This window comes from Klebsiella sp. CN_Kp091, assembly GCF_040065095.1.
Taxonomy (GTDB): domain Bacteria; phylum Pseudomonadota; class Gammaproteobacteria; order Enterobacterales; family Enterobacteriaceae; genus Klebsiella; species Klebsiella aerogenes.
This window is the reverse complement of the sequence record NZ_JBEAIO010000011.1, coordinates 1-112,255: the sequence shown is the minus strand read 5'-3', so window position 1 is coordinate 112,255 and position 112,255 is coordinate 1. Positions and strand designations below refer to the sequence as shown.

The window sequence follows — 112,255 nt, the reverse complement described above, 5'->3', positions numbered from 1 at the left end:
GCGGTATTCAAACCATGCAGCACGCGATGGGCGATCTCATTGGTAGCTGGGGGCCGGGTCTGGTCGCCACGGTGCTGCTGCTTTTCGCTTTCAGTTCGATTGTCGCCAATTATATTTATGCCGAAAATAATCTGATCTTCCTGCGGCTCAATAAGCCGCTGCATATCTGGACGCTCCGGGTTATCACCGTATTAATGGTGATGGCAGGCACCCTGGTGAGTTTGCCGGTGGTCTGGCAGCTGGCGGATATTATTATGGCGTTAATGGCCATCACTAACTTAACGGCGATTTTGCTGCTTTCGCCAACGGTACGCATCCTCGCCAGCGATTATCTGCGCCAGCGTAAACTCGGCGTGCAGCCGGTCTTCGACCCCGCTCGCTATCCGGAAATTCAGCAACATCTGGCGCCCGGCGCCTGGGATGAGATACCGCGCGAATAGCGCGGTAATCGCAGCAATCGATCCCACCATGCGCTTTTTTTGTTAAAATTCGTCGAAATTCCCTGCAAGGACTGGATATGCTGATACTGATTTCACCTGCAAAAACGCTCGATTATCAAAGCCCGCTGGCAACGACTCGCTATACCCAGCCCGAACTCCTGGAGTATTCTCAACAGCTTATCGGTATCGCCCGTCAGCTGACGGCGCCGCAAATTGGTAAGCTGATGAGCATCAGCGATAAGCTGGCCGACCTCAATGCCACCCGTTTTCACGACTGGCATCCGGACTTTACCCCGCAGAATGCCCGTCAGGCGATACTGGCGTTCAAAGGCGACGTTTATACCGGCCTGCAGGCCGAAACCTTTAGCGAAGCGGATTTCGATTTCGCCCAGCAGCATCTGCGTATGCTTTCCGGACTTTACGGCGTATTGCGCCCGCTGGATCTGATGCAGCCCTACCGTCTGGAGATGGGCATTAAGCTGGAAAATTCGCAGGGCAAGGATTTGTATCATTTCTGGGGCGATGTCATTACCGATAAGATCAATCAGGCGCTGCAGGCGCAGGGCGACGATATCGTTATCAATCTGGCATCCGATGAGTATTTTAAATCGGTAAAACCGAAGAAATTGCAGGGACAGTTGATTAAGCCGGTATTCCTCGATGAGAAAAACGGCAAATTCAAGGTGATCAGCTTCTATGCCAAAAAAGCGCGCGGCCTGATGAGCCGCTACATCATAGAAAATCGTTTAACCCGTCCGGAACAGCTGCAGAAGTTTGATAGCGAAGGCTATTTCTTTGATGCGCAGGCATCGGAGAAAGGTGAACTGGTGTTTAAACGCCACGAGCAGTAAGCCTGAATGCCCCCAGCCTGGCGCCGGGGGCAAGAACGATCAGTCGTCGTGGTGATGCCGCTCGTGGCCATGACCATGATGGCCTTGATCGTCATCGTCATCACGATCGTGGCGGCGATAATCATCATGCGGGCGCCAGCGATCGTCGCGCCAGTCATAATGGCTCGCCCACCAGCCATGATCGCGCCAGCGATCGCCGTCCCAGTAGCGGCCATAATCATCCCGGTCGCCGATTTGCAGCTTCACCGCCGGGATCAGGGTAATTTCATCTGCATGAACCAACGCAGGAGCGACCAGCAGCAGAGAAAGCGCCAGCAAAACAGGTTTCAGCATCGTCATAAGTAACCTCTTCTATTCGCCCCCATTATGGGTCGATAACGAAATATTAACCCCGCAAAACTATCCTGTTAATTCTCCGCAATCCGAATTTATTCCCTTCCGCATTTATTGGTCGGTTATACACAATTTCTCCATTTTCGGGCGTAAAAAAACCGGGCGCGGAGCCCGGTTCAACGAACGGTAGAATAGCAATACTAGCCCATCATCAGCTTACGCAGCGCGGCGAAATCGGCCGGTAGATTATGCGACAGCAGCGGCAGGTCGGCGCGGTCGGCCAGTTCTTTCGGCAACGGCAGCGTCTCCTGCAGAATCTCTTCTACGCTCTCTTTGAATTTAGCCGGATGCGCGGTACCAAGGAACAACCCGTACTCGCCCGGCTGCAGCTGGTCGCGCAGCGCGCGATAAGCAATTGCCGCATGCGGTTCAGAGGTGTAGCCGATGGACTTCAGTTCACGCATGGTTGCTTTGGTGGTTTCATCATCAACCGCGGCGTATCCCAGCTCATTAAGACGCCAGATTTTGCGGCGGAACAGCTCTTCCACGCGCGGCCAGTTGTTCGGTTGGCTGACGTCCATCGCGTTAGACAGGGTCGCCTGCGTCGCCTTCGGCGCCCAGTTGCCATCCTGCAGGAAGCGCGGCACGGTGTCATTGGCGTTGGTAGCGGCAATAAAACGCTTAATCGGCAGCCCCAGCGATTTCGCCAGCAGGCCGGCGGTAAGATCGCCGAAGTTGCCGCTTGGCACCGACACCACCAGCTGATTACGGGCTTCCTGCGGCAGCTGCGCGACCGCCTCGAAGTAGTAGCAGATCTGCGCCAACAAGCGGCTGATGTTAATAGAGTTGGCGGAGTTGAGACCGAGCGCGACCTTCAGCTCTTCATCATCAAACGCCTGCTTAACCAGCGCCTGACAGGCGTCGAAATCGCCGTCAATCGCCACGGTTTCGATGTTGCCGCCCAGGGTACAGAACAGCTTCTCCTGCAGCGGGCTGATCTTACCGCGCGGGTAGAGAATCACCACTTTGACGTTTGGCAGACCGTAGAAGGCGTGCGCCACGGCAGCGCCGGTGTCGCCGGAGGTAGCGGTCAGAATCGTCACCGGCTTATCGCCCGCAATATGCGTCAGCATCTGAGCCATAAAACGGCCGCCAAAGTCTTTAAACGCCAGCGTAGGGCCATGGAACAGCTCCAGACAGCCGATATCATCCTGTACTTGAGTGACCGGCGCCGGGAAGGCGAACGCCGCGGCAACGCGGGATTGCAGTTCATTCTGCGGGATCTCGTCACCAATAAAGGCCGACAGGATTTTCGCGCTGCGGGTTACGAAATCTTGATGCAGCATTTCGTCGATTTCGGTCAGGTTGAATTCCGGCAGATCGTGCGGAAAGAACAGCCCCTGTTGTTTGCCAAGCCCTTGCGTCACGGCCTGCGCAAAGCTGACCTGTTCGTTATGATCTTTTAAGTTATACAGTTTCATCACTTATCCCACTACTCGAGCGCCCGCCGTGTCCAGCCGGCAAATATGAACGAAGCCTTCCTGATTTTGCAGATAATGCGCGGCCAGCCAGTCGGCGACGCGCTGCGCGGTGTCCGGTTTATCGCACAACGCGAACAGCGTCGGGCCGGAGCCGGAAATACCGCAAGCCTGCGCGCCGATTTCCATCGCCGCCTGACGCGCTTCGCTGAAGCCCGGCAGCAGTTTGGTACGGTACGGTTCAGCAATAACATCTTTCATTAACTTTGCCGCCAGCTGCGGCTGACGGCTATAGCAGGCGTGAATAAACCCTGCCAGATGGCGACCGTGGGCGATGCAATCCTGACGGCGATACTGCGCCGGAAGAATCGCGCGCGCTTCGGCGGTAGAGACCTTAATGCCCGGATAGGCCAGCACCCACAACCATTCATCAAAGCCCGGGATCTGCTGGCTGATGATGCCTTGCTCTTCAATCATCAGTTGCATACCGCCAAGATAGCATGGCGCCACGTTATCATAGTGAACGCTGCCGGAAATGCGCCCTTCCATCTCGCCCATCAGCGCCAGCATCCGATTTTCATTCAGCGGCTTACCGCAGTGTTCGTTCATCGCCACCAGCGCGGCGACCACCGAACAGGCGCTGGAGCCAAGACCCGAGCCAATCGGCATATTTTTTTCCAGGGTCATCGCCACCGGAACCGTTTTACCGATCTCGCGGCAAAAGGTTTCCCAGCATTGATAAACGATATTTTCCTGCGGCGCCGAGGGTAATTTGCCGGCGAAGCGGCCTACGTTACGCAGGCTGAACTCTGCCGCCGCCTCTACCGAGACGTTATCCCCCAGCAACGTGCCGTCGACCGGCGTCACCGCGGCTCCCAGCACATCAAACCCGACGCTCATATTGGCACTGGAAGCCGGGGCGTATACTTTGACCATCTTAAACTCCTAACTTCCATGACAGGGTACGCAACAGGTCGGCGAACACGCCAGCCGCGGTGACGTCGTTACCCGCGCCATAGCCGCGCAGCACCAGCGGCAGCGGCTGATAATAGTGGCTGTAAAACGCCAGCGCGTTCTCGCCGTTTTTCACCTTATACAGCGGATCGTTACCGTCCACTTCAGCGATTTTCACCCGGCAGACGCCATCTTCTTCAATATTGCCGACGTAACGTAAGACTTTACCCTCGTCGCGCGCTTTAGCAACCCGCGAGGCGAATTGATCGTCAAGCGTCGGCAGGCGCGCCATAAAGCTTTCGACATCGCCGCTGGCGTCGAAGTCGGCAGGCAGCGCAGGCTCAACGATAATATCCGAGAGCTCCAGCTCGCGCCCGGTTTCGCGGGCAAGGATCAGCAGCTTGCGCGCCACATCCACGCCGGAAAGATCGTCGCGCGGATCCGGTTCGGTATAGCCCATCTCGCGCGCCAGTTTAGTGGCTTCGGAGAGGCTCATACCCTCATCCAGCTTACCAAAAATGAATGAAAGCGAACCAGACAGGATACCGGAGAAGTGCAGCAGTTCATCTCCGGCATTCAGCAGGTTCTGCAGGTTTTCAATGACCGGCAGACCCGCGCCAACGTTGGTGTCATAGAGAAACTTACGTCGTGAGCTGCTGGCGGCGTGGCGTAACTGGTGGTAGTAATCCAGCGAAGAGGTATTGGCCTTTTTATTCGGCGTCACCACATGGAAACCTTCACGCAGGAAGTCAGCGTACTGATCGGCCACCGCCTGGCTGGAGGTACAATCGACGATAACCGGGTTCAGCAGGTGATACTCTTTCACCAGGCGGATTAAACGGCCCAGATTAAAGGGCTCTTTCGCTTCCGCGAGTTCGCTACGCCAGTTTTCCAGATTCAAGCCATGGACGTTGGTCAGCAGCGCCTGCGAATTGGCGACGCCGCATACGCGCAAATCGATATGCTTGCCCTTTAACCAGCTCTGCTGGCGTTTAATCTGCTCGATTAACGCGCCGCCCACGCCGCCGACGCCGATCACGAAGACTTCAATGACCTGGTCGGTGTTAAACAGCATTTGATGCGTGACGCGCACGCCAGTGGTCGCGTCATCATTGCTGACGACCACCGAGATTGAACGCTCGGAAGACCCCTGGGCAATCGCCACGATATTAATATTGGCGCGCGCCAGCGCGGCGAAAAATTTCGCCGAGATGCCGCGCAGCGTGCGCATCCCATCTCCCACGACGGAAATGATTGCCAGGCGCTCCATGATTGACAGCGGCTCCAGCAGTCCTTCTTTCAATTCGAGATAGAATTCTTCTTCCATCACCCGCTTCGCCCGCGCGCAATCACTTTGCGGCACGCAGAAGCTGATGCTGTATTCCGATGAAGATTGGGTAATCAACACCACAGAGATACCGGCGCGAGACATGGTGGCGAAAACGCGCGCAGCCATGCCGACCATGCCTTTCATTCCCGGACCGGAAACGTTGAACATAGCCATATTGTTGAGGTTCGAGATCCCTTTTACCGGCAGGCCGTCTTCATCAAGGCTGGCGCCGATGAGCGTCCCCGGCGCCTGTGGATTACCGGTATTTTTAATCAGGCATGGGATCTGGAACTGGGCGATAGGGGCGATAGTGCGCGGATGCAGCACCTTAGCGCCGAAATAGGAGAGTTCCATCGCTTCCTGATACGACATGGATTTCAGCAGCCGCGCATCCGGTACCTGACGCGGGTCGCAGGTATAGACGCCATCGACGTCGGTCCAGATTTCGCAGCAGTCGGCGCGCATACAGGCGGCCAGCACGGCAGCGGAGTAATCAGAGCCATTACGCCCCAGCACCACCAGTTCACCCTTTTCGTTGCCGGCGGTAAAGCCGGCCATCAGCACCATGTGGTCTGCCGGGATTTGGCTGGCGGCGATACGGCGAGTGGATTCAGCAATATCGACAGTGGATTCAAGGTAGTGGCCGACGGCCAGCAGTTTTTCGACCGGATTAATCACGCTGACCTTGTGACCGCGCGCTTCCAGCAGCGCCGCCATGATAGCGATAGAGAGCTTTTCACCGCGGCAGATCAGCGAGGCGTTAACGCCGTCCGGGCACTGGCCCAACAGACTGATACCGTGCAGCACGTGTTTAATCTGCGCGAATTCCTGGTCTACGAAAGTTTTCAGTTGTGCGAGCGGAAAGCCAGGCTGAATGTCGGCCAGCCCCTGCAGCAGGTCGGCAAAGATACGTTCGGCGTCGGCGATATTGGTCAGAGCGTCCTGACCGCTGATGGTTTTTTCAATCATCGCGACCAGATGGTTGGTGATTTTCGCCGGGGCAGACAGCACGGTCGCAACCTGCCCCTGCCTGGCATTGCTCTCCAGGATATCGGCAACCCGCAGAAAACGTTCTGCATTTGCCACTGATGTACCGCCGAACTTCAACACTCGCATGGTTCTTACCCCTTGATCTCTTGTCAAAAAAAAAGCCCGCACTGTTCAGGTGCGGGCTTTTTTCTGTTGTTTCCTGTACGCGTCAGCCCGCACCGTTACCTGTGGTAATGGTGGTGGTGATAATGGTGGTAATCATGCCGATGCGATTCATGGATGTTGTGTACTCTGTATTTTTATCTGTCTTGTGTCCTGTCTATATTGGTTAAAGTATCTGCCTGCTTAAGTCAACGAATTTCTAAAATGGCGACTTTTTAGCCAACACCGTCATTACGCCACAACGCCCCGATAATTCCGCCGCATTGCCGGACGGTTGCCGTTGAAATTAGTATATTCAACTATAAAAAAAACTTATCGCAGGATTTTATTCAGGTAGATTTTTTTCAATATCATGCAGCAATCGATGCAACATGGCGGTGTCGCGCTGCTGTAAGAGGCCAATACGCTGCTGTAGCCAGTCGGCCAGTTTGATGTCGTCCTCCACCCCCAACCGTCCAAGTAGCGAAAGCGTCCGCTGGCGTAGCGCCTGCAATTGTTTTTCGTCGGTTTCAGGCGCCTGAACAGCACTCTGCTGCTGTAGTGAGCTCAGTTGATAGCAATACACCATCACCGATTGCCCAAGATTCAGGGAGGGATAATCGGCAACCATCGGCACGCCGGTAAGCACATCGGCCAGCGCCAGTTCATCGTTAGTTAATCCGGAATCCTCACGGCCAAAGACCAGCGCCGTATGCTTCATCCATTGTGCTTTTTCTTCCAGCAGCGGCAGTAACTCCTGCGGCGTGGCGTAGTAGTGAAAACGCGCGCGGTTACGGGCGGTGGTAGCGATGGTAAAGTCGACATCGTGCAAAGCCTGCTCAAGCGTCGGGTAGGTTTTTATATTATCTAAAATATCTCCCGAACCATGCGCCACCCAGCGCGCGGCGGGCTGCAGATGCGCCTCGCTATCGACAATCCGCAATTCGCTGAATCCCATGGTTTTCATCGCCCGCGCCGCCGCGCCGACGTTTTCCGCCCTCGCGGGGGCCACCAAAATAATCGATAAACGCATTGTGCTTCTCTTATCCTCTTACGCGGCGCTAATCTGCGGTCGCCCTCATTTTACGCGGCGAAAATTTACAAATTTGCAACAAAAATCACTAAAAATGGGCTTTATTACTCTTAAAAAAAACTAAACTGTTCACATTGGACACCAATACGGAGTATGTTAACAGAACGCATTTATCCATATGTTTGGCAATGATATTTCAGTTTTCATTCGTCCACAGACTTTGGATTCATTGCATTTATTAATTCATAGCTGCAACTAATTGAGCTGTGTAAGAAATGTGACGATAATTCGCAAATCGATGCAATGATTTCACAAGACTGTTAACGTGCTACAATTGAACTTGATATATGTCAACGAAGCGTAGTTTTATTGGGTGTTCGGCCTCTCTTAGCCTGTTATGTTGCTGTTAAAATGGTTAGGATGACAGCCGTTTTTGACACCGTCGGGTCCAGAGGGAAAGTACCCACGACCAAGCTAATGATGTTGTTGACGTTGATGGAAAGTGCATCAAGAACGCAATTACGTACTTTAGTCATGTTACGCCGGACATGTTAATTTGTGGCATGTACCAGGCAGGTCAGGGACTTTGGTACTTCCTGTTTCGATTTAGTTGGCAATTTAGGTAGCAAACATGCAGACCCCGCACATTCTTATCGTTGAAGACGAGTTGGTAACACGCAACACGTTAAAAAGTATTTTCGAAGCAGAAGGTTATGATGTATTCGAAGCGACCGATGGCGCGGAAATGCATCAGATCCTGTCTGAAAATGATATCAACCTGGTGATCATGGATATCAACCTGCCAGGTAAAAATGGTCTTCTGCTCGCGCGTGAACTGCGTGAACAGGCTGACGTCGCGCTGATGTTCCTTACCGGCCGCGACAACGAAGTTGATAAAATTCTTGGCCTCGAAATCGGCGCCGATGACTATATCACTAAACCGTTTAACCCGCGTGAACTGACTATCCGCGCGCGCAACCTGCTCTCCCGTACCATGAACCTCGGTACCGTGAGCGAAGAGCGTCGCAGCGTTGAGAGCTACAAGTTCAACGGTTGGGAACTGGATATCAACAGCCGTTCGCTGGTGAGCCCAAACGGCGAGCAGTACAAGCTGCCGCGCAGTGAATTCCGCGCGATGCTGCACTTCTGCGAAAACCCGGGCAAAATCCAGTCACGCGCAGAGCTGCTGAAGAAAATGACCGGTCGCGAGCTGAAGCCGCATGACCGTACCGTGGACGTGACCATTCGTCGCATTCGTAAGCATTTCGAATCCACGCCGGATACCCCGGAAATCATCGCTACAATTCACGGTGAAGGTTACCGTTTCTGTGGCGATCTGCAGGAATAATTTCGCTTTTCCTGCTGTCATAATGCAAAACGGCGCCTTCTGGCGCCGTTTTTTTATAGCTATTTTACTTCCAGATACGAAACGTGTCGTCATCCTTGCTTTGCGGCTTTTCCGGCTTGCTCTGCGGTAGTGATAAGGCGTACCAGTCCACGCGGCGAGTCAGGAACATTAGCGCGCACAACGCCAGCAGTAACACCCCGGAGCCAAGCAGCAGCGCGCTATCTTCTGAGCGCAGTAACAGCCACATCACGCCATCCAGCAGCAGTAACGCCATTACGAACAGCAGGCTATTACGCCACCCTTTCAATACCGCCTGTAAATAAACACCGTTAATCACCGCGCCAATCAAGCTGGCAACTGTCCAGGCTTGGGTAAAGCCAATATGCTCAGAAAGCGCCAGCAACACGAGGTAGAACATCACCAGCGATAACCCTATCAGCAGATACTGCATCGGATGCAGACGACGATGCGTCAGGCTTTCGAAGACGAAAAAGGCCATAAAAGTCAATGCGATTAGCAGGATGGCATATTTGGTCGCCCGGTCAGTCAGCTGATATTGATCGGCCTGCGACATCACCTCCACGCTAAAGGCGGGTAAACGCGACCACTCAATATCGGTGTCATCGGTGAAATAGTTGCCCATATTGTTGGCAAACCAACTGCTTTGCCAGTGGGCGATATAACCCGAAGCGCTCACTTCGCGTTTCGTAGGCAGGAAGTTGCCAAGGAAGCCAGGATGCGGCCAGTTACTGGTTAACTGCAGCTCGCTGTTACGTCCCAGCGGTACAACGGAGAAGTCGCCGGTACCGTTAAGGCCGAGGGAAAATGCAATATTCAGCGGTTTATTGTCTGCGGTTAACGCGGGCATCGGCATATGAATGCCCATACCGCCGCCGTTCAACCCCACCCCTGGTTCAACGGTCAGTGTCGTACCAGCAATTACCGGCGCGTTGATGACGCCTATGCCGCGGGCATCGCTCACGCTAAGCACTAAAAAAGGTTTCCCTAAAGCGGTATTCACCTTTTTCAGTTCCTTAAGCCGCGCGGGATCGAACTGCGCCTGAATTTGCAGAGCGTTATGCCAGACCTGCCCACTGTATATGCCGACTTTTCTCGACTCCACATTTTGCACGCCGTTGACCGCCAGCGATTCCGGTAGCCAGTAGTAGATCCAACTACGCTGATATTCGACCTCTTTTTGATTCTCCATGCGGGTCAGCGTCTCGGTCACCGGGATGGCAACCAGCGGCCCGGTCAGCTTTTGTGAACCGCTGGTACTGCGCTCTATCGCATCCACTACATCGCTGCGATAGTCCGCGCGCTCGGCGATAAGCACTCTGACCATCATCAGCGGTACGGACAACAGCAAAATACAGCCCAACAGCGTACTAATTTTCCAGAATAACGGTGATTTCATCATAGCCTTCTTCTCCCAATGGTGATGGGTTCACTGTAGGGTGGCTATGTGCAGTGTATTTGAAGCTATGTGAAGGGACGGTGAAGTTGTAGCGTCGCGACAACGCCGCCTTCAGGGCGATTACGCAGGCTGATATCGCCCTGATGCAGGCGCGCCACCTCACGAACAAACGCCAGTCCCAGACCGCTGCTCTTATGGCCGTCTTCCCGCGGCAGCGAGTAAAAGCGTTCAAAGACGCGCGTCAGCGCAAAGTCAGGAATACCGCGACCGTTGTCCGTCACGCTTAGCAGCGCTTCTTCGTGGCACATCTCCACCGCCAGAGCGATTTCACCGCCATGAGGGGTAAAGTCAATCGCATTGTCGATAAGATTGCCCAGCGCCTGCGCCAGTAGTTCGCCATCGCCATTCACCGTTACTCCGCTCTTCTGCCAGCGCAAGGTGATGGCTTTCGCCGCCAGCGCAATGTCCCGGTCTTCCGCCAGACGTTGGAAAAGCGCATCAACCGAAACCAACTGCGGCGTTATCTCCAGCCGATTCTCCAGCCGCGCCTGCAGCAGCAACTTTTCCACCAACAGCTGCATGCGCGTATTCTGCGCAAGAATATTTGCGGTGAAACGCGCAGCGATCTCAGGCGGCGGCCCCTCGCGCAGGATCTCCGCCGCGCCGCGAATTGCCGCCAGCGGGCTTTTGAGTTCATGGGTGAGATCGTAGACATAGTTTTCGATCGCGTTTTTACCTTCTAGCTTCACGCGCATGCTCTCCAGTGCCTGCGCCAGCTTGCTTAACTCGCTACTGCCGACGTTCGGCAGAGGTAGCGGACGATCGGCAGTCACCGAATCGGCGTAACGTACCAGTTTGCCAATGGAGAAGTTAATCCACCAGACAATCCCGCCGCCAATCAGTAAAGCAATCCCCAGCAGCGCGCCACCGGCCCACAGGATCCGCCGTTCGCTGCGTTTAATCACCGGCGTCATCGCCAGATTAGGTTTACCGACGCTCACCACGCCGATGATACGGCCGTTATCCATCACCGGCGCGGCAATGTACATGACTGAGCTATTATCATCCTCGGGGTCGCTGCGCGAGCTACGGGCGCCGTACTGGCCTCGCAGGGTTAGCCAGACGTCATTCCAGCGTGAATAATCCTGGCCCACCGCCTGCCCGCTGGAATCGAACACCACTTTCCCCTGCGCATCCGTCAGATAGACGCGATACTCATTGCGCATTTTCCTGATGCCGCTGATGTTGGCGTTGATGGGCTGCTGATTAAGCGACTGAAAGGCCTGCGCCAGTCTCCCCTGCTGTGGATTTACCGAAAGCAGATCCTCACGGGCCAGAGCCGCCAGTAGCGTTGCGGTATCGTTAAGCGTGCCTTCCGTTGCCCGACGTACGCCCGGTTTGACTTCCTGTACGAAGATAGAGAGCACAAACCACGCGGCAATGGCGACAATCAAGAAATACCCCAGCAGCAGGCGCATCCCGATACGCATCAACAGCCTCCCAGGCTATAGCCCAGACCGCGATGCGTATTAATCGGGTTAATATCGGGGTTCACCGCCCGTAGCTTGGCGCGCAGGGTCTTGATATGAGTATCGACGGTGCGATCGATACTCTCGTAAGCATCGCTCCACACTCGCTCCATCAACTGCTGGCGGGAGAACACGCGGCCGGGGGCGTTGATTAGGGTTTTCAACAGCAGGAATTCGTAACGCGTCAGGTTCAGCGGTTGGCCACACCAGCTAATTGCCATCGCCAGCTCATCCAACACAAACTCGCCAACGCGCACCACCGGTGAAGGAGTAGAAAATTTCTGCAGCCGACGCAGCACGGTTCGCACCCGCGCGCAGACTTCGCGCGGCGAAAACGGTTTGGCGATGTAGTCGTCAGCGCCAATTTCCAGACCCAGCAGCTTATCAACCTCTTCGCTGCGTGCGGTCAGAAACAGTAACGGCAATGCCGGATGGCGCGCCAGCAGTCGTCGGCATAGTTCAAAGCCGCTAATATCCGGCAAGCCGACGTCGAGGATCGCTAAATCCGGGCTCTGATGCAGCGCCGCATCAAGCGCGGGCAACCCGCGCTCGAAGACGGTCACGTCAAATCCTTCCTGTTGCAGCATGTAAACAAGGGTATCGGCGATACTCCGTTCATCCTCAACTAACCAAATCCGTGGCTGTTGCATTGTGACTCCCGTTTATTTACTCCACGGCATGATCGGCACGGCGCTGATGGCATTCTTCGGCGAGCCGTCGACCACTTTATCCGAATAGGTCAGATACACCAGCGCATTGCGTTTAGCGTCGTAAAAGCGAACGACCTGCAGTTTTTTGAACACCAGCGAGGTACGTTTCTGGAACACGACATCGCCCTGGCTTTTGCCGTTTTTGATTTTGTCCGTCAGCTCAATCGGCCCGACCTGCTGACAGGAGATGGCGGCGTCAGAGGTATCTTCCGCCAGCCCTAACCCGCCTTTAATGCCGCCGGTTTTTGCCCGGCTGATATAGCAGGTGACGTTTTGTACATCGGGGTCGTCGAAGGCTTCGACCACGATTTTATGATCCGGTCCCAGCCATTTAAATACCGTATCGACGGAACCAATTTGCTCGGCGTGCGCCAGTTGGCCTGCGGCCAGTAAGAACAAACCTGCCACTAACTTCTTGTATTTCATATTGTTACCATTTCTTAAAATTCCGCTGCGTGATAATCACAAACGCTATGGAAAAGGTTTAAAGATCACAGCTTTACAAAATTACCAACGATATCCACCAGATAATCGCATTTAAAAGCAAAAAAAACACTGAATGCTAAAACATCAAAAAATGCTATTATCCGCTACCTTAATATAGGTACCTGAGTTTAAAGGATGGGGACATTTTATGGATCAAGCTGGGATTATTCGCGATCTCCTGAGCTGGCTGGAAGGTCACCTGGATCAGCCCCTCTCGTTGGATAATGTGGCGGCGAAGGCAGGTTATTCCAAGTGGCATTTGCAACGTATGTTTAAAGACGTCACGGGTCAAGCTATCGGTGCCTATATTCGCGCACGCCGTCTTTCCAAATCCGCTGTTGCGCTACGGCTGACCGCACGCCCGATCCTCGACATCGCGCTGCAGTATCGCTTCGATTCCCAACAGACGTTCACCCGCGCCTTTAAAAAACAGTTTAATTTGACCCCAGCGCTCTATCGCCGTTCTCCGGACTGGAGCTCGTTTGGTATGCGTCCGCCGCTGCGCCTCGGTGAGTTTACGATGCCGAAGCATGAGTTTGTCACCCTGAGCACCACGCAACTGGTCGGCGTGACTCAAAGCTATACCTGTAAGCTGGAAGAGATTTCTGAATTCCGTAACCAGATGCGCGTTCAGTTCTGGCGTGAATTCCTCGGCAACGCGCCCAGCATTCCGCCGACGCTGTACGGCCTGCATGAACCGCGTCCAAGTCTGGAAAAAGATGACGAACAGGAGGTGTTCTACACCACCGCGCTGACGCCGGAGATGGCGAACGGGCACCTGCATAACTCTCATCCGGTGATTCTGGAAGGCGGCGAGTATGTGATGTTCACTTACGAAGGATTAGGCACCGGGCTACAGGAGTTTATCCTGACGGTGTACGGCACCTGTATGCCGATGCTGAACCTCACCCGCCGCAAAGGGCTCGATATCGAGCGCTTCTATCCGGAAGATGAAAGCCGGAACCAGGCTACGCCAATTCAGCTGCGCTGCGAGTACCTGATTCCGATTCGTCGTTAACGCTGCAGTTCATCCATCGCGGGGGCATCGAGATGCGAAACGTCCCCCGCGGTCTCCACGACCCACCCTGACGCCAGCCACGGGCTCTGCTGGTAATCAACGCGTGAAATCGAACAGTTGCGCAGGCGCAGACGGCGCTCGGCATAGGCAGGCAGCCCGAGGATCGTGCTCACCAGACAGCCCAGCGCCATCCCATGACTCACCAGCAACGGTCGGCTTCCTGGCGGTAATTCCAGGCAGGATGATAGCGCCGCGCGCATACGCTCGCTCAGCTCCTGCATGGATTCGCCCTGCGGAATGCGGCCATCCGGCGTACCGTTGACCAGCTGGCGACGCCAGCCCTCTTCTTCTTCGCTAAGCGAGTCGATATGGCGCTTTTCAAGCACCCCCATATCCAGCTCGCGCAGGCGCGGATCGGTAACGACGCCGCAGCCGCAGGCTTCAGCGATAATTTCTGCGGTGCGGCGGGTACGGCCGAGGTCGCTGGCGATAATATGGGTAATCCCCAGCGTTCTGGCGCGCTCACCCACCTGCCATGCCTGGCGCTCGCCGTGAGCGGTCAGCGGACTATCGGACTGGCCTTGAATACGTCGCTCGGCGTTCCACTGCGTTTCACCGTGGCGAACAAGGTATACCTGTAACATGCTTATTTTCCGTTCTGAACCCTTCATCATTCGACGAGCTGCGCGATCGGCTGCCGCCAGAGTGATTTAGAGTATACTGCGATGACGTTAATTAATTCTGAGTTGTTTTGATTATGCACCATGTTGTCTCAGCTACCACTAATCCCGCCAAAATTCAGGCAATTCTGCAGGCTTTTAACGAGATCTTCGGCGAAGGATCCTGCCATATTGAGTCCGTCGCCGTCGAGAGCGGCGTGCCGGAACAACCCTTCGGCAGCGAGGAAACGCGGGCTGGCGCACGAAATCGCGTCGCTAATGCCAGGCTCGCGCAGCCGGAGGCTGATTTTTGGGTGGCGATAGAAGCCGGGATCGATGAAGGCAGCACCTTCAGTTGGGTAGTGATTGAGAGCCGCCAGCAGCGCGGCGAAGCCCGCTCGGCAACCCTGCCGCTGCCGGAGGCGATCCTTGCGCAGGTTCGCGCCGGGGAAGCGCTGGGGCCGGTCATGTCGCAGCATACCGGGATCGACCAGATCGGCCGCAAAGAGGGCGCTATCGGCGTCTTTACCGGCGGTAAACTAACGCGCAGCAGCGTTTACCATCAGGCGGTAGTGCTGGCGCTAAGCCCATTCCATAACGCTATTTATCGTTAAGCAGCGTCTGTTCCAGCCACTGGCGTAGCTCTACCGGCGCCGATTTCAGGCTATTTGAGCCGCGAGTAATCGTAGCGATACCGGCGCCGAGTTCGTTTTTCAGTTCGCGCTGGCTCATCTCGCCGCGCAGCAGCTCTTCAATAATGCGCACCCGGGTACCCAGCGCTTCGCGCTCGTCGGGCGTCAGCATCAGCTGCAGTAACGGCAGGTGAAGATCCTCGGCGTAGGCCTGCTGCAACAACGCCACGAAACGCAGCCACTCCTGATGACGTTGTTCGGCCACGGCCGCTGAATAGGGAGATTGTTGGGTCATGTTACGTCGCCATGTTGAGACGGGCAGCTAGGCTGCCCGTCGAATGTACTCTTCAACGAGTACAAAGAATAACATACTTCCGGACGATCAGTAACGCTGTTGCCATTCGGCGTCGCTCAGCAAGTTATCCTGCTTGCCCATAAAGTAGCGGTAATAGGCATCGTAAGAGAGGACGTTTTTTACGTACCCGCGGGTTTCCGAGAACGGAATACTCTCGATAAATGCCACCGCATCGATGCGCCCGGCGCTATTGCCCTGCCAGGTGCGTACGCGTCCTGGCCCGGCGTTATAGGCGGCGGAAGCGTAAATACGGTTATTACCAAACTGCTGGTAGACGTACTGCAGGTAGCTGGTGCCGATGTTGATATTGGTTTCCGGATCCAGCAGTTGCGATGGGCTGCTATAACCAGGAATGCTGAACATGCTAACGGTATGCGTCGCGGTGCCTGGCATAATCTGCATCAAGCCGCTGGCGCCGACCGGCGAACGCACTTTCGGGTTCCAGGCGCTCTCCTGACGCGCAATCGCCATCGCGTAGCTCTGCGGAATATCTTTGCCGCTAATGTAACGCGCGAATAGATCGTTGTACGCCAGCGGGAAGCGCTCTTCCAGCTGATCCCACAATTTACCGGCGATCGTCGCCTGTACGCTGAGATCCCACCAGTGTTGATCAAAAGCGTAACGCGCCAGCTGCGCCTGCTGCGATTTGGTCCGGCTGCTTACCAGATTCGCCCATTCGCTGCGCGCGGTGTTGTCCATGTTCCAGTACATCAGCTCGCGAACGCGCGCCATCTCAGGGCCGGAGGCCAGAGCCGGGTCGATAGTGCCGGAGGCTTTATCAATGCGGAAGGTGTACTCTTCGCCCAGACGTTGAGCGGCAACCATCGGATAGAAGCCGCGTTGCTGCATCAGCGAATGCAGGATGGCTTTCGCTTCGTCATCGCGCCCGCGCTCCAGCAGCAGATCCGCCTGCCAGTAGCGCCACTCGTCTTTTTCTTTCGCCTCCATCGGCAGACGCGCCAGCCAGGTGTTCAGCCCATGACGATCGCCGTTGCCGAGCGCCATACGTACCCGGCGTTCCACAAGCGAGGTTGATTGCGAACGCATGATGGCGTCATCGCGCCACTCCGCCTGCGCTTCGGTCACATCGGTGCCCATCAGGCGCCAGGCGACAATATCGCGCAGCTCCTGGGTTTGATCCTCATTCAACTGCTGCGCCTGCACCAGCGACGGGATCATCAGACGGGCATTTTCCACATCCTGACGCGCGACGCTGGCAAAAGCGACCGCCGCCATCTGGCGGGTAAAGTCAGTGGCCCCGGTGGTACGGGCAAAGGTCATCACGCTATTGGGATCGTTGGCTAACGCCACCACCGCCGAAGCGATGCTCTGATAGTTTGAGGGCATCTGTTGAGCAAGCACGCGGACCAGGCTGGTATTACCGGCCTTCATCGCCAGGCGGATTCGTTCGAGATAGGCCAGCGGATCCTGCTGCCCGGAATCGCGCCACGCGCTGAACAGCGGATCGCAGGCATTTGGCTGGCTCTTGCCGGTCAGCCACAGCTCTTTCGCCCCGCTCCAGGCTTCCTGCGATTGGCCGACGCTGAGTTTGGCGTAGTAGTAGTTACACTGCGCTTCGGTTGTCGTCGGTTTATCCGGGCTGAACGCCAGCAAGCCGCGCCAGTCGGTGCGCCGCGCCAGCTCATTAACAAAGCGAGATTTCAACGAACGCGCCGCCGGTAGCGTCGGATTCGCCGCAATGAAATTAGTGACCACCAGCGGCGGCTGGTTCATCAGGTCATCGGTGATTTGTCGATATTGCAGGTAGGGATACAGCGGATAGCTGCTGAGCGTAGGCATCAACTGGTTGACGACATCCATCTGGCGGTTGTCCCACGCTTGTTTAATTTGAGCATAGCGGCTGCGCTGTTCATCCAGTGAATCCGCATGTGCCAGCTGGCTTAGCGTCAGCAGACTCACGCCGGCAGCCAGAAGACGCCATGCCGTAGTTTTGGCTTTTTCCACAAGCTCTTCCTCTAGTTTGGTGCATCACCGCGGCATCGTGCCGCTTCAAAAAATTCAGGTATTGCTTAGTTATGCTAATCAGACAACTGAAAACATGCCATGTCCTGAACATTTTTTTACGCTTCTGTGAATCCTGTCGCCTCGCTGGGATTACCGCGCGAAAAAGGCTACACTTCGCCTTTGAACTATCTATCAGAATAGAAAGAGGCGAAGTCCAACGTGGCTCAATTCGTTTATACCATGCATCGTGTCGGCAAAGTGGTTCCGCCGAAACGTCATATTTTGAAAAATATCTCCCTCAGTTTCTTCCCTGGCGCGAAAATCGGTGTTCTCGGTCTGAACGGCGCCGGCAAATCTACCCTGCTGCGCATCATGGCCGGTATCGACACCGAGATCGAAGGTGAAGCGCGCCCGCAGCCCGGTATCAAAATTGGCTACCTGCCGCAGGAGCCGCAGCTGAATCCGGAGCACACCGTGCGCGAATCCGTTGAAGAAGCGGTCGCCGAAGTGGTTAACGCGCTGAAAGGCCTGGACGAAGTTTATGCCAAATACGCCGAGCCGGATGCCGACTTCGATAAGCTTGCCGCGCAACAGGGCAAGTTCGAAGAGATCATCCAGGCGCACGACGGCCATAACCTGAACGTACAGCTGGAGCGTGCGGCCGATGCCCTGCGCCTGCCGGACTGGGATGCGAAAATCGCCACTCTTTCCGGTGGTGAACGCCGCCGCGTCGCGCTATGCCGCCTGCTGCTGGAAAAACCAGACATGCTGCTGCTCGACGAACCGACTAACCACCTCGACGCCGAATCCGTCGCCTGGCTGGAACGCTTCCTGCACGATTTCGAAGGCACCGTGGTGGCGATTACCCACGACCGTTACTTCCTCGATAACGTCGCTGGTTGGATCCTCGAACTTGACCGCGGTGAAGGTATTCCGTGGGAAGGCAACTACTCCTCCTGGCTGGAGCAAAAAGATCAGCGTCTGGCGCAGGAAGCTTCTCAGGAAGCAGCACGCCGCAAATCTATCGAGAAAGAACTCGAGTGGGTTCGTCAGGGCGCGAAAGGCCGTCAGTCTAAAGGCAAAGCCCGTCTGGCGCGCTTTGAAGAGCTTAACAACGTCGAATACCAGAAACGTAACGAGACCAACGAACTGTTCATTCCGCCAGGAGCGCGTCTGGGCGATAAAGTTCTGGAAGTCAGCAATCTGCGCAAATCTTACGGCGACCGCGTACTGATTGACGATCTGAGCTTCTCCGTACCGAAAGGCGCTATCGTTGGTATCATCGGTCCGAACGGCGCGGGTAAATCCACCCTGTTCCGCATGATGTCAGGCCAGGAACAGCCTGATTCCGGCACCATCACGCTGGGTGAAACCGTTAAACTGGCTTCCGTCGATCAGTTCCGCGACGCGATGGACAACAGCAAGACCGTTTGGGAAGAAGTGTCCGGCGGCCTGGATATCATGAAGATCGGCAACACCGAGATGCCGAGCCGCGCCTACGTTGGCCGCTTTAACTTCAAAGGCGTCGACCAGGGCAAACGCGTTGGCGAGCTGTCCGGCGGTGAGCGTGGGCGTCTGCACCTGGCGAAGCTGCTGCAGGTCGGCGGTAACGTACTGCTGCTCGATGAACCAACCAACGACCTGGATATCGAAACCCTGCGCGCGCTGGAAAACGCCCTGCTGGAGTTCCCGGGCTGCGCCATGGTTATCTCGCACGACCGTTGGTTCCTTGACCGTATCGCGACCCACATTCTGGATTACCAGGATGAAGGTAAGGTTGAGTTCTTCGAAGGTAACTTTACCGAGTACGAAGAGTACAAGAAACGCACCCTCGGCGCCGATGCGCTGGAACCGAAGCGTATCAAGTACAAACGCATTGCCAAGTAATCTGTAAGTGCCGGATGGCGCTACGCTTATCCGGCCTACCAGGCGTGTAGCACTTGTAGGCCGGATAAGGCGTTTACGCCGCCATCCGGCAAAAAGCCTACCCCTGCTCGCCCATCAGCTGCTTCACCAGCTCAACGCAGCGCAGGAACCGGGCGTCGTAGTCCGACTCTTCCACGTGCACGAACTCAATGTCGTTTTCTTTCAACAGCGATACCAGCAGCGTCTGAAACTCTTTGCGATCTACCGAACTACCGAGGCTACGCAGCCCATCGGCCACCCACGGCGTGTTGTTCTCCAGCAGGATCACCAGATCAAAGCGGTATTCATCGATTAACGCCTGCACGAACGGATGTTCGCGGCCTTCGTACTTCAGGCAGAAGGCCTGAGTGCTGACGAAGTCAGTATCGATAAACGCCACTTTATTGGCGTATTTCACCGCGAAATCAATGTACTGTGCGTGCCCCAGCGCGATTTTATCGTAATCGGAATACTGCAATGCCATTTCATCGCCGCCGAGGTGTGAAAAGACGTAATCGCGGCCATATTCCCAGGCGCTGGTGGTATTGAAGATATTGGCGAGCTTATTCACCAGCGTCGATTTACCGCTCGACTCGCCGCCGAGGATCGCCACCGTACGCACAAAGAACGGTTTGACCTCAGTCGGAATATATTCCCAATAGCGGAACGGGTTTTCGCGGATCTGGCCGCCGCTGATACTCATGAAGGTTCGCTTCGGATCGATAAGCACGGTTTCGATCCCCAGATGTTCCAGATACTGCGGCGCATCGGCCTCTTCTGAGGTATAAATCCAGTTTGGCTCGATTCCCTTTTCACTCATGAAGGCGCGGATCCCGCGGCTCCAGACGTCCCAACCGTGCGGGTACGGCTCCATCCCTTCTTCGTTGAAGGCGTGGATGCGAATGTTTTTTTGATATTTAAAGGTTTGCAGCAGCCAGCGCAGACGATCGGGAACCGTCGGCTGTTGCGACATGGCGCTCTCTTCGAACAGCTCGCGGTCGCGAGTGTCGTCATAGCCCATGATGATATGAAGCTCATCGACCTGGCTACAGGCGCGCTGAATCAGGTAAATATGCCCGGTATGCAGCGGATAAAATTTACCAAAAACCACCCCGACGCTTTTCTGTTTGCGCGGGAATTCAAGGCCGAGGAAGCGGTGTAACGCTTCAAGCTTCTGGGCGCTCGGGCTTTTGATTTTCGCGTTTAATAGCTGACTGAGATAACCTTTGGTCATCCCGCTGGCTTCCGCCACCTGCTGCAGCGTACAACCCTTTTGCTTAATGGCGTTTTTCAGATAGTCGAATGACGACATAGTTTATGCGTGCCTCCTGCAAACTCGGGTTTGATACCCGTCATACCCTGAAGTATGACGGGTATCATTATAAGTCGTCAAAAACGCTCAGCGCATCGGCCAGTTTTTTCACGCCAAAGATTTGCATCCCTTCCGGCGCTTTTTTGGGCACATTGGCCGCCGGGACGATGGCGCGACGGAACCCGTGCTTCGCCGCCTCGGAAATACGTTCCTGGCCGCTTGGCACCGGGCGAATTTCACCGGCTAATCCGACTTCGCCAAAGACCACCAGATCCTGCGGCAACGGGCGATCGCGCAGGCTCGAAACCATCGCCAGCAGCAGCGCCAGATCGGCGCTGGTTTCAGTGACCTTAACCCCGCCAACCACGTTAACGAAGACGTCCTGATCGGCCATCTGCAGGCCGCCATGGCGGTGCAGCACCGCCAGCAGGATCGCCAGACGGTTCTGTTCCAGGCCTACCGCTACGCGACGCGGATTAGACATCATCGAGTGATCGACCAATGCCTGGATCTCAACCAGCAGCGGGCGAGTACCTTCCCATACCACCATGACCGAGCTGCCGGAGGTGACTTCATCGCCGCGGCTGAGGAAGATGGCGGAGGGGTTGCTGACTTCGCGCAGACCTTGCTCGGTCATCGCGAAGACGCCGAGTTCGTTGACCGCGCCAAAGCGGTTTTTATGGCTGCGCAACGTGCGGAAACGGGAATCGGCATCACCGTCCAGCAGCACCGAGCAGTCAATACAGTGTTCCAGTACTTTCGGCCCGGCCAGCGAGCCATCTTTGGTGACGTGGCCGACCATCACGATCGCCACGCCGCGAGTTTTGGCAAAGCGCGTCAGATAAGCCGCGGTTTCACGTACCTGGGCCACGCTCCCCGGCGACGACTGGACATCAGCCATATGCATCACCTGGATGGAGTCGATGACCATCAGCTGCGGCTTTTCTTCATCGGCGATCTGGCAGATTTGCTCGATGCTGGTCTCCGAGAGCATATTCAGGTTCGCCGTCGGCAGCCCGAGACGATGCGCACGCATCGCTACCTGCTGCAGGGATTCTTCCCCGGTGACGTACAGCGTTTTCATCCCTTCGGCCAGCTTGCAGAGGGTTTGCAGCAGCAGCGTCGATTTCCCGGCGCCGGGGTTGCCGCCGATTAGAATCGCGCTACCCGGAACCACGCCGCCGCCGAGCACGCGGTCGAACTCTTTAAATCCGGTGGAGAAACGCGGCAGCGCCTCCAGGCTTATCTCCGACAGCTTCTGTACCTTCGACACGCCGGCATTACCAGCGTAACCTGACAGACGCTCGTTTCTCGCCACCTGCGGCGAGGCGGCGATGCGCATCTCGGTGATGGTGTTCCAGGCATGACAGGCGCTGCACTGCCCCTGCCAGCGCGGATAATCCGCACCACATTCATTACAGACAAATGCGCGTTTTGGAGCTTTCGCCACGTTAACCTCTTACTTTTGATTCATGCTGCCAGAGAGAATACAGAATACCCCCATCAGGTCAGCGTGGCGGATGGTGACTTCCGCCTGTTCATTGACTTTTGGTTTCGCATGATAGGCAATGCCGAGACCTGCCGCCTTGATCATCGGCAGATCGTTGGCGCCATCGCCAATCGCCACGGTTTGCGCCGACGGAATTTCATATTTTTCCGCCAGTTTACGTAGAGTGTTGGCTTTATATTTGGCATCGACAATGTCGCCGATAACGTTGCCGGTGAGCTTCCCGTCCATAATTTCCAGCTCGTTGGCGAATACCGCGTCGAGATGCAGCTTATCGCGCAGGTATTCGGCAAAGAAGGTAAAGCCGCCGGAGGCGATGGCCACCTTCCAGCCCAGCGTTTCCAGCTTCAGCACCAGTTGGGTCAGCCCCGGCATCAGCGGCAGCGCTTCCCGCACCTGCAGCAGGATGTTCGCGTCGGCGTCTTTCAGAGTGGCGACGCGCTGGCGCAGGCTGGCGGTGAAGTCGAGCTCGCCGCGCATCGCGCGTTCGGTCACTTCCGAAACCAGCTCGCCGGTGCCGGCAAGCTTAGCGATTTCATCGATACATTCGATCTGAATCGCCGTGGAGTCCATATCCATCACCAACAGGCCCGGCGTGCGTAGATGCGGGATTTTTCCCAGCGGCGCGACGTCCAGCCCGGCCTCGTGGGCCAGGCGCGTGGCGCGCTGCGTCAGCGAACCCGCCAGGCGAATCACCTGATAATCCTCCACGACCCAGGAAGAGACGATGACCAGCGCCGCGCCGAGCTCGCGCTGCCATGCCGTCAGCCGACGTTTATCGAGACCGCGACCATACAGCAGCCAGCCGCTGCGCCCGGCGTGATAATCCAGCGGCATGACCTCGTCGCCGCTCAGGGAAAGCGGCAACCCAGGCCACAAGGAAACATCTTCGGGCAGGTCGCACCAGGTCAAACTGTTAGGCATTACGGCTCCACATCTCTTCATTCAGGCGAGGAAAATAACGCATGAGGCTACCTTGTAACCAGCGCTTCTGGCAACATTAAGCTGCAAATTTTCAAAGGTGGAATATGGTACGAGCAAAACTGAAATTCCGACTGCATCGCGCCGTCATTGTTCTGATCTGTCTCGCGCTTCTCGTCGCGCTGATGCAAGGCGCCTCATGGTTCAGTCAGAATAGCCAAAAGCAGCGTAATCCGCAGCTGGAAGAGCTGGCGCGAACGCTGGCGCAGCAGGTTACGCTGAACCTGGCGCCGCTGATGCGTAGCGAAACGCCCGACGAAAAGCGCATTACCCGCCTGCTGGAACAGCTGACGGATAAAAGCCGGGTGCTCGATGCCGGGGTATATGATGAACAGGGCGATCTGGTGGCTCGCTCCGGCGAAAGCGTCGACGTGCGCGACCGCCTGGCGTTGGATGGCAAAAAAGCCGGCGGCTACTTTAACCAGCAAATCGTCGAGCCGATCCTCGGCAAAAACGGCCCGGTCGGCTATCTGCGCCTGACGCTGGATACCCACACGTTGGCCACTGAGGCGAAACAGGTGGATAATACCACCAATATCTTACGCCTGATGCTGCTGTTGTCGCTGGCAATCGGCGTGGTGCTGACCCGCACATTGCTGCAGGGTAAACGTACCCGCTGGCAGCAATCGCCCTTCCTGCTCACCGCCAATAAGCCCGTCCAGGACGAAGATAAAGATTAACCAGACAAGGATATCCTATGCCGACGCTCCGCCTGTTGCTCTCCGACTCCTACGACCCCTGGTTTAACCTGGCGGTAGAAGAGTGTATTTTCCGCCAGATGCCGGCCACCCAACGGGTGCTGTTTCTGTGGCGTAACGCCGACACCGTGGTTATTGGCCGCGCGCAGAACCCGTGGAAGGAGTGTAATACCCGGCGCATGGAAGAGGATCACGTGCGGCTGGCCCGTCGCAGCAGCGGCGGCGGCGCGGTATTCCACGACCTCGGCAATACCTGTTTTACCTTTATGGCGGGCAAACCGGAATACGACAAAACCGTTTCTACCGCTATCGTGCTGGCGGCGTTGAATTCGCTTGGCGTGACCGCGGAGGCCTCCGGGCGCAACGATCTGGTGGTCAAAACCGACAACGGCGATCGCAAGGTTTCTGGCTCCGCCTATCGCGAAACGATGGACCGCGGTTTTCATCACGGCACCCTGCTGCTAAACGCCGATTTAAGCCGTCTCGCCAACTATCTTAATCCGGACAAGAAAAAGCTACAGGCCAAAGGCATTACCTCGGTACGCGGGCGCGTGGCGAACCTGGTTGAACTCCTACCGGGCATTACCCACCAGCAGATTTGCGAAGCCATTCAGGAGGCATTCTTCAACCATTACGGCGAACGGGTAGCGGCGGAAGTCATTTCGCCGGACAACACGCCGGATCTGCCGAATTTTGCCGAGACCTTCGCCCGCCAGAGCAGTTGGGAGTGGAACTTCGGTCAGGCGCCCGCTTTCTCTCACCTGCTGGATGAGCGCTTTCGCTGGGGCGGCGTCGAGCTGCATTTTGACGTCGAGAAGGGCCATATCACCCGCGCGCAGGCTTTTACCGATAGCCTGAACCCGGCGCCGCTCGAGGCGCTGGCGGCACGATTAGTCGGTTGTCAGTATCGGGCGGAAATATTACAGCAGCAGTGTGAGGCGCTGCTCGCCGATTTCCCGGAGCAGGAAGCGGAACTAAAAGAACTGTCGGCGTGGATGGCCGGCGCGGTGCGCTGATAAAAAAGCCCGCTGCGCTTAGCGGGCCTGGGAAACCGTAGGCCGGGTCAGGCGAAGCCGCCACCCGGCACAACAGGTCTTACTCTTTATCGCCCAGTAGTACGGATTCCAGCGCGATTTTGATCATATCGTTGAAGGTCGTCTGACGCTCAGCGGCAGTGGTCTGCTCGTGGGTACGGATATGATCGGAAACGGTGCAGATGGTCAGCGCTTTCGCGCCGAACTCCGCCGCGACGCCATAAATGCCGGCCGCTTCCATTTCCACGCCCAGAATGCCGTATTTTTCCATCACGTCGAACATAGACGGGTCCGGCGTATAGAACAGGTCAGCGGAGAAGATGTTGCCGACGCGCGCGTCAACGCCCAGCGCTTTGGCTGCGTCTACCGCGTTACGTACCATGCCGAAATCGGCAATCGCCGCGAAGTCATGGTCTTTGAAGCGCAGACGGTTGACTTTAGAGTCGGTGCACGCGCCCATGCCGATAACCACATCACGCAGTTTGACATCTTCACGTACCGCGCCGCAGGAGCCGACACGGATGATTTTTTTCACGCCGAAATCGGTGATCAGCTCTTTGGTGTAGATAGAGCAGGATGGGATACCCATACCGTGGCCCATCACGGAGATTTTGCGGCCTTTGTAGGTACCGGTGAAGCCCAGCATGCCGCGCACGTTGTTTACTTCACGCACGTCTTCGAGGAAGGTTTCTGCAATGTGCTTCGCGCGCAGCGGGTCGCCCGGCATCAAAACTACGTCAGCGAAATCGCCCATTTCTGCGTTAATGTGTGGGGTAGCCATCGTTTTATCCTTATATAAATTGTTCGAGCCTGATGGCGGCTACGCCTTGTCAGGCCTACAAAACGTATTCAAATACCCTAAGGATTTCGCGTTGTAGGAAGGCGACCAATTCGTGAATCCCCGGGAGCATAGATTAACTATGTGACCGGGGTGAGCGAATGAAGTCAACGCATCTACAGCGCGAAAGACAACGGGTATTACAGCATGTTTTTACCGTACGCCATCGGCGACGTACCAAAGTATGTCGCCAGCGTCTGGCCGATATCCGCGAAAGTTTCGCGGTGGCCTAACGAACCCGGCTTCACTTTCGGACCGTACACCAGCACCGGAATGTGCTCGCGGGTGTGGTCGGTACCGGTCCAGGTCGGGTCGCAGCCGTGGTCGGCGGTGAGGATCAGAATGTCGTCTTCCCCAACCAGCTCCATCAGCTCCGGCAGACGGCGGTCAAACAGTTCCAGACCCGCTGCGTAGCCAGCGACGTCACGACGGTGACCCCAGGAGGAGTCAAAGTCGACGAAGTTAGTGAAGACGATAGTCTCGTCGCCCGCTTCCTTCATCTCTTTGATGGTCGCGTCGAACAGCGCGTCCAGCCCGGTGGCTTTCACCTTCTTAGTGATGCCGCAGTTGGCGTAGATGTCGGCGATTTTACCCACGGAAACCACGTGACCGTTTTTCTCGTCGACCAGCTTTTGCAGCACGGTCGGCGCCGGCGGTTCGACCGCCAGGTCGTGACGGTTACCGGTACGCTGGAAGTTACCGGCTTTGTCGCCCACGAACGGACGCGCAATCACGCGGCCAATGTTATAGCCGCCTTCGGTCAGTTCTTCACGGGCGATTTCGCACAGCTCATACAGCTTGTCGAGACCGAAAGTCTCTTCGTGACAGGCTATCTGGAACACCGAGTCAGCAGAGGTATAGAAAATCGGTTTCCCGGTTTTCATATGCTCTTCACCCAGTTGATCCAGAATCACGGTACCGGATGAGTGGCAGTTGCCGAGGTAGCCCGGCAGGTTCGCGCGCTTAACCAGTTTATCCAGCAGTTCCTGCGGGAAGCTGTTTTCATGATCGCTGAAGTAGCCCCAATCAAACAGCACCGGCACGCCGGCGATTTCCCAGTGGCCAGACGGCGTATCTTTACCGGAAGAGAGTTCATGCGCCCAGGCGTAGGCGCCAACGACTTCGGCATTACCGTCCATACCGGCGGCAATTTTACCGGTAGAACCTTCATGCGCTTTCACCAGGCCCAGACGGGTCAGGTTAGGTAAATTCAGCGGGCCTTTACGACCATTGTCAGCTTCACCTTTGGCGCAGGCTTCCGCAATGTGGCCCATGGTATCGGCGCCCACATCGCCAAAGCGGTCAGCATCTTCCGTTGCGCCAATCCCAAAGGAGTCCAGCACCATAATAAATGCACGTTTCATCTTGTTCTCCATACATCATGCGCTGCAAAAAAGCGATCAGATCAGTATATCGCTACTTGGTGATTCGGCGATAGACCGTCGGTGTAATTTCTGGGGCTTGAGCGTCCAGTTTAATTGCCGCTTTCACGGCTTTGGCCGCTTCCTGCCAGCTGGATTCATCTTTCGCATGAATCACCGCCAGCGGACGTTCGCCATCGACTTTATCGCCAAGGCGCGCCATATCGGTAAAGCCAACGCTGTAGTCAATAGTATCGGAAGCCTGACGACGACCGCCGCCCATCGACACCACCGCCATCCCCAGCGCGCGGGTATCCATTTCAGAGACAAATCCGGCGCCTTCAGCATAGACGGCTTTGCTCAGCATTGCCGTCGGCAGGTATTTCGCATAGTTTTCGACAAAGTCGTTCGGCCCCTTCTGCGCCGCCACCATACGGCCAAAGACTTCGGCAGCTTTACCGTTATCCAGCACCGCCTGCAATTTCGCGCGCGCCTCGGCGTCATCCGCCGCCAGCTTGCCGGAAATCAGCATTTCCACACACAGCGCCATGGTGACGTCGTACAGGCGTGGGTTACGATATTCACCGGTCAGGAACTGCACCGCTTCGCGAACTTCAACGGCGTTACCCGCACTGGAGGCCAGCACCTGGTTCATATCAGTTAACAGCGCGGTCGTGCGCACGCCGGCGCCGTTGGAGACGCCAACGATCGCTTCGGCAAGCGCTTCAGAAAGCTCATACGTCGGCATAAAGGCGCCGCTGCCGACTTTGACGTCCATCACCAGCGCATCCAGACCTTCCGCCAGTTTCTTGGCCAGAATAGACGCGGTAATCAGCGGGATGGAATCCACCGTCGCGGTAATATCGCGGGTGGCATAGAAACGTTTGTCAGCCGGGGCGAGCGAGCTGGTCTGCCCGATGATCGCCACGCCGACATCTTTAATAATTTCGCGGAAACGCGCGTCGTCCGGGAAGATATCGAAGCCCGGGATCGCTTCCAGTTTATCAAGCGTACCGCCGGTATGGCCGAGACCGCGCCCGGAGATCATCGGTACGTAACCGCCGCAGGCGGCAACCATTGGCCCCAGCATCAGCGAGGTGACGTCACCCACGCCGCCGGTCGAGTGTTTATCGACGATCGGGCCGTTGAGGTTAAGGCTTTTCCAGTCGAGAACGGTTCCTGAATCCCGCATCGCCATGGTCAGCGAAACACGTTCCGGCATAGACATATCATGGAAGAAGATGGTCATCGCCAGCGCGGCGATCTGTCCTTCAGAGATAGTATTATCGCGGATGCCGTTGATGAAAAAGCGAATCTCCTCATCGCTTAATGCATGACCATCACGTTTTTTACGAATAATTTCTTGTGCGAGAAACACGGTAACCTCCCAAATGGTATAAATCGCCGGATGGCGGCGCAAGCGCCTTATCCGGCCTACAGGCATCAATTCGTAGGCCGGATAAGCGAAGCACCATCCGGCATATCAAGGGATTAGTAGCTGCTGGCGCTCTTACCGTCGCCGTGCCCCAGGGCTTTCAGCAGGCTAGACAACAGGCTTGATGCGCCGAAACGGTAGTGACGGGAATCAGCCCAATCGGCGCCGAACAGTTCATCGGCAATCGCCAGGAACTGCTGCGCGTCTTCCGCACTGCGCACGCCGCCGGCAGGTTTGAAGCCAACGGTTTTCTCAACGCCCATATCGCGGATGACTTCCATCATGATGCGCGCGCTTTCCGGCGTCGCATTTACCGGCACTTTACCGGTCGAAGTTTTGATGAAATCCGCGCCCGCTTTAATAGAGATTTCAGACGCTTTACGAATCAACGCTTCTTCTTTCAGTTCGCCGGTTTCGATGATCACTTTCAGCAGCACATTCGCCGCCGCACAGGCTTCTTTACAGGCTTTCACCAGATCAAAACCAACCTGCTCGTTACCAGCGATCAGCGCGCGGTACGGGAAAACCACATCCACTTCATCCGCGCCATAGGCGATTGCCGCGCGGGTTTCCGCCAGCGCGATATCAATATCGTCATTACCATGCGGGAAGTTAGTCACCGTCGCGATACGGATGTCCGGCGTTCCTTGTTCGTTCAGCGTCTTACGGGCAATCGGGATAAAACGCGGGTAGATACAGACAGCGGCGGTATTACCCACCGGGGTTTTCGCCTGATGACACAGCGCGATCACCTTCTCATTGGTGTCGTCATCATTCAGGGTGGTCAGATCCATCAGTTTCAACGCGCGCAGGCTGCTTGCTTTCAAATCAGTCATTTCATACTCCGACGGCGTATTGCCGGTTCAATAGTTTGTTCACCTTGCGAGCCTGTTACTATTGTAACAACCGCTCGCCATTACACTTCGACATTCATCACAGTTAATGAAAACTAATTACTAATTTGCATTACTGTAACGTGACATAACTCACAATTAACCATCGATTACCGCCAATCTACCGGTCATGTCCTGTTTAAGCATAATCGGCAAACCTAAGTTCTTATCGATGTTATTATTCTAACATATCAAAACGAATTATCTCGACGTTATGGCGCACAAATTGTGCAACCACTGGCCATAAATATACTTTCTAATTGAAATGTAATAGATTTTAGATTTACAAAAAATGATGGGATTATCACACCCTGCCAGAGCCGGGGACGACTTTGCCCAGAAGGTGGGCCGTTAGAGAGTGAGCGCGGTAAAGAGGCTTTTGGTATTCGCCAGTAGTGCCGCTTCAATTTCCTGCGCCGGTTCCGCGCGCAGTTCACATAACGCGTCAAAGACGCGGGCCGCCTGTTCCGGACGGTTTGGCTGCCCCTGAAAACCATTCAGCGGCATATCCGGAGCATCGGTTTCCAGCAGCAGTGAAGAAAGCGGCAGGCGCGCCATGACATCGCGAGTTTTGCTGGCGCGGGGATAAGTAATGGTGCCGCCAACGCCAATCTTATAGCCCAGTTGTACAAAACGCTCCGCCTGCTGCAGACTGCCGGAAAAACCATGCACCACCCCGGCACGCGGCAGGTTATGTTTTTTTAGCATCATCGCCAGTTTATCGTGCGTGCGCCGCGAATGCAGGATCACCGGTAAATCGTAACGCTTCGCCAGCCGCAACTGCGCTTCCAGCAGCGCCTGCTGGCGGTCGAATTGTGGATCGTCGCGGTAGAGATCGAGGCCAATCTCTCCGATGGCCACGAGTTTTGGATGACGCTGTGCAAGATAACTTTCCAGTTGCGCTAACCCGCGGTCATCATGCTGTTCGATAACAATAGGATGCATCCCTAGCGCGGCATACAGCGGCTCGTGTTGCTCCGCCAGCGCCAGCACGCGAGCAAAGCGCCCGGCGGATATCGACGGCACGATAATACGCCCAACGCCCAGCTGCGCCGCCCTCGCGATACTCGCGGGTTCATCATCTTCAAACGGGGGAAAATCGAAGTGACAGTGGGTATCAATAAAGCGTAACGTCACGCCAGATCCTCGTTATTAAAGCTGGGGTCATTGGCCTGCGGCGCGGTGATAATCGCCTGTTGCGGCGTTTCATTCGCCACCGGCAGCGGCGGCACCACCACCGGGGTCGGCCTTGCCACACGCGGCGCATGGCGTAACAGCGGCGGTTGTTCGGTCAGCAGCTTCCCTACCGTGGCGAGGAAGTAGCGGCCGCACTGGCGCCCGGTTTTATAATCTTCCAGCAGCGCCGGCAGACGGCTGCCAAGCGCCATACTGCGCAGCGGCCGTTGCGGATAGATTTCGAATATCCGCAGTTTACCCGGCGGTTTTTCAATAAACTGCTGCGTCGCGCGATAGGTGGTTTCGTGGTGTTGCACCAGGTTCACAAAAGGCTGCAGACTGCTCTCCCCAAGCCAACGTTCCATTCGTTTAAACCACTGCGGAGTGTAGAACATCTGCGAAGGGACGGTACGGATCACCACGATAGTCTGCGCGCCGCGCCGCGCCGCTTCCTGCACCGGGATCGCATCGCTGACGCCGCCATCGAGGTAGTTCACGCCATCCAGCAGGACACCGCTACGGTAAAAACCGGGAATGGCGCTGGAGGCGCGGATCAGATCAAGCCAGGTCTGACGGGTGGGGGAAAAATAGTTTGCCGTGTAATCGTCACCGCGGCAGGCGCACATCCACAGCTCTTTACCCAGCGCGAACTGCTCCTCGGCATAGTTCATCGCCAGCGGCATTTGTTGTGCAGTGGAATCGACCAGCCAATCGAGATCGATAAGATTGCCGCCGCGTACGAAGCGCATCGGGTCGAAAAACTGCCGCGAGGTGGTATAACGCGTAATGACTTTACGGGCGTAGCCCTGCTGATTACAGATATAAGCGGAGATGTTTTGCGCGCCAGCGGAAGTACCAAGCATCAGGTCGAAAGGGTTAAATCCGGCGCGCATGAATTCGTCCAGAACCCCGGCTGTGAAAATACCTCGCTGACCACCGCCTTCGCACACCAGAGCAAGTTTGCCCGGACGGAAGGGTTTTACCGCTAACGGGGCGATATTGCCCAGCGTCACGGGAATGCGCTGCCCCACCCTGCTTTCCTGTTTGTCTATTTTGTATCATTAAAGTAACGCAAATTGTCGTCCCCTGAAACCGCAAAAGCCAGTCACATTGACTGGCTTTATGTAAGACGTTATGTCATCACTGCGCGGTTATTGATTCACGCCTTTCGGCACATGGCCTCTAGGGTCGTTTTCGCCCGGTAAACAGGCTGACCAGGAAAATGATAATACCGACAACAAAGACGATTTTAGCCGCCCACGCCGCGGTACCCGCCAGACCACCAAAACCCAATGCGGCGGCAATCAACGCGATGATCAGAAAAATAATGCCCCATCTAAACATACTGTTCTCCTTACCATATGATTAACGGTCGCTTTTCTGCGCGCTCAGGCCGCGCATACATCAACCCTGCGTACAACTCGCTCAGCGGTATCGCCGCTGGCGAATATCTTTTAATGAATACCCTTACTGCACTTTAAGATCGTTCTTCACGCTCTTAACACCGGTTACCGCTTTGGCAATGTCTGCCGCACGATCGACCTGTTTGCTCGAATCCAGGGTTCCGGAGAGGTGTACCACCCCGTTGCTGGTTTCCACCGTCACCTTCCGCGACGGAACGATATCGTCCGCGAGCAGTTTGGCTTTGACTTCGCTGGTGATAGCGGTGTCGCCTGCATAGCCCTTCAGGCTTGCCGATTTTTCACCTGCCACGGTCAGCTTGTCGCTTACCGAACTCACCCCTTCGACGCCTTTCGCCGCGCTAACGGCCTGTGATTTTTGCTCAGCGCTCTCAACAGTCCCGCTTAAGGTCACCACTTTGTTTTCCGTTTTCACCGAGATATCGGTGCTACGGATACTTTTGTCATCGATCAGCGCCGCTTTGACACGGGCGGTGATCGTGCTGTCATCCATAAAATCGCCAACCTTGTTGATCGATTTATCGACGCTTTCTCCCGCGCTGGTCGCGGCGGCCTTCGCGCTATCGGTTGCGGTGGTTTCCGCATAGGTCGAGGCGCTTATCAACGCTGAGCCTAAGAAGAGAGGCAGCAATAGCCTGGCGCTCTTTAGTCTGGTCATTGGTATGCCCTCACGATGTCTGCTTTGGTAAAACAAATGGCTATTTATTCAGCCAGGTTTCTGAAAAGTGCTTAATAAATATAGTAGATGAGCGGAGATGCGGCGGAGGGTTTGAATAAAAAAGCTACGATTTGCGCAGATTTAAGAACTTTCTATGGTAAGGAGGAAGACGAGCAAAACAGGCTGGAGCGCAGCATCGCCGCGCTCCAGAGAGGTATTAGTGTTCGCGCGTTTTGCGGAACACCACATCAGGATAACGCTCTTGCGTCAGGTTCAGGTTCACCATCGTCGGGGCGATATAGGTCAGATTATCGCCGCCATCCAGCGCCAGTTGAACTTCGTTCTTACGCTTGAACTCTTCGAATTTCTTCACATCTGTTGATTCAACCCAACGCGCGGTAGCCACGTTGACAGATTCGTAAATCGCTTCAACGTTGTATTCGCTTTTCAGACGCGCTACTACCACGTCAAACTGCAGCACGCCGACGGCGCCAACGATCAGATCGTTATTAGCGATAGGGCGGAAGACCTGTACCGCGCCCTCTTCAGAGAGCTGTACCAGCCCTTTCAGCAGCTGTTTCTGCTTCAGCGGATCCTTGAGGCGAATACGACGGAACAGTTCCGGCGCGAAGTTCGGAATACCGGTGAACTTCATCATTTCGCCCTGGGTAAAGGTGTCGCCAATCTGAATGGTGCCGTGGTTATGCAGACCAATGATATCGCCCGGGTAGGCTTCTTCAACGTGCGAACGGTCGCCCGCCATAAAGGTCAGCGCGTCGGAAATCACCACGTCCTTGCCGATACGCACCTGACGCAGCTTCATGCCTTTCTCGTATTTGCCGGATACCACGCGCATAAAGGCCACGCGGTCGCGGTGTTTCGGGTCCATGTTGGCCTGAATCTTAAACACGAAGCCGGTGAATTTCTCTTCTGCGGCCGTCACTTCACGGGTATCAGTGTTACGCGGCATCGGCGCTGGCGCCCATTCCACCAGGCCATCCAGCATATGATCCACGCCGAAGTTGCCTAATGCGGTGCCGAAGAACACCGGAGTAATTTCGCCCGCCAGGAACAGATCTTTATCGAACTCGTTCGAAGCGCCCTGTACCAGTTCCAGTTCATCGCGCAGCTGCTGCGCCAGATCGTCGCCCACCGCGGCATCCAGCTCAGGGTTATTCAGCCCCTTAACCACGCGCACTTCCTGAATGGTGTGCCCTTTACCGGTCTGATAGAGGTAAGTTTCATCTTTATAAAGATGATAAACCCCTTTAAACAGCTTGCCGCAGCCGATAGGCCAGGTAATCGGCGCACAGCCGATTTTCAGCTCATTTTCGACTTCATCCAGCAATTCCATCGGATCGCGGATATCACGGTCGAGTTTGTTCATAAAGGTGAGGATCGGCGTATCGCGCAGACGGGTAACTTCCATCAGCTTGCGGGTACGATCTTCGACGCCTTTCGCCGCATCGATAACCATCAGACAGCAGTCAACCGCCGTCAGGGTACGGTAGGTATCTTCGGAGAAGTCTTCGTGCCCCGGGGTATCCAGCAGGTTAACCAGGCAATCATGGTACGGGAACTGCATCACCGAGGTGGTAATCGAGATCCCACGCTGCTTTTCCATCTCCATCCAGTCGGATTTAGCATGCTGGCTGGAGCCGCGGCCCTTCACGGTGCCGGCGGTCTGAATCGCCTGTCCGAACAGCAGCACTTTTTCAGTGATGGTGGTCTTACCGGCATCCGGGTGAGAAATAATGGCAAAAGTGCGGCGTTTGGCCACCTCTTGCAGATAAGGAGACAACGTCATAATTCAATCTTCTAAGTAAACGCGGCAACGGGCCGCGCATGTGGAATACGAAAAATTGCGGCTATTTTACCCATCAATGGGGGGGAGGCAATTAGTGTTTACACAGGAGTTGCTCCAGTTCGCTTAAAGAGGTCACCGTCCAGTCGGGCTGCAGGTCTGCCGGCAGCGTTTGCTGGTGCGCATTCAGCCAACAGGTGGCAAGCCCGGCATTGACGCCGCCGCGGATATCCGACTCGGCGGTATCGCCGACCATCAATACCCTGTCGCGCGACGGATTACCCGCCTGCGCCAGCGCATAGTCGAAGATACGCGCATCCGGCTTCGCGACGCCGACTTCCTCAGAAATAATCAGCAAATCAAAATGATCGCGCAGGCCGGTACGCTCCAGACGAGTCTGCTGCAACGAGGTAAAACCGTTGGTGATGATGCCCATTTTTACCTTGCCCTGCAGCGCATCCAGCAACGATACGGCGCCCGGCAGCGGCGCGCAGATTTCTGCCATCGCATTCATGAAAGCGTCGTTCAGTTCGCCCGGGGGGACGTTCAACCGTTCCGCCCAGCTATCAAAACGCTGATGCTGTAATTGTAGCGAGGTGATGGCGCCGTTTTGATAATCCACCCACAGCGGCTTATTAACGGCCTGATAGTCCTGAAAATCTTCGGCGGTAAATGTCACGCTATAGTCGAGAAACATCCGCTGTAAGCCGCTGAAAGAATCAAACGTAAACAACGTTTCATCGGCATCAAAGAAAATCCAGTCCCATTTCATCGTTTCACCTTGTCTTACATACTGATTGGCAGAGCCATGATAATTGCGTCTTCACGCCCGTCGGCCGTAGGGTAGTAATTGCGGCGGATAGTCGCCTCGTTAAAGCCTAAGCTTTCGTAGAGCGCGATGGCGGCGACATTCGATGCCCGCACCTCCAGCCACAGCGTGGCGACGCCGAGTTTTTCAACTTCATCAATAACATGTTCCAGCAGTTCCCGTCCCAGGCCGCGGCGCTGGTATGCGGGGTCGACGGCGATGTTAAAAAGCGTCGCTTCATCAAGGACAATCTGAGTAATGGCAAATGCCGCCATTTCTCCATCCACTGCCAGTTGGTAATTCAGATAACGTTCACCCTGATTGCTGGCAAAGGTTTGTTCGCTCCACGGAAAAGCGTGGGCGCGTTTTTCGATTTGCCAGGCTTTGGATAAATCAGCCGTGCTGAGGGTAGAAATCGTGTTCATGTGCGCAGATTTGTTGCCAGAGCGCGATGCGAGCCGGCGCGCTGCTCTGAAGTTCATCAAAAACGGGCGTCGAGACCTGGGAGCCCGCCAACGACAGCGGCGTCTCGCAGCCCAGTCGCCAGCTGTTGCAGCGGCTATTTTGCGGCAGCATCGCTACCCGGTCCGGCGTAAGCTGCAGTACCTGATCGGCGCGAATCGAGAGCGCGCGCAGAATATCGCTAATGAGCGGTTCAGTCAGCGACGGCGGGGTTTCCGCCACCATCACCAGACGAATATGTTCAGGAAGCGAGATAGCGATTTCGCCCTGCAACGCCCCCGGGCGACGCAGCGACCACTGGGTAATTCCCAGTTGCTGTAATTGCCAGTCTCGTCGGGAAGTCATAGCGAAACACTCCTGTTAAACAAGCGCGCAATATAGCAAATCCGTCGTATCTGCGCCAACAAACTACTATAATCGGCGCCAGTCTTATTGAAGGAGTGTTTCATGTCAGCTTTTACCCCGGCAAGTGAAGTCTTGCTGCGCCACAGTGATGATTTCGAGTCCGCCCGCGTTCTGTTTGCCGGTGACCTGCAGGATGATCTGCCTGCACGTCTGGATACCGCGGCCAGCCGCGCTCACACCCAACAATTCCACCACTGGCAGGTCCTGAATCGCCAGATGGGCGACAACGTTCGCTTTAGCTTAGTGGCCGAGGCCGCCGACGTCGCCGATTGCGACACCCTGATCTACTACTGGCCGAAGAACAAGCCGGAAGCGCAGTTCCAACTGATGAACCTGCTCTCTTTGCTGCCGGTGGGGATCGATATTTTCGTGATCGGCGAAAACCGCAGCGGCGTACGTAGCGCCGAGCAAATGCTCGCCGAATACGCGCCGCTGAATAAAGTGGATAGCGCCCGCCGCTGCGGTCTCTACCACGGCCGTCTGGAAAAACAGCCCTCCTTCAACGCCGAACAGTACTGGAACGAGTACGCGCTTGATAACCTGACCATTAAAACGCTGCCGGGCGTGTTCAGCCGCGACGGCCTTGATGTTGGCAGCCAACTGCTGCTGTCAACCCTGCAACCGCATACCAAAGGTAAAGTGCTTGATGTCGGCTGCGGCGCTGGGGTGCTGGCCGCGGTACTGGCCAGCCATTCGCCGAAGGTACGCCTGACGCTATGCGACGTCAGCGCTCCGGCGGTTGAAGCCAGCCGCGCGACGCTTGCCGCGAATGGTTTTGAAGGCGAGGTCTTTGCCAGCAACGTCTTCTCTGAGGTCAGCGGCCGTTTTGACATGATCATCTCAAATCCGCCATTCCACGACGGCCTGCAAACCAGCCTGGAAGCGGCGCAGGCGCTGATCCGCGGCGCGGTCCGCCATCTGAACAGCGGCGGCGAGCTGCGTATCGTCGCCAACGCCTTCCTGCCGTATCCGCAGGTCCTGGATGAGACGTTTGGCTTCCACGAAGTGATCGCCCAAACCGGCCGTTTCAAAGTTTACCGCACGGTGATGACTCGCCAGGCGAAGAAATAATCATTGTTCCTTGCCGGCGGCGCTCCCAATGCGCCGCCGGTACTTCCCTCCGCTCTGAATAGCCGATTTTTGCAGCAATCGATAAAACCTGCATAATTAACTATTGACGTGTCGCCGAAAACCACTAGAATGCGCCTCCGTGGTAACGATACTTTTTATAGTGTCGATGGTATGCGAAGGTGGCGGAATTGGTAGACGCGCTAGCTTCAGGTGTTAGTGTCCTTACGGACGTGGGGGTTCAAGTCCCCCCCCTCGCACCATAATCCACGTTGATATCGCTCGCACTGTGCGAAGGTGGCGGAATTGGTAGACGCGCTAGCTTCAGGTGTTAGTGTTCTTACGGACGTGGGGGTTCAAGTCCCCCCCCTCGCACCAACGAGGCGATATCAGATTAAGAATACTGTGCGAAGGTGGCGGAATTGGTAGACGCGCTAGCTTCAGGTGTTAGTGTCCTTACGGACGTGGGGGTTCAAGTCCCCCCCCTCGCACCAATATTCTTACCCTTCTCTGTTTTATCCCATCAGCTTCAAATTCAACATTATCAGCATTATTCCACTAACCAACGCTACGCTTGACGGCAACAGTACGAAATGACGCAACTGACGGTGCCAGATCATAGCCGCCGATAGTAATAACCCCAAAGCAATCATCACGCGCCAGGCTTCCACCGGCAGACCAATCATGCCTAACACCATCACCAGAACGCCCGGCAGCAGAATTCCCCAACCACTCCCTAAAGCTCGCTGCAACATGGTTTTGCCTCTTACAACGATAATGATAACCAATATCATATGATAATTTTTATCATTTGTCATCTCAGGGCGTTCAACTTTTATTACTCTTGCACTCAGGGGTAATGACATACATTCATTGGGATGATAAATTAAGCAAATTAAATCTATATATTAAATTGTCTGATCATTTGCGCAGATATCCTTATATTATGCATTGTTTTATATTTTCCCCCTTTGGCAGCCATCATCTTGAAACTTAACTACTAATAATGATAGTACCTATATGACTGCACAAACCTGGCGGGCTCATTATGAGCAAAAATATCAGTATTCCTTACGACTTTTTTTATTACTTAATTGTGTTTCTGCTGCTCTGGCGCTGTTCAGCCCGCTGTTTACCATTGTCACCGTCACATTGCCGAGTGCGCTGATCTGTGCGGCCAGCCTGGGCTTATTGTTATGGAATTGGAAATTCCCAAAACAGAAAATAAATATTCCTGTTATTTCTCTGTTATTTGGCGTGCTATGGGCCTGGCACATCGTAATAAAATCCTCATTGTTACCCCCTCCGCATTTTAACTTTCTGGTTATTGCCTTATTAAGCATCCTGTTTATTGGAACTATCGCTTTTTCTAACAATATCATCGCCTTTACTCTACATTCTCTACCGACTTTTATGGTGTGTCTGGCGCTGGCTGGCGGTGAACAATGGCTGCGGATGTTTTACTGCTTTGTCCTGCCTGTTGCCGGGATTACGTTGCAAAACATTATGCAAAAGCGCAGCGATAATTTTACCCAAGGGCTAATGGATAAATTGCTGCAAGAGCGTAACACCCTGAACGATCTCAGTATGCTTGATCCTTTGACCGGTCTTTATAACCGTCGCGGCTTGCAAAACCGGATGGATAACATCCTGGCAGTGGATTCGCGTGAACATTTCATCCTGCTGTTGGATATTGACCATTTCAAAGCCTACAACGATAACTATGGCCATATGATGGGCGACCAGGCGTTAATCCAGGTATCGGCGGCGATTCGTAATTCCGTGCGCTCACGCGATATCGTCGCTCGCTTTGGCGGTGAAGAGTTCATGGTCGTGCTAACCAGTAGCACGGCGGAAACCGCCTTCCAGACGGCAGAACGCATTCGCCAGCGGGTTTACGATTTAAAAATCGCGCATCGTTTTAACGAGAGCGTCGCTACCAATGTCACCATCAGTATAGGTATGACCCCACTGGTGGATGGCGATATCGACAGTGCGATAAAACGCGCCGATAGCGCGCTATATGAAGCCAAAAATCAGGGGCGTAATATCATTCTCGTCAACTAACGCTTCCAGCCCGCCGCAAGGGATACGCGGCGCTGACAAATCGCTTGCGCTCCCTGCGGTGAACAACTAGTATCAGCAATCATTATCATTTAGATTTGTATCTGGAAATCTGATGGCTTACCGTACCTTCTCCTTCAGCGATGATATTATTTGGCGTGCGCCGCTTGCGCCCGTCGAGCACGCTTTGGCGAATGCGATACGGGAAAAGATCGCGGCGGTACGCCCGCATCTGCTGGATTTCCTGCGTCTGGATGAAGAAGCGCCGCCGCGTGCCCTAACCCTCGCGGAATGGTCGCAACCCACCACCCTCATTTCGTTGTTGGCCACCTATTCCGATCATATTTATCGCCATCAGCCCGGCCAGCCGCGTGAACAAAAACCCCTGCTGTCACTCTGGGCGCAGTGGTATATCGGCCTGCTGGTACCGCCGCTGATGCTGGCGTTACTAACAGAAGAACAAGCTATTAGCCTTGAACCGGAGCATTTTCGCGTTGAGTTCCATGAAAGCGGGCGCGCGGCTTGCTTCTGGATTGACGTGCATGCCGACCATGATGCGCTAATGCTTTCCGCGCAAGCGCGTATGGATATGTTGGTCAATAAAGCCCTGAAGCCGGTGGTGGAAGCGCTGGAAGCTACCGGCGACATTAACGGTAAGCTTATCTGGAGCAATACCGGCTATTTGATTAACTGGTATCTCGGTGAAATGAAAAATCTGCTTGGCGACGAGCAGGTTAACGCGCTACGTCAACACTGTTTTTTTGCAAAACAGCAGGCCAGTGGCGAGGATAATCCGCTGTGGCGGACGGTAGTCGTTCGCGAAGGGCTACTGGTACGACGAACTTGCTGTCAACGTTATCGCCTGCCGGACGTTCAGCAATGCGGCGACTGCACGTTAAAGTAATCATCTGACGGGCGGCAATATGCCGCCCGTTGTTATTTTATGCGGTCTGCTCGTTCTCCTGCTCGGCGCGCTGCGCCTCTTCAGCTTCCTGCGCCAGCAGTTGCTTTTCGTACACCTTAAAGAACGGGAAGTAGATGATTGCCGATACGCAGGCAAGAATAACGACCAGGATCGCCGCGCGGAAATCCCATCCCAGAGCCCATGCGCCGCCAATCGGCGCCGGCGCCGTCCACGGTACGACCGAGATAACTCGGCCTATCAGATCCAATTTCATGGCCGCCCAGGCAATCACCGCGTTAACCATCGGCGCCAGCAGGAACGGAATAAAGAATACCGGGTTCATGACGATAGGCGTACCAAAGATAACCGGCTCGTTAATGTTAAACAGGCTTGGCACCACGCTTAAACGGCCGATAGAGCGCAAATGCGCAGAACGACTGCGTAGATAACAGAACACCAAGCCCATCGTGGCGCCAGAACCGCCTACGACAATAAAGAACGTCCAGAACGCTTCCATGAAAATATGCGGCAGCGGCGCGCCCTGCGCCAGAGCCTGCTGGTTCATCCCCAGATTAGTGAGCCAGAACATCTGCAGCATACCGGAAACAATCGCCGCCCCGTGAATCCCTGCGAACCACAGCAGGTGGCCAATCAACACTGCCAGCAGAATAGCCGGTAATGAATCCGCGGCGGATACCAGCGGCTTAAAGATAGCCATAATGGCCTGCGGGATCAGCAGGTCGAAATGATGCTGGATAAACAAGCTCAGAGGATAGAGCGTCAGTACCACCACCAGAACCGGGATCAACAGATCGAAAGAGTTTTTGATCATCGGCGGCACTTGATCCGGTAGGCGGATCCCGATGTTGTGCGCCCTTAAGAAACGCATCATCTCAACACAGTAAATCGCCACCAGGATCGCGGTAAAGATCCCGGTACCTCCCAGGCTATCAACCGGCAGAGTGCCATTGGTTTTTGGCGCAGCGATCAGTAGAAAGGCCATGATCGACAGCATGGCGCACATGAAAGGATCGAGCTGGTACGCCTTTTCATAATGTTTGCCCAGGTTGTAGGAAATCGCCGCGCAGATATAAATAGACATGATGCCCATGGTCATATCAAAAGGCGTCAGAATGCGTCCTTCGAACTCTTTGGCCAAATCCAGCCATGCGCGGGCGAAGCCCCAGGTGGTATCCGGTGAAAACGGCGGATAGGCGAAGACCAAGAGAAAGGAGCCTACAATCATAAACGGCATGGCCGAGATAAATCCGTCACGAATAGCCATGACGTGGCGCTGCGATGAAATGCGCCCGGCAACGGGACTTATATAGTTCTCTACAAAGCGAAATATCAGATTAAACGCAGCATGGTTTGCAGACATAGCAGCCCTCCTGACAGGCTATCGAAACAGGACCAACAACGGTAATCTTGCCGCTATGCTGAAATTAACTGCAGACGGATTGTGGCTGACCGGGACTGACGGTTGCCATAATGCCAGCAGGAGGATCTCATGCGCGGCTGTTAGTTATCTTTGGTACAGGGAGTTACCATGTCAGTATTCATCGACGAGCGCGATCCTGCAACCGGTTACAGTAACCGGTTGCGGCGATTGTGAAGAAGATCCAGAAATCAGAATAATTCCTGATTATCCATCGACAATATTTACAGATTTCCGGCCTTGTGACAGATTTAAGCGGATAACTACCAGGAGAACCCCATGAGTCTGCAGTCCGTGAGGCAGTTTTTTGCTGAGCATGCCCCCGATATTGAAATCATCGAGTTGAATCAAAGTACGGCGACCGTTGCGCTTGCCGCCGCCGCGCATCGTGTCGAGCCGGGGCAAATCGCTAAGACTTTATCCTTAAAGGTAAAAGAACGGGTTATATTGATCGTCGCTAAAGGCGATGCTCGCCTTGATAATAAGAAGCTGAAAGACGCCTTCGGGGCAAAAGCGCGGATGCTCAGCAGTGATGAAGTCGTTACGCTAACCGGCCACCCCGTCGGCGGCGTCTGTCCGTTTGGCCTGGAAAACCCTCTGCCGGTCTATTGTGATGTTTCACTCAAGCAGTATGCCGAGGTTCTACCGGCAGCAGGTGCCATTCATAGCGCGGTACGAATTTCGCCTGAGCGCATGGCACAACTGACAGAAGCCGATTGGGTGGACGTCTGCCTGTAACTTGCCGGTTATTGCGCCAGGCACATTCCTGGCCCATCGTCGTTATTCGCCGGCAGACACAGCAGAATGTCCGCCGCACTAAGCAGGCCAATATCAGAGTTAACGCCCAGTTTGGTCATCGCGTTAAATTTATGTGCGCGAATGGTTTTGATATTTCTATCAAGCTGGGTGGCAATTTCGGGCAATGAATAGCCATAGGTCATATAACGCAGTATCGTATGCTCCGTCGGGCTAAGAATTTGCCCACAGGAGCTGTAGCTGCGCTCCAGAATGCTTTCTTTATCCAATGGCGCCTGCTCGATCAGCTGCAGTAAACGTTCCTGCAGACGAGTAAGGCAAGATGATTTATTCAGAATAGTTTGCGGGCTTGAAGGTGTCAGATGACTGATCAGACGCATTTCCGCCGTATTATCCGCCAGTACAATTCGCTGTATTTCGGGTCGCGTTTGCGCTATTTCATGTAAAAAAAGCAGGCTTTCCAGACGAATACGTCGGCTACCGGAAAGGGAAAAAATAACGGCGATAAAGTTTTTGGAAGCGAATTCACGCTTTAAGGCCTGAGTATCTTTATAAAAATGAATGCTATATTTTTTACCTGCTTCATTATCTAAAATATAACGAAGCGCCATCTCAGTCATTGCGCATTTTTCTACGATAGCGACACATCGTGTTGTGAGATTTTTTTCCATTCCGTGTTATCTCCATAGGCTGAATACAGATTCAGTTCCTTCATTCCTTGAGCGCTATTGATCCAGGCATACATTTCTGCATTACTGCGTAACGAAAGTCGGCGCATGGCGCTATTTTTCTGCGCGCTTATCGTTTTATTGCTTTTTTTCAACAAGGCAGCAATCTGGTTAATTCCCCACCCTTTTGCCAGTAGCCGCAACACTTTGCGTTCTGAAAAGGTTAAGATGACCGTATCGCTAGCATCATCACCTAAGTTGTCCATCTCGGGTGAAAAGAGTGTCTGGCTAATTCTTTCGGCAGAAGCTTTACCTGCTCGGATAACCTCAATGAAACGTTTGACCGGCTCGCTATCAGAAATCAGAGAACTTTCCGGCCGCATCAGAAACTCAACTGCCAGTGGGAAGCAGGAGTGACCAACCATAAAGATCCAGTGAATATCCCGGTATTGATTCATTAACGAATAATAATGCTCACAAATATCTCGCGGGCGTTCAATGTGACCGGAGAGGTCGACGAGAACCAGCACGGCGCGGCGAAGCTGAAGCAGCGTGAGTTCATCCTGTGAACCACAGAAACTCAGATCGTAATCAGGGAGATGCTCCCTTAAAATAGCCTTCAAACCCGATTGCATAACCGGTATTCTACTAATGATGACGCCAAATTTACCTTGTCCTGGCAACATAAAACCTCCACCTCCTGTCAAAGATTCACACCCGAAATAAATAACGGATGAATGGCTACTATAATATTATTTCGCCAATTGAATCTTTATCGTCCCTGGTGGGCATGACGTATGCCCTGAAGTTAATTCCATAACCGTGAGGGATATTTTTGTATTACTCTCACCAACGATTTACCCTAACACAAAATGATGCCATCAATAAATTAGAAAAAATTAAAAGCCTCATTAGAAAAATTACCTTAAGAATTAAATAAATAATTTATTTAATTTCTTTCCTAAATGCTTTCGGTGAGAGCCCACTATATCGTCGAAAGAATCTCGAAAAATAAGCAGCATCAGTAAACCCCAAATAATCAGAAAGTTGGGTGATAGTCATGCTGGTATATTGCAGGTTACGCCGCGCTTCCAACATTAAACGTTGATGTAATACGCCTAATGCGCTGCAGCCATGAAATTCACGACACAAATAATTTAAATGCGTTGCGGAAAGCCCCACTAGCTTTGCATATTCAGCCAGCGGCAGATGTTCCCGGTAGTGGCTTTCAATCAGACGGGAAAAATGGCGCATGACGCTGCGCTTACGTTCGGCTTTGTCTTCTGTCACGGGTGTCGGCCGGCACTGTCGATTTAACCATACTAATAGCGCTCCCAGCAGCGAATGGAGCATCATTTCGCGCGCATCATGCTCTTCGCAATATTCTTCACGTAAGGCGGTAAACAACGAACGAATATGGCCGCGGGAGCGTTTCACCGCCACGCACTGCGGCTGCGATAGCACATCAAGCGTGCGCCCAAACTGGCTTTCAAAGCGGCTCAGCAACGGCTGCGACAGCGACAGGACAAACCCTTGCGTGCCGGGCGAGAAACGAAAGCCATGGATGCATAATGCCGGTACGACCTGAATACAGGCTTCGGTCATCACCCTGGTGACGCCTTCGATTTCAATTTCAGCGCGCCCCTTATGCAGATATAAAAGCTGCACCATTTCGGCATGTTGATGTACGCGGATATGCCACTCATAAAGGCTGCTGCGCTGCAAAATGGATTCGCAATGCAGCAGATCCGGCGTCGGCCAACCGCGCTCTTCGCCATACAGGGTAAAAACGGGAATCGTGTTCGCGGTTAACATGGTCTCTCCAGTTTTCGTTTGTCGTTACGTGACGCGCTCCATCGGCAGCCCCACATAATTTTCGGCAATGGTGGTTAGCCCGGCTCGAGAACCCAGATAGTAGCAGCGGTCGGCGGCCTGCATTTTTTTATCGAATTCATTCTGTTCAGGAAAGTCGTGCAACAGGCGAGTCATAAACCAGCTGAATCTTTCTCCTTTCCACACGCGGTCGAGAGCAAAGCGCGAATAGCTGGCAATAAGATCCGCGCGGCCATGGTGATAATATTCGCGCAGGATCCGCCATAAATAATTGACATCCGACGCCGCCAGATTCAGCCCCTTTGCGCCGGTTGGCGGCACGATATGCGCGGCGTCGCCGACCAGAAACAGTCTGCCGTACTGCATCGGCTCAACGACATAACTGCGCAGCGGCGCAATGCTCTTCTCAAGTGAGTGACCAGTTACTAACTTATTTGCCAGATCCTCCGGCAGGCGGCGTTTTAGCTCATCCCAGAAGCGTTCATCAGACCACGCCGAGACGCTATCGCTTAGCGGCACCTGCAGGTAATAGCGGCTGCGGGTGAGTGAGCGCTGACTACACAATACAAATCCGCGTTCGTGATGAGCGTAAATCAGCTCCGGATTCACCGGCGGCGTATCCGCCAGCAAACCTAACCAACCAAACGGCCACACGCTTTCATACTCTTTGAGAATGTCACGTGGAATACTTTGCCGCGAAACGCCGTGGAAACCATCGCAACCGGCAATAAAGTCACACTCCAGTCGACACTTTTCGCCGCCGCTCACGTAGGAGACCACCGGCCGGTCGCTCTTAACATCCTCGATTGCCACCTCGCTAACGCCATAGATAATCGCCGCGCCGCTGTCGCGTCTTGCCGCCATCAGGTCACGGGTGACTTCAGTCTGACCGTAAACCATCACGCTTTTACCGCCGGTCAACTCGCTGAGCGGTACCGGTACCCGCTGGCCTTCAAATAAAAACTCCACGCCATGATGAACCAGCCCTTCCGCGTCCATGCGCTTCGCCACTCCCGCTTCACGCAGTAGTTCGACGGTACCGTTTTCAAGTATCCCCGCGCGGATGCGCCCCAGCACATATTCCGCACTCTGACGTTCAAGGATGACGGTATGAATACCAGCGTTATGCAGCAGTTGACCTAACAGCAGCCCCGAAGGGCCCGCGCCAATAATGGCAACCTGTGTTCTCATAGGGTACTCGCTCTCGAAAGTTAATTATTTGTTTGTTTTTTGTTTATCAAAAGTTCACAGATGCATTTTTGATAACTCAAACGGGAAAAAGAAGGGATGAACGGCGGTAAAAATTGCACTTTCCAACGAAGTGGTGAAAGTGTGGCGCGGTTCAAATTTCAGCCAACGCCATTGATGGAGCAATTTTTGCACATTGTTTGATCCGGCACGCCGCACAACGGGGTGGAGTTCAGGTACAAGTATTAATAGAGACGCGGACAGCAGGTACTTATGCAGGCAGATAAATCAGAGCAGCGCGCCGTCACTCGGTTGTGCATCCAGTGTGCCCTTTACTTACTCCAGCACGGTGCGGAAAGCGCGCTGGTTGAGGAGCTTTCTACCCGCCTCGGGCGAGCGTTAGGTATGGATAGCGTTGAGAGCGCCATCTCCTCTAACGCAATTGTGCTCACCACGATTAAAAATGGTGAATGCCTGACTTCCACCCGCAAAAACAGCGATCGCGGAATTAACATGCACGTGGTGACGGAGGTACAGCATATCGTGATCATGGCCGAACATAAGCTGTTGGATTACAAAGATGTCGAGAAGCGCTTTTCGCAGATCAAACCCTTGCGCTATCCGCGTTGGCTGCTAGTAATGATGGTTGGCCTCTCCTGCGCCTGCTTTTGTAAATTGAACAACGGCGGCTGGGATGGCGCGGTGGTTACCTTCTTTGCCAGCACCGTCGCCATGTATATTCGCCAGCTGCTGACCCACCGTTCCATGCATCCGCAGATTAATTTCTGCATTACCGCCTTCGTCGCTACCACGATTTCCGGGCTGATGCTGCGTCTGCCGGCCTTTAGCGACACGCCGACTATCGCCATGGCCGCCAGCGTGCTGTTGCTGGTTCCCGGCTTTCCGTTAATTAACGCCGTGGCCGATATGTTCAAGGGCCATATTAATACCGGGCTGGCCCGCTGGGCGATCGCCAGCCTGCTGACGCTGGCGACCTGTATTGGGGTGGTGATGGCAATGACAGTGTGGGGGCTACGCGGATGGGCATAATCTCTTATCTTTTCGACCTGGCGCAGGATATGGCGCTGGCGGCCATCCCTGCCGTCGGCTTTGCGATGGTCTTCAACGTTCCACAGCGCGCGCTGCGCTGGTGCGCATTACTGGGGGCTATCGGCCACGGCTCGCGGATGATAATGATGAGCGCAGGCTTCAATATAGAATGGGCCACCTTTCTCGCCGCGTTACTGGTTGGCAGTATCGGCATTCAATGGTCGCGCTGGTATCTGGCGCACCCGAAGATATTTACCGTCGCCGCAGTGATCCCGATGTTCCCTGGGATTTCGGCTTATACGGCGATGATCTCGGCCGTCAAAATCAGCCATTTTGGTTACTCCGAAGAGATGATGATTATGCTGTTGAGCAACTTTTTAAAAGCCTCCTCCATCGTCGGGGCGCTCTCTATCGGGCTATCTATTCCCGGTTTGTGGCTCTATCGCAAACGCCCGCGCGTATAACCGGCAGCGCTGCTTCCTGGCCTCGCACTATGCTACTATGTCAGCAATTCCCCCACTCTTTGCTGTTCAGAGTTGAGATAGCGTTATGTCTTCACGAATTTTAACCACCGACTTTTGCGGTCTTGACGATTTCGTCGAGAACCACGCGGCCAGGCTGCAAAAATCAGCCAGCGGCGCCGTCGCCGTGTTTGCCAATAACGCCCCGGCGTTTTACGCGCTGACGCCGGAGCGCCTGGCGCAGTTGCTGGAACTGGAAGCGAAACTGGCGCGCCCCACCAGCGATATCGCGCTGGATGCGCAGTTCTTTGACGAGCCGAGCGCCGCGCCCGTCGCCGTGCCGATGGGGAAATTCGCCATGTATGCCGGCTGGCAGCCGGATACCGATTTTCAGCGTCTGGCGGCGCTGTGGGGCATCGCCCTGACGCAGCCGGTCACCCCTGAAGAACTGGCTGCCTTTGTCGCCTACTGGCAGGCGGAAGGCAAAGTTTTCCACCACGTGCAGTGGCAGCAAAAGCTGGCGCGTAGCGTGCAAATCGGCCGCGCCAGCAACGGCGGGCAGCCGAAGCGCGATGTGAACACCATTAGCGAACCCGATAACCAGATCCCGCGAGGTTTCCGAGGATGAGCATGAAAAACGTTGGCGATCTCATGAAGCGCCTGCAAAAAATGATGCCAGCCCACGTGCAACCGGCGTTTAAAACCGGCGAAGAGCTGTTGGCCTGGCAAAAAGAGCAAGGTAAGCTGCGTTCAGAGGCGCTGGAGCGGGAAAATCGGGCGATGAAAATGCAGCGCACCTTTAATCGCTCCGGGATCCGTCCATTACATCAGAACTGTTCATTTGATAATTACCGGGTCGAAAACGACGGGCAGATGATAGCCCTATCCCGCGCCCGCCAGTACGTTGAAGAGTTTGACGGCAATATTGCGAGCTTTATCTTCTCCGGCAAGCCGGGCACCGGTAAAAATCATCTTGCCGCCGCTATCTGCAACGAGCTGCTGCTGCGCGGTAAATCGGTATTAATCATCACCGTCGCCGATATTATGTCGGCGATGAAAGATACCTTTGGTAATCGGGAAACCAGCGAAGAGCAATTGCTAAGCGATCTGAGCCGGGTCGATCTGCTGGTTATCGACGAAATCGGTATGCAAACCGAATCGCGCTACGAGAAAGTGATCATCAACCAGATTGTCGATCGTCGCTCCTCCTCGAAACGCCCGACCGGCATGCTGACCAACAGTACCATGGATGAAATGAACAAACTGCTCGGCGAACGCGTCATGGATCGCATGCGCCTTGGTAATAGCCTGTGGGTAAACTTCACCTGGGATAGCTACCGCGATCGCGTTACCGGTAAAGAGTATTGAGAGATTTCCGAGCTCAAGCGGCGTTATACTGAAGAGATTCTTAAGTAACGACGAAGAGTACGTTTATGAAATCTTTGCAGACAGCTTTTTGCGCCGCTATCGCAGCCGGCGCGTTGATGGCGGCCCCCACCTACGCCGCCTCCTGGCAGGACTCACTCAATAGCGCCGCCAGCCAGCTCAGCAGCAGTTCCCAGCAAAGCGGCGGCGGTATGTCGATGTCGTCCTTAACCAGCCTGCTCAACGGCGGCAACCAGGCGCTCACCTCCAGCAGCATGAACAATGCCGCCGGCGTTCTCTCTTATTGCGCGCAAAAAAAACTGACCTCGGTCACCAACGCCGACAACGTGAAAAACCAGGTACTGGATAAGCTTGGCCTGAGCACGCCGGAGAAACAGAAACAGGATACCGGTTATCTGGAAGGGCTACAGGGATTGCTGAGCAGTAATAACGGCCAGCAGTTGAATCTCAACACCCTGGGCAGCAGCCCGCTGGCTGAAAAAGTGAAGACCAAAGCCTGTGACCTGGTACTGAAACAGGGCGTTAACTTCCTGTCTTAAATTTCCCCGCCGATGCCGCGTTTGGCGCTTTAGCGTCGCCAGCGCGGCCGCAATCGCTATTTTTACTTTTCTGCTCCTGTTTTCCCCGTGACGACAGGATGAGACATCGTACAAAAAAGACGCTTTCTAAACCAATTCTGAATCACAGCACACTTTCATGACACTACAATTGCAGCAGAAAGACGCTGCCATTACAGTGTAGCGTGAAAATCGATCTATCCGGCCAGCCCGCCGCTGGCGCACATGAGGGTTAGCTGTGTCAGAGTTGTTATCCATCGCCTTGTTTCTCGCCTCGGTGGTGATCTATGCCTGGAAAGCCGGTCGCAATACCTGGTGGTTCTCTGCCACTCTTGCGGTGCTGGGGCTGTTTGTTGTGCTCAATATCACCCTCTACGCCAGCGACTACTTCACCGGCGACGGTATTAACGACGCGGTACTCTATACCCTGACCAACAGCCTGACCGGCGCGGGCGTCAGTAAATATATTCTGCCGGGTATCGGTCTGGTGCTGGCGCTGGTCGCCGTGTTTGGCGCCCTCGGTTGGATATTACGCCGTCGCCGCCACCATCCGCATCACTTTGGCTACAGCCTGATAGCGCTGGTACTGGCGCTGGCCTCCGTCGACGCCAGCCCGGCGTTCCGCCAAATCACCGAACTCGTGAAATCGCAGTCCCGCGACGGCGATCCGGACTTCACGGCTTACTACAAAGAGCCGTCGAAAAGCATCAACAATCCGCAGCTGAATCTGGTCTATATCTACGGCGAGAGCCTGGAGCGCACCTATTTCAATAACGAGGCTTTCCCGGAGCTCACGCCGGAACTGGGTAAAATCAAAAGCGAAGGACTGGATTTCAGCAATACCGCGCAGCTTCCCGGCACCGATTACACCATCGCCGGTATGGTCGCTTCCCAGTGTGGTATTCCGCTGTTCGCGCCGTTCGAAGGCAACGCTTCCGCGGCGGTATCCAGCTTCTTCCCGCAAAATATCTGTCTCGGCGATATCCTGAAAAATTCCGGTTACGAAAACTACTTTGTACAGGGCGCCAACCTGCGCTTCGCCGGTAAAGACGTTTTCCTCAAATCCCACGGTTTCGATCACCTGTACGGTGCGGAAGAGCTGAAAACGACGGTGGCCGACCCGTCCTACCGCAACGACTGGGGCTTCTACGACGACACCGTGCTCGACGAAACGTGGAAAAAGTTCGAAGAGCTCTCCCAATCCGGCAAACGCTTTTCGCTGTTCGCCCTCACCGTCGATACCCACCATCCTGACGGCTTTATTTCGCGCACCTGCGAGCGTAAACGCTATGACATGGATGGCAAAAAGAATCTCTCCTTCAGCGCCGTGGCCTGTAGCCAGGAGCACATCGCCGCGCTAATTGAAAAGATTAAGGCCTCGCCGTACTTCAAAAATACGGTCATCGTGGTCTCGTCCGATCATCTGGCGATGAAAAACAGCGCCTGGGATTATCTGAACAAACAGGATCGCAGTAATCTGTTCTTTATCCTGCGCGGCGACCAGCCTCAGCAGGATGTGCTGGCCGTGAAGCGTAATACCATGGATAACGGCGCGACGGTGCTGGATATTCTCGGCGGCGATAACTATATCGGCCTTGGCCGCAGCAGCCTTTCCGCAGAATCGCTCTCCACTATCTTCATGAACATGAAAGAGAAAGTGCTGGCATGGAAACCGGACGTCATTCGTCTGTGGAATTTCCCGAAGGAGATTAAGAGCTTCAGCATCGACTCGCAGAAGAACATGATCTCATTCTCCGGTAGCCATTTCCGTCTGCCGCTGCTGCTACGGGTCTCGGATCAGCGCGTCGAGCCGATTCCGGAAAGCGAGTATTCCGCGCCGCTGCGCTTCCAGTTGGCGGACTTCGCCCCACGCGACAATTTCGTATGGGTCGACCGCTGCTACAAGATGGGCCAACTGTGGCGGCCGGAACTGGCGCTGTCCACCGACTGGTGCGTCTCGCAAGGTCAGCTGGGCGGCGAACAGCAGGTACAGCACGTCGACAAGCCGCAATGGCAGGGCAAAACCGCCTTCAAAGATACCGTTATCGATATGGAGCGCTACAAAGGCAACGTCGATACGTTGAAAATTGTCGATAACGATATTCGCTATAAAGCCGATAGCTTTGTGTTTAATGTCGCCGGCGCGCCGGAGGAGGTCAAACAGTTCAGCGGCATCTCGCGGCCTGAGCTGTGGGGACGCTGGTCCAACGCCCAGCTCGGTGACGAAGTGAAGATTGAATATAAAGAACCGCTGCCGGAAAAATTCGATCTGGTGATCACCGCCAAGGCCTTCGGCCCGAACGCCAACCAGCCAATACCGGTGCGCGTCGGGAAAAGTGAGCAAGTACTTACTTTAGCCAATGAAGTGACTACGACGACGCTGCATTTCGACAATCCGGCGCGCAGCAACACCTTAACTATCACTCCGCCGGAGCCGCAGTCCACCAACGAAGGCAATATTGTCGGCCACGCGCCGCGCCAGTTGGGCATTGGCATGGTGGATATTAAAATCGTCGGTCGCGAAGGTTAACACCTACGGCCCGGCGTCTGCGCCGGGCTAGTTCAAGCGCAGGCACATCTCGTACTGCTGCAGCGCCAGCGGCGCATAACCCGCCGATTTAAACAGCGGCGTGAAGGTTTCCGGGATGGTCACCGAAGTGCTTAATCCCGGAAACTGTTGAGCCAGCGCGATCAGCATTTCCCGCCCCAGCCCGCGTCCGCGCGCCGCCGGCGTCAGCCATAAAAACTGCAGCTGCGGCTTGCTGGCAGTGGTTGCCAGCACGGCGAAGGCCTGCTGCTGCAGCGTCAACGCCCGACATGGCAAGGTAATAAAGGTCAGTGGATCCAGCAGCCACGGCAGTTGCCCTTCCTGCTCCAGGCTTGCATGACGCAGCAGACTCAGCAAATCGTAATCCTCCAGGGGAGACTCACGCGGCTCCGCTTGCGTCTCGCTGAGATAGCCGCACAGCCCGTGACGCACCGCAAAGCCCAATGACTGATACAGCGCCACCGCCCGGTGGTTATCGCGGATTACCTCCAGCCACATTCGCTGTACGCCCTGAACCCGTAAATCGGCGATAAGCGAGGTCATCAATTGTCGCCCTCGTCCTTTGCCGCGAAATCCGGGATGAATAGCAAAAGCCGCCAGTCGCGCATCGCGCCCGCGGCGGGCGATGAGCCCGATAGCCGCCGGTTCATCTCCTGCCAGCCACACCTTAGACTGCAACAGGTTTAACCCTTCGGCGCTAAAGCGCTGTACAAACAGATCTACCGACATCGATACCGGCACCAGATAATCGGCAAAGCAGTCATTCAAAATCGTAGTCAACTGCGCGCCGCTAAACTGGACGGCAGGTACGGCGGTGAACTCCATGCATTTCTCCCTGAGGCTGCTATGCTGAGGCGATGAAAACTAACACTATAAACCCCACTTTCACTTTTCGCCTGACCGAAGAAGGCGATCTGCCGCTGCTGCCCGCGCTGGAGCGTTCGGCGGCACAATCCTTTGCGCGCATTCCCGCTTTCGCCTGGCTGGCGGAAAGCCCGGTAATGAGCGTTGAACAGCACCGGCAATACCTGGAAACCGGCCATAGCCTGCTGGCGCTTGCTGACAACAGGCCCGTTGGTTTCCTGCTGAGCGAGCCGCTGGACGATGCCCTGTTTATTGTAGAAATCTCCGTCCACCAGCAGTGGCAGGGCCAGGGTATTGGCCGCGCCCTGCTTAGCCAAACTATCGACAACGCCCGCCGCGACGGCTTCCCGGCGGTGACGCTCACCACCTTTCGCGAGGTGCCGTGGAACGCGCCCTTTTATACCCGGCTGGGCTTCACCATCCTCAATGAACTGCGCCTACCCGAAGGGCTGGCGGCGAAACGCACGCTGGAAACGGAGCATGGCCTGACGGCGGAAACCCGCTGTGCGATGCGCCTTGATTTTTAACGCCGCGAGAGGCGCCGCGCTGATTTTGTCACCGGCATATGGTACAAAGTACCATTCCCAATACATAACCTGATACCCGGAATGGCCTACTCGATCGATATCATCTCCTGCATCACCGACCGCTTTATGGCGCTGACCGCGACCGAAAAGCGCATTGCGCAGTTTATTCTCGACGACGTCGCCGCCGCGGCGGAAATGCCGATTGCCGAACTGGCGCGCCTGACCGACACCAGCCAGGCATCGGTGACGCGCTTTGCGCGTGCGCTGGGCTGCAAAGACGTGCGCGAACTGAAAATGAAGCTCGCCCAGTCGCTGGCCATTGGTCAGCGCTTTATTCTCGACGTACCGGATCTGGAAGGCGTACAGGGAATTTATGAATCAATCATCAGCGTGCTGGAAACCAACCGCCGGGCGCTGGATCTTGCGGCGCTGAAACGCGCGGTGGAATGGATTAGCGACGCCCGTCAGGTGCTTGCGCTGGGTATGGGCGGCGGTTCGACCATCTGCGCGCAGGAGATCCAGTATCGCCTGTTCCGCCTCGGGTTGCCGGTAGTCAGCCAGAGCGACGGCCTTCTGGTACGCATGATGAGTTCGGCGGTGACGGCGAAAGATGTGGTGATTGTGCTGTCGCTCGGCGGCTATACCAAAGAGATGATTGAAAGCGCCGCCATCGCCCGGCAATATGGGGCGAAAATTGTCGCCATTACCCCGCCGGAAACGCCACTGGCGGCGCAGGCCGATATCGTGCTACCGCTGCTGGTGAGCGAAAACGACTATATTTTCAAGCCCAGCGCTTCACGCTATGCGATGTTGGCGATGGTAGATGTGCTGGCCACCGAACTGGCGATGGCCAATAAACCGCAGGCGAAAGACCGTCTGCGCCGCATTAAGCTGGCGCTCGACGACCACCGCGACGGCGTCGACCGACTGCCGCTCGGCGATTAATCGCCGCAGGCGGCGATAAAGCGTTGCGCCTGCTGGCGGGTACGCGCCAACGGCTGCCCGGCGCGGTAGAGATCGCTGCCTAACCCCGCCCCCGCGCAGCCCGCCTGACGCCAGCTGTGCAGGTTTTCCGGCGTCACGCCGCCGACCGCCAGCACCGGCACCTCCGGCGGCAACACCGCTTTCAGCGCGCGGATATAGTCCGGGCCGAATGCCGATGACGGAAAGATTTTCAGCCATTGCGCCCCGGCATCCAGCGCGCTAAACGCCTCGGAGGCCGTGGCACAGCCGGCGCACACCAGCATCCCCTTTTCTACCGCGCGGCGGATCACCGCCGGGGCCGTATTGGGCGTCACGATAAGCTTCGCCCCGGCTTCAGCCAGAAAATCAACCTGCTCAACCTTCAGCACCGTCCCCGCGCCAATCACCGACCGTTCGCCAAACTGGCGCACCATCGCCGGAATACTCTGTTGCCAGTCCGGCGAGTTAAGCGGAATTTCAATATAGCGAAAACCTGCATCGATAAGCGCGGCGATATGCTCCGCCGCTTCACCGGGCTGAATACCGCGTAAAATCGCCACCAGTTTAACCTTGTCCATCAATCATCCTCGCTATACCCGAAAGAAACGCCGCCTCGCCGGAGCAACAGGAAACGGTCAACCCTCGCGCCGCCATCGCTTGCTGATAACAGGCACTAAGCGAGTGCTCACCAACCAGCACCACGCGGCTGGAGCGATAGCGCTCGCTAAAGGTCGCCACCTCCGCGCCAATCAACAGCCCGGAGAGATAATCGCTCACCGAAGTCGCCGCCAGCGCCCCTAACACCCGCGCGGCGCGGGCGCTAAAAAGCCCGGACAATAACGCCGGCTGATTTAGCCCTTTTTCCATACCGAGAGCGAAAGCGGCGTCATCGGGTTGTTGTACAGGCAGTTGCTGGCCGAGCAGCGAATGATTAAGCAGCAGGTGATGCAGTTCGCCGGTCATCGCCGTGGCGAACTGGCGCACCACGCCGTTTTGCACCTGCACCCATTTGCAGTGGGTGCCGGGCATCACGTAACACTCCGCGGGCATCCGTTGCCAGGCGCCCAGCAGCTGCGTTTCTTCACCGCGCATCACGTCGTAATCTGCAGCCTGCGCCACTTTCAGCCCCGGCACGATCCACACGTTTTCCGCCACCTCATGTAACTGACCGTTGAGCGCCTCCAGCGCCAGCGGGCAGGCCAGATATGGCACCGGTTGCCAACCGGCATCGCTGCCGATCATCCCCGCCATCACCACCGGCAGCGCGGGGTCGCCGCGCCACGGCGCCAACTGCTGCTGAAATACCGCTTCGGGGCGCTGCCCGTTCAGGCGCGTGATGCCGCAGGGCAGCTTCAGCTTGTCGATGCATTCGCCATCACGCATCCGCCATGCCCGCAGCTGCGTAGAGCCCCAATCGACGGCAATATACTCGTTCATGATTACCCCTTACCCGCGTGAGGTATGACGTTTGCCAATCGGCAACGGCGGTGGCGTTGGGCGGCTTTCACGTTCGTGGGTAATCATCTCCAGCGCCTGCTCGCGGCTCATGCTGCTGGCCGGGGTCAGTAACGTCACCACAACCGAAGCCACCAGGCTCGTCAGTACCGCCGGAATACACGGGTTGCCCCAGAACGCCAGCCAGTCGCTATCCACCAGCACCGCAACCGATGCTCCGGCGCCGCCGGCGAGCGCGGCGACCGCGCCCTGCCAGTTAAAGCGTGTCCAGAAGCGGCCAAGCATGGTGCAGATAAACATGCCGGACATAATCATCGAGATCATTTTGGTGATATAGCTGATGATGTCATTGGAGGTCAGGGCAAACAGCAGCGCCAGCGCAATCACCAGAACCAGGAAGATCCGCGACAGGCGAATCGCTTTCTCCGGCGCGGGCATATGGCCGGTCACCAGGGTGTAGAGGTCGCGCAGCATGATGGACACCGCGGCGATGGCATCAGAGCTACCGGAAGACATATTGGCCGACATGCCGGCAATCAGGATCGCCATCGCCAGCACCGGCGGCAGCACCTGGGTGGCAAATAAGAAGGCGAAGCCGCTGTTTTCCAACTGCGGGTTCATGGTCCATACCGCCATACCGATGATCGCCGGCAGGAAGGAGAAGCCCAGATACAGCAGGCCGGTAATCGTGAAGGACTGACGTACCGAGGAGACGGTCTTCGCCGAGTAAATACGCTGGCGATAAGAAGGCGTCGCCAGCACGCCGACGCCGATCACCATCGCCAATGATAGCGCCGGCAACACGCCTAATTTATCGACCGCGAACAAGCTTTGCGCCGCCGGATCGACGGCCTGCTGAATATGGCTCCAGCCGCCAACGTGATGAACCGCCAGCACCGCCATTAAAATAAAGCCGACGAACAGTACAATCGATTGAATGGTATCGATCCACACCACCGCGGAATAGCCGCCAATACCGACATAAACCACAAAAGCCAGCGCAATAATAATTTTTGCGACATTAATATCAATGCCGCTGGCCCACGCCAGATATAATCCGCCACCTAATATATGCGCCCCCAGCCAGCCGATAGAAGCAATAAAAATAAGTATCGCGACGAGGTTTTTAATTATTTTACTGCCGCCGGTGTAATACGACATTTCTTCACTCATGGTCATGAAGCGAAGTTTGCGTACCGGAGCGAATACCCATGCCACCAGCAGAATCCCCACCGCGCCGCCGAGGCCGTAAAGCATCCCGGCCCAGCCGTTGCTGTAGCCAAAGCCGACGGCGCCGACGCTGGAGCCGGTGCCCACCATGGTGCCGACCGTCGAGCCGAGAGTGAGGATCATCGGCAGCGAACGGCCGCCAAGTAAAAAGTCTTCGCCGGTTTTCTGTTTGCGCGAAACGTACCAACCTAAGGTAATCATCGCGCAGGCATAAACGGAAAACCAAATCATAAATGACATATTATTCATGGCTCACATCCAGACGTAATAAATAATATTCGTGCCGCTGAATATTATGAGTTAACAGGAACCATGCCTGAAAAAAGGCATAGCGAACCCAGTGGCACCGATTTATTTATTCACTCTGGTGCCGATATCACACTTTTTTGATGCTCCCTCCCGGAAAGGGAGGGATTTATTTTTAGGTTTCGAGCGTTATTGTCGCGCAGCGTTAAAACAGGTCACATCCACTTCAACTTTGCAATCCACCACCAGGTCCGCCACGCAGCAAATGCGCGCTGGCGGATTATCGCCAAAGAACTCGCGAAATACCTTATTGAACGACTGGAAATAGCGCGCGTCGGTGAGGATCACTTTCACGTGCACTACGTCCGCCAGGCCGTAGCCGGCTTCGCTCATGATGTCGACGCAGTTCTGGATCGCCAGCCGCGATTGTTCGACGATGCCGCCTTCTACGACTTCGCCATTTTTCATTGGCGTCTGCCCGGAAACGTACAGCCAGCCGCCGGCTTCCACCGCGCGGGCGAACGGCAGATGCTGACCGCCGGTGCCGGTACCGCCTTCTACGCCATAACGTTTGATACTCATATTCAACTCCTTAGTCCATCCGACGGCGCAGGAAACGCCCTGCCCGCCCGGTAATTTTCTTATCACTGCCGTAGCTCATCACGCCGTTGACCATCACCGCCTCAATGCCGTCCGCCGGTCGTTTCGGATCGGAGAAGCTAGCAACATCGCGCACCGTCTGCGGGTCAAACAGCACCAGGTCGGCGAAGTAGCCAATTTTCACCAGCCCGCGATCCGCCAGTTGGAAGCGCGCCGCCGACAGCCCGGTCATCTTGTGTACCGCGGTAGTCAGCGGGAATAGCTGCTCGTCGCGGCTATAGTGGCCGAGTACCCGCGGGAAGGCGCCCCACAGGCGCGGATGCGGCATCGGATCGTTCGGTAGCCCGTCAGAGCCAATCATGGTGACCGGATAGCGCATCACCCGCCGTACGTCCTGCTCATCCATGTTGTAGTAGATAGCGCCCGCCGGCATCAGCCGCGCCGCGGCGTCGTGCAGGCTCACCTGCCACTCATCGGCGATCTGCTGCAACGTTTTCCCGGCCTGTTCCGGCTGCGCTTCGGACCAGGTGATCACGATATCAAACTCGTCGGTCACCTGTTTCATATCCAGCGTCGACGAGCTGGCGGAGTAGGGATAACAGTCGCAGGCGATATCCTGCTGCTGGCGCATCTCATCGAAAAACGCCAGCGTCTCTTTGGTACGCCCCCAGTTTTTCGCCCCGGCGCACTTGTGGTGCGAAACCACCACCGGCACGTTGCCGTGGCGGCCGATGCGGAAGGCTTCGTCCAGCGCCTCGAGAATCGGCTCAAACTCCGAGCGTAAATGGGTGGTATAGACGCCCTTCCCGGCTGCCAGCTCTTCCGCCAGCGCCATCACCTCTTCGGTAGTCGACTGGAAGGCGCTGGCATAGGCCAGCCCGGTACTGAGCCCTAACGCCCCCTGGCGCAGCGCATCGCGTAGCTGTACGCGCATGCCGGCGATTTCCGTCTCGTTCGCCGGACGAAACAGATCGTCCATATGGTTATTACGCAGCGCGGTGTGACCGATTAGCGTGCCAACGTTCAACGACGGTCGCGCCGCTTCCACCGCATGGGCATAAGCCTCCACGGTGGGATAGATAAAGTGCTGCTGCTCGCCGAGGAGATTCATCGGGTCCGGCACTTCCCCGCGCATGGTAGCGGTCGCCGCGCTAATCCCGCAGTTGCCGACGATCACCGTCGTCACCCCCTGGCTGAGCTTCGGCAAGTACTCCGGCATGCGGATAACGTTGATATCATCATGGGTATGCACATCAATAAAGCCCGGCGCCAGTACCCGCCCCTGGCCATCAATTTCCTGCTCCGCCGCGACGCCCAGCGCCGGGGCGATAGCCATTATTCGGTCGCCCTTCACCGCCACATCGGCACGGTATTGCGGCCCGCCGCTCCCGTCGATCACCGTGACGTTTTTGAAAAGCCAGTCAACTTTCATAGCAATTACTCCCTTTCGACATGCCGATAAGTTAACCATTTACAAGCGTAAAAAACAGTGGAAAACTACGCAAAACCCAGATCATTTTGTGATACTTTTATTCAAACCGAATAACATTTTTATATTAAAAATATATTTATCAAATAGTTATAAATGATACTCAGCGATTAACCGATTATAAACCCTGAAAGGATAGTGTTATGAAATACCATTCAGCACCGCTCATCCCGCACAAATCCGCCCTCATGTCCGCGCCGGCTAATCTGCTGGCGGAAGAGGTCTGTCTGCCCGCCGCGCTGTTAAAAAAGTCGGCGCTGGAAAACAATATTTCATGGATGCAGCGTTACGCCGACGCCCGCGGCGTGTCGCTGGCGCCGCATGGTAAAACGACAATGACGCCATGGATATTTCAGGCGCAGCAGCGAGCGGGAGCGTGGGGGATCGGCGTGGGCAGCGCCTGGCAGGCCAGCGCGGCGATGGCCAGCGGCATCCAACGCGTCCTGATGGTCAATCAGCTGGTCGGCAAGGCCAATATGCAGGTGGTCGCGCAGCTAAAAGCCCACTATCGGGCAGTGGATTTTATCTGCTGCGTCGATAGCGAGGCCAACGTGCGCGCCCTTTCCGCGTTTTTCGCCGCCCAAGGACAAACGCTGGATGTGCTGATTGAACTTGGCGTGCCGGGCGGGCGCTGCGGCTGTCGTAGCGTCGATGACGCGCTGGCGCTGGCGCAGCGGGTAAGCGATCTGCCGGGGCTACGGCTACGCGGGCTGGAATTGTATGAAGGGGTGCTGCACGGCGACGATCCGCAGCCGCAGGTGGAAGCGCTATTACAGCAGGCCGCGGCGCTTGCCTGCCGCATGGAGCCGCTGGTTGACGGCGAATTTATTCTCACCGGCGCGGGCACCGTCTGGTATGACGTGGTGTGCAACATCTGGCTGGCGGCGGCAAAACCGCGCCGCTGCCGTATCGTCATCCGCCCTGGCTGTTATATCACCCACGATCGCGGGATCTACGATCTCGCACAACAAGAGCTGATCGCCCGCGATCCAATTGCCTGCGATCTCGCCGGCGATCTCACTTCAGCGCTGGAGCTGATGGCGATGGTGCAATCGGTACCGGAGGCGGATCGCGCGGTGGTGAATTTCGGCAAGCGCGACTGCGCTTTCGACGCCGGGCTGCCGCAGCCGATCGCCCATTATCGTAACGGCCAGGAGTTAGCGCTGCGCGCGGAGTCGATCGTCAGTATCGGCATCATGGATCAACACTGCATGCTGCGCCTGGCGCCTGGCAGCGATGTGCAGGTCGGCGATATTCTGCTGTTCGGCACCTCGCACCCGTGTCTGACCTTTGATAAATGGAAGACGTTGCTGCTGGTCGATGACGACTACAACGTGCTGGACGAGCTCGACACGCTATTTTGACAGGCATCCCGGGTAGCGGCGCTTCGCGCCTTACCCGGCCTACGGTCCGTGCAACCTGCCGTTAATTTCTTCACCACACTGGCTGACACTACTGGTGCTGGTGATCTCAAAATCCCCCGGTGGCGCTGCCGCTTACCGGGGCTACAGCGCTTTGCGATTTGGTAGCCCGGAGAAGGCGCAACGCGCCGCGTCCGGGAAAACCCCTTAAAAAAGTTGCAAACCGATAACAGTCCCCGCGGACGCCGCACAATAAACCGACTATAGCCGCGTCAGGGCCTCGCGCATTCCTGCGGTCAGGATCACCTCCAGATACCGCGTAACCTGTTCAGCCAGTCCGGGGATCGCCATCAGATCTTCACCCCAATGCGCTTTATCCTGCAAAACCTCCACAACCAGTTCATGTAATGGGCGACCGTTCGCCACCTGCGCCCACCCTTCGGCAAAGCGGGCTAACCAGGCTTCATCATCCTGTAGTGGATACATCTGCCCCTCCCGCTGGCCGCGATAGAAGGCGATAAGCGCCGCCAGAGCAAACGTTAGCCGCGGCGGAATCGCGCTATGCTGGCGAATATTCGTCAGCAGCTGCGGCAGGAGCCGGGTACGGAATTTGGTCATCCCATTCAGGGCGATAGACAGCAACTGATGACGGATATACGGATTACGAAAGCGCCCGGTGACAGCACCCGCAAACTGCCGTAACTCGTCGGCAGGTAAATCAAGCGCCGGAATAATCTCTTCGCTGATGGTTTGCTGCACATAATGGCGAATGGCCTCGTCCTGCATCGCTTCACCAACGGTATCTACGCCGCACAACCACGCCACGGGGACCAGCGCAGTGTGCGCACCATTGAGAATGGCGACTTTGCGCTCTTTATAAGGCCGAATATCGTCGACGATATGAATATTAAGCGGGCAACGGTCGAGCCGCAGTTTCTTCGCCAACGCCTGCGGCCCCTGGATAACGAACAACCAGAAGTATTCGGCGGTATCAAGAAACGCATCGTGATAGCCCAGCTCTGCTTCCAGCTTTTGCGCCTCATCGCGCGGGTAGCCCGTCACGATGCGATCAACCAGCGTAGAACAGAAGGTATTGGCCGTTTCAATCCAGTCGCTAAAAGCCGCAGGCAACTGCCACTCTTCGGCATAGCGCAGCACCAGCGCCTTCAGCGCCTCGCCGTTATAATCAATCAGCTCGCAGGGAATCATCATCCAGCCCTTATCCGCTGCGCCGTCGAAATGGTGAAACCGTTCGAGCAGGAGCTGGGTCAGCTTCGCCGGAAAGCTCACCGGTGGCATATCGTCTGGCCGATCTCCGGCATGGTAGCTAATGCCCGCTTCGGTGGTATTCGAAAACACAAACTCAATATCCGGATTACGCGCCAACGCGAGATAACCGGCAAAATCCTGCCAGGGATTGATCTCATGATTCACACAACGAACGATCCTCGCTTCGCTCACCACCTCGCCGCTCTCATCCAGCCCGCGAATCACCGTGGTATAGAGCCCGTCCTGAGTATTTAACGACGGCGGAAACTCGGTGTTGATCGGGCGAATAATGGTCACACCTGCCGCCAGATCGGTTTTCTCATTCAACAGATCCAGCTGCCAGTCAATAAAGGCCCGCAGGAAATTACCCTCGCCGAACTGAATCACGCGCGTTGGGTACTGCGGCCCGGGAAAATCTTTTCTGTTTAACGTTTTCATGGCCTTCCCTGCTAAAAATGAATGACGCCTTTGATCAGTTGGCGATTGTTAATGACTTCGCTTTCGTAGATATCAGCCAACGATTTAAAATCGTAACGGTGGGTCAGCATCATCCTGGCGGTCACTTTCCCTTCGGCCATCAGCCGCCCGACTTTGGCGAAATCCTCTTCCGTCGCATTGCGGCTACCCATCATGGTCGTCTCTTTCTTATGAAACTCCGGATCTGAGAACTGCAGTTCGCCTTTAAACAGGCCGACAAAAACAATGCTGCCGCCGTGGCGAATTAAATTTACGGTGTTATTCATGGCATGCTGGTTCCCCGTCGCGTCGATCACTTTCTGCGCCAGAGAGCCGCCAAACGTCTCACACAACTGGTCGGTAAACTGCGGATCCGAGGGATCGAGAGTGGTCAGGCCAAGATGCTGCGCCACATGATCGCGTCGAGCCGGGCTGGTATCCGCCACCACCACGTGCGCCCCGTCAGCTTTAGCGATCGCCGCCGCACCCAGTCCAATCGGTCCCGCGCCAACCACCAGCACCTGATCATCTGGCTGAATAGCCGCGCGACGCACCGCGTGGGCGCTAATGGCGAACGGCTCAATCAGCGCTACGGCCTCAGGGTCAACATCATCCGCCACCAGCAGATTTTTTACCGGAACGCTGAGGCATTCGCTAAATCCGCCATCGCGATGTACGCCAATCACGGAAATCTTCTCGCAGCAGTTTGTCCGCCCACTCAGACAAGCCGGACACTGACGACACGCCACGTAAGGAATGACGGCGACCTGCTGACCGCTTTTCAGGTTAAGAATATTTTTACCTAAGCCAATTATCTCACCGCATATTTCATGACCGAGTACTCGCGGGTAGCTAAAAAAGGGTTGATTACCGCCCCATGCATGAATATCCGTCCCACAAATACCCACCGTTTTTATTTTAATCAGAACTTCATCATCACCCGGAATTGGGATCTGGCGTTTTTCCCAACTAAATTTTTTAGGTTCCTGACACACTAAAGTATTCATCGACGTCATCATTATTGCCTCCGTATTTGTTGGCTTAGATATCGATGAAAAAAACAATCCAGGATAAAGTCATTGCAAAAATTGTGAAACTCCGCGCACAAAACTGTTTTAAATCCGGTTTTAATATCCAAAAAGGAAAAAAACCACCATGAGCCGTTCACAAAACCTTCGCCACAACGTGATTAACCAGGTCATTAACGATATGGCCCGCGGATTTATCCCCTCGCCGCTGCCCTCACAAAGCGCGTTGGCTGAGATGTACAACATCAGCCGCACCACCGTACGCCATATCCTCGGCCACTTATGCGAACGCGGCGTGCTAAGTCGGGTCAATCAGGATTACCAGATCCTCCGGCTGCCCGAAATGCGGGACGGCTTCGAGGGTTCCAGCGCCTCACTGGTCGAACAGAACCGCATCTTCGAGCAGGCGTTTTTCACTATGATCAACCAGCGCCAGCTGCGTGCCGGAGAAATGTTTTCCGAGCTACAGCTGGCGCGGGCCGCGGGCGTCAGCCCGGTGGTGGTCAGAGAGTTTTTATTGAAATTCAGCCGTTATAACCTGATTGAAAGTGAAAAGCGCGGCCAGTGGAGCATGAAGAAGTTTGAGCAATCCTGGGCGGAACAGCTGTTTGAGCTGCGGGAGATGTTGGAAACCCACGCGCTCCAGCACTTCCTCAACCTACCGGACAACGACACCCGCTGGCTGCAGGCAAGAACCCTGCTTGAGCGACATCGCGCCCTAAGAGACAGCATCGGCGACAGTTTTCGTATGTTCTCGCAGCTCGATCGTGATTTTCATACATTATTACTCTCCGCTGCCGACAATATATTTTTTAATCAATCACTTGAGATTATTTCAGTTATCTTCCACTTTCACTATCAGTGGGATGAAAGCGATCTTAAACAGCGAAATATCATCGCCATTGACGAACATATGACCATTCTTAGCGCGCTTATCTGCCGCAGTGACCTCGACGCCAACCTGGCGCTGCGTAACCACCTGAACTCCGCCAAGCAATCAATGATTAACTCCCTTAAGCAGAATGCGTCCCCGCTTTATTAAGTACCGATTAAAAACAGAAAATGATTATCAGCAGCACAAATCTAAAAACGTAATCCGATACGATAAAAAAGGTTATTTATGCTGAAAACAAGTCGACTTACTTTACTGTGAAATATGTGGGTGGTGTTTAAACCATTCGATGTCACTTGTCGTTCAAATAGAATAGCCAGGAGTCAGGCGTGGAACAAAGAAATATAGCCATCGACCCGCAGACAACCTTTGAAGAAAGGAAAGCGGAGACGATTTCAGTTCCGTTAGATAATACATTACAACGTAGTGCTCGGATTAAAACAATTCAGACAACGGCAATGATTCTACTATTTCTGGCGGCGGTCATTAACTATCTCGACAGAAGTTCATTATCCGTCGCTAACTTAACCATCCGCGAAGAGTTAGGGCTCAGCGCCACCGAAATCGGCGCGCTGCTGTCAGTCTTCTCTCTGGCCTACGGTATCGCGCAGCTTCCCTGTGGGCCGCTGCTGGACCGCAAAGGTCCACGCATCATGCTGGGGCTGGGCATGTTTTTCTGGTCGCTGTTTCAGGCGGTCTCAGGGATGGTCCACAGTTTTACCCAGTTCGTCCTGGTACGTATCGGCATGGGGATCGGTGAAGCGCCGATGAACCCTTGCGGCGTCAAGGTGATCAACGACTGGTTTAATATTAAAGAACGCGGACGTCCGATGGGTTTCTTTAACGCCGCCTCAACCATTGGCGTCGCCATCAGCCCACCGATTTTGGCCGCGATGATGCTAATGATGGGCTGGCGCGGGATGTTTATCACTATCGGCGTGCTGGGGATATTCGTCGCTATCGGCTGGTATATGCTCTATCGCAACCGGGAGGATATTAACCTCACCGCCGACGAGCAGGCCTACCTGAACGCCGGAAGCGTCAACGTTCGCCGTGACCCGCTAAGCTTTGCCGAATGGCGCAGCCTGTTCAAAAACAAGACCATGTGGGGAATGATGCTCGGCTTCAGCGGCATCAACTATACCGCGTGGCTGTATCTCGCCTGGCTTCCGGGTTATCTGCAAACGGCGTACAACCTCGATCTGAAAAGCACCGGTTTTATGGCCGCCATCCCTTTCCTGTTCGGTGCCGCCGGTATGCTCATCAACGGCTACGTCACCGATTGGCTGGTCAAAGGCGGTATGGCGCCAATTAAAAGCCGCAAAATTTGCATTATTGCCGGAATGCTCTGCTCCGCCGCATTTACGCTCGTCGTACCACAGGCCACAACATCAATAGCTGCGGTGCTGTTAATCGGTATGGCGCTGTTCTGCATCCACTTTGCCGGGACTTCCTGCTGGGGGTTAATTCACGTTGCCGTGGCATCAAGGATGACCGCTTCCGTCGGCAGCATTCAGAACTTCGCCAGCTTTATCTGCGCGTCCTTCGCGCCAGTGGTGACAGGATTTATCGTCGATACGACCCACTCATTCCAGCTGGCGCTGATTATCTGCGGTTGCGTGACCGCCCTCGGCGCGCTGGCCTACGTTTTCCTGGTTCGCCAGCCGATTAGCGACCCGCGTAACAGCTAAACCTTATAGCCCTGCTGACGGCAGGGCATTAAAATCCCCATCTCCAGCCGCTTTAAGGCCAATGGCGCACCAGTCAGGACATTGTTCTGCCTCTGGGGTCTCTTATGACTCCTCTTCCCCCGCGCCATTACTCAGCGCAATAAACTCCTCCAGCAGCGTGGTCAACTGGCGCATCTTCTCCGCCGTAAACTGCGCTTCTATCTGCCGGTAGGCCTCTTCCACCTGCGCCTGGGCGCTCTCATACAGCGCCAGCCCTGCGGGCGTCAGCGACAGGTAGAGCTTGCGCTGATCGTTGACCGGTTTTAAGCGCAGCACTAAACCGTCGCGCTCCATGCGCGTCAGAATCCCGGTCAGGCTGGGGCGCAAAATGCAGGCGCGCCAGGCCAGGTCGTGAAAATCCATCGATGGGTTTTCCGCAAGGATACGCACAATACGCCACTGCTGTTCGGTCAGGTTGTGGCGTTTAACGATCGGCCGGAAATGGCCCATCGCCGCTTCTCGCGCCTGCAGCAGCGCAATGGTTAATGAATCATGCATGGTATCCCCTCAACAACGCTCACCAAAACTTATTAACAATTTAATAATTAGCCCTAATCCTGCCATGTACAACCGGTTTCTGCACCTGAAAAGTACCAGCCGCTATCAAAAATAAATATATGTAATTGATATATAAGATATAAATAAAAAACATGTAAATATTGTGTTAATCCGATCACAAAACATTCACTTCTATTTGCCAAACCGGCGCGCAAAGAATAAAAGATGATCATTAACATATTAATGAAATCCCTTCGAATCCAAAATCAGTACCAGAGGAGTGGTGAATGAAAGGTACCATCTTCGCCGTTGCGCTCAATCATCGCAGCCAGCTCGACGCCTGGCGCGAAGCGTTTCAACAGGCCCCCTACAAGACGCCGCCGAAAACCGCGGTCTGGTTCATCAAACCCCGTAATACCGTGATTGGCGATGGCGAAGCCATTCCCCATCCGCAGGGCGAGACCGTACAAAGCGGCGCGACGGTGGCGCTGATTGTCGGCAAAACCGCGCGTAAAGTGGCGGCGGAAGAGGCGGCGCACTATATCGCCGGCTACGCGCTGGCTAACGACGTTAGCCTTCCGGAAGAGAGTTTTTATCGCCCGGCGATCAAAGCCAAGTGCCGCGATGGCTTCTGCCCCATCGGCGCGCTGTCGGCGGTGCGCAACGTCGATAACCTGACCATCATCACCGAAATCAACGGCCGCGAGGCGGATAGCTGGCATACCGGCGATCTGCAGCGTAACGCCGCACAGCTGCTGAGCGCCTTAAGCGAATTCGCCACCCTCAATCCCGGCGACGCGATCCTTATCGGCACACCCCACTCTCGCGTTACGCTGCGCCCCGGCGACCGCGTACGTATTCTCGCCGACGGTTTCCCGGCGCTCGAAAACCCGGTTGTCGCAGAAGGAGAGCTGGCATGAAACAGACACGCATTGAATGGCAAGGACAGGTACGCGACGTGCTGGTCGATGAACGCGACCAGGTGCGCCTGCCCGATGGCACGGTATTGAAAGAAGGCGAATTCCGCTGGCTGCCGCCCGCCGACGGCACGCTGTTCGCGCTGGGGCTGAATTACGCCGATCACGCCAGCGAGCTGGAGTTTAAACCGCCAACCGAACCTTTGGTGTTCATCAAAGCGCCGAACACCTTTATTGGCCACCAGCAGCAGTCGGTACGCCCGGATAACGTCGAATACATGCACTACGAAGCCGAACTGGTGGTGGTGATCGGGAAAACCGCGCGCCGCGTCAGCGAAGCCGAGGCTATGGATTATGTCGCTGGCTATACCGTGTGCAACGACTACGCGATCCGCGACTATCTGGAAAACTACTACCGCCCGAACCTGCGGGTGAAAAGCCGCGATACCCTGACGCCGATCGGCCCGTGGATCGTCGCCAAAGAGGCGATCCCGGACCCGCATAATCTGGCCCTACGCACCTGGGTCAACGGCGAACTGCGCCAGCAGGGCACCACCGCCGATCTGATCTTCAGCATCCCGTTCCTCATCGCTTATTTAAGCGAATTTATGACCCTGCAACCGGGCGACATGATCGCCACCGGCACGCCGAAAGGGCTATCCGATGTGGTGCCGGGCGACGAGGTGATCGTTGAAGTCGAGGGCGTGGGCCGCCTGGTCAACCATATCATCAGCCAGCAAGCGTATGAGGAGACACTGTCATGAAAAAGATTAACCATTGGATCAACGGTAAAAACGTTGCCGGCGCAGACTATTTTCATACCACCAACCCGGCCACCGGCGAGGTACTGGCTGAAGTCGCCTCCGGCGGTGAAGCCGAAATCAACCAGGCGGTAGCGGCGGCGAAAGAGGCCTTCCCGAAGTGGGCTAACCTGCCGATGAAAGAGCGCGCGCGCCTGATGCGCCGCCTGGGGGATCTGATCGATCAGAACGTCCCGGAGATCGCGGCGATGGAAACCGCCGATACCGGCCTGCCGATCCACCAGACCAAAAACGTGCTGATCCCGCGGGCGTCGCATAACTTCGAATTTTTCGCCGAAGTGTGCCAGCAGATGAACGGCAAGACCTATCCGGTCGACGACAAGATGCTTAACTACACCCTCGTGCAGCCGGTTGGCGTCTGCGCACTGGTGTCGCCGTGGAATGTGCCGTTTATGACCGCCACCTGGAAGGTGGCGCCGTGCCTGGCGCTGGGGAATACCGCGGTGCTGAAAATGTCCGAACTGTCGCCGCTGACCGCCGATCGTCTGGGCGAGCTGGCGCTGGAGGCCGGGATCCCGGCAGGCGTGCTCAACGTGGTGCAGGGCTATGGCGCCACCGCTGGCGACGCGCTGGTACGCCATCATGATGTGCGCGCCGTCTCCTTCACCGGCGGCACCGCCACCGGGCGCAACATCATGAAGAACGCCGGCCTGAAAAAGTACTCCATGGAGCTCGGCGGAAAATCGCCGGTGCTGATTTTTGAAGACGCCGATATTGAGCGCGCGCTCGACGCCGCGCTGTTCACTATCTTCTCGATCAACGGCGAACGCTGCACCGCCGGTTCGCGCATTTTCATTCAGCAGAGTATTTATCCGGAGTTCGTTAAGCGTTTCGCCGAGCGCGCCAACCGCCTGCGCGTAGGCGATCCGACCGATCCGAATACCCAGGTCGGCGCGCTGATTAGCAAGCAGCATTGGGAGAAAGTGTCCGGCTACATTCGCCTCGGCATCGAAGAGGGCGCCACCCTGCTGGCCGGCGGCGCGGATAAACCGTCCGACCTGCCGGCGCATCTGAAATCCGGCAACTTCCTGCGCCCGACGGTACTGGCGGATGTCGACAACCGCATGCGCGTCGCCCAGGAAGAGATTTTTGGCCCGGTCGCCTGCCTGCTGCCGTTCAAAGACGAAGCGGAAGGGCTGCGTCTGGCCAACGATGTGGAATACGGTCTGGCGTCGTACATCTGGACCCAGGACGTCAGCAAAGTGCTGCGCCTGGCGCGCGGTATTGAAGCCGGAATGGTGTTCGTCAACACCCAGAACGTGCGCGACCTGCGTCAGCCGTTCGGCGGCGTGAAGGCCTCCGGCACCGGCCGCGAAGGCGGCGAGTACAGCTTTGAAGTGTTCGCCGAAATGAAGAACGTCTGCATCTCGATGGGCGACCATCCGATCCCGAAATGGGGAGTCTGATATGGGTAAGTTAGCGTTAGCAGCAAAAATCACTCACGTGCCGTCGATGTATCTGTCTGAGCTGCCGGGGAAAAACCACGGCTGCCGTCAGGGCGCGATCGACGGGCATAAAGAAATTGGCAAGCGCTGCCGTGAAATGGGCGTCGATACCATCATCGTGTTCGATACCCACTGGCTGGTCAACAGCGCCTACCACATCAACTGTGCCGACCATTTTCAGGGCGTCTACACCAGTAACGAACTGCCGCATTTTATTCGCGACATGACCTACGACTACGACGGCAACCCGGAGCTGGGCCACCTGATTGCCGACGAGGCCGTCAAGCTTGGCGTACGCGCCAAAGCGCACAATATTCCGAGCCTGAAGCTGGAGTACGGCACCCTGGTGCCGATGCGCTACATGAATAGCGATAAGCATTTCAAAGTGGTATCCATTTCCGCCTTCTGTACCGTTCACGATTTTGCCGACAGCCGCAAGCTGGGTGAGGCCATCCTCAAGGCCATCGACAAATATGACGGCACCGTGGCGGTGCTGGCCAGCGGTTCGCTGTCGCATCGCTTTATCGATGACCAGCGCGCCGAAGAGGGGATGAACAGCTATACCCGCGAGTTTGATCATCAGATGGATGAGCGCGTGGTGAAACTGTGGCGCGAAGGCAAATTCAAAGAGTTTTGCACCATGCTGCCGGAGTACGCCGACTACTGCTACGGCGAAGGCAACATGCACGACACGGTGATGCTGCTCGGCCTGCTGGGTTGGGATAAATACGACGGCAAGGTGGAGTTTATCACCGAGCTATTCGCCAGTTCCGGTACCGGCCAGGTGAACGCCGTGTTCCCGCTGCCGGCGCAGGCGTAAGGAGGCCGTATGCCGCATTTTATCGCCGAGTGTAGCGACAATATCCGCGAACAGGCCGATTTACCGGGCCTGTTCGCCAAAGTCAACGAGGCGCTGGCCGCCACCGGTATCTTTCCGATTGGCGGCATTCGTAGCCGCGCCCACTGGCTCGATACCTGGCAGATGGCCGACGGCAAGCATGATTACGCCTTCGTGCATATGACCCTGAAGATCGGCGCCGGACGCAGCCTTGAGAGCCGTCAGGAGGTGGGAGAAATGCTGTTCGCGCTGATTAAAGCCCACTTTGCCGCGCTGATGGAGAGCCGCTATCTGGCACTGTCGTTCGCCATGGAAGAGCTCGACCCGACGCTGAACTACAAACAAAACAACGTGCACGCGTTATTTAAATAATACATCGAGGCTCAAGCAGGTAGCCCGGCCGAGCAACGCGACGCCGGGGTTTGCTCCGGGCCACCCCGGGGTCGGCGTAAACGCCTCGCCCGGGCTACTCGATTGTGCACATTTCCGGTAATGCCACAGGAATCACTATGCTCGATAAACAGACCCGAACCCTGATTGCCCAGCGGCTGAACCAGGCCGAAAAACAGCGTGAACAGATCCGCGCGATCTCGCTGGATTATCCGTCAATCACCATTGAGGACGCCTACGCCGTCCAGCGCGAGTGGGTCGAGATGAAGATCGCCGAAGGCCGCGTGCTCAAAGGTCATAAGATTGGCCTGACCTCTAAAGCGATGCAGGCCAGTTCGCAGATCAGCGAACCGGACTACGGCGCGCTGCTCGACGATATGTTCTTTCACGACGGCAGCGATATTCCCACCGACCGCTTTATCGTGCCGCGTATTGAAGTCGAGCTAGCCTTCGTGCTGGCCAAACCGCTGCGCGGCCCGAACTGCACGCTGTTTGATGTTTACAACGCCACCGACTACGTCATCCCGGCGCTGGAACTTATCGACGCGCGTTGCCACAACATCGACCCGGAAACCCAGCGCCCGCGCAAAGTGTTCGACACTATCTCCGACAACGCCGCCAACGCCGGGGTGATCCTCGGCGGCCGGCCGATTAAACCAGACGAGCTCGACCTGCGCTGGATCTCCGCCCTGCTGTATCGCAACGGCGTGATTGAAGAGACCGGCGTCGCCGCGGGCGTGCTCAATCATCCGGCCAACGGCGTGGCCTGGCTGGCCAACAAACTGGCGCCGTACGATGTCCAGCTCGAGGCCGGGCAAATCATCCTCGGCGGCTCCTTCACCCGCCCGGTCCCGGCGCGCAAGGGCGATACCTTCCACGTCGACTACGGCAACATGGGCGCCATCAGCTGCCGCTTTGTTTGAGGAGAGCAACATGAACAACGCATTTAAAGAGGCGCTCAAGGCCGGGCGTCCGCAAATCGGCCTGTGGCTTGGGCTGTGCAGCAGCTACAGCGCCGAACTGCTGGCCGGCGCGGGCTTCGACTGGCTGCTGATCGACGGCGAACACGCGCCCAACAATGTACAAACGGTGCTGACCCAGCTTCAGGCCATTGCGCCCTACCCCAGCCAGCCGGTGGTGCGCCCGTCGTGGAACGATCCGGTACAAATCAAACAGCTGCTGGATGTCGGCGCGCAAACCCTGCTGGTGCCAATGGTGCAGAACGCCGAAGAGGCGCGGCTGGCGGTAAAAGCCACCCGCTACCCGCCTGCCGGCATTCGCGGCGTCGGCAGCGCGCTGGCCCGCGCCTCGCGCTGGAATCGCGTCCCGGATTATATCCACCGGGCCAATGACGCCATGTGCGTACTGGTACAGATTGAGACCCGCGAAGCGCTGAAAAATTTGCCGCAGATCCTCGATGTCGAAGGGGTGGACGGCGTGTTTATCGGCCCGGCGGATCTGAGCGCTGATATGGGCTACGGCGGCAACCCACAACACCCGGAAGTGCAGGCCGCCATTGAAGATGCCATCCAGCAAATCCGTCAGGCCGGTAAGGCGCCGGGGATCCTGATGGCCAATGAACAGCTGGCGAAACGCTATCTTGAACTGGGCGCGCTGTTCGTCGCCGTCGGCGTCGATACCACCCTGCTGGCCCGCGGCGCAGAAGCGCTGGCGGCCCGTTTTACCCACACCGCAACCACCACAACCGATAACAATAAATCCGTCTATTGAACGGATAATGTGGAGCGCAACATGACTACCTCTACCCTGCAACACAATGATAATAAAGCCGTTGAAGTAGAAAACCGGGTGATCAAAAAGCTGTTCCGCCGCCTGATTACCTTCCTGTTTGTTCTCTTTGTTTTCTCATTTTTGGATCGAATTAATATCGGCTTCGCCGGCCTGACGATGGGTAAAGATCTCGGCCTGACCTCCACCATGTTCGGCCTGGCGGCGACGCTGTTCTACGTCACCTACGTGCTGTGCGGGATCCCCAGCAATATCATGCTGGCGAAAGTTGGCGCGCGCCGTTGGATCGCCGGGATCATGGTGGTCTGGGGGATCGCCTCGACCTGTACCATGTTCGCCACCAGCCCGCATACGCTATACATCCTGCGCATGCTGGTCGGCATCGCCGAGGCCGGTTTTCTGCCGGGGATCCTCGTCTATCTGACCTGGTGGTTCCCGGCCTACCATCGCGCCCGCGCCAACGCCCTGTTTATGATCGCCATGCCAGTGACCATGATGCTCGGCTCGATACTTTCCGGCTATATTCTGGCGCTCGACGGCCTGTGGAACCTGAAGGGCTGGCAGTGGCTGTTTCTGCTGGAAGGCCTGCCGTCGGTGGTGCTCGGCGTCGTCACTTGGTTCTTCCTCAACGACACGCCGGATAAAGCCAACTGGCTGGATAATGAAGAGAAACAGGCGCTGAAGGCGATGATCGATCGCGAACGGGAACATGCGGCGATCGTCCCGGCTTCGCCGCGCTCCACGCTGCGCTCCACGCTGCGCGAAGTACTGACGCCAGCGGTGCTGATGTATACCCTCGCCTACTTCTGCCTGACCAATACCCTCAGCGCCATTAATATCTGGACGCCGCAGATCCTGCAGAGCTTCAACACCGGCAGTAGCAACATCATGATTGGCCTGCTGGCGGCGATCCCGCAGTTCTGCACCATTTTCGGCATGATCTGGTGGAGCCGCCGCTCCGACCGCCGCAAAGAGCGCAAGATGCATACCATCCTGCCCTACCTGTTCGCCGCGGCGGGTTGGCTGCTGGCTTCGGCAACGCACCACAGCCTGATCCAACTAATCGGCATTATTATGGCTTCGGTGGGATCCTTTACCGCGATGGCCATTTTCTGGACCACCCCGGATCGGGTGATCAGCCTGCAGTCGCGCGCGGTGGCGCTGGCGGTGATCAACGCCATCGGCAACGTCGGCTCTGCCGTCAGCCCACTGTTGATCGGCATTTTGCGCGATACCACCGGCAGCTTTAGCTCCGGGCTGTGGTTTGTCGCCGGGCTGCTGATTGTCGGCGCGCTGGTGCTCACCCGCATTCCGATGAGCCAGCGTGAGGACGCTGCCGCCGCGCCGGGCTTAGCGGCGCAAAAAGGCCACTAAGGAGCGGGTATGTGCCAGCATTCAATCGCCAACATCGACATCAATAAAGATTACGACGAGAGTCTGGGCACCGAAGAGGTGCACTATCAGTCGTTTGCCCGCATGGCGGCCTTTTTTGGCCGCGACATGCAGGCGCATCGCCACGACCGTTATTTTCAGATGCACTTTCTTGATACCGGACAGATTGAGCTACAGCTTGATGACCACCGCTATTCGGTGCAGGCGCCGCTGTTTGTGATAACGCCGCCTTCGGTGCCGCACGCCTTTATTACCGAGTCCGATAGCGATGGTCACGTGTTGACGGTGCACGAAGAACTCATCTGGCCGCTGCTGGAGGTGCTTTATCCCGGCACGCGGGAGACCTTCGGCCTGCCGGGGATCTGCCTGTCGCTGGCGGATAAACCTGACGAGCTGGCGGCGCTGGCGCACTACTGGCAGCTGATTCGCCGTGAATCCACCGCCCAGCTGCCGGGGCGCGAGCATACCCTGGCGCTGCTGGCGCAGGCGGTATTTACCCTGCTGCTGCGCAACGCCAGGCTCGACGATCATGCCGCCAGCGGCATGCGCGGCGAGCTGAAATTATTCCAGCGCTTTAACCAGATGATCGACAGCCACTTTCATCAGCACTGGACGGTACCGGATTACGCCAACGAGCTGCATCTGACCGAATCGCGGTTGACCGACATCTGCCGCCGCTTCGCCAACCGCCCGCCGAAGCGGCTGATATTCGACCGCCAGCTACGCGAGGCTAAGCGGCTGCTGCTGTTTTCCGATAGCGCGGTCAATGAGATAGCCTGGCAGTTGGGGTTTAAAGATCCCGCTTATTTTGCGCGCTTTTTTAGCCGCCAGGTCGGCTGCTCGCCCAGCAGCTACCGGGCGCAAAAAGTACCGGTGTCGTAATTCCCCGGCGGCGCTGCGCTTGCCGGGGCTACGGTCCATAGGGCCAGTTAGCGCCGCGCCACCCGCCAAAAGCTGCAGAGATCACAAAATTTACTCCCGCCTGAAAAGTACCCGCCGTTGTCGCAAACGTCCCTTCACGACAAGCGCAATAACCGCTTCAATTAAACAACAAAAACAAAACATATATTTAACATTATTATTCCGATAAATACTGAAGAGGCCCCTATGAAACCTGAAGATTTCCGCGCCGACGCGAAGCGCCCGTTAACTGGCGAAGAGTATTTAAAAAGCCTGCAGGATGGCCGCGAAATTTATATCTACGGCGAGCGCGTGAAGGATGTCACTACGCACCCGGCTTTCCGTAATGCCGCGGCTTCTGTCGCTCAGCTGTACGATGCGCTGCACAAACCGGAGATGCAGGATTCCCTGTGCTGGGGCACCGATACCGGTAGCGGCGGCTACACCCATAAATTCTTCCGCGTGGCGAAAAGCGCCGACGACCTGCGCCAGCAGCGCGACGCCATCGCCGAGTGGTCGCGCTTAAGCTACGGCTGGATGGGCCGCACCCCGGACTATAAAGCCGCCTTCGGCTGCGCGCTGGGCGCCAACCCGGCGTTTTACGGCCAGTTCGAGCAGAACGCCCGCAACTGGTACACCCGCATTCAGGAAACCGGCCTGTACTTTAACCACGCTATCGTCAACCCGCCGATCGACCGTCACAAGCCGGCTGATGAAGTGAAGGATGTCTACATCAAGCTGGAAAAAGAGACCGATGCCGGGATCATCGTCAGCGGCGCGAAAGTGGTCGCCACCAACTCGGCGCTGACCCACTACAACATGATCGGTTTCGGCTCCGCACAGGTGATGGGCGAGAACCCGGACTTCGCGCTGATGTTCGTCGCGCCGATGGATGCCGAAGGCGTCAAGCTTATCTCCCGCGCCTCCTATGAGATGGTCGCCGGTGCGACCGGATCCCCGTACGACTATCCGCTTTCCAGCCGCTTCGACGAGAATGACGCGATTCTGGTAATGGATAAAGTGCTGATCCCATGGGAGAACGTGCTGATTTATCGCGACTTTGACCGCTGCCGCCGCTGGACGATGGAAGGGGGTTTCGCCCGCATGTACCCGCTGCAGGCCTGCGTGCGCCTGGCGGTAAAACTGGACTTTATCACTGCCCTGCTGAAGCGTTCTCTGGAATGTACCGGCACCCTCGAATTCCGCGGCGTACAGGCCGACCTCGGAGAAGTGGTGGCGTGGCGCAACATGTTCTGGGCGTTAAGCGATTCCATGTGCTCGGAAGCGACGCCGTGGGTCAACGGCGCATGGCTGCCGGATCACGCCGCGCTGCAGACCTACCGCGTAATGGCGCCGATGGCCTACGCCAAGATCAAGAACATCATCGAGCGTAACGTCACCAGCGGCCTGATTTATCTGCCGTCCAGCGCTCGCGATCTGAACAACCCGCAGATCGACCAGTATCTGGCGAAATACGTGCGCGGCTCCAACGGTATGGATCACGTTGAACGTATCAAGATCCTCAAACTGATGTGGGACGCGATCGGCAGCGAATTCGGCGGTCGTCATGAACTGTATGAAATCAACTACTCCGGTAGCCAGGATGAAATTCGCCTGCAGTGTCTGCGTCAGGCGCAGAGCTCCGGCAATATGGACAAAATGATGGCAATGGTCGACCGCTGCCTGTCCGAGTACGACCAGAACGGCTGGACGGTGCCGCATCTGCACAATAACGCTGATATCAACATGTTGGATAAGCTGCTGAAGTAATTCACAGCGGGAGGTCATAATGCAATTAGATGAACAACGCCTGCGTTTTCGCGATGCCATGGCCAGCCTGTCGGCGGCGGTTAACGTTGTCACCACCGCAGGTGAAGCCGGCCGCTGCGGCATTACCGCCACGGCGGTTTGCTCGGTGACGGATACGCCGCCATCGGTGATGGTTTGTATCAACGCCAACAGCGCGATGAACCCGGTCTTTCAGGGCAACGGCAAGTTGTGCATCAACGTGCTGAACCACGAACAGGAAATCATGGCCCGTCATTTCGCCGGGATGACCGGGGTGACGATGGAAGAGCGGTTTGCCCTCAGCGGCTGGCAGCAGGGCGCGCTCGGGCAGCCGGTGCTGAAGGGTTCGCTGGCCAGTCTCGAAGGCGAGATTAGCCAGGTGCAAACCATTGGTACCCACCTGGTGTATCTGGTGGAGATCCGCAATATTACCCTGAGCCCGCAAGGGCACGGCCTGATTTACTTTAAACGCCGTTTCCACCCGGTGATGATGGAAATAGAAGTCGCGGTGTAATGGCCTCGCCTGCTCCTCTCCGCCCGGGGAGGAGCCTTATCTTTCATGACCATCTTCTCGGCCACAATCCCCTGTGATCTCAATCACATATTTATCTCCTGTTCACTTCATAGCCAACCGCTTACCCCAGCTAGCGACCGCTTAACCCCCCATACAACCACTCACTCATTTACCCAACTTTACGCGCGCGCAGTTCTGGCAAGATCGACGCTAGCCTAGCTAATCAATACCTCCACCAACCCAAACACAAAACCAGACGGCTTCGGCCAATTATTAATCTAATTAACGCCAGGTTTTACTATGGATACCAAAAAACTACTCAAGCACATACCCTGGGTGATTCTTGGAATCATCGGGGCATTTTGCCTCTCAGTCGTCGCGTTGCGCCGCGGTGAGCACGTCAGTGCGCTGTGGATCGTCGTCGCGTCGGTTTCCGTGTACCTCGTCGCCTACCGTTATTACAGCCTGTACATCGCGCAGAAGGTGATGAAGCTTGACCCAACGCGCGCGACGCCGGCGGTCATTAATAACGATGGCCTGAACTACGTGCCGACCAACCGCTACGTGCTGTTCGGCCACCACTTCGCCGCTATTGCCGGCGCTGGTCCGCTGGTTGGCCCGGTACTGGCCGCGCAGATGGGCTATCTGCCGGGCACCCTCTGGCTGCTGGCCGGCGTGGTGCTGGCGGGCGCGGTACAGGACTTCATGGTGCTGTTTATCTCCTCGCGGCGTAACGGCGCTTCGCTGGGCGAGATGATTAAACAGGAGATGGGGCCGGTACCAGGGTCTATCGCCCTGTTCGGCTGCTTCCTGATTATGATCATCATTCTCGCGGTGCTGGCGCTCATCGTAGTGAAAGCGCTGGCGGAGAGCCCGTGGGGCGTCTTTACCGTCTGCTCGACGGTGCCTATCGCCCTGTTTATGGGTATTTATATGCGCTTCCTGCGCCCTGGCCGCGTCGGCGAAGTTTCGGTTATCGGTATCGTGCTGCTGGTGGCGTCTATCTGGTTTGGCGGCATCATTGCCCACGACCCGTACTGGGGCCCGGCGCTGACCTTTAAAGACACCACCATCACCTTTACTCTGATTGGCTACGCGTTTATCTCCGCGCTGCTGCCGGTATGGCTGATTCTGGCGCCGCGCGACTATCTGGCCACCTTCCTGAAAATCGGCGTGATTGTTGGCCTGGCGCTGGGGATCGTTATCCTCAACCCAGACCTGAAAATGCCGGCAGTGACCCAGTACATTGATGGTACCGGCCCGCTGTGGAAAGGCGCGCTGTTCCCGTTCCTGTTTATCACCATCGCCTGCGGCGCGGTCTCCGGCTTCCACGCGCTGATCGCCTCCGGCACCACGCCGAAGCTGCTGGCCAACGAAACCGACGCCCGCTTTATCGGCTACGGCGCGATGCTGATGGAGTCGTTCGTCGCTATCATGGCGCTGGTCGCAGCATCAATTATCGAACCGGGTCTCTACTTCGCCATGAACACCCCGCCGGCAGGCCTTGGCATCGTCATGCCGAACCTGCATGAAATGGGCGGTGAAAACGCGGCGATGATCGCCGCACAGCTGAAAGAAGTGACCGTCCACGCGGCGGCGACCGTCAGTTCCTGGGGCTTCGTGATTTCACCTGAGCAGATCCTGCAGACGGCGAAAGATATCGGCGAACCTTCCGTACTGAACCGCGCCGGCGGCGCGCCGACGCTGGCCGTCGGTATCGCTCACGTGTTCCACAAAATCATCCCGATGGCGGATATGGGCTTCTGGTACCACTTCGGTATTCTGTTTGAAGCGCTGTTTATCCTCACCGCGCTGGATGCCGGTACCCGCGCAGGCCGCTTTATGCTGCAGGATCTGTTGGGTAACTTCGTGCCGTTCCTGAAAAAAACCGACTCGCTGGTCGCCGGTATTATCGGTACCGCCGGCTGCGTCGGCCTGTGGGGTTACCTGCTGTATCAGGGCGTGGTCGACCCGCTGGGCGGGGTGAAGAGCCTGTGGCCGCTGTTCGGTATCTCTAACCAGATGCTGGCCGCGGTGGCGCTGGTGCTCGGCACGGTGGTGCTGATCAAAATGCAGCGCACCAAATATATCTGGGTCACCGTTATTCCGGCTGCGTGGCTGCTGCTATGCACAACCTGGGCGCTGGGTCTGAAACTGTTCAGCACCAACCCGCAGATGGAAGGCTTCTTCTTTATGGCTCAGCAGTATAAAGAGAAGATTGCCGCCGGCGGCGAGCTGACCGCGCAGCAGGTCGCCAACATGAACCATATCGTGGTTAACAACTACACCAACGCCGGCCTGAGCATCCTGTTCCTGGTGGTGGTGTACAGCATCATCTTTTACGGCATCAAAACCTGGCTCAATGTCCGCAACAATAAGGTGCGTACCGACAAAGAGACTCCGTACGTGCCGGTACCGGAAGGCGGCGTGAAAACCTCGTCACATCATTAACCCTGATGCCGGATAGCGCTACGCTTATCCGGCCTACCAAAAACGCATTAACGTAGGCCGGATAAGGCGCGAGTCGCCATCCGGCTTTATTCGTTATCTGGAACTTACAATGTTTGGTAACTTAGGTCAGGCAAAAAAATATCTCGGTCAGGCGGCGAAAATGCTGATCGGCATTCCGGATTACGACAACTACGTCACCCATATGCAAACCAACCATCCGGATCAGCCGTACATGACTTATGAAGAATTCTTCCGCGAACGCCAGCAGGCCCGCTACGGCGGCGACGGCAAAGGCGGCGTACGCTGCTGTTAATGGAGGCAATAATGGCACCGATTGCAGTCACCCTATTAACCGGTTTCCTCGGCGCAGGAAAAACCACCCTGTTGCGCCACATCCTTAATGAGCAGCACGGTTTCAAAATCGCCGTGATTGAAAATGAATTTGGCGAAGTGTCCGTTGACGATCAGCTGATCGGCGACCGCGCCACGCAGATTAAAACCCTGACCAACGGCTGTATTTGCTGTACGCGCTCCAACGAACTGGAAGATGCCCTGCTCGATCTGCTCGACAGCCGCGATCGCGGTGAGATTGCCTTCGACCGACTGGTGATTGAGTGCACCGGCATGGCCGACCCGGGGCCGATTATTCAGACCTTTTTCTCCCATGAGGTGCTTTGCGAACGCTATCTGCTGGACGGCGTGATCGCCCTGGTTGACGCCGTCCATGCCGACCAGCAGATGGATCAGTTCACCATTGCCCAGTCGCAGGTCGGCTACGCGGACCGGATTTTGTTAACCAAAACCGATGTCGCCGGCGACAGCGAAAAGCTGCGCGAACGGCTGGCGCGCATCAACGCGCGGGCGCCAATTTATACTGTCATCCACGGCGATATCGATTTAAGCCTGCTCTTTAATACCAGCGGTTTTATGCTGGAAGAGAAGGTCGTAAGCGCCACACCGCGCTTTCACTTCGTGGCGGAAAAACAGAACGACGTCTCGTCGATTGTGGTCGAACTCGACTATCCGGTGGATATCAGTGAAGTCTCACGGGTGATGGAAAACCTGCTGCTCTCCTTCGCCGAGCAACTGATGCGCTATAAAGGCATGCTGTGGATCGACGGCGAGCCAAATCGCCTGCTGTTCCAGGGCGTGCAGCGCCTCTACAGCGCCGACTGGGATCGCCCGTGGGGCGATGAAACGCCGCACAGCACGCTGGTGTTTATCGGAATTCAGCTGCCGGAAGAGGAAATCCGCGCCGCGTTTGCCGGGCTCCGTAAATAGCCGACGCAAGGATGTATCCCTCCCCCGATGGGAGAGGGATACTTCATGATGGGTGGTTTAGCGGCGAACGACCACCAGCTTCTGATTCACAAACTCTTTGATACCGAGGTCGGAAAGCTCGCGGCCAAAGCCGGAGCGCTTCACGCCGCCAAAAGGCAGTTCCGGCGCGGTATCCGTTAACCAGTTGATATAGACCATGCCGGTTTCAATCCCCGAGGCCATGCGCTTCGCCCGCTCAATATCCTGACTGAACACCGCGCCGCCCAGGCCGTAGTGAGAGTCGTTGGCGAGCGCAATCGCCTCATCATCGTCTTTCACCACGTAAATCTGCGCCACCGGGCCAAAGAACTCCTCGAAGTACGCCGGGTTATCACGGGTAATTCCCGTCAGAATGGTGGGTTCGTAGAAGTTACCTTCGCCCGAAACCGGCTTGCCGCCGAGGTGTAATTTAGCGCCATGCTTCACCGCCTCGTCGACCTGCTTACTTAAGGTTTCCAGCGCATCTTTCGAGGAGAGCGGGCCAAGCGTAGTGCTTTCATCGAGCGGATCGCCGATCTTCACCTGGCGGAAGGCGTCGCTAAACTTGCTCAGGAACGACTCGGCGATTTTTTCATGCAGAATGAAGCGTTTAGCGGCGGTGCAAACCTGCCCGGCGTTGTTCAGCCGCGCCTGTACGCCAATTTTCACCGCGCGTTCCAGATCGGCATCCTCGAGCACCACAAACACATCGTTGCCGCCCAGCTCCAGCGTCGCTTTCTTGATATGCTTCGCCGCCTGCGACGCCACGATGCCGCCCGCTTTTTCCGAGCCGGTCAGCGCCACGCCCTGCACCCGGTCATCCGCGATAATTTTCGCTACCTGATCCTGAGAGATAAACAAGTTGGTCCACGCCCCTTCCGGCGCGCCAGCCTCGCGCACCAGATGCGCGAAGGTCTCTGCGCAGTGCGGGACGATGCTGGCATGCTTGGCAATCACCGGGTTACCGGCCGCCAGATTTGGCGCCAGCACGCGCATTAACTGGTAATAGGGGAAGTTCCACGGCTCCACCGCCATCAAGACGCCGATGGGATGATGCTCAACCCAGGCTTCGCCAAGCTCGGAGGGATACTTCACCGGCGCCAGGAACCGTTCGGCGTTGTCGGCATAATAGCGGGCGATCTGCGCACAGAGTTTGACCTCGCCGCGGCTCTGTTTAATGAGTTTGCCCATCTCCTGGCTGGCGATTTTCGCCAGCTCCTCCGTTCGGCTGTCGATAAGGTCGGCAAGCTTATGCAGCATCGGCAGACGCTGCGCAATATCGCCTTTCGCCCACGCAGAATGATAAAGCGCATTTGCCTGCTGCAGCGCCGCCTCCACGTCAGCATCGCTGTGTGCGGGATAGCTTTTAATAAGCTGATTATTCGCAGGATTCACTGTCTGATAAGCCATATCGCATGTCTCCTTGTTATCGCTATTAACGCAGTCAAAAATGCCGCTAAGGATATTAAGGGTAGTCGAGATAGCTGGCGATGCGGGTAAAGTTAGGTATATCCGGAATATTCCATGAGAGTGGATAGCAGGGACGCCCCTGCATAACGGCTTTATCAATGTGGTAACGTGGCTATCTCTTCGGCAGCCAGACCGGTAATTTTCAGCACGGTTTCACGTGCAATACCGTCGGCAAGCATCATCCTCGCAATCCGCAGCGCCTCGGCGTGCTGCCCTTCTTGCCGTCCTTCTTGCCTGCCTTCTTGCCTGCCTTCAAGCCGCCCTTCACGTTTGCCTTTTCTGCGGCCAACTTCCTGTAATCTTTCTGCGATGGTCATCAATCTCTCCCTGTGTTGAGGAACCCGATGCGCGACTTCGCGAATAAACCGGCCAAATCGGCGCGCGTTGCCAGTTTGCAGTAAATAATTAAATAGCGTTTTTAGCTGCCTGTCATTAGCGTAACCGCTAAGTAAAATTGACGTTAGCTGCTCGACGATGCCCATTAAATCGCGCTGACGAATATGTTTTTGGATAAGTTCTAATAGCGCCACGCGTCGATGTCCCACAATTTCATCATCCGGGATAACCGTAATATCCACCAGCGGAAAGGGTGACGAATAAAGCGCCTTCGCGAGTTGTGGGTCAGCGAACCTATCGAGCCAGTTAAGCGACCACGGATACGGAGACACGGAACCATGGTAGAACAACATAGGTACCACCAGCGGCAAGGTTTTATGGCCGCCGTCGAGATGACGTTGCATCGCAGCAATAGCATAACGCATCAGGCGAAACGCCATCTGCGCATCGGGTGAACTCTGATGTTCGATAACAACATAGATGTAGCCCTCGCCAGAAACCGTTTTTAGCGACCACAGCACGTCCGAATACCAGGCTCGCAGGTTCTCCTCAATAAAACTAGCCGATTCAAGCTGTAACGAATTGAGATCGTAGATCTGATGTAGCGCGGGCGGTAAATGGATCGCCAGAAAATCACGGGCGGTATCAGCCTGCGTAAGAAACTTTTTGAAAACCGCATCATGCGGCGTAGACGTTGTGGACCTTTCCATGTGTTCGCCCCTGCCAGCCAATTCTGCTGCGACTCTACGCTGCAGATCTCCCTCTGACACCTGGCAAAAAGCGTTTTCTCGAGCCGTGCCGAAAGCTAATTTCTGCGTGCTGCAATCGTTATCTAATCCTGGCAGCCCACTCGCAAATTGACCCGCGCGTACAGGAAGTTGTGCCGATTTTTGCATGACCTCGCCGTCAGGTTATATGCTTAACCCTATGGAAAAACTCGCTGAATTAAAACGCGCCAAACTGCTGGCGCTGTCGCTGCTGCTCATTGCGGCTGCGCTGTTTATCACTACGCTGCTGCTACCGCTGACGCCGTGGGTCAGCGCGCTGAAGGCTATTTCCGAAGCGGCGATGGTCGGGGCGCTGGCCGACTGGTTTGCGGTGGTGGCCCTGTTTCGCCGCATTCCGCTGCCGTTTGTCGCCCGCCATACGGCGATCATTCCGCGCAATAAAGACCGGATCGCCGATAATCTTGGCCATTTCGTGCAGGAGAAGTTTCTTGATACCCCATCTCTGGTGGCGCTGATCCGCCGCTACGAACCGGCCCTGATGCTCGGTAACTGGTTCAGTCAGCCCGAAAACGCCCGCCGTGTCGGCCAACATCTGCTACAGGTGATGAGCGGTTTTCTCGAGCTCACCGATGACACCCGCATTCAGCGTCTGCTGCGGCGCGCGGTGCACAAGGCTATCGATAAGGTCGACCTGACCCAGACCAGCGCCATGATGCTGGAGGGGCTGACCCGCGACAATCGTCATCAGAAGCTGTTGGATTCACTGATAAGCCAGATTATCGCCCTGCTACAGCGCGACAGCTCCCGTGCCTTTATCGCCCGCGGCATCGTGCACTGGCTGGAGACCGAACACCCGCTGAAGGCCAAACTGTTACCCACCGAGTGGCTTGGCGAGCACAGCGCCGAAATGGTGACAGACGCCGTGAATACGCTGCTCGATGAGGTCACTCAAGACCGCACGCATCAAATTCGTCAGGCCTTCGACCGCGCGGCGCAGAAGCTTATCGACAATCTGAAATCGGATCCGCAAATGGCGCAAAAAGCCGATAACATCAAAGCGTATCTGAAAAACGATGAGACCTTTAATCGCTATCTGGGCGAGGTGTGGGCGGATCTGCGCGGTTGGGTGAAAAACGATATCAGCAGTGACGATTCGCGCATCAAGCAGCGGATCGCCGAGGCCGGTCAGTGGTTCGGCGAAACCCTGGTGCGCGACGACGCGCTGCGTGAATCGCTGAATGAGCATCTGGAGCAGGCGGCGCATCGGGTGGCGCCGGAATTCGCCGCCTTCCTGACTCGCCATATCAGCGACACGGTCAAAAGCTGGGACGCGCGCGATATGTCGCGACAGATCGAGCTCAACATCGGCAAGGACCTGCAGTTTATTCGCATCAACGGCACGCTGGTTGGCGGCACTATCGGCCTCGGCCTGTGGCTGTTATCGCAAATTCCAGCGCTGCTGCATCTGCATATTGGCTGAAAATGGTAGCATCATATCCATTCTCACGATGAATACACGACGGCAAGGAGACGGCTATGTCATGGATTTCGCGATTGAGCGCCCGCTACGGCGCATCGCTGTTCTTTCCGATGGCGCTGATCCTGTATGACTTTTCCGCCTACCTGACCACCGATCTCATCCAGCCTGGGATCCTGCACGTGGTGCGGGATTTCAACGCCGATGTGGCGCTGGCTCCAGCCTCGGTGAGTTTATATATGGCCGGCGGGATGGCGCTGCAGTGGCTGCTGGGGCCGCTTTCCGACCGTATTGGCCGCCGGCCGGTACTGCTGAGCGGCGCGCTGATTTTTACCCTCGCTTGCTTCGCCACCCTGTGGACGACCTCAATGACCCAGTTCCTGATTGCCCGCTTTGTGCAGGGCACCAGCATCTGTTTTATCGCCACCGTTGGTTACGTCACCGTGCAGGAGGCCTTTGACGAAAAGCGGTCAATCAAGCTGATGGCGGTGATTACCTCCATCGTGCTGGTGGCGCCGATCGTCGGCCCGCTTTCCGGCGCGGCGCTGATGCACTTTATCCACTGGAAAGCGCTGTTTGGCATTATCGCCGCGATGGGGCTGGTGGCCTGGCTGGGTTTACTGTTTAACATGCCGGAGACGGTGCGTCGCGGCGACGTGCCGTTCAGCCCGCTCGGCGTGGTGCGCGATTTTCGCGACGTCTTCCGCAACCGCATCTTTTTACTCGGCGCCGCCACGTTGGCGCTGAGCTATATTCCGCTGATGAGTTGGGTGGCGGTGTCGCCGGTGATTTTAATGGACGCCGGCGGGCTCACCACCAGCGAGTTTGCCTGGAGCCAGGTGCCGGTTTTCAGCGCGGTGATTATCGCTAATCTGTCGGTGGCGCGCTGGGTGAAAGACCCGACTCGCCCGCGCTTTGTGTTAAGCGCGGTCCCCATCCAGATGGTTGGCCTGGCGATCCTGATTATCGGTAATCTGACGTGGCCGCACGTCTGGCTGTGGTCGGTGCTCGGCACCTGCTTCTACGCCTTCGGCATCGGGCTGATTTTCCCGACGCTGTTCCGCTTTACCCTTTTTTCCAACGACTTGCCGAAAGGCACCGTTTCCGCCTCGCTGAATATCGTGATCCTTAGCGTCAGCGCATTGTCGATTGAAGGCGCGCGCTGGTTGTGGTTCCATGGCGGTAGATTGCCGTTCCACCTGCTGGCAGTGGCCGCCGGGATCGTCGCCGCCTGCTGTCTGGCGGGGCTACTCCACAATCTGCGCCAGCGTTCAGAGGCGGTCATCGAAGCCCGGCAATCCTGACTAACTCACCGAGATTAACCACGCATGAGCGATATTGAACTCAGCCCGGCGCAGCGCGATCTGCTGCGCGAGCGGCTAAGCAAGTACTGCGAAGAGACCTTTAACCTGGAGCTGGAACAGTTCGACGCCGAGTTTTTTGTCGACTTTATCGCCAAAGAGCTGGGGCCTTTGTTCTACAACGCCGGCATTGAAGAGGCCATCCGCACCCACCAGGTATGGAGCGAACGTATCCAGGAAGAGATGGATTTGAAGAAGGTCTATTAACGCCACCGGGATGGGCGGGAGATCAATAAACACACATAAATAACATGGTTATAATGACGCCTCTTTCATCATCTCCCGTGTACGGGGAAGGAAAATCATGTCGCTCATCACCGCTCTACCCGCCCTCTTCGATCAATTCTCAGAAGCTCGCCAGAAAGGCTTTCTCAGCGTAATGGAACTCAAAGAGCAGAACGTACCGCTGGTCGGTACCTACTGCACTTTTATGCCCCAGGAGATAGCCATGGCGGCGGGCGCCGTGGTCGTCTCGCTGTGTTCCACTTCTGATGAAACTATTGAAGAGGCGGAGAAAGACCTGCCGCGCAACCTCTGCCCACTGATTAAAAGCAGCTACGGCTTCGGCAAAACCGATAAATGCCCCTACTTTTATTTCTCCGATCTGGTGGTCGGCGAAACCACCTGCGACGGCAAAAAGAAGATGTACGAGTACATGGCCGAATTCAAGGCAGTACACGTAATGCAACTACCGAACAGCGCCAGCGACGCCACCTCCCGCGCGTTGTGGAAAGCAGAAATCAAACGCCTGCAGCAGGTCGTTGAAACCCGGTTTGCCACGCCCATTAGCGAAGCGGCGCTGCGTGAAGCCATCATACTGAAAAATTGCGAACGCCGGGCGCTGGCCAACTTCTATCGCCTCGGGCAACTCAATCCGCCGGCGCTTAGCGGCAGCGATATTCTGAAGGTGGTTTATGGCGCGACCTTCCGCTTCGACAAAAGCGCGCTGATTGACGAATTGAACGCGATGGCGGAACGTATCCATCAGCAATGGCAAGGAGGCCAACGGCTGGCGTCTCGTCCGCGTATTCTGATCACCGGCTGCCCGATCGGCGGCGCGGCGGAAAAAGTCGTCCGCGCTATCGAAGAAAACGGCGGCTGGGTGGTGGGCTACGAGAACTGTACCGGCGCGAAGGCCACCGAGCGCTGCGTGGCGGAAGATGGCGACGTCTACGATGCCTTAACCGATAAATATCTCGCCATCGGCTGCTCCTGTATTTCACCTAACGACCAGCGCCTGCAATTGCTAAGCCAGATGGTTGAGGAATACCAGGCCGACGGCGTGGTCGATGTCATTCTGCAGGCTTGCCATACCTACGCCGTGGAATCGCTGGCGATTAAGCGTCACGTTCGCCAGCGGCACGACATTCCTTATATCGCGATCGAGACCGATTATTCGACGGCAGATCTCGGCCAGCTCAGTACCCGCGTCGCCGCGTTTATCGAAATGCTATAAGGAGCAAGCGTGATCTACTCGGTAGGTATTGATTCCGGCTCCACCGCCACCAAAGGCATCCTACTGGCAGACGGCGCCATCGTGCGCCGTTTCCTCATTCCGACGCCCTTTCGCCCCACCGATGCCATTCACGAGGCCTGGGAGACGCTGCGCGCGGACCTCGCGACAACGCCTTTTTTAACCCTCACCGGCTATGGTCGCCAGTTGGTCGATTTCGCCGATAAACAAGTCACCGAGATTTCCTGTCACGGGCTCGGCGCGCGCCTGCTGGCGCCGGAAACCCGCGCGGTGATTGATATCGGCGGCCAGGACAGCAAAGTCATCCAGCTTGATGAGCAGGGCAACCTCAGCGACTTTCTGATGAATGACAAATGCGCCGCTGGTACTGGGCGCTTTCTGGAAGTTATTTCACGGACCCTCGGCGCCAGCGTCGACCAGTTGGACACTATTACCGAAGGCGTAGAACCGCACGCCATCACCAGCATGTGTACGGTTTTTGCCGAATCGGAAGTCATCAGCCTGCGTTCCGCCGGAGTCGCGCCGGAGTCAATTCTGGCCGGGGTGATCAACGCCATGGCGCGGCGCAGCGCGAACTTTATTGGCCGCTTATCGGCACAGGGGCCATTGTTGTTTACCGGCGGCGTCAGCCGCTGCGTCGCCTTCGCCCGCATGCTGGAGAAGCATGTTGGCATGCCGGTCGCGACCCATCCCGACGCCCAGTTTGCCGGGGCGATCGGCGCGGCGCTGATCGGCCAGCGCCAGCGGAGACGCGGATGAGCAAATATCTATTCTTATTCCATTCAACGGTGGGCGTCGTGCGGATGCGCAAAGCCCTGCAGGCGGCAGGGATGACCTTCGAGGTAAAAGATATTCCCCGCCAGCTGCGCAGCGGCTGCGGGCTGTGCGTATTGATTGAGGGGGGCGAAAAAACAGCGCGAAGTTGGATAATCGCCGGGCATACTGCGGCGCTTTATCAGCAAAACGGGGAAGCGTGGCGCTGCATCGCCCGCTTCCCGCAGGAGGATTAATCGGTGATCACAAACCGCGTCGGCGCGAAGCAGTTCAGTACCCGATGGACCAGAAACACCATAGTCAGCGTCGCCACCAGCGAGACCGTGACCGAAGTAATACGGTACAGGTCGCTGAACACCAGATCCTGATTCGGATGCAGGTTCTGGCCAAACATAATACCGATGGTGGTGATACTGGCGAAACCTACGCCCGCGCCCACTTTTTCCATCACGTGCAGGCGGGCACTAAAGGCCAGACCAAGACCAATTAGCGGCATCATCAGGATCATATGGTTGCTAAAATCATAGATAATCAACTGCACCACCAGAATGTACAGACAAGCCAGCACGACCCCCGCCACACGCCAGATCGAGCTTATCACCGCGCCGCGATAGTGCATCGGAAACAGGATCAGCACCCCGGCCATTAGCGCCGATAGCGAATCGCTCAGATCGCAGATCTGAAAGATCACAAAGATAATGGTCGCAACCGTGCCGGAAAGCAGCGATTCATGGCGGATCCGCGCGGCGTCTTTCTCTATGCGCGGCGGCGGCTTACGCGGTTCAACATCCGGGATCAAATAGTGCAGCAGCGCGCTCAGCGCCACCGCCATCACGCAGGCCTCCATATTGGAGAACATCAGCGTGTGCCAGTTGCTGGTGGGATAGCTCATAAAATTGAGCATCGTGCTCTGGCACACCACGCCCATCGATCCCAGCAGGAACAGCGGCCCCTGGCTCATAAAGCGAAAACGCATCACGTACAGACCAAAGACGACTAATGTCATAATTACAGGCCACTGCGACAGATAGCCGACGATGAGCACCATTTCGACGCAATTAACCGCCGCGCTGAATACAAACTGCCGGGCGACGTGGCGGTTGAACACCGGCACCAGCGACATCAGCATCAGCGGATAAACGACGAAAAACACGCCGTACTGCACGTCGTAGAAGGTCGAAATACTCAGCGCGATGGTCCCGGCGACGGCAATGCGTACCGTCTGGCGAAAATCATTGGCCGTATAGACGATATTGCCGTGCGGGGTAAAGACGTGCGCCAGGGTGTTAATAGACATAGTGCAACCAGCTCACCAGGTGGATCTGCAGGCCGGCAAAGGTGCGGGCGAAAGGTCCGTCGCTATTGTACAACTGCACCGTAGCGCGGGCGCCGGTCGGCAGCGGCTTATCCAGAGGTTGATCCAGCGCAACGTGAATCCGCATGCGCTGCGCATCGCGCACCCAGCGAGTGGACTGCTCAGGCTGCGACAGTTGGCCATTCACCGCTTCCTGACCGGCAAGAATACCGGCATCGCTGCTGGTCACGTGCGCCGGGAAGACTTTACCCGGCAGGGCATCGAACACTACCGCCGCATCGGTATTCACCGCCGTATGGCGCAGGCTTTTTTCACGAAAGTCGGCGACGATATCGGTATTGTTGTTAACCAGCGCCAGCACGGCGGTGGCGGCGGTGGCGTAAATACCCGGATTAAGCTGCAGGTTGCTGACCATACCGTCGGTCTCAGCGCGCACCTGGGTCCAGCCGAGGTTGAGCTGCGCCTCTTCCAGCGCGTTGCGGTATTTCTGCAGCGTCACGTTGCGCTTGTCGTCGCGCTCGCCACGCTGGATCAGCAGGTTCTGAATCTGCGCATTCAGGGCGCTGACCGATTGTTCGCTGGTCTGCCATGTCGTGCGCACCTTATCGAGATCCGATTGCGACACGTTTTGCATGGTGCTCAGGCGCTGGTAGCGGTCGAGAGTGACTTTGTCATTACGCGCGGTGTACTGCGCGGTGCGCAGGTTGGCGCGAGCGGCGGCGATTTGCGCATCCAGCTGCTGGTTACTCAGTTTGGCCTGTTCAAGAGCGATTTGCGCCGCTTCAACTTTATTAATGAATGGCGTGGGATCGAGCTCATACAGCAGGTCGCCCTTTTTCACCTGGCTATTGTTGTGCACGTAGACGTGCGAGACGTAGCCGGAGACCCGCGACGAGACCGGAGTCACCACGCGCATCACGGTGGAATCCGGGGTTAGCGGGATCCAGATATCGGCAACGATAAACCAGGCGAATATCACCAGGAAAGCGGCAATACTTACCCTTACCCAGCGGGCAAATTTTTGTTCTGGCGTCATCATAGTTTTTTAGATCTTGTTATCTTCTTCGCGGATTGTCCGCAAGTTGCAGGCGATTTGATTTAACGTGGCGCTGAAGGTGTCGAGGTCCGCATCGGGGATGGTTTCCGTCACGCGCTGTTGATAAGTCTCAATGACGCGGTTCAGCTTTTCCAGGATAGTACGGCCTTCTGCCGTCAGCGTAAGCAGGCGGATGCGTTTGTCATATGGCGATGTTGAGCGCAGTAGATACCCCTGCTTTTCCAGCTGCGTAAGGGTGCGCATCAGCGGCGGCAGCTCAATACCCTGCACTTCCGCCAGTTCGCTTACCGAGACGTTGCACCCCAGCTGATGCAGCTGCATCAGCACCGTCCAGCTTGACTGGGTCAGGCCGGTATCGGTAATGGCGCTGTCGATAATCGCGCGCCACTGGCGCACCACCATCGCCATGCGCATCCCCATCGGGCGGCGGGCAAACAGTTCGTCTTCGGTCATGTTACTTTCCTCACTTAGCTGTGGGGAAAATAATACTTATCAGGGTAAGTATCAAGAAACGATGGGAGTAGAAGCATCAATTGATAAATTTTGTGAATGTAATTCCCCGGTAGCGCTGACGCTTACCGGGGCTACAAAAAAGCACTTTTTAATTGATCTGATCCCGGCGCAACCCGACATCTTTCAGCTGTTCGTCGCTCATTCGCTGCAATACTTTGCGCGTTTGCCCACGAAGCCACCATTTTCTAATTGCTCGCGCCAGAAATACCCAGCCGATAAACGGCTGTTTTGCCCGATTCTCGTGAAATTCCATCCTCTACCTCCTCGCCTTGCCAGAGGCTTTATCTTCACGGATCCGGGCCTGAACAATACAGATTCACAAAACACTTTTCTTTAACATACAGATTGGCTAAAACGTACACCATGCCCCATTTTTGACCGCCATCTGTACTGGTTTATCTATCTGTATGGCAATTACTAAGGATACAGCATGACCCGTTACCAACATCTGGCCAGCCTGCTGGCCGAGCGTATCGAACAAGGGCTGTATCGCCAGGGCGAAAAGCTGCCGTCGGTGCGCAGCCTGAGCCAGGAGCATGGCGTCAGCATCAGTACCGTTCAGCAGGCCTACCAGACGCTGGAACAGCAACAGTTGATCGTGCCGCAGCCGCGCTCCGGCTATTTCGTCGCCCCGCGCAAAGCCCAAGCGCCGGTGCCGCCGATGTCGCGCCCGGTGCAGCGCCCGGTGGAGATCACCCAGTGGGACCAGGTGTTGACCATGCTCGATGCGCGCAATGATAAATCAATCATTACCTTCGGCGGCGGCTCGCCGGACGTCACCCAGCCTAGTCTTAAGCCTATCTGGCGCGAACTCAGCCGGGCAATTCAGCACAACCTCAGCGAAGTGCTCAACTACGACGAACTGGCCGGGCGTCGCGAACTACGCGAACAGATCGCCCGCCTGATGCTCGACGGCGGATCGGTCGTCACCGCCGACGATCTACTGATCACCAGCGGCTGCCACAGCGCACTATCGCTGGCGCTGCTGTCGGTGTGTCATCCCGGCGATATCGTCGCCGTCGAATCCCCCTGCTACTACGGCACCATGCAGATACTTCGCGGCCTGGGGCTGAAAGCCATTGAGATCCCAACCGATCCGGAATCCGGGATCAGCATCGAGGCCTTAGAGCTGGCGCTGGATCAGTGGCCAATCAAAGGGGTGATCCTGGTGCCTAACTGCAACAATCCGCTGGGATACATCATGCCTGACGCGCGCAAACGCGCGGTGCTGTCCCTCGCCCAGCGCCATGACATCGTGATTTTCGAAGATGACATTTACGGCGAGCTGGCGACCGAATACCCGCGCCCGCGCACGATTCATTCATGGGATATCGACGGTCGGGTGATACTTTGCAGCTCGTTTACCAAGACCATCGCCCCCGGCCTGCGCATCGGCTGGATTGCCCCCGGTCGCTACTACGATCGTCTGCTGCAGATGAAGTACGCCGCCAGCGGCACTAACGTCCCTTCAACCCAACTGGCGGCCTGTAACTTTATTCGCGAAGGCCATTACCACCGCCACGTACGGCGGATGCGGCAGATCTATCAGCGTAATATGGAGATCTATACCTGCTGGCTGCGGGAGTTTTTCCCCTGCGGCATCTGCGTTACCCGGCCGAAAGGCGGCTTTATGCTGTGGGTCGAGCTACCGGAGCAGGTGGATATGGTCTGCGTCGCCAAGCAGCTGTGTCGGCTGAAGATCCAGGTCGCGCCAGGATCGCTGTTTTCGGCATCCGGCAAATATCGCAACTGCTTAAGGATCAACTGCGCCCTGCCGCCGATCGAGAAGCATAAAGAGGTGATGGTCAAGCTGGGGGAAGCGGTGAAGGTGGCGATGGAGTGATTATTTTAACTAAAAGCAGCAAGTAATATCTCATATATGCCCCAAAATATCGGGGCCTTATATTTTAATTACACCATTATTTTTTATTCGTCACACCAAATGGTATATGCACAGAAGGTAAAACAGATGCTGAAGGTTCAAGATGGAGACGCTGATCATCAAAGAACATATGTGGCTGCATAATTTCAAGGATTTTGTTCTTTTCTACCCCGCCCATAAAGAATGCTTCATTAACATTGATCCCCCACGCTCTCATCGTATTAATCATTCTCTTGTGTGAAGGCGCGTTTCTCGCCGTTACAATTGAAATGCGAAGAATACGTCTATACGCTGGATCTTCTCTCTCTAATTCTTCTTCCATCTTCTGAATATTAGATATACGTTGAAGAAAATCTTTCAATGGTCCCGGATTATGAGTCTCATTGACATGTTGAGCTTCATAATTATGAAAATCTGCAAGCACATGGCTTTTTTGGTATACAGCTTCCGCAGAATCATCTGCGATAACTCCATCAAAGTCGAATGCAATTCTGAGTTCATGATCCTGAACATCATCCTTAATATTTCCCTTAAGAATCTGACCTGCAGGATACCCAGCCATTACAGCCTGATTAACATCTTGAGAATTTGCGGAGAGAAACAACTCAATATCCAATGCTGGGATATATTTATGAGGAGACTGACCTTGAAGGAAAACAGCCCGGGTAATACCTAACCCATAACTTTCAATTGAATTCATTACCCTCAACCCGGTATCTGGATCATTCCTTGATAAAAGGATAACTTCTACAGGAGGATTACTTGGGTTAATTTTATTCAATGTTAAAAGACGTCTAATGAAAGGAAATGCAACACCTTTCCCTAAGAGCTTATCTTGATTTTCACGCTGAAATTTCCTGTACTCGTCCTCGCCTTTTGTTCTAAATATTTCATCTGATTCATCTAAATCAAAAAGCGCGCTTGATGCCAAACCTATAACTAATCGGGACGATAAATCATAAGGCATATACAAAGTCTCCAGATATAAACTTAACCTTACTGATTATTACAAACGGAAGTATATTGATAAAAAACGTCTGCTATCAGAGATTACTAATATAACGCTCAATGTCGTTGAATGTATAGTTCATCGAAATCAGCATATAATGTGATCTATATCACCTAAAGCTATCCATATAATCTTTTTTTTATGTAGAATCAGAGCTATCCGATTCTATCGAGAATACCCAATGGCTGAGCTGAACCTGAGTACCCTGACGGAAGCAGACATCATCACCAAACGCGTTATGCCAGCCATCCTCGATGCTGGCTGGGACAACACAACGCAAATCCGACAGGAGGTCAAACTCCGGGACGGTAAGGTCATCGTGCGCGGCAAAGTCGCGGCGCGTAGAACGGTGAAATCCGCCGATATCGTGCTGTATCACAAGCCGGGCATTCCGCTGGCGGTGATTGAAGCCAAAGCCAACAAGCATGAAATCGGCAAAGGGATGCAGCAGGGCATCGAGTACGCACGCCTGCTGGACGTACCTTTCGTCTTCGCCACCAACGGCGACGGCTTTATCTTCCACGATAAAACAGCAACTGGCGAGATTGAACGAGAGATCACCCTCGACGAGTTCCCGTCCCCAGCCGAACTCTGGCACAAATTCTGCGTCTGGAAAGGCTACACCGCAGCCCAGCTACCGGTGATTACCCAGGACTACTACGACGACGGCAGCGGCAAAGCGCCGCGTTATTACCAGCTACAGGCCATCAATAAAACCATTGAAGCCGTTTCCGCCGGGCAGAACCGCGTTCTGCTGGTGATGGCGACCGGAACGGGGAAAACCTACACCGCCTTCCAGATTATCTGGCGCTTATGGAAAGCCAAAAGTAAGAAGCGGATCCTGTTCCTCGCCGATCGCAATATTCTGGTCGATCAGACCAAAAACAACGACTTCCTGCCGTTTGGCACGGCTATGACCAAGGTCACCGGGCGCACCATCGACCCGGCCTTTGAAATCCATCTCGCGCTGTATCAAGCCATTACCGGCCCGGAAGAAGATCAAAAAGCCTTTAAACAGGTGGCGCCGGATTTCTTTGACCTGATTGTGATCGACGAATGCCATCGCGGCAGCGCTTCGGAAGACAGCGCGTGGCGCGAAATCCTCGACTATTTCAGCGCCGCCACGCAGATTGGCTTAACCGCCACGCCGAAAGAGACTCATGAAGTCTCCAGCACAGACTACTTCGGCGACCCGGTATATATCTACTCGCTGAAAGAAGGCATCGAGGACGGCTTCCTTGCCCCTTATAAAGTGGTGCGTGTCGACATCGACGTCGATCTCCAGGGCTGGCGCCCCACCAAAGGCCAGACGGATAAAAACGGCGAGCTGATCGACGACCGTATCTACAACCAGAAAGATTTTGATCGCACGATGGTGATTGATGAGCGCACCGAACTGGTGGCGAAAACCATCACCGATTACCTCAAGCGCACCAACCCGATGGATAAAACCATCATCTTCTGCAACGACATCGATCACGCGGAGCGGATGCGCCGCGCGTTGGTCAATCTCAACCCGGAACAGGTCAAGAAGAACGACAAGTACGTGATGAAAATCACCGGCGATGACGACATTGGCAAAGCCCAACTGGATAACTTTATTAACCCCAAAAAGGCCTATCCGGTTATCGCCACCACCTCCGAATTGATGACCACCGGTGTGGATGCCAAAACCTGCAAACTGGTGGTGCTGGACCAAAACATTCAGTCGATGACTAAATTCAAGCAGATCATCGGCCGCGGCACCCGCATTGATGAACGCTACGGCAAGCTATGGTTCACCATCCTCGACTTCAAAAAGGCTACCGAACTGTTCGCCGACGAACGCTTCGACGGCATCCCGGAAAAGGTGATGGACACCACGCCGCAAGATATCGCCAATCCGGACTCTGATTTTGAAGAGCAGTTCGACGAGCACGAAGAAGAGACTGAAGATGACATCATCGGGGCCAATGAAGATCCCGCGCCGTATACCGTCACCGGTTCAGACGATGTCGGCCCGCTGCCGGAAGATGACGAGAACAAAGTACGTAAGTTTCACGTCAACGGCGTGTCCGTGGGCGTGATTGCCCAGCGCGTGCAGTATTACGACGCTGACGGCAAGCTGGTCACCGAATCCTTCAAAGACTACACCCGCAAAACGCTGCTCAAAGAGTACGCCTCGCTGGATGATTTCACCCGCAAGTGGCAGGACGCCGAGCGCAAAGAAGCCATCATTAAGGAACTGGAACAGCAGGGGATTATCTGGGAAGTGCTGGCGGAAGAGGTCGGTAAAGAGCTCGACCCGTTCGACATGCTGTGCCACGTGGTGTATGGTCAGCCGCCGTTAACCCGCAAAGAGCGGGCGGAGAACGTGCGCAAGCGCAACTACTTCACCAAATACTCCGACGCCGCGCAGGTGGTGCTGAATACGCTGCTGGATAAATACGCCGACGCGGGCGTGCAGGAAATAGAGAGTATTCAGGTGCTGAAGCTCAAGCCGTTCGACAGCATGGGTACGCTGCCGGAGATCATTAAAAGCGGATTCGGCGACCGTAACGGGTATAATCAGGCCATCAGCGAGCTGGAGAGCGAAATCTACTACCTACCGCCCCGCTCCGCGTAACCACTCCCCTTTTGCGCCTTCTGCTGCCATCGCGTAGCAGAGGGCCTTATTGTTAATGAAACATGGAATACATCATGTCAATCAGCTCAGTAATCAAATCATTACAGGACATTATGCGCAAAGACGCCGGCGTGGACGGCGATGCGCAGCGCCTCGGCCAGCTCTCCTGGCTGCTGTTTCTGAAAATCTTTGACGCCCAGGAAGAGGCGCTGGAACTGGAGCAGGATAACTACCAACTCCCCATTCCGCAGCGCTACCTGTGGCGCACATGGGCGGCAAACGCCGAAGGCATCACCGGCGATTCCCTGCTGGAGTTCGTCAACGATGACCTGTTCCCAACGCTGAAAAACCTCACCGCCCCCATCGATAAAAACCCGCGCGGCTTTGTGGTCAGACAGGCGTTCAGCGATGCCTATAACTACATGAAAAACGGCACCCTGCTGCGTCAGGTGATCAACAAGCTCAACGAAATCGACTTCACCAGCGCCAGCGAGCGCCATCTGTTCGGCGACATTTACGAACAGATCCTCAAAGATCTGCAATCGGCGGGCAATGCCGGTGAGTTTTATACCCCGCGCGCCGTCACCCGCTTTATGGTCGATCGCGTCGATCCGAAGCTCGGCGAGTCGATTATGGACCCGGCCTGCGGTACCGGCGGCTTCCTCGCCTGCGCGTTCGATCACGTAAAAAACAACTACGTGAAGAGCGTGGCCGATCACCAGACGCTGCAACAGCAGATCCACGGCGTGGAGAAAAAGCAGCTCCCGCACCTGCTGGCGACCACCAATATGCTGCTACACGGTATCGAAGTGCCGGTGCAAATTCGTCACGACAACACCCTCAACAAGCCGCTGTCGTCGTGGGATGAACAGCTGGATGTCATCGTCACCAACCCGCCGTTCGGCGGCACCGAAGAAGACGGCATCGAGAAGAACTTCCCGGCAGAGATGCAGACTCGCGAAACGGCGGATCTGTTCCTGCAACTGATTATTGAAGTGCTGGCGAAAAACGGCCGCGCGGCGGTGGTGCTGCCGGACGGCACGCTGTTTGGCGAAGGCGTGAAAACCAAGATCAAAAAGCTGCTCACCGAGGAGTGCAACCTGCACACCATCGTGCGTCTGCCGAACGGCGTGTTTAACCCGTACACCGGCATCAAAACTAACCTGCTGTTCTTTACCAAAGGTCAGCCGACCAAAGAGATCTGGTTCTACGAGCACCCGTACCCGGCGGGCGTGAAGAACTACAGCAAAACCAAACCAATGAAGTTTGAAGAATTCCAGGCCGAGATCGACTGGTGGGGCAACGAGGCCGACGGCTTCGCCAGCCGCGTTGAGAACGAGCAGGCGTGGAAGGTCAGCATCGACGAGGTAATTGCCCGCAACTTTAACCTCGATATCAAAAACCCGCACCAGGCGGAAACCGTCAGCCACGATCCGGACGAACTGCTGGCACAGTACGCGAAGCAGCAGGAAGCAATCCAGACCCTGCGCCACCAGTTGCGCGATATCCTCGGCGCGGCGCTCTCCGGTAAGGAGGCCAACTGATGGCGGTGGAAAAACTGATTGTCGATCATATTGATACCTGGACCACGGCGCTGCAGACCCGCTCCACGGCAGGGCGCGGCAGCTCGGGCAAGATTGACCTGTACGGTATTAAGAAGTTGCGCGAGCTGATTCTGGAACTGGCGGTGCGCGGCAAGCTGGTGCCGCAGGATCCGAACGATGAACCGGCGTCCGAGCTGCTGAGAGGAATGAAAAAGCAGCAAGAAGACTTAATTAAAGAAAAAAAGATAAAAAAACCGAAAAAACTCCCGCCAATAGATGAAATTTTAGAATCAATTTCAATACCACAAGGCTGGGAGTTGTGTTATTTGAATGATATTGGCGATTGGGGGGCTGGAGCCACACCAAATCGTACAAATTCTGGATACTACGGTGGAAATATTCCATGGTTTAAATCTGGAGAATTATCTGAAGATTACATAACCGATTCAGAAGAACATATTACTGCATTGGCACTAAAAGAATGCTCCTTGCGTGACAACCAGCCAGGAGATGTATTGATTGCAATGTATGGGGCTACAATAGGCAAAACATCAATACTCAATACTCGTTCAACAAGTAATCAAGCCGTCTGCGCTTGTACCCCTTTCGATGGTTTATCAAATCAGTATCTGTTGACCTTCCTTAAAGCGAGTAAAAGAGTATTTACATCCATGGGTGCAGGTGGAGCGCAGCCTAATATTTCTAAAGAAAAAATCGTTGCTACCCATTTTGCATTACCGCCGCTTAAAGAACAGTTGCGAATTGTAGAAAAAGTCGAGCAACTCATGTCTCTCTGCGACCAACTTGAACAGCATTCCCTGACCAGTCTGGACGCCCATCAACAGCTGGTTGAAACCCTGCTAACCACGCTAACCGACAGCCAGAACGCAAATGAACTGGCCGAAAACTGGGCGCGTATTAGCGAGCATTTCGACACGCTGTTTACCACCGAAGCCAGCATTGACGCCTTAAAACAGACCATTCTGCAACTGGCGGTGATGGGCAAACTGGTGCCGCAGGATCCGAACGACGAACCGGCCTCTGAACTGCTCAAACGTATTGCGCAGGAAAAAGCACAATTGGTAAAAGACGGGAAAATTAAAAAGCAAAAACCGCTGCCGCCGATTAGTGATGAGGAAAAACCGTTTGAACTTCCAGATGGATGGGAATGGTGCCGCTTAGGCGAAATTGTGACTATCAGAGGTGGAAAGCGGGTGTCAAATGGCTATAAATTACTCTCTACTGTTACACCGTATGTTTATATCCGTGTTTCTGATATGAAAGATGGCAGCATTGATCTCACTGATCTTAGATATATTGACAGTGATATGCAGAAAAAAATATCTAGCTATATCATAAAAAAAGAAGATATTTATATGACAATTGTTGGTGCAACAATTGGAAAATGTGGAACGATCCCTGCTGAACTCGATGGTATGAACCTAACAGAAAATGCGGCACGCCTTACTCCTCATGCAGAATTGTCCAAGCAATATTTATTTCAGTGTTTAAGAAGTACTTTTTGCCAAGCTCAATTTATCGATAAGACATTACAGGTAGGAGTTCAGAAAATGGCTCTTAATCGATTATCAAATACATTGATTCCACTACCCCCCGTTTTAGAATGTGAGAAAATAGTTAATAAAATAAATGAGATTGAGACAATTTGCCATGGTATAGCAGAAAAAATAATTAATACCCAACAAACCCAGCTCCACCTGGCCGACGCCCTCACCGACGCCGCCATCAATTAACCCGCCCCCAGAAACTAATAAAGCGGCTAAATAGCCGCTTTATTCTCATCATCAAAAATAATATTTCTCTTTATCCACACCGTTATTTTCATTGATTTTCAGCTGGACTTTCCTTCTATTCCCTGATGATATGTACAGGTATTTTTCGCAAGGCACCCGTGCTGCAACACGAGCGCCTTGCTAATCACAATCACTATTCATAGGAAATAGCAATCATGACTACCCCGCATTCTATTGCAGAATTCACCGATCCAGAAGTCTCCCCGGCCGTTAGTCGTCAATTAACCGTGAGTTATGCGACTCGTCATCCTGATTATCAGCGTATTCCGGCGTTGACCATGAAGGGTCAGTGGCTGGAGGCGGCAGGTTTTGCCACCGGTACCGCAGTGGATCTCAAGGTGATGAACGGCTGTATCGTGATTACCGCCAAACCAGCAGAGCCGGAGCTCACCGCCGCTTTGCGTCAGGTCAGCAAGCTGTCGGCGCGTAAGCAAAAACAGATACAGGCGTTAATCGACGCCATCGTCGGGCAAAAGCAGAAGCTGGCATAGCTTATTCTCCCCGGTGGCGCTGCGCTTACCGGGGCTACCGATTCACAACTGCCTGCATTTCCGGAATCCCTCTATTTCTTATTAAGGTCGCGAATCATCGCTTCTCTTAAAATCGCATTCAGTCGCGTTTGGTAGCCTTTTCCCGGGCGCTTAAGCCACTCCATAATATCGGCATCAATGCGTACAGAGGCCTGCGTTTTTAATGGCCGATAAAACTTCCCGCGCACCGCATCTGACCATTGCTCATCCGCTGTTTGCGGAATATCGCTGTAATCAATATTATCATCCGTTTTCTTCGCCAGCGCTTTCAGTTCAGCATCACGCCCGACTGTAAGCGTATCCGGATTGTCGCGTTTATGTTTAACCATGCTCATAACGATGCCTCTCTTTGCTGTCTGCTTTCCGGGCGCTAATAATGCGAATCAGCTCAGCCCCACTTTCAAAACGGACCGAATGTGCAACGAGGATAACAAATCCCATGCACAGAACCGAGGGTTTGCCATCGGTACTCACCATATCCAATCCCACCCTAAACCACCATTGTGGCAGCGAAAGGACACCCTGCTGGCCGCTAAGACCGGCAACTTCGCCCCCGGTCTCTTTCTGACGCCGCGTAATAGTGTATGTTCTCAACTATCGACATTGAACAACCCGGTAACGAGATGAGACGTATTGAGATAGTACTGCGGGAGCTTGAACGGCTGAGCCAGGCCGTGACGCTGGAGGATTTAGCCAGGGGCTCGAACGCCTTCACCGCAGAGCAAATCGGCTTTAACCTCGGGCTGGCGCGCAACTCGGTGAGTAAAGATCTCAATCAGCTGTGGAGCGACGGGCTGGTGATTAAAACGCGCGGTCGCCCGGTGTTCTTTTTACATCGCCGGACGACGGAAACGCTGCTCGACCGTACGCTGACGGAAAGCGAACGCGAGCCAGCGACTCTCGCCGATCTCCTGCCACAGCCACAAGATGACAATGAGGCTGTCGACCCGTTCGCCACGCTGATCGGCCACGATCGCAGCCTGCATGATGCCGTGGAAAAAGGGAAAGCCGCGGTGCTGTATCCCCACGGGCTGCACGTCCTGCTGACCGGCCCCTCCGGCGTGGGTAAAACCTTTTTTGCCGAGCTAATGCACCGCTACGCCTGCGAGCATGCCGGTGAAAAACGGCCACCGCTGGTCTACTTCAACTGCGCAGAATACGCCAACAACCCGGAGCTGCTGTCATCGCATCTCTTTGGCCACCGTCAGGGCGCCTTTACCGGGGCGACGGAAAACAAAAGCGGGCTAATCGAACAGGCCGACGGCGGCTATCTGCTGCTGGATGAAGTGCATCGCCTGCCCTATGAAGGGCAGGAAAAGCTCTTCTCGCTGCTGGATAAAGGCGAATATCGCCCGCTCGGCGCCAGCGGCCCGGCGCGCAATATCGCCGTACGTCTGATTTGCGCCACCACCGAGCCCATCAGTTCATCGCTATTACGCACCTTCCAGCGGCGTATTCAGGTCACCATCGATCTACCCGGTATCCGCCAGCGTTCGGTTGAGGAGCAGATTGAACTGATCATCGGCTTTTTACAACGTGAAAGCCGCAAGATCGAACGCACGGTAAGCGTAGATAAACCCTTGCTGCTGTGGCTGCTGAACAAGCCGCTGGAGGGCAATATCGGCCAGCTCAAAAGCGATATCCAGTTTTTGTGCGCCCAGGCATGGGCCTCGGGGATGGCGGCCCATAACGAAGTATTGCTACTGGATAGCAAACTGGCGGACGGCCCGATCAATGCCACGCCGGAGCAACGACAGCTGGTCGATGCGCTGTTTAACGGCCGTCCCCTGCTAAACATCGATGCCCGTACTCTTCCGCAGTTGAAAAGTTCAGCGGCCGATGACAGCGTCGAGGAGAGCGACCTGTTCTACAGCTTCCTGACCCGCGAGTACGTTAACCTGCGCAACAGCAACGTGCCGCCCGCCGAGACGCTGGCGATCCTTAAAAATAAGCTCAGTTCGATTTTTGAATATGGCCTCTATAGCCGCGATAACGCCAGCCATGCCCCGCGCTATGGCGATCGGATTGAAGAGCGGGTGGCTCTGCTTATCGGTTACGTTGAGCAGGTACTCGGCTTCGCCCTGCCGGAAAACCTGGTCAACCCGCTGCGTAAACACTTTCTCGCTCTCATCAGCTACGTACAACGCGGCCTGATCCCGCAGTTATACTCTTCGAGTCTGATCCTCGATCGCTGCAAAGATGAATACGATAACGCCACTCTGTTGTGCAAGAAGATCAACGATCTGCTGCATATCCAGTGCCCGGCCACCGAGGTGGTCTGGCTGTGCCTGTTCCTCAAAGAGTGCCGCCATTACCGCCAACGCATCAACGCCAGCCCGGACTGCGGGGCGATCCTCATTGCCCATGGCGCCACTACGGCCACCAGCATGGCGCAGTACGTCAATCGGGTGCTGGAGCGCGAATTGTTCAACGCTATCGACATGCCGTTCGAACAATCGGTGCACGATACGCTGGAAAAGCTGATCCAGTTGATCCACAGCAAAGGCTGGCAGCGGCTGATCCTGATGGTAGACATCGGATCGCTGGTTCATTTCGGTAGCACCATCAGCAAACTGTTCCAGATTGATGTCCTGCTGATGCCGAATATCACCCTGACCAGCCTGCTGGAGATCGGTCTCGATCTCAGCTACGAAACCGGCGATCTGCCGCGGTTGGTCAATCTGATGCAGGAAAAAGGCATCGCCAGCCAGCTGTGCACGCCGCAGCAGGAGAACGCCGGCAAGGTGCTGGTGATCTCCTGCATTACCGGCATGGGTACGGCAGAAAAAATCAAAAAGGTGCTGGAGGAGAGCTTTGGCGAGCTGATGTCGCAGGATACCCGGATGGTTATCCTCGATTACAACGAAGTTCGCAGCCCGGAGCGCCTGCAGCAGGCGATCAGGGCGCATGAACGGCTGGCGGGTATTGTCGGGACATTCCAGCCGGGGCTGCCCGATATCCCGTTTATCTCGCTGGAGGAGCTGTTTTCCGAGCAGGGACCGGAGCTGGTGCTCAGCCTGCTGACTCCCGATCTGTCCAGCAGTGAACGTCGTCTGGAGATGGAGCGCAGCGCTTCACGGTTTATCAGCGCCCTGACCATGGAAAGCATTATCAACCATATTTCGGTGCTCAATCCGCAGCGCATATTAAAAGAAATGGAAGGGATCCTGAACCATCTCAGGAACGCGTTGGCCATCGCGCCTAACCGCCAGGTGACACTACGCTTTCTGATCCACTGCTGCTGTATGGTCGAGCGTATCGTGATTAACCGTAAACCGTTACAGATGGCGCTGGAAACGCGGCCGGATATGGACGCTCAGGCATTTAGTGTCATCAAATCGGCTTTCCATCCGGTTGAAGAGGCCTATGCCATCCGTTTATCCGATGCCGAGTACATTTATATCTACGAATTATTATTTAGTTAACGCCTGTTCTGGCGCGGCTTTGCGGCCCGCCAGCCTTTTCCTCTTTGGTAGATGACACAAATTGTGGCACGCGCTTTGCTCTTATTAGTGCGTCAACGATTCGGCGCCAGGAGGCCACTTTGTCATCCACTGAACCTACCACCCAGTTACCCCAGATTCTGCTGCTGACGCACGGCGGCTGGGGCACGCAACTTTGCGACAGTCTGCGCATGGTGACCGGCGAAATCGCCGGCGTCAGCGAAATCGCGCTTATGCCGGTCGATACCCTCGGCGAGTTTTATCAGCGCGTCGAAGCGGCCGTGCAGGCGATGCCAGCAGGATCGCTGATTTTGACCGATTTTCTCGGCGGCACCACCTCCAACGTCGCCGCGCGCCTGAGCGCGGATTACCCCATCGCCGTCGTCTGCGGGCTCAACGCCTCGCTGCTGCTGGAGGCGTTGGATCTGCGCGAACAGGGTCCGCTCACCGGCTGCGTTGATGCGCTGGTCGAAGCAGGACGCAGCAGCTGCCGCGACGTTGTCGCCCACGTGAACCAGTTAACCTCTTAAGGAGCCCATCATGGCAAAAATCGTTTTATGTCGTATCGATAGCCGTCTGATCCACGGTCAGGTCGTCACCAAATGGGTCGGCCAGTCGCAGGCCAATCGTATCGCCGTGGTCAGCGACGAGCTGGATGCCGATCCGTTTATGAAAAATATCTATTTAATGGCCGCGCCGCCGAACATCAAAGTCGACTGTTACGGCAACGCCAGCTTCGCCGCCGCCTGGAAAGAGAATCAGCTCGGCGATGGCAATGTACTGGTGCTGTTCCCGTCGCTGTCGGCCGTTCAGGAAGCCGTCCAGTTGGGCTTTGACGTGCAGACGATTCAGGTTGGCGGGCTGGGCGGCGGGCCGAACCGCAAGGCCGTGTTCCAGAACATCACCCTTGATGAAAAAGACGTCGGCATCCTCGGCGCTCTGAAAGATAGCGGCATTCAGGTGTTCTTTCAGACCATCCCGGAAGATAAACCACAGTCACTGGACGACATCCTGAAAAAATTCTAACCAGTTGATAAAAAGGTAAAAAACTATGGATACCTTACTTTTTGCGAGCCTGATGGGGTTGTATTACTGGTTCGCCCGATTACGTTTAGGCTATACCTTCTCCGCCATGTTGCTGCAGCCCGTAGTGATCGCCGTATTCGTCGGACTGCTGCTGGGCGATATGAAAACCGCGATGATCATCGGCGCAGGCATGCAGCTGGTCTATCTTGGGGTCACCTCCACACCGGGCGGCAACGTGCCGTCGGACCCGGCGCTGGCCGCCTGTATCGCCATTCCGATCGCCGTGAAGGCCGGGATGGAGCCCAACCTGGCGATCGCGCTGGCGATCCCGTTTGGCGTCATCGGGGTATTCCTCGATCAGCTGCGCCGCACGCTCAACGCCGCGTGGGTGCATATGGCCGACAAACACGCCGAAAGCGCCAACATGGCGGGCATCATGCGCTGCGCCTTTATCTATCCGGCGCTGCTGGGGCTGGTGCTGCGCTTCCCGGTGGTCTTCGCCGCCAACTACTTTGGCCAAAGCGTAGTGGAAAAATTCCTCAAACTGATGCCGCACTGGCTGACCCACTCGTTTGAAATTATGGGCGGTATCCTGCCGGCGCTGGGCTTTGCCATCACCATCATGGTGATCGGCAAAAAGAGCCTGCTGCCGTGGTTTATCGGCGGATTTTTCGCGGTGCTCTACCTGAAGGTGGACATCATGGCGATGGCGATTTTCGGCACCTGCGTCGCCTTCCTGATTAAAGGCCTGGCCAAAAATGAAGGAGCTGCATGATGAGTAGCGATGTAATGGAACATGAACTGGTTGAACGCGCCCGCGAAACCCAGGCGCTGAGCAAAGCCGATATCACCAAGGCCTGGCTGATTTACTGGCTGGGGGCGGAAGTATCCAGCTCCTACGAACGTCTGCAGAGCCTGATTTTCTGCGCCTCAATGACGCCCATTATCAAAAAGCTGTACCCGGAAAAAGAGGAGCAGGCCGAGGCGCTCAAACGCCACCTGAACTTCTTTAACTCGGAGCAAACTTTCGGCTCGGTTATCCAGGGTATCTCCATCGCCATGGAAGAGCAGAAAACCCGCGGCGAGCCGATCAGCGATGCTTCAATCACCGGGATCAAAACCGGCCTGATGGGGCCGCTGGCCGGGATGGGCGACTCGATCATCTGGGCCGCGGTGATGCCGTTGCTGATTGCCATTTTCATCCCCTTCGCCGCCAGCGGCAGCGCGTTCGGCGGGATCGCCCCGCTGATCCTCTACCCGGCGATCACCATGGCGATAAGCTACGGACTGGTGCATAAAGGCTACACCCTGGGCCGTGACTCCATTATCGGCCTGCTGCAAGGGGGGCGAATTAAAGAATTGATTTACGGCGCCAACGTGCTGGGTCTCATCATGATGGGCGCGCTGTCGGCAAGCTACGTCAAAATCACCACCCCGCTGAAAATCAGCGCGCTTAAAGGCTCGGAAGTGGTGGTCCAGCAGATCCTCGACTCGATTGCCCCCGGCCTGCTGCCGCTGGCGGCGGTGTTCGCTATCTATTTCTACTTACTGAAAAAAGGGCCGCGCTACACCACCATTTTACTGTCAATCGTTGCTATCAGCATCGTCTGCTCGCTGTTGGGAGTGCTGTAAATCATGAACAGCAACATCTACCAGCAACTGGGCTTAAAACGGGTGATTAACGCCTGCGGCAAAATGACCATCCTCGGCGTGTCCGCCGTCGACCCGCAAGTGATGCAGGCCACCGCGCAGGCGGCGGGAGCCTTCGTCGAAATCGATAAATTAACCGACCGCGCGGGCGAACTGGTTTCCGCCCACACCGGCGCGGAAGACAGCTATATCACCTCCTGCGCCTCTGCCGGTATCGCCATCGCCGTCGCGGCGGCGATCACCCGCGGCGAGCCGGAAAAGGTGGCGCAGATGCCGGACAGCAGCCAGTGGCCGAACGAGATAGTGATACTGCGCGGGCATAATGTCGATTACGGCGCGCCAATCACCAGCGCTATCCGCCTCGGTGGCGGGCGTATTGTCGAAGTCGGCTCCAGCAATCTGGCGGCACGCTGGCAGCTGGAGAGCGCGGTGAACGCACGCACGGCGGCGCTACTGTATGTGAAATCCCACCATTGCGTGCAAAAAGGGATGCTCGGTATTGACGATTTCGTGCAGGTCGCCCGCCAGCATAATCTGCCGCTGATCGTCGATGCCGCCGCCGAAGAAGACTTGCGCCAGTGGGTTGCCAGCGGCGCGGACATGGTTATCTACAGCGGAGCAAAAGCCTTTAACGCCCCAACCTCAGGCTTTATTAGTGGCAAGCGTAACTGGATCGCCGCCTGTAAAGCCCAGCATTACGGCATCGCGCGGGCGATGAAAATCGGCAAAGAGAATATGGTCGGTCTCGTTTACGCGCTGGACCGTTACCGGACGGCGGCACCGGCGCCCGACGCCGCCGCGCTGCGTCCATTCGCCGAGGCGATCTCCGCGCTACCCGGCCTGCGCGCCGATATCGAGCAGGATGAGGCCGGGCGCGCCATCTGGCGCATTCGTGTCAGCGTCGACGCCAATGAACTGGGACTCAGCGCCCATGAGGTTGAAGCCCAGCTACGCGGCGGCGATATCGCCATTTACGCCCGCCGCTACTATCTGCATGAGGGCCATTTTAGCCTTGACCCTCGCACCGTCGGCGAAGGAGAAATGTCGCTCATCGTCGCGCGCTTACAGGAGATTACGCAGCATGCAGCGGATTAACTTTTATCGCCAGCGGGTGGCGATTAACGTGCTGGCGAAGGACATCGCCAACGCCCGGGAAATCTATGACGCCGCTGAAGGGCACGCGGTGATTGGCGTACTCTCGGCGCAATTTACCAGCGTCGAACAAGGCGTTGCAGAAGTGCGCCGCTGGATGGCGGAAGTGCCTTCTATTTCCGTCGGTCTCGGCGCCGGCGATCCGGCACAGTTTTACAAAGCGGCAATGATTGCGGCGCAGCTCCACCCCGCCCACGTCAACCAGACCTTCACCGGCAGCGGGTTTGCCGCCGGGGTGCTGGCGGCAACCGGAGGCCAGCAAACCTTTATTAATGCGCTGGTCAGCCCCAGCGGCACGCCCGGTGAAGTACGCATCTCCACCGGCGTGCGCAGCGCCCAGGGCATTCCGGCCCAGGTATCCTGCGATGCGGCGGTCAGAATGATGCAGGATATGGGCGCGCATGCGGCTAAATTTTTCCCGATGGACGGCGAAAAGTCGCTGGCGGAGCTGAAAGCGCTCGCCCAAAGCGCGGTAGAAAACGGTATGACGCTTATTGAGCCCACCGGGGGCATCGATCTCGATAACTTTGCGCTGATTCTACAAACCTGCCTGCAGGCCGGCGTCGCGCAGGTCATGCCGCATATTTATAGTTCCATTATCGATCCGCAAAGCGGTAATACCCGCCCGCAAGATGTCCATGCTCTGATGAACATCGTCAAGGAACTGGTCGATTAATCCCCCCGCGCGTGCGGTGTAGGCCACTATTACCGCACGCGCTAACTTCCTGATCTGCTGAAGGTCACTGTCAATCTGTGAGCCTCCACGCAATAACGACATCCCGCCGTCCGAAGCGCCCTCTCATATTGATAGCGATCAAGAATAATCATACCGTCTGGTCGGTATGATCCGGGCCATGAACATGGAAGCCCAGCATCGTAAAAAAGACCCCATCCGTCTGCATCGTCAACTGCTTGAATCGGCGGCGATGATTGCCGGCCGGGACGGTATCGCCGCCCTGTCGCTGAACGCCGTCGCCCGCGAGGCTGGCGTCAGCAAAGGCGGCCTCATGCACCACTTTCCCAATAAACAGGCGCTGATTTTCGCCCTGTTCGCCCGGTTATTGGCAATTATGGAAAAGGCGATTAGCGAGCTGATGGCCGCCGATAACATCGCTTACGGCCGCTTTACCCGCGCCTATTTGCGCTATCTGTCCAACCCGGAGCTGACGGATACCCACGAAAGCCGGCAACTGATGGTGCTGTCGCTGGCAATGCCCGACGAACCGGTGCTGCGAAAATGCTGGCGCGACTGGATGCTGGATCATCTGGCGCAGGGCGATGCGCTCGATAATGGCCCGACCGGCACGCTGGTGCGCTATGCGGCCGACGGCATCTGGTTATCGGAACTGACCGAAGGGCGCACCATGAGCAGCGAACACCGTCAGGCGCTGGTAAACGATCTGACAAAAATGACGCTTCCCGCGTGAAGCGAGTAGAGTGAGGCCGCGATGCGCTACAACATCAATGCCCGTCTCATTTATGACGCAACGGACGGCACCCTAACATTACCGGGCGGCAATGAGCCGGATAGTCAGCTATCCATTACCGCCAACGCGCTGCTCTATTTTTTTCTTCGCCATACCGGCGTTGTCAGTCGCGATGAAGTGTTGAAAAAGGTCTGGGACGATAACGGCTTAACCTCATCCAACAGCAATCTCAATCAATACCTGAGCATGCTGCGCAAAACCTTCCGCCACTACGATGTCGATAACATTATTGTCACCGTATCGCGCGGCATGCTGCAGCTGAATCAGGATCTCAGCATCGAACTGCTCGACGCCGAGCCGACGCCCGCCGATGCCGTTCTCACATGCGCTACGCCTGATGAAGCCGCCCCCGCTGCGGCGCCAACGCCGCCCACCGCATCTCTACATGCGCGCGGTATGTGCTGGTATCTGGCCGGCGGCTGTCTGCTGCTCATCGCCCTGCTGCTGGTGGCATTTAGTCTCGCCGGCACCCACGTCGCCCGGCCAATCAATCTGACGCTGATGAGCCACAGCCAGTGCGAACTGCTGGCCAGCGATGAAATGCTGCGTTCGGTTTCCGCCACGGCCTACGGTAAGAATTTTGATGAGGTGCGTCAGCGGCTGAAGCTCAGCTGCAAGCCGGGGGAGCGTTTCGTTTTCTTCTACGGCGACCGGCTGGAGACTAACGGCCTGGGCCGGGTATTTCTCGCCCACTGCGCGATGCACGAAGACAACCCATTTAGCTATTGCGATAACTACTTTTACTACTCCTGGAAGCCGCAATGAGACTCGCGCCCCGCCCCTTTTTCGCCCTCTCCGCCCTGGCGTTTATCGCCGCAGCCGGTTTTAGCGCCTGGCGCCTGTTGCCGGATGCCAACGATGGCGTGATGAGCTGCTCCACCAAAGCGATCATGCGCTTTGAAAACATGGAAAAAGAGAATGTGAACGGCAATATCCATTTTAATTTTGCCGCCAACGGTAACGGTTCGATGGTGGTGGAAGGCTATACCGACTCCGCCGCCGGCTGGCTCTACCTGCAGCGCTACGTCAAATTCAGCTACACCAGCCAACGTATCTCGGCAACTGAACGCCACTACCGCATTAAAAAATGGGAATCCAGCGCCTCGTCCATCGACGAATCGCCGAATGTCATCTTTGACTACTTCATGCGCGAGATGTCCGACAGCCACGATGGCCTGTTCCTCAACGCGCAGAAGCTTAACGACAAAGCTATCCTGCTGAGCTCTATCAACTCACCGCTCTACATCTGCACGCTGAAGTCCGGCAGCACGCTTAACTAACCCGTCACCCCTGAACCGCCGCGAGGAAAATGCGCCCTCGCTCACGCTCCGTTATTGCCCCCTCTTTCCACGATGCTAAAAGCGCACGTTTTGCATTTAGCTTCGACGCCAAAACTTGCGCATACCCACAATTATCACGCGGCTATATTACCGCCTGCTGGCAAGTAATTAGCATCTTATTAACATTCACCTCTCGCCGATAAATAGTCTAAAAAAGCGCCATATCATCATAAAAATCAACACGCATAAAACAGAACGAAAAGATAAATGGAAGGCTAAATAAGGCTAAATCACAGAGTAAAAACCTAAAATATTCATCTCCACGGATTTAAATTTCACTTCTTTCCCCATTCCCTATAGTGAACCCCGAACGCCGCTTCCGCGTGTTGATGCCGTTACGCGGACGGTTTTCCCGAATAACAAAACCTGTTCTGGAGGAAATCACGATGGGTGATGCATTGGGGCTTATCGAAACCAAAGGTCTGGTGGCCTGTATTGAAGCAGCGGACGCGATGTGTAAAGCCGCCAACGTCGAACTGATCGGCTATGAAAACGTCGGCTCTGGCCTGGTCACCGTGATGGTGAAAGGCGACGTCGGCGCGGTGAAAGCGGCGGTGGATTCCGGTGTGGAATCCGCGCAGCGCATCGGCGAAGTGGTGACCTCGCTGGTCATCGCGCGTCCGCATAACGACATCAACAAAATCGTCATTAAACACAAGGCCTGAAGGCCAGGAGAACGCAAATGGGTGATGCATTAGGTCTGATTGAAACCAAAGGTCTGGTGGCCTGCATTGAAGCGGCGGATGCGATGTGTAAAGCCGCCAACGTCGAGCTTATCGGCTATGAAAACGTCGGCTCTGGCCTTGTCACCGCGATGGTGAAAGGCGACGTCGGCGCGGTGAAAGCGGCGGTGGATTCCGGTGTGGAA

Annotated in this window: 113 protein-coding genes, 3 tRNA genes, 1 pseudogene and 1 other annotated feature (1 of these 118 cut by a window edge); of the genes and pseudogenes, 64 read left to right on the top strand and 53 right to left on the bottom strand. The window is 55.7% G+C overall.

Going from position 1 to position 112,255, the window contains the following annotated elements:
- Both ABLV17_RS11270 and yaaA read left to right on the top strand, forming a co-directional pair.
- Window positions 1-440, top strand: partial view of a sodium:alanine symporter family protein gene (locus ABLV17_RS11270; RefSeq protein ID WP_308958253.1) — the 3' end only. The gene continues 991 nt to the left of window position 1, outside the view; the window shows 440 of its 1,431 coding nt (coding positions 992-1,431); its start codon lies off the left edge, out of view; its stop codon occupies window positions 438-440.
- A 77-nt stretch (window positions 441-517) separates the two neighbouring features.
- Window positions 518-1,291, top strand: a complete 774-nt coding sequence (gene yaaA / locus ABLV17_RS11265; protein ID WP_087858199.1) for a peroxide stress protein YaaA — start codon at window positions 518-520, stop codon at window positions 1,289-1,291.
- A gap of 39 nt (window positions 1,292-1,330) precedes the next feature.
- Here the strand turns inward: yaaA and ABLV17_RS11260 are convergent, their stop codons facing one another.
- From ABLV17_RS11260 to yjjY, 7 genes are all read right to left on the bottom strand, one after another.
- Window positions 1,331-1,630 carry a DUF2502 domain-containing protein gene (locus tag ABLV17_RS11260; RefSeq protein WP_087858200.1) on the bottom strand — a complete coding sequence of 100 codons (300 nt, stop codon included), beginning with the start codon at window positions 1,628-1,630 and terminating at the stop codon, window positions 1,331-1,333.
- 194 nt (window positions 1,631-1,824) lie between these two features.
- Window positions 1,825-3,105 (bottom strand): threonine synthase, encoded by a 1,281-nt coding sequence (gene thrC, locus ABLV17_RS11255; protein ID WP_308958252.1) that lies wholly within the window; start codon window positions 3,103-3,105, stop codon window positions 1,825-1,827.
- 3 nt (window positions 3,106-3,108) lie between these two features.
- The gene (thrB, locus tag ABLV17_RS11250) at window positions 3,109-4,038 is read right to left on the bottom strand and encodes a homoserine kinase (RefSeq protein WP_213317879.1); all 930 of its coding nucleotides are present in this window, start codon (window positions 4,036-4,038) and stop codon (window positions 3,109-3,111) included.
- A gap of 1 nt (window position 4,039) precedes the next feature.
- Window positions 4,040-6,502, bottom strand: a complete 2,463-nt coding sequence (gene thrA, locus ABLV17_RS11245) for a bifunctional aspartate kinase/homoserine dehydrogenase I (protein ID WP_087858203.1) — start codon at window positions 6,500-6,502, stop codon at window positions 4,040-4,042.
- A 25-nt stretch (window positions 6,503-6,527) separates the two neighbouring features.
- Window positions 6,528-6,646: a sequence feature (Thr leader region), on the bottom strand.
- Complete coding sequence (gene thrL / locus ABLV17_RS11240) at window positions 6,585-6,653, bottom strand: thr operon leader peptide (protein ID WP_004222578.1); 69 nt, start codon at window positions 6,651-6,653, stop codon at window positions 6,585-6,587. Its footprint overlaps the feature before it by 62 nt.
- 210 nt (window positions 6,654-6,863) lie before the next feature.
- Window positions 6,864-7,550: a tRNA/rRNA methyltransferase gene (locus tag ABLV17_RS11235; RefSeq protein WP_213317877.1), complete on the bottom strand. Its 687-nt coding sequence runs from the start codon at window positions 7,548-7,550 to the stop codon at window positions 6,864-6,866.
- A 395-nt stretch (window positions 7,551-7,945) separates the two neighbouring features.
- Window positions 7,946-8,086: a protein YjjY gene (gene yjjY, locus ABLV17_RS11230; protein ID WP_001541509.1), complete on the bottom strand. Its 141-nt coding sequence runs from the start codon at window positions 8,084-8,086 to the stop codon at window positions 7,946-7,948.
- 95 nt (window positions 8,087-8,181) lie between these two features.
- Between yjjY and arcA the strand changes: the two genes are divergently transcribed.
- Window positions 8,182-8,898 carry a two-component system response regulator ArcA gene (arcA, locus tag ABLV17_RS11225; protein WP_002887843.1) on the top strand — a complete coding sequence of 239 codons (717 nt, stop codon included), beginning with the start codon at window positions 8,182-8,184 and terminating at the stop codon, window positions 8,896-8,898.
- Window positions 8,899-8,962: 64 nt separating this feature from the next.
- Here the strand turns inward: arcA and creD are convergent, their stop codons facing one another.
- The 4 genes from creD to creA form a co-directional block, all read right to left on the bottom strand.
- On the bottom strand, window positions 8,963-10,318 hold the full coding sequence (creD, locus tag ABLV17_RS11220) for a cell envelope integrity protein CreD (RefSeq protein WP_308958251.1): 1,356 nt from the start codon (window positions 10,316-10,318) through the stop codon (window positions 8,963-8,965).
- Between the two features lie 62 nt (window positions 10,319-10,380).
- Window positions 10,381-11,805 (bottom strand): two-component system sensor histidine kinase CreC, encoded by a 1,425-nt coding sequence (gene creC, locus ABLV17_RS11215; RefSeq protein ID WP_213795013.1) that lies wholly within the window; start codon window positions 11,803-11,805, stop codon window positions 10,381-10,383.
- Window positions 11,805-12,494, bottom strand: a complete 690-nt coding sequence (gene creB, locus ABLV17_RS11210) for a two-component system response regulator CreB (protein WP_087858207.1) — start codon at window positions 12,492-12,494, stop codon at window positions 11,805-11,807. Before creB ends, creC begins: the two co-directional genes overlap by 1 nt.
- Window positions 12,495-12,506: 12 nt before the next feature.
- Window positions 12,507-12,980, bottom strand: a complete 474-nt coding sequence (gene creA, locus ABLV17_RS11205; RefSeq protein WP_045378970.1) for a protein CreA — start codon at window positions 12,978-12,980, stop codon at window positions 12,507-12,509.
- Between the two features lie 208 nt (window positions 12,981-13,188).
- Between creA and robA the strand changes: the two genes are divergently transcribed.
- Window positions 13,189-14,058 (top strand): MDR efflux pump AcrAB transcriptional activator RobA, encoded by an 870-nt coding sequence (gene robA / locus ABLV17_RS11200; RefSeq protein WP_087858208.1) that lies wholly within the window; start codon window positions 13,189-13,191, stop codon window positions 14,056-14,058.
- Here robA and gpmB read toward each other — a convergent pair.
- On the bottom strand, window positions 14,055-14,702 hold the full coding sequence (gpmB, locus tag ABLV17_RS11195; protein WP_015368369.1) for a 2,3-diphosphoglycerate-dependent phosphoglycerate mutase GpmB: 648 nt from the start codon (window positions 14,700-14,702) through the stop codon (window positions 14,055-14,057). The genes robA and gpmB overlap by 4 nt on opposite strands.
- A gap of 113 nt (window positions 14,703-14,815) precedes the next feature.
- Here gpmB and yjjX point away from each other — a divergent pair, with 113 nt between their 5' ends.
- Window positions 14,816-15,331: an inosine/xanthosine triphosphatase gene (yjjX, locus tag ABLV17_RS11190; protein ID WP_113374555.1), complete on the top strand. Its 516-nt coding sequence runs from the start codon at window positions 14,816-14,818 to the stop codon at window positions 15,329-15,331.
- On the opposite strand, the gene trpR is transcribed toward yjjX, so the two are convergent.
- Both trpR and sltY read right to left on the bottom strand, forming a co-directional pair.
- Entirely contained in the window at window positions 15,318-15,644 is a 327-nt protein-coding gene (gene trpR, locus ABLV17_RS11185; protein ID WP_015368371.1) for a trp operon repressor, read from the bottom strand. The two genes, yjjX and trpR, sit on opposite strands and share 14 nt — an antisense overlap.
- Window positions 15,645-15,731: 87 nt before the next feature.
- Entirely contained in the window at window positions 15,732-17,669 is a 1,938-nt protein-coding gene (gene sltY, locus ABLV17_RS11180; protein WP_348854265.1) for a murein transglycosylase, read from the bottom strand.
- 219 nt (window positions 17,670-17,888) lie between these two features.
- On the opposite strand from sltY, the gene ettA reads away from it, so the two are divergent.
- On the top strand, window positions 17,889-19,556 hold the full coding sequence (gene ettA, locus ABLV17_RS11175; RefSeq protein ID WP_015704325.1) for an energy-dependent translational throttle protein EttA: 1,668 nt from the start codon (window positions 17,889-17,891) through the stop codon (window positions 19,554-19,556).
- A 97-nt stretch (window positions 19,557-19,653) separates the two neighbouring features.
- On the opposite strand, the gene nadR is transcribed toward ettA, so the two are convergent.
- From nadR to serB, 3 genes are all read right to left on the bottom strand, one after another.
- The gene (gene nadR, locus ABLV17_RS11170; protein WP_020079664.1) at window positions 19,654-20,886 is read right to left on the bottom strand and encodes a multifunctional transcriptional regulator/nicotinamide-nucleotide adenylyltransferase/ribosylnicotinamide kinase NadR; all 1,233 of its coding nucleotides are present in this window, start codon (window positions 20,884-20,886) and stop codon (window positions 19,654-19,656) included.
- A 67-nt stretch (window positions 20,887-20,953) separates the two neighbouring features.
- Window positions 20,954-22,336, bottom strand: a complete 1,383-nt coding sequence (gene radA, locus ABLV17_RS11165; protein WP_015368375.1) for a DNA repair protein RadA — start codon at window positions 22,334-22,336, stop codon at window positions 20,954-20,956.
- Window positions 22,337-22,345: 9 nt separating this feature from the next.
- Window positions 22,346-23,317 carry a phosphoserine phosphatase gene (serB, locus tag ABLV17_RS11160; RefSeq protein ID WP_015368376.1) on the bottom strand — a complete coding sequence of 324 codons (972 nt, stop codon included), beginning with the start codon at window positions 23,315-23,317 and terminating at the stop codon, window positions 22,346-22,348.
- Between the two features lie 104 nt (window positions 23,318-23,421).
- Between serB and ABLV17_RS11155 the strand changes: the two genes are divergently transcribed.
- Entirely contained in the window at window positions 23,422-24,054 is a 633-nt protein-coding gene (locus ABLV17_RS11155; protein WP_015368377.1) for a YtjB family periplasmic protein, read from the top strand.
- Between the two features lie 17 nt (window positions 24,055-24,071).
- On the top strand, window positions 24,072-25,088 hold the full coding sequence (gene lplA / locus ABLV17_RS11150; protein WP_348854264.1) for a lipoate--protein ligase LplA: 1,017 nt from the start codon (window positions 24,072-24,074) through the stop codon (window positions 25,086-25,088).
- Between the two features lie 79 nt (window positions 25,089-25,167).
- Here the strand turns inward: lplA and deoD are convergent, their stop codons facing one another.
- The 12 genes from deoD to ABLV17_RS11090 all read right to left on the bottom strand — a co-directional run bounded on the left by deoD (window position 25,168) and on the right by ABLV17_RS11090 (window position 36,307).
- Complete coding sequence (gene deoD, locus ABLV17_RS11145; RefSeq protein WP_002887789.1) at window positions 25,168-25,887, bottom strand: purine-nucleoside phosphorylase; 720 nt, start codon at window positions 25,885-25,887, stop codon at window positions 25,168-25,170.
- 197 nt (window positions 25,888-26,084) lie between these two features.
- A complete protein-coding gene (gene deoB, locus ABLV17_RS11140) occupies window positions 26,085-27,308 on the bottom strand; it encodes a phosphopentomutase (protein ID WP_045395913.1) in 1,224 nt (407 codons plus the stop codon).
- 52 nt (window positions 27,309-27,360) lie between these two features.
- Window positions 27,361-28,683: a thymidine phosphorylase gene (gene deoA / locus ABLV17_RS11135; protein WP_087858282.1), complete on the bottom strand. Its 1,323-nt coding sequence runs from the start codon at window positions 28,681-28,683 to the stop codon at window positions 27,361-27,363.
- A gap of 113 nt (window positions 28,684-28,796) precedes the next feature.
- A complete protein-coding gene (gene deoC, locus ABLV17_RS11130; protein ID WP_348854263.1) occupies window positions 28,797-29,576 on the bottom strand; it encodes a deoxyribose-phosphate aldolase in 780 nt (259 codons plus the stop codon).
- Between the two features lie 408 nt (window positions 29,577-29,984).
- A complete protein-coding gene (locus ABLV17_RS11125) occupies window positions 29,985-30,770 on the bottom strand; it encodes a TatD family hydrolase (protein WP_213795019.1) in 786 nt (261 codons plus the stop codon).
- Window positions 30,767-31,840, bottom strand: a complete 1,074-nt coding sequence (locus ABLV17_RS11120; RefSeq protein WP_348854262.1) for a patatin family protein — start codon at window positions 31,838-31,840, stop codon at window positions 30,767-30,769. The genes ABLV17_RS11125 and ABLV17_RS11120 overlap by 4 nt, the downstream gene beginning before the upstream one ends.
- 151 nt (window positions 31,841-31,991) lie before the next feature.
- Complete coding sequence (locus ABLV17_RS11115) at window positions 31,992-32,153, bottom strand: DUF1328 domain-containing protein (RefSeq protein ID WP_015368384.1); 162 nt, start codon at window positions 32,151-32,153, stop codon at window positions 31,992-31,994.
- A gap of 123 nt (window positions 32,154-32,276) precedes the next feature.
- Window positions 32,277-32,888 (bottom strand): molecular chaperone OsmY, encoded by a 612-nt coding sequence (gene osmY, locus ABLV17_RS11110; protein WP_348854261.1) that lies wholly within the window; start codon window positions 32,886-32,888, stop codon window positions 32,277-32,279.
- A 217-nt stretch (window positions 32,889-33,105) separates the two neighbouring features.
- Window positions 33,106-34,695: a peptide chain release factor 3 gene (prfC, locus tag ABLV17_RS11105; protein ID WP_045395922.1), complete on the bottom strand. Its 1,590-nt coding sequence runs from the start codon at window positions 34,693-34,695 to the stop codon at window positions 33,106-33,108.
- 91 nt (window positions 34,696-34,786) lie between these two features.
- Window positions 34,787-35,464, bottom strand: coding sequence for a pyrimidine 5'-nucleotidase (gene yjjG, locus ABLV17_RS11100; protein WP_045395924.1), 678 nt, complete (start codon window positions 35,462-35,464; stop codon window positions 34,787-34,789).
- Between the two features lie 14 nt (window positions 35,465-35,478).
- On the bottom strand, window positions 35,479-35,925 hold the full coding sequence (rimI, locus tag ABLV17_RS11095) for a ribosomal protein S18-alanine N-acetyltransferase (RefSeq protein WP_087858214.1): 447 nt from the start codon (window positions 35,923-35,925) through the stop codon (window positions 35,479-35,481).
- Window positions 35,894-36,307, bottom strand: coding sequence for a DNA polymerase III subunit psi (locus ABLV17_RS11090; protein ID WP_348854260.1), 414 nt, complete (start codon window positions 36,305-36,307; stop codon window positions 35,894-35,896). The genes rimI and ABLV17_RS11090 overlap by 32 nt, the downstream gene beginning before the upstream one ends.
- A gap of 102 nt (window positions 36,308-36,409) precedes the next feature.
- On the opposite strand from ABLV17_RS11090, the gene rsmC reads away from it, so the two are divergent.
- The 4 genes from rsmC to ABLV17_RS11070 all read left to right on the top strand — a co-directional run bounded on the left by rsmC (window position 36,410) and on the right by ABLV17_RS11070 (window position 37,929).
- Complete coding sequence (gene rsmC / locus ABLV17_RS11085) at window positions 36,410-37,438, top strand: 16S rRNA (guanine(1207)-N(2))-methyltransferase RsmC (RefSeq protein WP_087858215.1); 1,029 nt, start codon at window positions 36,410-36,412, stop codon at window positions 37,436-37,438.
- 173 nt (window positions 37,439-37,611) lie between these two features.
- Window positions 37,612-37,698 (top strand) — tRNA-Leu (locus tag ABLV17_RS11080).
- 28 nt (window positions 37,699-37,726) lie between these two features.
- Window positions 37,727-37,813: transfer RNA gene (locus ABLV17_RS11075), tRNA-Leu, on the top strand.
- A gap of 29 nt (window positions 37,814-37,842) precedes the next feature.
- A tRNA-Leu gene (locus ABLV17_RS11070) sits at window positions 37,843-37,929 on the top strand.
- A gap of 21 nt (window positions 37,930-37,950) precedes the next feature.
- Here ABLV17_RS11070 and ABLV17_RS11065 read toward each other — a convergent pair.
- Complete coding sequence (locus ABLV17_RS11065) at window positions 37,951-38,190, bottom strand: DUF1435 domain-containing protein (protein WP_123273287.1); 240 nt, start codon at window positions 38,188-38,190, stop codon at window positions 37,951-37,953.
- Window positions 38,191-38,455: 265 nt separating this feature from the next.
- Here ABLV17_RS11065 and ABLV17_RS11060 point away from each other — a divergent pair, with 265 nt between their 5' ends.
- Together ABLV17_RS11060 and fhuF are read left to right on the top strand one after the other, a co-directional pair.
- Window positions 38,456-39,502 carry a GGDEF domain-containing protein gene (locus tag ABLV17_RS11060; protein ID WP_113374549.1) on the top strand — a complete coding sequence of 349 codons (1,047 nt, stop codon included), beginning with the start codon at window positions 38,456-38,458 and terminating at the stop codon, window positions 39,500-39,502.
- A gap of 112 nt (window positions 39,503-39,614) precedes the next feature.
- Window positions 39,615-40,403, top strand: coding sequence for a siderophore-iron reductase FhuF (gene fhuF / locus ABLV17_RS11055; RefSeq protein ID WP_348854259.1), 789 nt, complete (start codon window positions 39,615-39,617; stop codon window positions 40,401-40,403).
- Between the two features lie 37 nt (window positions 40,404-40,440).
- On the opposite strand, the gene ABLV17_RS11050 is transcribed toward fhuF, so the two are convergent.
- The gene (locus tag ABLV17_RS11050) at window positions 40,441-41,784 is read right to left on the bottom strand and encodes a PTS sugar transporter subunit IIC (protein ID WP_213317829.1); all 1,344 of its coding nucleotides are present in this window, start codon (window positions 41,782-41,784) and stop codon (window positions 40,441-40,443) included.
- A gap of 336 nt (window positions 41,785-42,120) precedes the next feature.
- Between ABLV17_RS11050 and ABLV17_RS11045 the strand changes: the two genes are divergently transcribed.
- Entirely contained in the window at window positions 42,121-42,579 is a 459-nt protein-coding gene (locus ABLV17_RS11045; protein WP_087858220.1) for a YbaK/EbsC family protein, read from the top strand.
- An 8-nt stretch (window positions 42,580-42,587) separates the two neighbouring features.
- Here ABLV17_RS11045 and bglJ read toward each other — a convergent pair whose 3' ends face one another.
- The 4 genes from bglJ to pobA all read right to left on the bottom strand — a co-directional run bounded on the left by bglJ (window position 42,588) and on the right by pobA (window position 46,289).
- Window positions 42,588-43,268, bottom strand: coding sequence for a DNA-binding transcriptional activator BglJ (bglJ, locus tag ABLV17_RS11040; protein WP_228306553.1), 681 nt, complete (start codon window positions 43,266-43,268; stop codon window positions 42,588-42,590).
- Window positions 43,229-43,951, bottom strand: coding sequence for a response regulator transcription factor (locus ABLV17_RS11035; protein ID WP_087858222.1), 723 nt, complete (start codon window positions 43,949-43,951; stop codon window positions 43,229-43,231). Before ABLV17_RS11035 ends, bglJ begins: the two co-directional genes overlap by 40 nt.
- A 259-nt stretch (window positions 43,952-44,210) precedes the next feature.
- Window positions 44,211-45,080: a helix-turn-helix domain-containing protein gene (locus tag ABLV17_RS11030; protein WP_348854258.1), complete on the bottom strand. Its 870-nt coding sequence runs from the start codon at window positions 45,078-45,080 to the stop codon at window positions 44,211-44,213.
- A 24-nt stretch (window positions 45,081-45,104) separates the two neighbouring features.
- On the bottom strand, window positions 45,105-46,289 hold the full coding sequence (gene pobA, locus ABLV17_RS11025; protein ID WP_348854257.1) for a 4-hydroxybenzoate 3-monooxygenase: 1,185 nt from the start codon (window positions 46,287-46,289) through the stop codon (window positions 45,105-45,107).
- 270 nt (window positions 46,290-46,559) lie between these two features.
- Here pobA and ABLV17_RS11020 point away from each other — a divergent pair, with 270 nt between their 5' ends.
- The 6 genes from ABLV17_RS11020 (at window position 46,560) to opgB (ending at window position 52,270) form a co-directional block, all read left to right on the top strand.
- Window positions 46,560-47,336, top strand: a complete 777-nt coding sequence (locus tag ABLV17_RS11020; RefSeq protein ID WP_348854256.1) for a threonine/serine exporter ThrE family protein — start codon at window positions 46,560-46,562, stop codon at window positions 47,334-47,336.
- Complete coding sequence (locus ABLV17_RS11015; RefSeq protein WP_348854255.1) at window positions 47,327-47,800, top strand: threonine/serine exporter; 474 nt, start codon at window positions 47,327-47,329, stop codon at window positions 47,798-47,800. The genes ABLV17_RS11020 and ABLV17_RS11015 overlap by 10 nt, the downstream gene beginning before the upstream one ends.
- An 85-nt stretch (window positions 47,801-47,885) precedes the next feature.
- Window positions 47,886-48,425, top strand: a complete 540-nt coding sequence (dnaT, locus tag ABLV17_RS11010; protein WP_087858226.1) for a primosomal protein DnaT — start codon at window positions 47,886-47,888, stop codon at window positions 48,423-48,425.
- Between the two features lie 2 nt (window positions 48,426-48,427).
- Window positions 48,428-49,165, top strand: coding sequence for a DNA replication protein DnaC (gene dnaC, locus ABLV17_RS11005; RefSeq protein ID WP_026612409.1), 738 nt, complete (start codon window positions 48,428-48,430; stop codon window positions 49,163-49,165).
- A gap of 65 nt (window positions 49,166-49,230) precedes the next feature.
- Complete coding sequence (locus ABLV17_RS11000) at window positions 49,231-49,722, top strand: DUF2501 domain-containing protein (RefSeq protein ID WP_015368407.1); 492 nt, start codon at window positions 49,231-49,233, stop codon at window positions 49,720-49,722.
- Window positions 49,723-49,978: 256 nt separating this feature from the next.
- Entirely contained in the window at window positions 49,979-52,270 is a 2,292-nt protein-coding gene (opgB, locus tag ABLV17_RS10995; RefSeq protein ID WP_213317826.1) for a phosphatidylglycerol--membrane-oligosaccharide glycerophosphotransferase, read from the top strand.
- A gap of 27 nt (window positions 52,271-52,297) precedes the next feature.
- On the opposite strand, the gene ABLV17_RS10990 is transcribed toward opgB, so the two are convergent.
- Complete coding sequence (locus tag ABLV17_RS10990; protein WP_213317825.1) at window positions 52,298-53,113, bottom strand: GNAT family N-acetyltransferase; 816 nt, start codon at window positions 53,111-53,113, stop codon at window positions 52,298-52,300.
- Between the two features lie 32 nt (window positions 53,114-53,145).
- On the opposite strand from ABLV17_RS10990, the gene ABLV17_RS10985 reads away from it, so the two are divergent.
- Together ABLV17_RS10985 and ABLV17_RS10980 are read left to right on the top strand one after the other, a co-directional pair.
- Entirely contained in the window at window positions 53,146-53,679 is a 534-nt protein-coding gene (locus ABLV17_RS10985; RefSeq protein WP_348854254.1) for a GNAT family N-acetyltransferase, read from the top strand.
- An 81-nt stretch (window positions 53,680-53,760) separates the two neighbouring features.
- The gene (locus ABLV17_RS10980) at window positions 53,761-54,624 is read left to right on the top strand and encodes a MurR/RpiR family transcriptional regulator (protein WP_015368411.1); all 864 of its coding nucleotides are present in this window, start codon (window positions 53,761-53,763) and stop codon (window positions 54,622-54,624) included.
- Here ABLV17_RS10980 and ABLV17_RS10975 read toward each other — a convergent pair.
- The 5 genes from ABLV17_RS10975 to ABLV17_RS10955 form a co-directional block, all read right to left on the bottom strand.
- On the bottom strand, window positions 54,621-55,220 hold the full coding sequence (locus tag ABLV17_RS10975) for a 2-dehydro-3-deoxy-6-phosphogalactonate aldolase (RefSeq protein ID WP_032713256.1): 600 nt from the start codon (window positions 55,218-55,220) through the stop codon (window positions 54,621-54,623). The genes ABLV17_RS10980 and ABLV17_RS10975 overlap by 4 nt on opposite strands.
- Complete coding sequence (locus ABLV17_RS10970; RefSeq protein WP_348854253.1) at window positions 55,207-56,079, bottom strand: 2-dehydro-3-deoxygalactonokinase; 873 nt, start codon at window positions 56,077-56,079, stop codon at window positions 55,207-55,209. Before ABLV17_RS10970 ends, ABLV17_RS10975 begins: the two co-directional genes overlap by 14 nt.
- 9 nt (window positions 56,080-56,088) lie before the next feature.
- Window positions 56,089-57,576 carry a sodium:solute symporter family protein gene (locus ABLV17_RS10965; protein ID WP_348854252.1) on the bottom strand — a complete coding sequence of 496 codons (1,488 nt, stop codon included), beginning with the start codon at window positions 57,574-57,576 and terminating at the stop codon, window positions 56,089-56,091.
- Between the two features lie 186 nt (window positions 57,577-57,762).
- Window positions 57,763-58,155, bottom strand: a complete 393-nt coding sequence (locus tag ABLV17_RS10960; RefSeq protein WP_015368415.1) for a RidA family protein — start codon at window positions 58,153-58,155, stop codon at window positions 57,763-57,765.
- Between the two features lie 10 nt (window positions 58,156-58,165).
- Window positions 58,166-59,605 carry a D-aminoacylase gene (locus tag ABLV17_RS10955; protein WP_348854251.1) on the bottom strand — a complete coding sequence of 480 codons (1,440 nt, stop codon included), beginning with the start codon at window positions 59,603-59,605 and terminating at the stop codon, window positions 58,166-58,168.
- Here ABLV17_RS10955 and ABLV17_RS10950 point away from each other — a divergent pair.
- Together ABLV17_RS10950 and ABLV17_RS10945 are read left to right on the top strand one after the other, a co-directional pair.
- On the top strand, window positions 59,583-59,762 hold the full coding sequence (locus ABLV17_RS10950) for a hypothetical protein (protein WP_087858235.1): 180 nt from the start codon (window positions 59,583-59,585) through the stop codon (window positions 59,760-59,762). The genes ABLV17_RS10955 and ABLV17_RS10950 overlap by 23 nt on opposite strands.
- Before the next feature lie 43 nt (window positions 59,763-59,805).
- The gene (locus ABLV17_RS10945; RefSeq protein ID WP_308958519.1) at window positions 59,806-61,026 is read left to right on the top strand and encodes an amino acid deaminase; all 1,221 of its coding nucleotides are present in this window, start codon (window positions 59,806-59,808) and stop codon (window positions 61,024-61,026) included.
- A gap of 258 nt (window positions 61,027-61,284) precedes the next feature.
- On the opposite strand, the gene ABLV17_RS10940 is transcribed toward ABLV17_RS10945, so the two are convergent.
- Complete coding sequence (locus ABLV17_RS10940) at window positions 61,285-62,730, bottom strand: tagaturonate reductase (RefSeq protein WP_348854250.1); 1,446 nt, start codon at window positions 62,728-62,730, stop codon at window positions 61,285-61,287.
- Between the two features lie 11 nt (window positions 62,731-62,741).
- Window positions 62,742-63,764 carry a zinc-binding alcohol dehydrogenase family protein gene (locus ABLV17_RS10935; protein WP_348854274.1) on the bottom strand — a complete coding sequence of 341 codons (1,023 nt, stop codon included), beginning with the start codon at window positions 63,762-63,764 and terminating at the stop codon, window positions 62,742-62,744.
- Window positions 63,765-63,903: 139 nt separating this feature from the next.
- Between ABLV17_RS10935 and ABLV17_RS10930 the strand changes: the two genes are divergently transcribed.
- On the top strand, window positions 63,904-64,818 hold the full coding sequence (locus tag ABLV17_RS10930; protein WP_113374538.1) for a GntR family transcriptional regulator: 915 nt from the start codon (window positions 63,904-63,906) through the stop codon (window positions 64,816-64,818).
- Window positions 64,819-64,997: 179 nt separating this feature from the next.
- Entirely contained in the window at window positions 64,998-66,359 is a 1,362-nt protein-coding gene (locus tag ABLV17_RS10925) for an MFS transporter (protein ID WP_348854249.1), read from the top strand.
- Between the two features lie 102 nt (window positions 66,360-66,461).
- Here ABLV17_RS10925 and hpaR read toward each other — a convergent pair whose 3' ends face one another.
- Entirely contained in the window at window positions 66,462-66,896 is a 435-nt protein-coding gene (gene hpaR, locus ABLV17_RS10920) for a homoprotocatechuate degradation operon regulator HpaR (protein ID WP_271031600.1), read from the bottom strand.
- A 287-nt stretch (window positions 66,897-67,183) separates the two neighbouring features.
- On the opposite strand from hpaR, the gene ABLV17_RS10915 reads away from it, so the two are divergent.
- The 14 genes from ABLV17_RS10915 to yjiA all read left to right on the top strand — a co-directional run bounded on the left by ABLV17_RS10915 (window position 67,184) and on the right by yjiA (window position 81,382).
- Entirely contained in the window at window positions 67,184-67,816 is a 633-nt protein-coding gene (locus tag ABLV17_RS10915) for a fumarylacetoacetate hydrolase family protein (RefSeq protein WP_015704295.1), read from the top strand.
- Window positions 67,813-68,577 carry a fumarylacetoacetate hydrolase family protein gene (locus ABLV17_RS10910; RefSeq protein ID WP_348854248.1) on the top strand — a complete coding sequence of 255 codons (765 nt, stop codon included), beginning with the start codon at window positions 67,813-67,815 and terminating at the stop codon, window positions 68,575-68,577. Before ABLV17_RS10915 ends, ABLV17_RS10910 begins: the two co-directional genes overlap by 4 nt.
- On the top strand, window positions 68,574-70,040 hold the full coding sequence (gene hpaE / locus ABLV17_RS10905) for a 5-carboxymethyl-2-hydroxymuconate semialdehyde dehydrogenase (protein WP_009485357.1): 1,467 nt from the start codon (window positions 68,574-68,576) through the stop codon (window positions 70,038-70,040). Before ABLV17_RS10910 ends, hpaE begins: the two co-directional genes overlap by 4 nt.
- Before the next feature lies 1 nt (window position 70,041).
- Complete coding sequence (gene hpaD / locus ABLV17_RS10900) at window positions 70,042-70,899, top strand: 3,4-dihydroxyphenylacetate 2,3-dioxygenase (protein WP_009485358.1); 858 nt, start codon at window positions 70,042-70,044, stop codon at window positions 70,897-70,899.
- Window positions 70,900-70,908: 9 nt separating this feature from the next.
- Entirely contained in the window at window positions 70,909-71,289 is a 381-nt protein-coding gene (locus tag ABLV17_RS10895) for a 5-carboxymethyl-2-hydroxymuconate Delta-isomerase (protein ID WP_015368431.1), read from the top strand.
- 137 nt (window positions 71,290-71,426) lie between these two features.
- Entirely contained in the window at window positions 71,427-72,230 is an 804-nt protein-coding gene (hpaH, locus tag ABLV17_RS10890) for a 2-oxo-hept-4-ene-1,7-dioate hydratase (protein ID WP_002887487.1), read from the top strand.
- A 10-nt stretch (window positions 72,231-72,240) separates the two neighbouring features.
- Window positions 72,241-73,038 (top strand): 4-hydroxy-2-oxoheptanedioate aldolase, encoded by a 798-nt coding sequence (gene hpaI, locus ABLV17_RS10885; protein ID WP_213794973.1) that lies wholly within the window; start codon window positions 72,241-72,243, stop codon window positions 73,036-73,038.
- Window positions 73,039-73,059: 21 nt separating this feature from the next.
- Window positions 73,060-74,430: a 4-hydroxyphenylacetate permease gene (gene hpaX, locus ABLV17_RS10880; protein WP_348854247.1), complete on the top strand. Its 1,371-nt coding sequence runs from the start codon at window positions 73,060-73,062 to the stop codon at window positions 74,428-74,430.
- Window positions 74,431-74,439: 9 nt separating this feature from the next.
- Window positions 74,440-75,330, top strand: coding sequence for a 4-hydroxyphenylacetate catabolism regulatory protein HpaA (hpaA, locus tag ABLV17_RS10875; RefSeq protein WP_004182836.1), 891 nt, complete (start codon window positions 74,440-74,442; stop codon window positions 75,328-75,330).
- Between the two features lie 225 nt (window positions 75,331-75,555).
- Window positions 75,556-77,118: a 4-hydroxyphenylacetate 3-monooxygenase, oxygenase component gene (gene hpaB / locus ABLV17_RS10870; protein ID WP_002887473.1), complete on the top strand. Its 1,563-nt coding sequence runs from the start codon at window positions 75,556-75,558 to the stop codon at window positions 77,116-77,118.
- Window positions 77,119-77,137: 19 nt separating this feature from the next.
- The gene (locus ABLV17_RS10865) at window positions 77,138-77,650 is read left to right on the top strand and encodes a 4-hydroxyphenylacetate 3-monooxygenase reductase subunit (protein WP_348854246.1); all 513 of its coding nucleotides are present in this window, start codon (window positions 77,138-77,140) and stop codon (window positions 77,648-77,650) included.
- 300 nt (window positions 77,651-77,950) lie between these two features.
- Window positions 77,951-80,101, top strand: coding sequence for a carbon starvation CstA family protein (locus tag ABLV17_RS10860; protein ID WP_045395482.1), 2,151 nt, complete (start codon window positions 77,951-77,953; stop codon window positions 80,099-80,101).
- Between the two features lie 109 nt (window positions 80,102-80,210).
- Window positions 80,211-80,414 carry a YbdD/YjiX family protein gene (locus ABLV17_RS10855; RefSeq protein WP_002887451.1) on the top strand — a complete coding sequence of 68 codons (204 nt, stop codon included), beginning with the start codon at window positions 80,211-80,213 and terminating at the stop codon, window positions 80,412-80,414.
- Window positions 80,415-80,425: 11 nt separating this feature from the next.
- A complete protein-coding gene (yjiA, locus tag ABLV17_RS10850; protein WP_087858253.1) occupies window positions 80,426-81,382 on the top strand; it encodes a GTPase in 957 nt (318 codons plus the stop codon).
- Between the two features lie 57 nt (window positions 81,383-81,439).
- Here the strand turns inward: yjiA and ABLV17_RS10845 are convergent, their stop codons facing one another.
- Both ABLV17_RS10845 and ABLV17_RS10840 read right to left on the bottom strand, forming a co-directional pair.
- Window positions 81,440-82,810 carry an NAD-dependent succinate-semialdehyde dehydrogenase gene (locus ABLV17_RS10845; protein ID WP_348854245.1) on the bottom strand — a complete coding sequence of 457 codons (1,371 nt, stop codon included), beginning with the start codon at window positions 82,808-82,810 and terminating at the stop codon, window positions 81,440-81,442.
- A gap of 155 nt (window positions 82,811-82,965) precedes the next feature.
- On the bottom strand, window positions 82,966-83,916 hold the full coding sequence (locus tag ABLV17_RS10840; protein ID WP_348854273.1) for an Rpn family recombination-promoting nuclease/putative transposase: 951 nt from the start codon (window positions 83,914-83,916) through the stop codon (window positions 82,966-82,968).
- Between the two features lie 205 nt (window positions 83,917-84,121).
- Between ABLV17_RS10840 and ABLV17_RS10835 the strand changes: the two genes are divergently transcribed.
- The 6 genes from ABLV17_RS10835 to ABLV17_RS10810 all read left to right on the top strand — a co-directional run bounded on the left by ABLV17_RS10835 (window position 84,122) and on the right by ABLV17_RS10810 (window position 89,256).
- Complete coding sequence (locus ABLV17_RS10835; protein ID WP_348854272.1) at window positions 84,122-85,414, top strand: DUF445 domain-containing protein; 1,293 nt, start codon at window positions 84,122-84,124, stop codon at window positions 85,412-85,414.
- A 56-nt stretch (window positions 85,415-85,470) separates the two neighbouring features.
- On the top strand, window positions 85,471-86,715 hold the full coding sequence (gene mdtM / locus ABLV17_RS10830) for a multidrug efflux MFS transporter MdtM (RefSeq protein ID WP_348854244.1): 1,245 nt from the start codon (window positions 85,471-85,473) through the stop codon (window positions 86,713-86,715).
- A 24-nt stretch (window positions 86,716-86,739) separates the two neighbouring features.
- Entirely contained in the window at window positions 86,740-86,979 is a 240-nt protein-coding gene (locus ABLV17_RS10825) for a DUF2164 domain-containing protein (RefSeq protein WP_348854243.1), read from the top strand.
- 97 nt (window positions 86,980-87,076) lie between these two features.
- A complete protein-coding gene (locus ABLV17_RS10820) occupies window positions 87,077-88,228 on the top strand; it encodes a double-cubane-cluster-containing anaerobic reductase (RefSeq protein WP_348854242.1) in 1,152 nt (383 codons plus the stop codon).
- A gap of 9 nt (window positions 88,229-88,237) precedes the next feature.
- The gene (gene yjiL / locus ABLV17_RS10815) at window positions 88,238-89,005 is read left to right on the top strand and encodes a putative 2-hydroxyacyl-CoA dehydratase activator YjiL (protein WP_213317804.1); all 768 of its coding nucleotides are present in this window, start codon (window positions 88,238-88,240) and stop codon (window positions 89,003-89,005) included.
- Window positions 89,002-89,256, top strand: a complete 255-nt coding sequence (locus tag ABLV17_RS10810) for a DUF3343 domain-containing protein (RefSeq protein ID WP_213317803.1) — start codon at window positions 89,002-89,004, stop codon at window positions 89,254-89,256. The genes yjiL and ABLV17_RS10810 overlap by 4 nt, the downstream gene beginning before the upstream one ends.
- Here the strand turns inward: ABLV17_RS10810 and ABLV17_RS10805 are convergent.
- From ABLV17_RS10805 to ABLV17_RS10790, 4 genes are all read right to left on the bottom strand, one after another.
- Window positions 89,253-90,317: a DUF2955 domain-containing protein gene (locus tag ABLV17_RS10805; RefSeq protein ID WP_213317802.1), complete on the bottom strand. Its 1,065-nt coding sequence runs from the start codon at window positions 90,315-90,317 to the stop codon at window positions 89,253-89,255. The genes ABLV17_RS10810 and ABLV17_RS10805 overlap by 4 nt on opposite strands.
- Window positions 90,307-91,374 carry an HlyD family secretion protein gene (locus ABLV17_RS10800; RefSeq protein WP_015368453.1) on the bottom strand — a complete coding sequence of 356 codons (1,068 nt, stop codon included), beginning with the start codon at window positions 91,372-91,374 and terminating at the stop codon, window positions 90,307-90,309. Before ABLV17_RS10800 ends, ABLV17_RS10805 begins: the two co-directional genes overlap by 11 nt.
- Before the next feature lie 6 nt (window positions 91,375-91,380).
- Window positions 91,381-91,845 (bottom strand): MarR family transcriptional regulator, encoded by a 465-nt coding sequence (locus tag ABLV17_RS10795; RefSeq protein WP_049047305.1) that lies wholly within the window; start codon window positions 91,843-91,845, stop codon window positions 91,381-91,383.
- 148 nt (window positions 91,846-91,993) lie between these two features.
- Complete coding sequence (locus tag ABLV17_RS10790) at window positions 91,994-92,158, bottom strand: DUF1127 domain-containing protein (RefSeq protein ID WP_064571553.1); 165 nt, start codon at window positions 92,156-92,158, stop codon at window positions 91,994-91,996.
- A 177-nt stretch (window positions 92,159-92,335) separates the two neighbouring features.
- Here ABLV17_RS10790 and ABLV17_RS10785 point away from each other — a divergent pair, with 177 nt between their 5' ends.
- On the top strand, window positions 92,336-93,748 hold the full coding sequence (locus tag ABLV17_RS10785; protein WP_213317801.1) for a PLP-dependent aminotransferase family protein: 1,413 nt from the start codon (window positions 92,336-92,338) through the stop codon (window positions 93,746-93,748).
- Between the two features lie 76 nt (window positions 93,749-93,824).
- Here the strand turns inward: ABLV17_RS10785 and ABLV17_RS10780 are convergent, their stop codons facing one another.
- A complete protein-coding gene (locus tag ABLV17_RS10780; protein ID WP_149271546.1) occupies window positions 93,825-94,754 on the bottom strand; it encodes a 5'-nucleotidase in 930 nt (309 codons plus the stop codon).
- A 223-nt stretch (window positions 94,755-94,977) separates the two neighbouring features.
- Here ABLV17_RS10780 and ABLV17_RS10775 point away from each other — a divergent pair, with 223 nt between their 5' ends.
- From ABLV17_RS10775 to symE, 4 genes are all read left to right on the top strand, one after another.
- Window positions 94,978-97,401 (top strand): DEAD/DEAH box helicase family protein, encoded by a 2,424-nt coding sequence (locus ABLV17_RS10775; protein ID WP_308958289.1) that lies wholly within the window; start codon window positions 94,978-94,980, stop codon window positions 97,399-97,401.
- Between the two features lie 74 nt (window positions 97,402-97,475).
- A complete protein-coding gene (locus ABLV17_RS10770; RefSeq protein WP_308958288.1) occupies window positions 97,476-98,945 on the top strand; it encodes an N-6 DNA methylase in 1,470 nt (489 codons plus the stop codon).
- The gene (locus tag ABLV17_RS10765; protein WP_308958287.1) at window positions 98,945-100,699 is read left to right on the top strand and encodes a restriction endonuclease subunit S; all 1,755 of its coding nucleotides are present in this window, start codon (window positions 98,945-98,947) and stop codon (window positions 100,697-100,699) included. The genes ABLV17_RS10770 and ABLV17_RS10765 overlap by 1 nt, the downstream gene beginning before the upstream one ends.
- 215 nt (window positions 100,700-100,914) lie before the next feature.
- Window positions 100,915-101,250 carry an endoribonuclease SymE gene (symE, locus tag ABLV17_RS10760; RefSeq protein WP_149271538.1) on the top strand — a complete coding sequence of 112 codons (336 nt, stop codon included), beginning with the start codon at window positions 100,915-100,917 and terminating at the stop codon, window positions 101,248-101,250.
- Between the two features lie 71 nt (window positions 101,251-101,321).
- Here the strand turns inward: symE and ABLV17_RS10755 are convergent, their stop codons facing one another.
- Window positions 101,322-101,624, bottom strand: a complete 303-nt coding sequence (locus ABLV17_RS10755; RefSeq protein WP_308958286.1) for a BrnA antitoxin family protein — start codon at window positions 101,622-101,624, stop codon at window positions 101,322-101,324.
- Window positions 101,611-101,764 (bottom strand): annotated as a pseudogene (locus ABLV17_RS10750) (BrnT family toxin); the annotation flags it as partial. The pseudogene ABLV17_RS10750 and the gene ABLV17_RS10755, both read right to left, overlap by 14 nt.
- 148 nt (window positions 101,765-101,912) lie before the next feature.
- Here ABLV17_RS10750 and dagR point away from each other — a divergent pair.
- The 12 genes from dagR to ABLV17_RS10690 form a co-directional block, all read left to right on the top strand.
- Window positions 101,913-104,714: a transcriptional regulator DagR gene (dagR, locus tag ABLV17_RS10745; protein ID WP_308958285.1), complete on the top strand. Its 2,802-nt coding sequence runs from the start codon at window positions 101,913-101,915 to the stop codon at window positions 104,712-104,714.
- Between the two features lie 119 nt (window positions 104,715-104,833).
- Entirely contained in the window at window positions 104,834-105,262 is a 429-nt protein-coding gene (locus ABLV17_RS10740; protein ID WP_020079721.1) for a PTS fructose transporter subunit IIA, read from the top strand.
- A gap of 10 nt (window positions 105,263-105,272) precedes the next feature.
- Complete coding sequence (locus ABLV17_RS10735; protein WP_015368462.1) at window positions 105,273-105,758, top strand: PTS system mannose/fructose/N-acetylgalactosamine-transporter subunit IIB; 486 nt, start codon at window positions 105,273-105,275, stop codon at window positions 105,756-105,758.
- A 25-nt stretch (window positions 105,759-105,783) separates the two neighbouring features.
- A complete protein-coding gene (locus ABLV17_RS10730; RefSeq protein ID WP_015368463.1) occupies window positions 105,784-106,533 on the top strand; it encodes a PTS sugar transporter subunit IIC in 750 nt (249 codons plus the stop codon).
- Window positions 106,530-107,390 (top strand): PTS system mannose/fructose/sorbose family transporter subunit IID, encoded by an 861-nt coding sequence (locus ABLV17_RS10725; protein WP_161799897.1) that lies wholly within the window; start codon window positions 106,530-106,532, stop codon window positions 107,388-107,390. The genes ABLV17_RS10730 and ABLV17_RS10725 overlap by 4 nt, the downstream gene beginning before the upstream one ends.
- Before the next feature lie 3 nt (window positions 107,391-107,393).
- Entirely contained in the window at window positions 107,394-108,503 is a 1,110-nt protein-coding gene (locus ABLV17_RS10720) for a DgaE family pyridoxal phosphate-dependent ammonia lyase (protein ID WP_113374524.1), read from the top strand.
- Window positions 108,490-109,236, top strand: coding sequence for a 2-dehydro-3-deoxy-phosphogluconate aldolase (locus ABLV17_RS10715; RefSeq protein ID WP_348854241.1), 747 nt, complete (start codon window positions 108,490-108,492; stop codon window positions 109,234-109,236). The genes ABLV17_RS10720 and ABLV17_RS10715 overlap by 14 nt, the downstream gene beginning before the upstream one ends.
- A 166-nt stretch (window positions 109,237-109,402) precedes the next feature.
- A complete protein-coding gene (locus ABLV17_RS10710) occupies window positions 109,403-109,987 on the top strand; it encodes a TetR/AcrR family transcriptional regulator (protein ID WP_348854240.1) in 585 nt (194 codons plus the stop codon).
- A gap of 21 nt (window positions 109,988-110,008) precedes the next feature.
- The gene (locus tag ABLV17_RS10705; RefSeq protein ID WP_348854239.1) at window positions 110,009-110,812 is read left to right on the top strand and encodes a winged helix-turn-helix domain-containing protein; all 804 of its coding nucleotides are present in this window, start codon (window positions 110,009-110,011) and stop codon (window positions 110,810-110,812) included.
- Entirely contained in the window at window positions 110,809-111,327 is a 519-nt protein-coding gene (locus tag ABLV17_RS10700; RefSeq protein WP_015368469.1) for a FidL-like protein, read from the top strand. The genes ABLV17_RS10705 and ABLV17_RS10700 overlap by 4 nt, the downstream gene beginning before the upstream one ends.
- A gap of 446 nt (window positions 111,328-111,773) precedes the next feature.
- Window positions 111,774-112,052 (top strand): BMC domain-containing protein, encoded by a 279-nt coding sequence (locus ABLV17_RS10695; RefSeq protein ID WP_012542984.1) that lies wholly within the window; start codon window positions 111,774-111,776, stop codon window positions 112,050-112,052.
- A gap of 17 nt (window positions 112,053-112,069) precedes the next feature.
- The coding region (locus ABLV17_RS10690; RefSeq protein WP_170696051.1) for a BMC domain-containing protein at window positions 112,070-112,255 on the top strand (186 nt) is incomplete at its 3' end.

What these genes read in the sequence shown, in the direction of transcription:
- ABLV17_RS11030 (WP_348854258.1), bottom strand. Translation starts at nt 45,080, where the DNA reads ATGTTAACCGCGAACACGATTCCCGTTTTTACCCTGTATGGCGAAGAG.
- ABLV17_RS10945 (WP_308958519.1), top strand. Translation starts at nt 59,806, where the DNA reads ATGAAATACCATTCAGCACCGCTCATCCCGCACAAATCCGCCCTCATG.
- trpR (WP_015368371.1), bottom strand. Translation starts at nt 15,644, where the DNA reads ATGACCCAACAATCTCCCTATTCAGCGGCCGTGGCCGAACAACGTCAT.
- ABLV17_RS10855 (WP_002887451.1), top strand. Translation starts at nt 80,211, where the DNA reads ATGTTTGGTAACTTAGGTCAGGCAAAAAAATATCTCGGTCAGGCGGCG.
- ABLV17_RS11065 (WP_123273287.1), bottom strand. Translation starts at nt 38,190, where the DNA reads ATGTTGCAGCGAGCTTTAGGGAGTGGTTGGGGAATTCTGCTGCCGGGC.
- ABLV17_RS10825 (WP_348854243.1), top strand. Translation starts at nt 86,740, where the DNA reads ATGAGCGATATTGAACTCAGCCCGGCGCAGCGCGATCTGCTGCGCGAG.
- ABLV17_RS10865 (WP_348854246.1), top strand. Translation starts at nt 77,138, where the DNA reads ATGCAATTAGATGAACAACGCCTGCGTTTTCGCGATGCCATGGCCAGC.
- ABLV17_RS10980 (WP_015368411.1), top strand. Translation starts at nt 53,761, where the DNA reads ATGGCCTACTCGATCGATATCATCTCCTGCATCACCGACCGCTTTATG.
- ABLV17_RS10930 (WP_113374538.1), top strand. Translation starts at nt 63,904, where the DNA reads ATGAGCCGTTCACAAAACCTTCGCCACAACGTGATTAACCAGGTCATT.
- rimI (WP_087858214.1), bottom strand. Translation starts at nt 35,925, where the DNA reads ATGAACACGATTTCTACCCTCAGCACGGCTGATTTATCCAAAGCCTGG.
- ABLV17_RS10730 (WP_015368463.1), top strand. Translation starts at nt 105,784, where the DNA reads ATGGATACCTTACTTTTTGCGAGCCTGATGGGGTTGTATTACTGGTTC.
- ABLV17_RS10725 (WP_161799897.1), top strand. Translation starts at nt 106,530, where the DNA reads ATGATGAGTAGCGATGTAATGGAACATGAACTGGTTGAACGCGCCCGC.
- hpaH (WP_002887487.1), top strand. Translation starts at nt 71,427, where the DNA reads ATGCTCGATAAACAGACCCGAACCCTGATTGCCCAGCGGCTGAACCAG.
- thrB (WP_213317879.1), bottom strand. Translation starts at nt 4,038, where the DNA reads ATGGTCAAAGTATACGCCCCGGCTTCCAGTGCCAATATGAGCGTCGGG.
- ABLV17_RS10935 (WP_348854274.1), bottom strand. Translation starts at nt 63,764, where the DNA reads ATGACGTCGATGAATACTTTAGTGTGTCAGGAACCTAAAAAATTTAGT.
- lplA (WP_348854264.1), top strand. Translation starts at nt 24,072, where the DNA reads ATGCCGACGCTCCGCCTGTTGCTCTCCGACTCCTACGACCCCTGGTTT.
- ABLV17_RS10960 (WP_015368415.1), bottom strand. Translation starts at nt 58,155, where the DNA reads ATGAGTATCAAACGTTATGGCGTAGAAGGCGGTACCGGCACCGGCGGT.
- hpaE (WP_009485357.1), top strand. Translation starts at nt 68,574, where the DNA reads ATGAAAAAGATTAACCATTGGATCAACGGTAAAAACGTTGCCGGCGCA.
- yaaA (WP_087858199.1), top strand. Translation starts at nt 518, where the DNA reads ATGCTGATACTGATTTCACCTGCAAAAACGCTCGATTATCAAAGCCCG.
- ABLV17_RS10755 (WP_308958286.1), bottom strand. Translation starts at nt 101,624, where the DNA reads ATGAGCATGGTTAAACATAAACGCGACAATCCGGATACGCTTACAGTC.
- creD (WP_308958251.1), bottom strand. Translation starts at nt 10,318, where the DNA reads ATGATGAAATCACCGTTATTCTGGAAAATTAGTACGCTGTTGGGCTGT.
- ABLV17_RS10970 (WP_348854253.1), bottom strand. Translation starts at nt 56,079, where the DNA reads ATGAACGAGTATATTGCCGTCGATTGGGGCTCTACGCAGCTGCGGGCA.
- ABLV17_RS11035 (WP_087858222.1), bottom strand. Translation starts at nt 43,951, where the DNA reads ATGTTGCCAGGACAAGGTAAATTTGGCGTCATCATTAGTAGAATACCG.
- yjiA (WP_087858253.1), top strand. Translation starts at nt 80,426, where the DNA reads ATGGCACCGATTGCAGTCACCCTATTAACCGGTTTCCTCGGCGCAGGA.
- ABLV17_RS10770 (WP_308958288.1), top strand. Translation starts at nt 97,476, where the DNA reads ATGTCAATCAGCTCAGTAATCAAATCATTACAGGACATTATGCGCAAA.
- hpaA (WP_004182836.1), top strand. Translation starts at nt 74,440, where the DNA reads ATGTGCCAGCATTCAATCGCCAACATCGACATCAATAAAGATTACGAC.
- ABLV17_RS10785 (WP_213317801.1), top strand. Translation starts at nt 92,336, where the DNA reads ATGACCCGTTACCAACATCTGGCCAGCCTGCTGGCCGAGCGTATCGAA.
- ABLV17_RS11115 (WP_015368384.1), bottom strand. Translation starts at nt 32,153, where the DNA reads ATGTTTAGATGGGGCATTATTTTTCTGATCATCGCGTTGATTGCCGCC.
- ABLV17_RS11050 (WP_213317829.1), bottom strand. Translation starts at nt 41,784, where the DNA reads ATGTCTGCAAACCATGCTGCGTTTAATCTGATATTTCGCTTTGTAGAG.
- creB (WP_087858207.1), bottom strand. Translation starts at nt 12,494, where the DNA reads ATGCAACAGCCACGGATTTGGTTAGTTGAGGATGAACGGAGTATCGCC.
- ABLV17_RS11020 (WP_348854256.1), top strand. Translation starts at nt 46,560, where the DNA reads ATGCAGGCAGATAAATCAGAGCAGCGCGCCGTCACTCGGTTGTGCATC.
- ABLV17_RS10860 (WP_045395482.1), top strand. Translation starts at nt 77,951, where the DNA reads ATGGATACCAAAAAACTACTCAAGCACATACCCTGGGTGATTCTTGGA.
- ABLV17_RS10940 (WP_348854250.1), bottom strand. Translation starts at nt 62,730, where the DNA reads ATGAAAACGTTAAACAGAAAAGATTTTCCCGGGCCGCAGTACCCAACG.
- ABLV17_RS10710 (WP_348854240.1), top strand. Translation starts at nt 109,403, where the DNA reads ATGATCCGGGCCATGAACATGGAAGCCCAGCATCGTAAAAAAGACCCC.
- ABLV17_RS10840 (WP_348854273.1), bottom strand. Translation starts at nt 83,916, where the DNA reads ATGGAAAGGTCCACAACGTCTACGCCGCATGATGCGGTTTTCAAAAAG.
- ABLV17_RS10735 (WP_015368462.1), top strand. Translation starts at nt 105,273, where the DNA reads ATGGCAAAAATCGTTTTATGTCGTATCGATAGCCGTCTGATCCACGGT.
- hpaB (WP_002887473.1), top strand. Translation starts at nt 75,556, where the DNA reads ATGAAACCTGAAGATTTCCGCGCCGACGCGAAGCGCCCGTTAACTGGC.
- hpaR (WP_271031600.1), bottom strand. Translation starts at nt 66,896, where the DNA reads ATGCATGATTCATTAACCATTGCGCTGCTGCAGGCGCGAGAAGCGGCG.
- ABLV17_RS10835 (WP_348854272.1), top strand. Translation starts at nt 84,122, where the DNA reads ATGCTTAACCCTATGGAAAAACTCGCTGAATTAAAACGCGCCAAACTG.
- bglJ (WP_228306553.1), bottom strand. Translation starts at nt 43,268, where the DNA reads ATGGAAAAAAATCTCACAACACGATGTGTCGCTATCGTAGAAAAATGC.
- ABLV17_RS10775 (WP_308958289.1), top strand. Translation starts at nt 94,978, where the DNA reads ATGGCTGAGCTGAACCTGAGTACCCTGACGGAAGCAGACATCATCACC.
- ABLV17_RS11260 (WP_087858200.1), bottom strand. Translation starts at nt 1,630, where the DNA reads ATGACGATGCTGAAACCTGTTTTGCTGGCGCTTTCTCTGCTGCTGGTC.
- fhuF (WP_348854259.1), top strand. Translation starts at nt 39,615, where the DNA reads ATGGCTTACCGTACCTTCTCCTTCAGCGATGATATTATTTGGCGTGCG.
- ABLV17_RS10820 (WP_348854242.1), top strand. Translation starts at nt 87,077, where the DNA reads ATGTCGCTCATCACCGCTCTACCCGCCCTCTTCGATCAATTCTCAGAA.
- creA (WP_045378970.1), bottom strand. Translation starts at nt 12,980, where the DNA reads ATGAAATACAAGAAGTTAGTGGCAGGTTTGTTCTTACTGGCCGCAGGC.
- yjjY (WP_001541509.1), bottom strand. Translation starts at nt 8,086, where the DNA reads ATGACTAAAGTACGTAATTGCGTTCTTGATGCACTTTCCATCAACGTC.
- ABLV17_RS10705 (WP_348854239.1), top strand. Translation starts at nt 110,009, where the DNA reads ATGCGCTACAACATCAATGCCCGTCTCATTTATGACGCAACGGACGGC.
- dnaC (WP_026612409.1), top strand. Translation starts at nt 48,428, where the DNA reads ATGAAAAACGTTGGCGATCTCATGAAGCGCCTGCAAAAAATGATGCCA.
- ABLV17_RS11090 (WP_348854260.1), bottom strand. Translation starts at nt 36,307, where the DNA reads ATGACTTCCCGACGAGACTGGCAATTACAGCAACTGGGAATTACCCAG.
- yjjX (WP_113374555.1), top strand. Translation starts at nt 14,816, where the DNA reads ATGCACCATGTTGTCTCAGCTACCACTAATCCCGCCAAAATTCAGGCA.
- ABLV17_RS10955 (WP_348854251.1), bottom strand. Translation starts at nt 59,605, where the DNA reads ATGAAAGTTGACTGGCTTTTCAAAAACGTCACGGTGATCGACGGGAGC.
- hpaX (WP_348854247.1), top strand. Translation starts at nt 73,060, where the DNA reads ATGACTACCTCTACCCTGCAACACAATGATAATAAAGCCGTTGAAGTA.
- ABLV17_RS10795 (WP_049047305.1), bottom strand. Translation starts at nt 91,845, where the DNA reads ATGACCGAAGACGAACTGTTTGCCCGCCGCCCGATGGGGATGCGCATG.
- ABLV17_RS10845 (WP_348854245.1), bottom strand. Translation starts at nt 82,810, where the DNA reads ATGGCTTATCAGACAGTGAATCCTGCGAATAATCAGCTTATTAAAAGC.
- dnaT (WP_087858226.1), top strand. Translation starts at nt 47,886, where the DNA reads ATGTCTTCACGAATTTTAACCACCGACTTTTGCGGTCTTGACGATTTC.
- ABLV17_RS10695 (WP_012542984.1), top strand. Translation starts at nt 111,774, where the DNA reads ATGGGTGATGCATTGGGGCTTATCGAAACCAAAGGTCTGGTGGCCTGT.
- robA (WP_087858208.1), top strand. Translation starts at nt 13,189, where the DNA reads ATGGATCAAGCTGGGATTATTCGCGATCTCCTGAGCTGGCTGGAAGGT.
- serB (WP_015368376.1), bottom strand. Translation starts at nt 23,317, where the DNA reads ATGCCTAACAGTTTGACCTGGTGCGACCTGCCCGAAGATGTTTCCTTG.
- yjjG (WP_045395924.1), bottom strand. Translation starts at nt 35,464, where the DNA reads ATGAAATGGGACTGGATTTTCTTTGATGCCGATGAAACGTTGTTTACG.
- hpaI (WP_213794973.1), top strand. Translation starts at nt 72,241, where the DNA reads ATGAACAACGCATTTAAAGAGGCGCTCAAGGCCGGGCGTCCGCAAATC.
- ABLV17_RS10805 (WP_213317802.1), bottom strand. Translation starts at nt 90,317, where the DNA reads ATGTCTATTAACACCCTGGCGCACGTCTTTACCCCGCACGGCAATATC.
- deoD (WP_002887789.1), bottom strand. Translation starts at nt 25,887, where the DNA reads ATGGCTACCCCACACATTAACGCAGAAATGGGCGATTTCGCTGACGTA.
- ABLV17_RS10700 (WP_015368469.1), top strand. Translation starts at nt 110,809, where the DNA reads ATGAGACTCGCGCCCCGCCCCTTTTTCGCCCTCTCCGCCCTGGCGTTT.
- ABLV17_RS10915 (WP_015704295.1), top strand. Translation starts at nt 67,184, where the DNA reads ATGAAAGGTACCATCTTCGCCGTTGCGCTCAATCATCGCAGCCAGCTC.
- ABLV17_RS11000 (WP_015368407.1), top strand. Translation starts at nt 49,231, where the DNA reads ATGAAATCTTTGCAGACAGCTTTTTGCGCCGCTATCGCAGCCGGCGCG.
- pobA (WP_348854257.1), bottom strand. Translation starts at nt 46,289, where the DNA reads ATGAGAACACAGGTTGCCATTATTGGCGCGGGCCCTTCGGGGCTGCTG.
- prfC (WP_045395922.1), bottom strand. Translation starts at nt 34,695, where the DNA reads ATGACGTTGTCTCCTTATCTGCAAGAGGTGGCCAAACGCCGCACTTTT.
- dagR (WP_308958285.1), top strand. Translation starts at nt 101,913, where the DNA reads ATGAGACGTATTGAGATAGTACTGCGGGAGCTTGAACGGCTGAGCCAG.
- ABLV17_RS10985 (WP_348854254.1), top strand. Translation starts at nt 53,146, where the DNA reads ATGAAAACTAACACTATAAACCCCACTTTCACTTTTCGCCTGACCGAA.
- ABLV17_RS10990 (WP_213317825.1), bottom strand. Translation starts at nt 53,113, where the DNA reads ATGGAGTTCACCGCCGTACCTGCCGTCCAGTTTAGCGGCGCGCAGTTG.
- osmY (WP_348854261.1), bottom strand. Translation starts at nt 32,888, where the DNA reads ATGACCAGACTAAAGAGCGCCAGGCTATTGCTGCCTCTCTTCTTAGGC.
- rsmC (WP_087858215.1), top strand. Translation starts at nt 36,410, where the DNA reads ATGTCAGCTTTTACCCCGGCAAGTGAAGTCTTGCTGCGCCACAGTGAT.
- thrA (WP_087858203.1), bottom strand. Translation starts at nt 6,502, where the DNA reads ATGCGAGTGTTGAAGTTCGGCGGTACATCAGTGGCAAATGCAGAACGT.
- ABLV17_RS11235 (WP_213317877.1), bottom strand. Translation starts at nt 7,550, where the DNA reads ATGCGTTTATCGATTATTTTGGTGGCCCCCGCGAGGGCGGAAAACGTC.
- ABLV17_RS10790 (WP_064571553.1), bottom strand. Translation starts at nt 92,158, where the DNA reads ATGGAATTTCACGAGAATCGGGCAAAACAGCCGTTTATCGGCTGGGTA.
- ABLV17_RS10765 (WP_308958287.1), top strand. Translation starts at nt 98,945, where the DNA reads ATGGCGGTGGAAAAACTGATTGTCGATCATATTGATACCTGGACCACG.
- ABLV17_RS11060 (WP_113374549.1), top strand. Translation starts at nt 38,456, where the DNA reads ATGACTGCACAAACCTGGCGGGCTCATTATGAGCAAAAATATCAGTAT.
- thrC (WP_308958252.1), bottom strand. Translation starts at nt 3,105, where the DNA reads ATGAAACTGTATAACTTAAAAGATCATAACGAACAGGTCAGCTTTGCG.
- ABLV17_RS10895 (WP_015368431.1), top strand. Translation starts at nt 70,909, where the DNA reads ATGCCGCATTTTATCGCCGAGTGTAGCGACAATATCCGCGAACAGGCC.
- ABLV17_RS10975 (WP_032713256.1), bottom strand. Translation starts at nt 55,220, where the DNA reads ATGGACAAGGTTAAACTGGTGGCGATTTTACGCGGTATTCAGCCCGGT.
- arcA (WP_002887843.1), top strand. Translation starts at nt 8,182, where the DNA reads ATGCAGACCCCGCACATTCTTATCGTTGAAGACGAGTTGGTAACACGC.
- deoC (WP_348854263.1), bottom strand. Translation starts at nt 29,576, where the DNA reads ATGACTGATTTGAAAGCAAGCAGCCTGCGCGCGTTGAAACTGATGGAT.
- ABLV17_RS10715 (WP_348854241.1), top strand. Translation starts at nt 108,490, where the DNA reads ATGCAGCGGATTAACTTTTATCGCCAGCGGGTGGCGATTAACGTGCTG.
- ABLV17_RS11015 (WP_348854255.1), top strand. Translation starts at nt 47,327, where the DNA reads ATGGGCATAATCTCTTATCTTTTCGACCTGGCGCAGGATATGGCGCTG.
- ABLV17_RS11155 (WP_015368377.1), top strand. Translation starts at nt 23,422, where the DNA reads ATGGTACGAGCAAAACTGAAATTCCGACTGCATCGCGCCGTCATTGTT.
- hpaD (WP_009485358.1), top strand. Translation starts at nt 70,042, where the DNA reads ATGGGTAAGTTAGCGTTAGCAGCAAAAATCACTCACGTGCCGTCGATG.
- ABLV17_RS10720 (WP_113374524.1), top strand. Translation starts at nt 107,394, where the DNA reads ATGAACAGCAACATCTACCAGCAACTGGGCTTAAAACGGGTGATTAAC.
- nadR (WP_020079664.1), bottom strand. Translation starts at nt 20,886, where the DNA reads ATGTCGTCATTCGACTATCTGAAAAACGCCATTAAGCAAAAGGGTTGT.
- ABLV17_RS11045 (WP_087858220.1), top strand. Translation starts at nt 42,121, where the DNA reads ATGAGTCTGCAGTCCGTGAGGCAGTTTTTTGCTGAGCATGCCCCCGAT.
- ABLV17_RS10810 (WP_213317803.1), top strand. Translation starts at nt 89,002, where the DNA reads ATGAGCAAATATCTATTCTTATTCCATTCAACGGTGGGCGTCGTGCGG.
- deoB (WP_045395913.1), bottom strand. Translation starts at nt 27,308, where the DNA reads ATGAAACGTGCATTTATTATGGTGCTGGACTCCTTTGGGATTGGCGCA.
- ABLV17_RS10965 (WP_348854252.1), bottom strand. Translation starts at nt 57,576, where the DNA reads ATGAATAATATGTCATTTATGATTTGGTTTTCCGTTTATGCCTGCGCG.
- ABLV17_RS10800 (WP_015368453.1), bottom strand. Translation starts at nt 91,374, where the DNA reads ATGATGACGCCAGAACAAAAATTTGCCCGCTGGGTAAGGGTAAGTATT.
- symE (WP_149271538.1), top strand. Translation starts at nt 100,915, where the DNA reads ATGACTACCCCGCATTCTATTGCAGAATTCACCGATCCAGAAGTCTCC.
- gpmB (WP_015368369.1), bottom strand. Translation starts at nt 14,702, where the DNA reads ATGTTACAGGTATACCTTGTTCGCCACGGTGAAACGCAGTGGAACGCC.
- ABLV17_RS10910 (WP_348854248.1), top strand. Translation starts at nt 67,813, where the DNA reads ATGAAACAGACACGCATTGAATGGCAAGGACAGGTACGCGACGTGCTG.
- mdtM (WP_348854244.1), top strand. Translation starts at nt 85,471, where the DNA reads ATGTCATGGATTTCGCGATTGAGCGCCCGCTACGGCGCATCGCTGTTC.
- ABLV17_RS10780 (WP_149271546.1), bottom strand. Translation starts at nt 94,754, where the DNA reads ATGCCTTATGATTTATCGTCCCGATTAGTTATAGGTTTGGCATCAAGC.
- creC (WP_213795013.1), bottom strand. Translation starts at nt 11,805, where the DNA reads ATGCGTATCGGGATGCGCCTGCTGCTGGGGTATTTCTTGATTGTCGCC.